The sequence below is a fragment of the Nonomuraea sp. NPDC051941 genome (genome assembly GCF_044593615.1).
This window is the reverse complement of the sequence record NZ_JBIUCF010000023.1, coordinates 112,684-202,445: the sequence shown is the minus strand read 5'-3', so window position 1 is coordinate 202,445 and position 89,762 is coordinate 112,684. Positions and strand designations below refer to the sequence as shown.

Below are 89,762 nucleotides of genomic sequence, written 5' to 3'. Positions count from 1 at the left end.
ATCTCCGAGGTGGACAGCGTCCCGGCGAACAGGAAGATGGCCACGAACGACAGGCCCATGGCGATCTCGTACGAGACCACCTGCGCCGCCGACCGTAGACCGCCCAGCAGCGCGTACGGCGAGCGCGACGACCATCCGGCCAGCACCACGCCGTAGACCGACACCGCGCCCATGGCCAGCATGAACAGCACGGCCACCGGCAGGTCCACCATCTGCAGCGGCGTCTGCACCCCGAACAGATTCACGACCGGCCCGAACGGCACGATCGAGAAGGCCAGCATCGCCGGGACCACCATGATGACCGGCGCCAGCAGGTAGAGCACCTTGTCCACGGTCCGCGGGAAGAGGTCCTCCTTCAAGCCCATCTTGATCGCGTCGGCGACCGACTGCAGGAGGCCGAACTTACCGGCCCGGTTGGGCCCGTACCGGTTCTGCATCCTGGAGATCAGCTTGCGCTCGAACCAGACCCCGAAGACGACCCCCAGCGACAGGAAGAGGAACAGCATCACGGCCTTGATGATGGTGATCCACAGCGGGTCCTTGCCGAAGTCGGCAAGGGTGGGATCGGCCGCGAGAGCGCCTGCCATGACGTGTTGCCCCTTCCTCTCCCCCGGCACCCGTTCGGTCCGGAGCGGAAGGTCACGCTAGCCGGTGAGCCGATCGGTGTATTGAACGAATGCGAACAGCTGTTTCGGCGTCATCTGCGCCATCGCCCGCATCTCGCGGGTGAGGTGCGGCTGGTCGGCGTAACCGCAGGCGACAGCCTCGTCCAGCGTGGCCGAGGGCCGTCTCCACGTGTCCACGGTCCGCTGGAACCGGGCGATCCGGGCCACCGTCTTGGGCGACAAGCCCACCACCCGGCGGAATCCGAGCTCGATGTAACGACGGCTGACGCCCAGCTCACCGGCGAGGGACGCGATGGTGGGCGGGCCGGCCGGCTCCTGCAGCCGCCACCAGGCGTGCATGATCAGGCCGTCGGGGCCGGCGTCGAGACGCAGCCACGCCGTCAGCCGCTCCTCCAGCAGCCTGAAGCGGTCGGCCCAGCTCGCCGACGCGATCAACCGGCCGGTCAGCTCCTCGGCACGGGCGCCGAGGAGGTCTTCCAAGCGCACGCTCGTACCGGCGACCTCGCGTAGGGGCGTCCCCGTCAGCGCCGACATCCCGGCGGGCGTGAGCCCGACCGCCACCCCGTGACGCCACGGCGTGTGGGCCGAGAACGTCGCGGTGGCGCGGGGACCGGTGACGATCGGGCCCATGCCGGTGAAGTCGATGATCAGGGTGGCCGCGTTGAGCGGCAGCATCCGGCTGGGGTGGGCGGGCTCTCCCGCCCGGGTGCGAAAGCCGGCCCACCCCAGCACGTACGGACGCAGGTGGGGCGGTGGCAGGCGGGTGAGCATCTCGTACGGCTCCGCCTGTGGCTGCGTGGGCAGCGAATGAATCGCCATCACACCGGCAAGCCTGCCCTATCTCACGTCACTGGCAAGTCGATCCCGGCTTGCCCTTGGGGAAGCGATCGATCAGCGATGAGGCGCCGCAGCGCGGCGTGGGCGGGTGGGCCCCACGTGGCCTTGCCGCCTCGGCGGCCGCGGACGCCGGCTTCACCGATGAGGATGCCGCTGAGCGCGCGCAGCACCGCCCATCCGCGGGCGCGGCGCAGGGTCGCGGCGTCCGGGGCCGGCTGGTAGGCGGCATGGAAGCGGTCGGCGGTGCCGTCCGGCAGCAGAATCCAGGCGGCGGCGAGGTCACAGGCCGGATCGCCCGCGAAGAGGTCGCCGAAGTCGATCACGCCGCAGACGGTGCCGTCCGCGGTGAGGACGTTGGCCGAATGCAGGTCGCCGTGGACCCACAGCGCCGGGCCTGCCCAGTCGGGAGCGGCGGCGGCGTCTTCCCAGACCGCGCGGACGGCGTCCGGGTCGGGGATGAGCCCCATCTCGGTGGCCGAGGCGAGCTGCTTGGCGAAACCTCCGGAGTAGGCGGCCAGCCGCCCTCCGCGGTCCCGGCCGGTGGGAGCCTGGTCGGGGGCGGGCTGGTGCAAGGCCGTCAGGAAGGCGGCCAAGGCGTCGGCCGCCTCCGCGGCGCGCGTGACGGGGGCGCGGTCGGCGGGCTCGCCCGGCACCCAGGTGGTGACGATCCAGGGGCGTGGAAACAGCGCGGAGGGCTCGCCGAGGCGCTGCGGGACGGGAACCGGCAGCGGGAGGCGCGGGGCGAGAGCGGGCAGCCAGATGTGCTCCTTGCGCAGCAGCTCGTCCGCGTCCTGTGTCGCCCAGGGCAACCGGACGGCGAGGTCGTCGCCGAGCCGCCACAGCTGGTTGTCCCAGCCACGCGCGCCGAGCCGCACAGGGTGATCGGCCAGGTCGGGGTGCTGGTCGCGCAGCAGATCCCGTACCAGCTCCGCCGTGATCTCGATCTCGGTGTGCGTCATGCGGATCAACAGTAGCCGGATCGCCATCCACGCAAGACGAACGACGAGGACGCCGTTCAGCGCGTACTCAACCCGGTGGGACTGCGGGGTCGGTCCGTGTTCCCCCTGGCGGGAAGCCCGTTCCGGCGGCTGCTGGTTCCTGAGCTAACCTACGACGTCGTAGGTCAGGTGCGTCGTGGTCGATGTCGAGATCACGCTCCGCCGCACAAGCGTGCGCGGCGCTCCGCCGGTGAACAGCGGCGTTCCGGCACCCAGTACGACGGGTGCGAGGTGCAGCGTCAGCACGTCGACCAGCCCGGCCTCGAGCGCCGAGCCGACCGTGGCGCCGCCGCCCATGAGGACGACGTCGAGGTCCTCGCCGCGGTGCGCCGACGCCGCCTCCGCCCGCTCACGCGCTGCGGCGACGGCGTCGGCCAGGCCGGTGGTGACGAATGTCCAATCGAGGTCGGTGAGCCGCACAGAGTCCGGCGGCGCGTTCGTCACGACGACGAACGCGGGCTTGCCGACCTCGCCCGCGCCGTAGCCGCGGGCGTCGTTCCAGCCTTCCGGCCCGTCAACCACGTCGAAGAGCCGGCGACCGAGGACGACGGCGCCCGAGCGGGCGGTCGCCTCGCGCAGGACCCGGCGGTCGTCGGGGTCGTCGGAGAACGCCCACGTGTGCAGGGCCTCGCCGCCGATGCCCAGACCGCTGTCGGGGCCGGGGTCAGGCCCGGTGACGAAGCCGTCGAGGGAGACCGAGATGTCCGCGATGATTTGAGTCATACCAGGGCAGACCTGATCCGCTGCCCGAACTCATCGCTCACGCATGGAACGTGTTCGAGCGACGGCGTCGAGTGCTACCGGACCCAGAGTTCCCAGTAGGTGGCGCTCCCCGAGCACTCGTACTCGTTCCAACCCTCACGGACCCACATCTGGCCGGCGTCGACGCAGTTGTGCTTGCTGGTGTACACGCCGATATACGTCCAGGCGGCCGCCTGAGCCGAAGCAGGGGTGCTGACCACGCTGACGATCGCGGCGGCCATGCCGGCTACCAGAAGCCCTGCACGAAGACGCATCCGTTCCTCCTTGAAACCCGGGAGCGATACACCAAGATCATGCTGGAAGGACGCATCCGAACACAAGTGTTCAGCAAATCTGTTCACGATCAGTTCAAGCCGGGCGGCGGGCATCGCGGGCAGCCGATGTGCTCATAAGCGATGCGGAGATTGGCTGAGGTGGCGGGCAATACCAGGCCAGGAGGGCGATTGTCACACATTGACGGATCAACACCTGAAATTTCATGACCCATCCATGCTGAATACAGAGTTTTTGGCTGTATGTCGGTTTACGCTCCCCCGCATGCCAGTCAAGTCCCGGGCCACAGCGATCCTCGTTGCGGCCGGCGTTGTCGCCGGTGCGATCGCAGCCCTTTCCTCACCCTCTTCGGCCGCGTCCCCCGGAACCGTGGTCATCAGCCAGGTCTACGGCGGAGGCGGCAACGCCGGAGCTCCCTTCACCAACGACTATGTCGAGGTGTTCAACCGCAGCGGCGCCCCCGTGTCCCTGGACGGCTGGTCCGTGCAGTACACCAGCGCCGCCGGCACCGGGAACTTCGCCTCCAACAAGGCCGACCTCTCCGGCAGCATCGCCCCCGGCCAGTACCACCTCGTACAGCTCGCCGCCGGCAGCACCCCCAGCGGCGCGCTGCCCAAGCCCGACAGCGTCGGCTCCGTGAACATGAGCGGCACCGCGGGCAAGGTGGCGCTGGTCCGCTCGAGCGACGGGCTGGCCTGCAACGGCTCCTCCACCCCCTGCGCCGACGCCCAGCTCGCGCTGATCGCCGACCTGGTCGGGTACGGCAGCGCGAACTTCTCCGAAGGCACCCCCGCCCCCGCGCTCACCAACACCACCGGCGCGTTCCGCAAGGGCGGCGGCTGCACCGACACCGACGACAACGGCGCCGACTTCGAGACTGCGGCCCCCGCGCCGCGCAACACCGCCACCGCCGCGGCCCCCTGCGGCGGCGGCGACCCGTCACCGTCCCCGACGGCCACCCCGACCGTCACGCCGACTGTGACGCCGACGGTGACGCCGACCCCCACCCCGACCGTCACGCCCACCGAGAGCTGCGACACCGCGCCCACTCACCGGATCTCCGAGGTGCAGGGAAGCGGCGAGTCCAGCCCGGTCGCGGGTCAGAACGTCCGGGTCGAGGGCGTCGTCACCGGCTCCTTCCAGAGCTCCGGCCAGTTCGCCGGCTTCTACGTTCAGGCAGACAAGCCGGACGCCGACCCGGCGACCTCCGAGGGGCTGTTCGTGTTCTCCTCCTCGCCGGTCAAGACCGGTGACCGGGTGCTCGTCTCCGGCAAGGCGATCGAGTACAACGGCCTCACCGAGATCTCGCCGGCCACTGCGGTGACCGTGTGCGGCACCGGCGTGATCAAGCAGGCCAAGGTGAAGCTGCCGCTCAAGCCAGGCGTCACCTTCGAGCGCTACGAGGGCATGCTCGTCACGTTCAAGGGCGACCTCGCCGCCTCCGAGATCTACAACCTCGGCCGGTTCGGTGAGATCACCCTCGCGGGCGGCGGCCGGCTGTGGCAGCCGACGGACCGCGAGGGTGTGAACACCGAGAAGGACGCGCGGCGCGCCGTCCTCCTCGACGACGGCTCGAGCGTGCAGAACCCGCCAGCCCTGCCGTACCACACCGAGGGGTCGAACACCGTCCGCATCGGCGACGAGGTGAAGAACCTGACCGGCGTCCTCACGTACGGCTTCGACGCCTACCGCGTCCAGCCGACCAAGCCGGTGGTCTTCAAGGCCGAGAACCCCCGCCCCGCGAAGCCCGCCAAGGTCGGCGGCGACGTCCAGGTGGCCAGCCTCAACACGCTCAACTGGTTCACCACGCTCAAGTCCCGCGGCGCCACCACCGCCGCGGAGCGTGACCGCCAGCTCGCCAAGCTCGTCGCCAACATCACGACGCTCAACCCGGCCGTGGCCGGGCTGATGGAGGTCGAGCGCAACGACGACGTGGCGCTCAACACCCTGGTCGACGCGCTCAACGCCAAGGCCGGCGCCGGCACGTACAAGGCGATCACGCACCCCAACCCGGGCACCGACCTCATCCAGACCGCGCTGATCTACCAGCCGGCCAAGGTCACCCCGACCGGTCCGGCGCGGTCGTCGTCCGACCCGATCTTCAACCGGCCGCCGCTGGTGCAGACCTTCGCCAAGGCCGGCGGGGGCGGGAAGTCCTTCACGGTGCTGGTGAACCACTTCAAGTCCAAGGGCTGCACCGACGCCGATGGCCCGGCCTCCGGCGCCGACGCCGACCAGGGCGACGGGCAGTCCTGCTACAACGCCAAGCGCGTCAAGCAGGCCAAGGCCGTGCTGGCCCTGATCGACAGCCTCAAGCTGCAGAACGTGCTCGTCCTCGGCGACATCAACGCCTACGGCGAGGAGGACCCCATCCACGCGTTCGAGGACGGCGGGCTGACCAGCCTGAGCAAGAGGTACGTCAAGAAGGACGACCGCTACAGCTACGTCTTCGACGGCCTGTCCGGTGAGCTCGACCACGTGCTGGCCGACAGGAGCGCGAGCAAGCTGGTGACCGGCGCCACCATCTGGCACATCAACTCCGACGAGGGCCGGTTCATGGACTACAACACCGAGTTCAACCCGCCCTCCCTGTACGCGCCCGACCCGTTCCGCTCCTCCGACCACGACCCGCTGCTGGTGGGCCTGAAGCTCTGAGACCGCACGCGGGCCGCGGCGGCGACACCGCCGCGGCCCGTGGCCCGGCCAGTGCACGCCGCTTCCTACCGCCGGTCCGTCCAGGCACGGGCCGGGCGAAGGCCCGTGCCGATCGGACGGGCTTCGCGCTCAGACGGCCTTGCGGGCCTGGTTGAGGGCGGTGACCGCGGCCTCGACATCCGAGACGGTCGTCCGGTGGCTGGTCAGGCAGAGGCGCAGCGCGGGCCGCCCGGCCAGGCGTACGGTGCTCAGCCAGGCCTGGCCGCCGCTCACGACGTGGTCGGCGACGGCGGCGTGCCAGGCGGCGCTGTGCTCCGGCCCCTGCGACTCCGCCTCGGGGTCGGCGACGCAGACCACCGGGAGCGGGGTGTCGTTGACGCGCGGCCAGCCCTCCTCGGACAGTCGGCGAGCGAGCAGCTCACCGAGGCGGACGTCGCGTTCGAGCTGCTCGGCGTAGGCCGGTCGGCCGGCGATCGCCAGCGCGAGGAACACCTTCAGGCCCGCGAACCTGCGCGACCACTGCACGCTGGTCGCGTACGGATCGGGAACCTCGCCGCTCTGCGCGGGCATGTAGGAGGTGCTGGCGTGGAAGCTGCCGGCGAGCGCGTCCGGATGCCTGGTGAGGAACATGCCCGCGCCCATGGGCGCCGACAGCCACTTGTGCGCGTCCACGGTGACGCTGTCGGCCAGCTCCACCCCGTCCAGCAGCGGGCGCAGGCGGTCGGACAGCGCGACCGCTCCCGCCCAGGCGGCGTCGACGTGGAAGTCCAGGCCCCACTCGCCGGCCTGGCGCGCCAGCTCGGGCAGCGGATCCAGCGCGCCCCCGGCCGTGGTGCCGGCGGTGCCGATCAGGAGGAAGGGCTCGAACCCCGCGGCCAGATCGGCTCGGTGCGTCTCGCGCAGCGCCGTCAGGTCCATGCGGTGCCGGGAATCGGTGGGTACGAGCCGTACCGCGTCACGGCCGAGCCCCGTCATGTGGGCGATCTTGAGCCAGGCCAGATGGCTCTCGGCCGAGGCGTACAGCACCGGCATGCGCGCCAGACCGGCCAGGCCGCCGCCCGCGTAGGCCGGGAACCTGCGGGTCAGCGCGACGATGACGGCGGTCAGGTTCGCCTCCGCGCCGCCCACGGTGAAGCTGCCCTCGGCGGTCGGCAGGCCGAGCCGGCCGGCGACGAAGCGCAGCACGTGCCGCTCCATCTCCACGGCGGCCGGAGCGTGGCTGTAGGCGGCCAGCTGCGGATTGACACCGGCCGCCAGGAGCTCGCCGGCGATGCCCCACCAGGTGGGGGTCGGGTTGAACAGCCCGAAATAACGCGGATGCGTCGTGTGCACGCCCCACTGCCGCAGCATCCCCATGACCTCGGCCAGCGTGTCCGCCGCCGGTGCGGGGCGGGCGAAGTCGTGGCCGGCCAGCCAGTCGCGGAGCTGCTCGGTTCCCGGCCCGGCGGGTGCGACGGGCCCGTCCGCGACCGTGCCCAGATGCCGTACGACCAGCTCCGCGGCCGCCGTGAGCAGCCGGGATCCCTCCTGGGTGCCGACGTCCAGCGTTCCTGTCTCCTCGTTCATGGGACCACTGTCGTGAGCTCCCGGGCTTCTCACTAGTGGCAGAAATGTCGCGTTCCGCTAGATTTATGCCATGACGTCGATCCAGGTGGCCGTACCTGTGCTGGACCGATGCCCGCTGTTCGAGCTGGCGGTGCCGTGCGAGGTCTTCGGCCGGGACCGGCGCGACCTGACCCCCGACTGGTACGACCTGACTCTCTGCAACAGCACGCCGGGAGAACAGGAGTCGCTGCCGGGGTTGTGGCTGCGCGCGCCCGGTGACCTGTCGGTCCTGCGCGACGCCGACCTCGTGGTGGTGCCCGCCTGTGTCGACGCCTCCTACCGGCCGCCGGAAAAGCTCCTCGGCGCGCTGGTCGAGGCGCACGAGCGGGGTGCCCGGATCGCCGCCCTGTGCACGGGCGCCTTCGTCCTGGCCGCCGCCGGCCTGCTCGACGGCCGGGAGGCCACCACGCACTGGATGCACGCCGAGGACCTGCGCAGGCTCCACCCCCGCGTCACCGTGAACGAGCGGGCCCTGTACGTCGACGACGGCGACATCCTGACCAGCGCGGGCACGGCGGCGAGCATCGACCTGTGCCTGCACATCGTCCGGCGCGACTTCGGCGCCGCGGTGGCCGCGGAGGTGGGCCGCCGGATGGTGATCGCGCCGCACCGCGAGGGCGACCAGGCCCAGTACGTCGCGCCCGCCCCCGCCGTCACCGGTGACCGGGGGCTGGCGCCGGTGCTGCAGTGGGCGCTGGAGCGGCTGGAGACGCCGCTCACCGTCCCGCGCCTGGCCGAGTACGCCTCGATGAGCACCAGGACGTTCGTACGCAGGTTCCGCCAGGAGGTCGGCCTGCCGCCGATGCGGTGGCTCAACCAGCAACGGCTGATCAGGGCCCGCGAACTCCTGGAGACCACCCACCTGCCCGTGGACGTCGTGGCCGAGCGCTGCGGGCTCGGCACCGGCACCGGCCTGCGTCAGCACTTCACCCGGTATCTGGGGACCACGCCGTCGGCGTACCGGCGTACGTACCAAGGGGCTTTGCGCGAGTAAGCCAGGACCACAGCGCCGTAATGGGATTATTGGCCCTAACCTAAAGAGGATCGGACGTACGGATGAGCCACGACGCCATCGGCGCAGCCCTGGTAGAAGCCTTCGCAGCCGAAGGCTTTCCCGCCAGGTTCGTCGCCCCCACCACCCTCAGCGTCAGCTTCCCGGGGGCCGCCCACTTCACCGCCGACATCGGCAACGTGCTCGCGGAGGCCGGCGGTCTCCCCCACGATGCACTGCCCGCGTTCGCCGCGGACTTCGCCGGCGGGTTCGCCCGCGGATACCGGAGGAAGATGGCTCAGGCGCCGGACACGTCGGCTGACATCCAGCAGCTCCTGGACAGCGAAGCACTGCGGATCCGCATCTACTCCGAGGCCGCGCTCGCCGAGCCGCCCGGCCTCCGTGACTCCCTGGTGACCCGTTCCCTCGCGCCGGGGCTGGTGGAGACCGTGGTCATCGACCTGCCCGACTCGATCATGTCGCTCGGGCGCGAGAGGCTCGGCGGCCGAGCGGAGAACCAGGTCTTCGGCGCGGCGCTGCACGCCTCTCTGCATCGGGAACCGCACTACACGAAGATCGAGGAGGTCATGGGCGTCCCGATCATGTTCATCGGTGAGACGCAGCGCTACATCGGCTGCCATGTCCACGTGCTCAGCCGTCACATCGGGCCTGCCCGCCACGGCGCGCTGGTCTCCTTCCCGCTGCCGGAGTACCTGCTGGTACACGAGATCGGCGACGTCCATCTCATCGCGGCGATGGAGAGCATGCAGGCGGTCACCCGGACCATGAACGAGCAAGGAGACAAGGGCATCAGCTCGCAGGTCTACTGGTGGCGTCCCGGCCAGGACGACGGAGGAGTGCCGGATCTGCGTCCGGTCGAGGTGGAGGTGGACCACCAGGAGAAGAGCATCGCTCCCCGTACGGCCGCAACCCAGGAACTCCTCGACCTCTGGATGCGCGATCACGCGTAGACGCGGCCGAGCCATTCGCAACTGCCACGGAGACCCATCCTCAATGGACCTCGCCACGCGCCGACGCCGGCAGGCGCTGTTCCTGCTCTTCTTCCTTCCCGGGATCGCGCTGTCGTCGTGGGTGACGCGCACCCCCGACATCCGCGACCGGCTGGAAGCCTCCACCGGCCAGATGGGCTGGATCCTGTTCGGCCTTTCGCTGGGCTCCATGATCGGGATCCTCTGTTCCGGACGTCTCACCTCCCGGTACGGAACGAGACCCGTCATCGGCGTCGGAACCGCGATGGTCGTGGGGAGCCTGGCCGTCATCAGCGCCGGCACCCTCCTGTCGTCCGTACCGCTGGTCATGGCGGGCCTGTGCGGGTTCGGCGCGGGCATGGGAGCCGGTGACGTCGCCGTGAACGTCGACGCCGCCGACGTCGAGCGCATCACCGGCAGGACGACGCTGCCCACCGTGCACGGCTGCTTCAGCCTGGGCACCGTCGTCGGCGCCGGCACCGGCATCGCGGCCACCGCCGCCCGGCTTCCGGCGCACTGGCATCTGGCCGCGGTCACCCTGATCGCAGCCGCGCTCTTCCTGTACGCCATGCGCGCCCTCCCCGCGGGCATCGGCATCGGCGCACCAGGCCAGGCCGAGTCCGGCGGCACGGAATCGAAGGTCTGGAAGGACGGCAGGCTTCTCCTGATCGGGGCGATCGTCCTGGCGATGGCCTTGGCCGAGGGAGCCGCCAACGATTGGCTGCCGCTGCTGATGGTCGACGGGCACGGCCTGGACGCCGCCTCCGGGTCCCTCGTCTACGCCGGGTTCGCCGCGGCCATGACCATCGGCCGCTTCGGCGGCTCCTTCTTCCTCGACCGCTTCGGCCGCACCACCGTCATCCGCGCCAGCGCCGTCTCGGGGGCACTCGGTCTGATCCTGGTGATCTTCTCGGACAACGCGGTGCTGGCCGGGGCGGCCGTCCTGTTCTGGGGGCTCGGCGCATCGCTGGGCTTCCCCGTCGCGCTGTCCGCCGCGGGAGAGACCGGACCGAACGCGACCGCCCGCGTCAGCCTGGTGGCCACCATCGGCTACGTCGCCTTCCTCGTCGGCCCGCCCGGCCTCGGCTTCCTCGGCGACCACTGGGGCCTGCGCACGGCCATGCTCGCGGTGCTCGCCTTCGTCGCCTCCGCCGTCTTCCTGGCTCCCGCCGTCGACACCCGCCGCCGCTCCCCCGACCACGACGTCGTACGCTCCCGGATTCCCTGACGTTCGGCGGGGATATCGGCTGATCCGGGCGCAATGGACCATCCTGGCCACGGCGAGGCGTTCAAACGGCTTTCCTTTCCCGTGATCTCACCCAGGCGGTGAAGGCCTCGATCGCGTCGATGACAGCCTCGAAGCGGAGCGAGTGGTACAGGTCGAAGGCGTGGTTCCCGCCGCGCAGCTCGGCGTAGACGACGGGGGCGGCCGAGGTCTGGCGTAGCCGGTCGGCGAAGTGCCGGGCATCGGCCGCGGGCACCTGCGGGTCCAGATCGCCGTGGGCCACGAGGAACGGCGGTGCGTCCGGTGTGATGTGGGCCAGGGGCGAGGACTCGGGGCCCTGGCCGAAGTAGGTGCCGTACCAGCCGTTCAGGTAGATGGCGCCGGTCACGGAGGTGTCGGCGTCCTCGAAGCCCGGCTGGAAGGCGGGGTCGTTCTGGGTGAGCGCGGCCAGTGCCGCCATGTGCCCGCCCGCCGAACTGCCCGCGACGAACACCGTGGACGGGTCGGCGCCGTACTCGTGGGCGTGCTCGCGTACCCAGGCGATGATCTTCTTGAGGTCGATCAGGTGGTCCGGGTGCTGGGCCTGCGGTCGTAGCCGGTAGTTGGCGCTGATGCACACCCAGCCCTGGCCGGCGAGCCGGTAGAGCAGCGGCAGCGACTGGCTGTTCTTGTGGCCCCCGGAGTAGCCGCCGCCGTGCAAGTGGATCATGACGGGCGCGCCTTGCGGGCGCGAGCGGTGGTGGTAGAGGTCGAGCAGGTTGCGGTGGCCCGCGTCGCCGTAGGAGAGGTTGGCCACACGCCGGACGTCCGGGCGGCGCTTGAAGATGGGCAGGAACAGGATGCGGGCCCACGGGCGACGGCGCCGCAGCCCGGCGCTGAGGTCGGCATCGATGGCGGCGCGCCATCCCGCGCCCAGCCCAAGGTCCATCGCGCGCTCGATCCTGGCCCGCTCGCCCATCGCGCGGTAGGCGATGGGCACGAGCCCGATCGCGCTCACGGCGGCCAGGGCGACGACCGCCCAGCCGCCCGCCGAGTCAATGTCACCTTCGGCGAACGCCAGCGCCGTCGGGAGCAGCAACATCCAGAAGAAGGCCGCGAACGGCAGCTCGTTGGCGGCCAGACCGAAGTAGTAGCTCGTAGGGCCGAGCGGGCGCGAGAACGGCACCGGCCGTAACGCGAACAGCGTGCCGATCGCGACGAGCGCCACAGGGAACAGATACCCGAAGGGCACGGAGCCTCCAAAGATCGAAACATCGAACGCCACGTCTGCGGTACTACGGTTGAGCGGCGCCGGCAGTGCATGCCGTCGTGACCAGATCCGGAGTATCCACGCGGACGACCCTAGGCAGGGCCGCTATATGCCGTCCAAGACCATTTCTCCCATAGGTTCATAGCTACAGAGGCATAATGGATCTGCTGTCGCTGCGCTACTTCCAGGTCGTGGCGCGCCACGAGCACATCAGCAGGGCGGCCGAGGAGCTCCGCGTCGCCCAGCCCTCGATCAGCCGGGAGGGGCCTACGTGTCCGAGGCGGCCCGCCGCTTCCGCGACCACCTGACCGCCTCGCTGATTAAACCCGGTCACGGCCCGGGCTCCGCGTCACGCCCCCCCTGAAGCGTAGGGAAAGGTGCCGCTCGGCGATGCTCACGGTGCGGGCCTGGCTTCCGGGTGGCTTTCAGCCCACGATGGGCGAGGCGATGACGACGGTGACGTCCGCCGGTTCGGCGTCGGTGCGGTAGAGATGAGGGGCGTCTCCGGCGAAGGCGAGCAGATCGCCCGGCCCCAGCAGGCGCGGGGCGTCGGCGGGTCCCGCGGTCAGCCCGCCCGAGGCGACCAGCAGGTGCTCCACCGTGCCGGTCGCGTGCGGCACACCCGTCAGATCGGTGTGGGCGGGCATCCGCAGCCGCCAGATCTCCAGGCTGTGGCCGCTGCTGATCCGGCGTAGCAGCTCCCGGCCGACCTCGCCCTCGGCGATCTCGGTGCCGGGGACGAACACCGGGCCGGGGTCGGTGTCGCGGGCCAGCAGGTCGGTCAGCGGGATCCTGAGCGCGATCGCGAGCGCGTCGAGCGTCTCGATCGTCGGATTGCCCTTACCGGCCTCCAGTTGCGACAGCGTCGCCTTGCTCAGGCCCGCACGCCGCGCCAGCTCGGAGCCGCTCATCCCGCGCTGTTCACGACGCCGACGGATCTGCGCTCCCACCGCCGCGGCGCTGCTGCTCGTCGACCGCCCGGATGCCGCGGCCATCATCGCGGCCCGTGAGCGGCGGAATACGACACACGGATGCGGCCGCGCTTGACCTTCAGCGCCGGCAGCACCACATCGTGGAGGTCGCCGAGACTGCGCACATGGGTCCCCCCGCAGGGCGCGGCGTGCAGGTCGTCCAGGCGGACCACGCGTCGCCCGTGCTCTCCCGTCTCCGCGGCCACCGGCAGGTCCTCGGCGATGGCCGCCGCCACGACCTTCCGCAGCTCGGCAATGACCTCCTCCCGGCCTTCAGGATCGGCCAGCCGAGGATCAGCCTGCGGGGCGGTGAACTCGATGCGCGCCTGGCCGGGGAAGTGGTTGTTCCCCGCCAGCTCCCACCCCTGGGCACGGCCCGCCGCCTCGATCAGATGCCCGGCCGTGTGCAAGGCCGCGTGCGCCATCCGTGCCCCCAGATCGATCCGCGCCCGCACCCGCTGCCCCTCCGCGAACACCGGCCACCCGGCCTCCTCGGAGGCGGGCACGGCCACGATCAGCCCGGACTGCTCATCCCACACGGGTACGGCCTCGACCTCCTCCAGCCACCCCCGGTCAGCGGGCTGACCACCACCCTGCGGATGGAAGAGGCAATGCTCCACGGCCGCCCAGGGCCGCCCCTCCTGGCGCCCCACAGCGATCACCCGGGTATCGGCCTGCTCCGCGTAGGTGTCATCGAGATAAGCCCTGACCTGCATCACACTCTCCATATCGCTAAACGATATGTTCACTATAACGAACGCCTGGAGGTGGTGCGGACAAGACGGTCGCGGCCTACCGGCGGCGAGCGACCGCCTGTCTCGCCCGGCTCCTGGACGGCCGCGAATCGCCGCCCGTGCCTGACGTCAGTTGACACCTCGGTCATGCCCGGCCCAGTAGGGCTCGCGCAGCTTGAACTTCTGGATCTTGCCGGTCGCCGTGCGCGGGATCGTGTCCCGGAACTCCACGCTCGTCGGCGCCTTGTATCCGGCCATCCGTTCCTTGCAGTACGTGATGATCTCCGCCTCGCTCACCGCCGCGCCCTCGGCCCGTACGATCAGCGCCTTGATCGTCTCCCCCCACTTGGCGTCCGGCACTCCGATGACCGCCACCTCGGCGACCGAGGGATGGCTGAAGATGGTGTCCTCGACCTCGATCGAGGACACGTTCTCGCCTCCCGTGATGATCACGTCCTTCTTGCGGTCGGAGATCGTCAGGTGCCCGTCCGCGTCGTCGATGTCGCCGCCGTCGCCGGTGTGGAACCAGCCGTCGTTCAGCGCGTTCGCCGTCTCCTCAGGCTTCTCCCAGTAGCCGTCGAACACGACGTTCGACCGCGCCAGCACCTCCCCGGACTCGGCGACCCGCAGTCTGACCCCCAGCGCCGGGAGCCCGGCCCGCGAAAGCCTCCGGGCCCGTCGATCGCCCGGCAGGTCGTCGTCCTGCGGCCGGGCGCGGTTGACGGTCAGGAGCGGCGAGGTCTCCGTCAGACCGTAGATCTGGATGAACTCCCAGCCCAGCTCCTCCTCCACCCGCTGGATCAACCGGCTCGGGGGCGGCGCCCCTGCGCACACGATCCGTACGCGGTCACGGCCCGGGATCTCCCCCTCCCAGCCGGCCGCGGCGTCCAGGACCAGGCTCCACACCGCCGGCGCACCGCACATCAGGGTCACGCCGTGCTCGTCCACGCGGCGCAGGATCTCCGCTCCGTCCACCTTGCGCAGCACCACCTGCTTGACGCCGAGCCCGGCCGTCACGAACGGCATGCCCCAGCCGTTGCAGTGGAACATCGGCAGCGTGTGCAGGTAGACGTCCCGCTCCCAGGCGCGCGTGTGCAGGCCGAGGGTCAGTCCGTTCACCCAGATGTTGCGGTGGGTGAGCTGAACCCCCTTGGGGCGGGCCGTCGTCCCGGAGGTGTAGTTGATCGTCGCGGTGGCGTCCTCGTCCGGGTTCGACCAGGGACGCGGCTCCGTGTCGAACCGCATCAGCTCCGTCTCGGTCTGCTCTCCCAGGACGAAACGGTGGTCCGTCTCGATCCCCGCGGTCACCTCGCGAAGCTCGGGGTCGACCAGCACGACCGAGGCTCCGCTCTGCCGTACCACGTAATCGATCTCGTCGGCCTTCAGGCGGAAGTTGACCGGGACGCAGACGCGGCCGCTCATCGGCACCGCGAACAGCAGCTCCAGCAGGCGGGCGGAGTTGTGGCTGATCACCGCCACCCGGTCGCCTTCGCGCGTGCCGAGTGCGTCCAGCCCGGCCTGCCACGCCCGCACCCGCTCACCCAGCCGCCCGTACGTGGACGCCGTCACGGGCGGTGCGGGCTGATCGGGCTCGTCGATCACTCCGGGGCTGTCCGCGAACCCCAGCTCGGCCCGGTCCAGGAAGTCCGCAATCGTCATCGGAACCCGCATCGCTCTCCCGACTCTCGTACCGTTCGTCTCTGAGTATGAAACTCCGTCATGCTCTCCGAAGTACAAGAGATCTGCCAGTCCACGCCGAAGGTGTCGGGGTCAGCGGGTGAAGAGGGCTCGGTGCAGCATCTCTCGTACGCGTTTGTGACGGTTGTCGCGCTGGGCGGCGTCGTTGGTGGCCACGGCGCTCTCCCCCATGGAGATGGCGAGCATCAGGTCGTCGACGTCGACGACGGGGTGGACGATGCCGGCCGCGCGGCCGGCGTCGAGGAGAGGCTCGAAGCAGGCCGCGATGCGGCGGGCATGTTCGATGAACCACTGCAGGTCGGCGCTGGACAGGACCTGGGCGAGGCCGCGGTTGTCCAGCTGCATGTCCAGGACGAAGTCGAACAACGTGACCGCGCCGTCCGGTCGTCCCCGCAGTCCGGCCGCATGGTGCTCGATCTGGGCGACGTTGTCGGCGAAGACCGTGGCCGCGAGCTCCTCGCGGGTGGCGAAGTTCCGGTAGATCGTGGTGCGGCTCACCCCGGCGACCCGGGCGATCTCCTCCAGCGCGACGTCGTGGCCGTGTTCGGCGAACATCCGCCGCGCCGCGGCGAGCAGCCGGTCCCGGTTGCGGACGGCGTCCTTCCGTGTCACTGGCACCCGCTTTCCTGCACGGTCCAACCCTAACTTGCCACGAACCGTACAGGATTGTACGTTTAGCGGCGACAGAAACGTACACACGTGTACGGTTTGGGCGGCCATGGGATCGCCCCAGCCGATCGGAGCGGACAATGCGCGGTTTGAACGACAAGGCGATCATCGTGGCCGGCGGGGCGACCGGCATCGGCGCGGCGACCGCGATCAGGCTCGCCGAGGAAGGCGCCAATGTCGTCGTCGGCGACATCAACCTCTCCGGCGCGCAGGCCACCACCGCCAAGATCACCGAGGCCGGCGGTCCGGCGATCGCGGTGCGCTTCGACCTCGCCGACGAGGACTCCGTCAACGCGATGGTCGCCAGGACCATCGAGGAGTTCGGCGCCGTGCACGGCCTGTTCAACGTCGGCGCGGACCTGTCGCCGGGCACCCTCGGGCGTGACAGGTCGCTGCTCGACACCGACCTGGACGTGTGGGAGCGGACTCTGGACGTCAACGTCCTGGGTTATGTCCGCACCGCTCGCGCCGTCCTGCCGCACCTGCTGGCCAACGGCGGCGGCGGCATCGTCAACTGCTCCTCCGGCGCCGCGGTCAGCGCCAGCGACCGCAAGCGCCCCGCCTACGGGGCCTCGAAGTCGGCGGTCAACGCGCTGACCCGGCACATCGCCGGTCGCTTCGGCCCCGAGGGCGTGCGCTGCAACGGAGTGATGCCCGGCCTGGTCATGGGCGAGACGCAGGCGGCGCAGAACGACGTCCAGCTCCAGAAGATGTTCCTGGAGCACGTCCCCACCACTCGGCTGGGCCGTCCGAGCGACCTGGCCGCGGTCGTGGCCTTCCTGCTGTCCGACGACGCCGAATGGATCAACGGCCAGGTGTGGGCCATCGACGGCGGCGCGAACATGCGCGCCTGACCGGCACGGCCCACTCCTCGCCTCCGATCAACGTGCGGTGGCCGAATCCCACATCAGCGGCGTGTCATCGAAGACCACGGCGAGCTTGAGCTTCGTCCCCGCCTTGATCGCCTCCGGAAGGGCGATGCTGCCCTGCTGGGCCTGGCCGAAGGAGACCAGGCCGAGGTCCGTGACCCTCCCGTCGGCCGTGAACGCGTAGCCGTGACCCGTCGTGTTCGCGTGCAGGGCCGTGCCCGCGGGATCCGACGCCGTGGCGTCCAGCGGCACCGTCGCCCGCTCGCCGACGCCGTTCGCCCTGATCAGCCGCGGGGACCGCCGGTCGCGCGTCAGGTCGTCGAGGGCCGGAGCCCGCTGGGCGAGCCGCCACTCCTGCGAGCCGTCCCCGGCCGCGTTCTGCAAGGTCAGCGGGGCCCCAGGGGCCGCGCCGGTCAGGTAAAGGTCCGGGTTCTTGACCGCCTGGAGCCGGTAGAAGCCGCCGCCGGCGTCGACGAGGTTCCAGCTGCCCTTGGGGCTGTCGTCGACCCACTGGCCGATCCGCTGCCCGGCCGTCGCGTTCCCCGTCCAGATGGCGGCCGCGCGGCCGCCCGACTCGTTCAGCAGGGTCACGCCGCCCTGCGGCTCGGTCCGTACGTGCCAGTACTGGGTGTCCTTGTTCACCGCCGATCCGCGGTCCTCCAGGACGACGTCGGGAACGTCGCCGTTGCCGATGTTCGCGTCGTTGGTCCTGCCCCCGGTGCCGATCACCTGGCCGGTCTTCCGGTTGACCAGCTGGTAGTAGGCGCCGTCGGAGTGGCCGAGGTCCACCTCGGCGTACGCGATCGTCGAGACGCCCTGGTTGCGCAGGATCGCGACGCGGCCGGTGCCTTCGACGTACTGCAGGTTGCGGCTGTAACCGGACCCCAGGGGCGTCTGATACTCCTTCCACACGCCGTCGCCGCGTCCGCTCTCGTTGACCCAGACGTCGCCGCTGCCGCTGGCGTTGTACACCAGGCGTCCGTCGGGGAGCCTGATGACGACCGGGCTGCCGCCGGTCGCGAGCGGGCGCGAACCGGCGTCGACCGGCAGCGAGGTGACGGCCTCGCCTGCCGGGGAGCCGCGGTGGAAGGTCAACGGGCTGCCGGAGACCGTGTACCTGGTGTTGGTCCCGCCGCCCCAGTACTCGAAGGTGAGCAGCCACTTGCCGTCGGTCGTCGGGACAACGTTCGTCATGCCCGGCCGCCCGCCTCCGATCTGCGTCTTGCCGCCGCCCATGTCCTGGGTCAGCCCGGCGACGTCGACGACGGGGGCGCTCCACTCCTTGCCGCGGCCGTTCCAGGTCTTGTGGACGAGGATCTGGCCGTGCGAGTCCGGGGCGGTGCCGTTCGCGGGGTCCACGGTCGCGACGCCGGTGACCGGGTCGAAGCCGAGGTAGTCGTTCTCGTCGGAGTAGTAGCAGACGAGCTTGCCCTCGTGGACCATCAGGTACGGCTCCCAGAGGGGATCGACCTGCTTGTACGTGTTCGCGCCGGCGACGTTCCGGCCGATCGCGCCCGCGCTGCCGCCCTGCCAACCGCCGGTCGCGACGACGTTGACGACGTCCCACGTCACGCCTTCGTCGATGCTCGCGAACAGGGCGATCGCCAGGTCACTGCGGTCTCCGTCGTTGGACGGCGTCCAGTTCGGGTCGGCCGCCTTGTGCTCGCGGTAGTAGTGGTCGTCGCCCGACACGACGCTCGCCAGCAGCAGCGTGCCCGCGCGCAGCTTCCCGACGTCCTGCGGAAGCGCGTACAGGTACGGGTTGGTCCAGTTGCTCGTGTACTTCGCGTACCGGGGATCGCGGGAGAGGTACGCCGGAGCCTTGACCTCGGACAGCGGCTGCCAGGTCGTCCCGTGGTCGTCGCTCTTGTAGATCGGGAGCGTCTCCTTGTCGGCGCTTCCCGTCTCCGGCACGACGGTGGCCTTCTCGAACGACGCGACGAGCCGTCCACTCGCTAACTGCGCGGACTTCGGGTAGATCGCGCAGTTGCCCCGGCCCTTCAGGCACGGCTCGTTTCCGAGCTGGTACAGGATCCCGCCCGTCGGGTTGTAGGCGTGCGCGCCGGTCGCCGGAACCACCAGGGTCGCGGCTGCCGCGACGAGGGTGACCAGCGCCTTGCTCAGGGGTTTCACGTGCGTAGTCCTTCCTTCATGAGACGGAGACGAGCACCCGCACGTCCCAGGGGTCGAGCTCCAGTGACGTGCCGGCGGGGACGGAGCCGCCGTCCACGGCGTCGGACAGCTCCACCGGCACCTCGACGCGGGCGGGCTCCCAGCTCCAGTTGTGCACGACGTGGACACGGCGCCCGTCCGGGGACGTCCCGGTGGTCGCGGTGACGGAGGCCGGGAGGTCCCGCCATCCGCCGGACGGGGACGGCGCCAGCCACGCCGCGAGCGCGCGGGCGAGGTCGCGTCCGGGCACCGTGCCGACGTAGGTGACGCGACCCGCCCCGTGGCGTCGGGTGGTGATCGCCGGCCAGCGGCCGAAGTGCGGGTGGACATAGGTGGCCAGCACCTCGGCGCCGGCGACGGTGAGGCCGTCGGCCCAGCGGGTGGCCGTCGCGTTCGCGGGCAGGTCGAGGAGGCCGCCGGGCACGGCGCGCACCGGGAGGTCGCGCGTCAGGTTGCTGAACTCGTCGTAGCGGACGCCCGCCGCCTCGACGAGCCGTGCGGGTGCGGGCTCCCGCCGCGCCCGGGCCTCGTGGTCGGCGTACGCGGTGCGCGGGCCGAGGACCAGGTGGCCGCCCGCGTGGGCGTAGGCCGCGAGCCAGTCGAGCGTGGCGTCGTCGGCGACGTACAGCGCCGGGACGACGAGGACCGGGTGACGGCGCGCGGCCTCCTCGGGCGTCGTCCCGGACCGCTCGCCACGGGGGTCGTACAGCTGCCGGGCGTGGACGATCCGCACCTGGCGGCCGGCGTCGAAGGCGCCCCGGTAGAAGGGGTCGAAGATCCGGTGGTAGGCGGCGGCGTCCGGGCCGCCGTCGGGGGCCGGCAGCGGCGGGTGCTTCTGCATGAGCCACTTGCTCGGCATCGAGTAGACCATCGTGAGGTCGGCGTCCGGCTCCAGCCCCGCGACCAGCGGGCCGGCGGCTTTCAGCTCCGCCCCGAGGCGGGCGAGCTCGGCGTACGTGCGGCCGGGCCGGTTGCTGTGCGGCAGGACCCCGCCCCAGTAGGTCTCGAAGCCGAAGTTCAGCGTGTGCCACTGCCAGTACTCGATCATCCGGGCACCGCGCGCGACGTGCGCCCATGCCGCCTGCCGCCACTGGCCGTCGTACGCGGGCCGGTTGTCCCACGGCGTGCCGATGTGCATGGCGTTGGTCTCGGTGACCAGGAACGGCTCCTGGCGGGAGGAGAACATCCGGTCCGCGGTCTGGTACATCGACCACACCCCGGTGGTCGCCCAGCCCTGCTCGACCTCGTCGGGGGTTCGGTCGGGAAGTGCCAGGGCGTCCTGCATGTAGTAGTAAGGGTTGCCCGCGGCGACGTCGAGGCGGTCGGTCAGCTCGTCGTCCTCCACCCCGGGCCGGGTGTAGGAGATGCATGTCGTGACGAACTGATCGGGGCTGGCGTACTCGCGGACGAGATCGGCCTGCCAGCCGATGAACTCCGTCACCTGGCGGGCCTGGAACTCCCGCCAGGCGAGGTCGTACTGCGGCTGGAGATTGCCGTCCGGCGTCCACAGGTCGGCCCACGCCGACAGGCGGTGCGACCAGTAGACCAGGCCCCACTCCCGGTTGAGGGTCTCGACGTCGCGGTAGCGGTCGCGCAGGTGGTCGACGAAGCGCTGGAAGACGCCGTGGTTGTGCAGCAGGTGCAGGCCCGGCTCGTTGTCCACCTGGAAGCCGATGACCGCCGGGTGATCGGCGTACCGGCCGACGACCTTGCGGATCACCCGCTCGGCGTGGAACCGGAAGCCGGGGTGGGTGAAGTCGACCTCCTGGCGGGCGCCCCAGCCGATGCGCCGCCCGGTGGCGTGCTCCCCCGTGATCTCCGGGTAGAGCCGGACCAGCCAGGGCGGGACCGCGTACGTGGGTGTCCCGAGGATCACCGAGATCCCGCGCTCATGGGCGCCGTCGAGCACCGGCTCCAGCCAGTCGAGGTCGAACCGGCCGTTGTCCGGCTCCCAGGTCGACCAGACCGACTCGCCGACCCGGATGACGTTGAAGTGGGCGTCGGCCATCAGGTCGAGGTCGATCTTCAGCCGTTCCGGGGACGGCTGGTACTCGTGGTAGTAGGCAGCGCCGAACAGGACATGGGCCGGCAGAACCGCCATGGGGGAAACCTCCGAGGGAGTGGACGGACGGGTCACTGCTTGACGCCGCCGGTCGTCAGACCGCTCTGCCAGTACCGCTGCAGCAGCAGGAACGCCGCGACGAGCGGGACGACCGAGAGCAGGGACCCGGTCACGACGAGGGCGAGCATGTCGCTGTCGGCCCCGGCTCCGCCTCCGACGGCCCGGGACGCCCAGGAGGCGAGGCCGACCGTGATCGGGTACAGGTTCGGGTCGTTGAGCATGATGAGCGGGAGGAAATAGTTGTTCCAGGTCGTGACGAGCGTGAAGAGCACGACCGTCACCAGGCCCGGCGCCAGCAGTCGCATGGCGATCCGGAAGAAGATCCTGGCCTCGCCGGCGCCGTCGATGCGGGCGGCCTCCAGGAGGCTGTCCGGGACGGCGTCCTGTGTGTAGATGCGCATGAGGTAGAGGCCGAAGGGGCTGACGAGCGAGGGCAGGATGACGGCCCAGGGGGTGTTGACCAGCTCCACCTTCGCGAAGAGCAGGTACGTCGGGATGGCCAGCGCGGTGGTCGGCACCATGATGGCGCCGAGCACCAGGTTGAAGGCGGCCCGGTCGCCGCGGAAGCGGAACTTGGCGAACCCGTACCCGCCGGCCGCCGCCAGGAGCGCGGCACCGAGGGCGCTGACGACGGCGTACCCGATCGTGTTGAGCAGCCAGTGCCCGAAGACCCCGTCGTCGTGGCCGAAGGTCGCCCCGATGTTGGCCGGCAACTGCGGGGCACGCGAGAACCACAGCCCGAACGTCGTGAACAGATCCTGGGTGCTCTTGGTGGCCGCGACGACCAGCCAGAACAGCGGCAGGAGAAAGTACGCCAGCGCGGCCAGCATGGCGATCGTCAGCGGCGTGCTGTGCCGCCGGCGGGCTCTGCCCGGTGCGGTCATGACTTCCTCCCGCGGTTGGCGGTGAGCAGGACGGCGTAGGAGACGATCACGATGACCACCCCGAGGAGGAAGGACACTGCCGCCGCGTAGTTGATCTGCTGGCTGGTGAAGGCGAGGGAGTAGGCGTAGAGGTTGGCGGTGTAGGCGCTGTCGATGACGTCCGGGGCCAGGCGCTGCAGCAGGTTCGGCTCGTTGAACAGCTGGAAGCTGCCGATCACGGAGAACACCAGGGCCAGCAGGAGCGCGGGCCGCAGCGCCGGCAGCTTGACGCTCCAGGCGATCCGCCAGGCGCCGGCCCCGTCCATCGCGGCCGCCTCATAGAGCTCCTGGGGGATGGCCCGCAGGGCGGCGTACAGCAGGATCATGTTGTAGCCCACGAACTCCCAGGTCACGATGTTCGCCAGGCTCCCGAGCAGCCAGCCGTCGCTCAGGAAGGGCGGCGCCGGCAGGTTCAGCGCCTTGCTCAGCTGGGCGAAGGGGCCGTAGTCCGGCCCGTAGAGGTAGCCCCACATGAGCGAGGCGACGACGCTCGGGACGGCGTACGGGACGAAGATCCCCAGCCGCACCACCCGCGCGAGCCGCAGCAGTCCGCTGTCGAGCGCGAGCGCGAACAGCAGTGCGAGCAGCAGCATCACGGGGACCTGGATCACGAAGAACGCCGCGACGCGGACGACCCCCTGGATGAGGAGCGGATCCTGGACGGCGGTCACGTAGTTGGCCGGCCCGACGAACGTCGCCCCGCCGATGAGCCGGTCCTGGAACAGGCTGAGGTAGGCGGCGTAGCCGAGCGGAGCGAGGAAGAGCAGCACGAACAGCGCCAGGAACGGGGCGACGAACAGCGGCCCCGCCGAAGGTTTCCGGCCGCGTCGGCGACGTGTCGCCGCCGCCCGGTGCGGGTGCTCTCGGGAGGCCGTGGTCATGGCGGTCACGGTCGGCCCCTTTCTGCGGTGGTGCCGGGTCCCGCACCCGGGGTGCGGGGCCCGGCGGCGGTCACTGGTCCTTGACGGTGAAGCCCTGGCTCCTGGCGAACGTGGTGATCCGCGTCTGCCACTGGTCGAGCGCGGCGGCGGTGTCGGTCTTGCCGGCGAGGGACTTGCCGACGGTCTCGGTCCAGTCCGTCACCACCCGGTCGAGGAACGGCGGCCACTGGAAGGAGAGGTTGACCGTGCCGCTGATGTCGGCGAACACCTGGTTGACCTGCTGGCCGCCGTAGAAGGCGGGCTTCTCGCCGACGTAGCCCTGGTCGGCGAGAAGCGCCTTCGTCGCCGGGAAGAAGAACTGCTTGGTGGCGAACAGCTTGGCGCTCTCGGGGTCGCTGTTGAGGAACTGGGCGAACATCGCGGCCGCGATCGGGTTCTTGGTCGTCCTGGTGACCGCGCTGGTCGAGCCACCCCAGTTCCCGGAGACCGGCTTGGCCGGGTCCCATTGCGGCAGCGGAGCCGCCCGCCACTTCCCGGCGGTCGACTTGGCCGCGCCGGACAGGAAGACCGGTCCCCAGGCGGCGGTGATCCAGGTGGCGTACTTGCCTTTGTTGAGCGCGGAGTACCAGGCGTCGGTGAAGTCCGGCTCGACGCCGATGACGCCCTCCTTCGCGAGCCCGCCCCAGTACGTGGCGAGCTTCTTGGAGGTCTCGTCGTTGACCTTCACGGAGATGTCGCTCTTGTTAGCGTTAACGTAAGGCTTCGCCCCTGCCTGCCAGAGCAGGCCGTGCCAGGCGGCGGCCTCGTTCGAGGCGAGGTCGGTCAGGTAGACGTCCGGGTCGGCCGCGTGGAGCTTGCGCGCCGCGGCGGCGAACTCGTCCCAGGTCTTCGGCAGCTGGATGCCGTGCTTGTCGAAGATGTCCTTCCGGTACAGCATGCCCATCGGGCCGGTGTCCTGCGGGATCGCCCAGACCTCCCCGCCCGCGCCGCCGACCTGCCCCCACGTCCAGTCGACGAACGTGTCCTTCAGCGCCGAGGCTCCGTAGGGCCGCAGGTCCAGCAGGCTGTCGGTGATCGTGAACGTCGGGATGTACTGGTACTCGATCTGCACGACGTCAGGAGCGCCGGTGCCCGCTTTGAGGGCCGTGCGCAGCTTGGTGTACTGCGGCACGCCCTGGCCGGCGTTGACGACCTTCACCTTGATCGCCGGATACTTCCGCTCGAAGAGGGCGACCTCCTGCTGGATGTCCGGGACCCAGGTCCAGAACGTCAGCTCGGTCGGGGTGGACATCGCCTTGTCGATCTCGGCCTGGCTCACGGCCGCGGCGGCGGAGGGGGCCGGCGAAGCGGTGCCGCCGCCGCACGCGGCCAGCGCCACGGACAGCGACATCGCTCCGGCCGTGGCGAGAACGAGCCGGCGGCTGATCGGGGGGTGAGCAGATGGGGGCATGGAGAACTCCCGTCAATGAGCAAGATGATCGGCACGCCCGGTGACACTCGGGTGGCCGTGACGGTCTGGCTGGACGCCGATCGACGCTGATCAGCGAGAGGTCGCGCGCCCGCGTCCCGGGGTCCTCCGGGGCGGGGGCGCGGTCGAGGCGCGGACGACGAGCTCGACCGGGTGGTCGGCCGCCGATGGAAGGTCTTCGTGCGGCCGTTCGATGGCGTGGACGAGGAGCCGCAGTCCCCCCGTCGCCACGGCGTCGAACGGCTGGCGCACCGTGGTGAGCGGAGGGGTCACGTACGCGGCGACGGGGATGTCGTCGAAACCGACGACGCTGACGTCGTCCGGCACCCGGCGCCCGGCCTCCGTCAGCGCGCGGATCACGCCGATGGCCATGTCGTCGTTCGCGGCGAACACGGCGGTCACGTCGCCGTCGGAGGCCAGCCGGCGGCCTGCCGCGTATCCCGACGCGGCCGACCAGTCGCCCTCGACGACCGGCGGTTCGCCGAGGCCGCGGGCCGCCAGCGCGGCACGCCACGCCGCGAGCCGCTCCCTTGCGGCATACCAGCGCTGCGGACCGGCGACGTGGTGGACGGTCGCGTGCCCCAGATCCAGTAGATGCTCGGTGGCCGCGTGGGCCAGCTCGCCGGAGCCGACGCCCGCAGTCACCACGCGTGGGGCGGAGAAGGGCAGCGGAGTGCCGTAGACGAGGACGGGCACGTCGGCGCGGACGAGCTCCGCTCCCTCGTCTATCGGCTCGGAGATGACGATGCCGTCCACGCCCTGCTCCAGCAGGGATTCCACGGCGCCGGCGATGCCCGACGGGTCGCCCTCCATGGTGTTGACCACGCGGAGCGCGTAACCCGTGTCCCGGACGGCCCGCTCGATGCCCATGAGCAGCGAGGCGGGACCGTACAGGGCCGTCCCGAGCGTCACCACTCCGATGGAACGGCTCCGCCCGGAGGCGAGCGCGCGAGCCGCGTTGTTGAGCCGGTAGCCGAGCTCCTCGGCGGCGGCGAGGACGCGCCCGCGCACCTCGGCCGAGACGTACTGCTCGTTGTTGAGGACCCTCGACACGGTCTTCTGCGAGACGCCCGCCAGGCGTGCCACGTCCACGGCCCGCGGCATGGGAGCGTTTCCGCCCCGCCTCACCTCTCGTGTCATGGTCACTCTCCCGACGGCAGCCGACCTCATGTCTGTCGAGGTCAATCATGTGACTGCGCAGTCATGTCTGCGCAGTCATATCTACGCAGGCCGGGAGACACACGTCAAGAGTCCGCAACACATCCGTAACCCACGACAGGCAGCCGACAGCCTCCCGACAGGTGCGGCTGGTTTCGTGGCAGAGGTAAACGGCGGCGCCGTCCCACGCGCGCGGCGAGGGCGGTCGACCCCACGGAGAGATATCGGGAGGTAGTCATGAACCAGTCGTATGCCGGATTCGCCGGCGACCCCGCTCTGGAGCTGGACCAGGCGTTCAAGGTGAACACGCTTGGCGAGGACCGTGCCAGCGCCACCATCAGCGCGGTCACGCGGATCTGCTCCGGAACGGTGTCCTGCTGTGCCTGATCCTTCCGGGTACGCCCTCGCGGGCGTACCCGCCCCTTTACGTGCGGCTCCGCTGGCCGAACGCCTCCGGGCCCCCTCCCCCGGCCCGCCGGGCGAGGACGCCAGGCAACGGCTGGCCGGATGGCGCTCCGCCAAGCCGTTCGACACGCCCGGGCTCTGGCAGCGGCGGCTGGCGGCCGACGGCCTGGACGAGGACCGCCTGCTCACCCTGCTGGCGGGCCCCGCCGGCACCGGTGAGCAGCCGGAGTGGATGGACATCGTCCACGACAGCGGCTTCCTCCTGCACGGCGGCCCGGGCGCGGACTGGGAACTGACCCGGATCAACCTGCTCTCGACGCTGGTGGCCCCGCTGCCGCGGCACGGCCGCGAGCTGCTGCGCGCACGGCTCGACGGGCTCGGCGGCGCGCTGTTCGAGGACGGGGTGTTCCTGGAGCAGGCGTACGGGCCGCTGACGGAGCTTCTCCATCGCCTCGTGGCGCGTACCGCCGTGGTGGAGCTGCGGGAGGCGCGCGACGCGGGCGTGCTGGGAGAGGGCGGCAGCGAGGAGCGGTTCCGCCGTTTCCTGGCCGGCTACGAGCAGGCCGAGGGGCGGGCGCGGTTGCTGGAGAGGTATCCGGTGCTCGTCCGCCAGCTCGCCGTCGCCGTGCGGAACTGGGTGCGCACCAGCGCGCTGCTGGCCGAGCGGCTGGTGGCCGACGCGGACGCCCTCGGGGTGACGAGCCCGCCGGCCGAGCTGCACAGCGGCCTCGGTGACCGGCACAGGGGCGGGTTCAGCGTGTGCAGGCTGCGCTTCCACGACGGTCTTCAGATCATGTACAAGCCGCGGCCGCTCTCAGTGGACGTGCACTTCCAGCGGCTGGTCCGCTGGTTCAATGAGCACGGCGCGAGCCGTCCGCTGCGGACCCTCGAGGTGCTGGACCGCGGGGAGTACGGCTGGGTGGAGTACGTGCGGCCGGAGCCGTGCGCGAGCCGCGAGGCGCTGCGCGATTTCTACCACCGGCAGGGCTTCCTGCTCGCACTGCTGCACCTGCTGCGGGCCACCGACTTCCACGCGGAGAACCTGATCGCCGCGGGCGACCAGCCCGTGCTGGTGGACCTGGAGTCGCTGCTGGCCCCTGAGCTGCCGCTGCGCGACACGAGGGTGACGGCGGTCGAGCACGCCATGGGCCGCCTCACCCTCGGGTCCGTGCTGGCCGTCGGACTGCTGCCGCAACCGGCCTGGACGGCCGAGGACGGCACGCTGGTCGACGTGTCCGGCATGGGCCACCCCACGAACCTGAACACCCCGATGCCCGTTCCGTTCCTGGTGGACCTGGGCAAGGACACCATGCGCATCGAGCTGGCGCACAAGCCGATGGAGGCGCCCGGCCACCGGCCCGTCGCGCCGGACGTCCCGCTCGACCTGAACGAGTTCCGCGAGGACGTGCTCGACGGGTTCACCGAGGCGTACCGGATCTGCGAACGCGAGCGGGAGGCGCTCGCAGGCGTGCTGGAGATGTTCCGAGGCGACCGGGTCAGGGTGATCGTCCGTCCGACCATCCTGTACGAGGCCATCCTGCGCACCGCCTTCCACCCGACGCTGCTGGGCGACGGCGCAGACCGTGACCGGCACTTCGACGCTCTGTGGCGGGAGTCGCCGTACCTGCCCGCGCTCGACCCGTGCATCGCCGCCGAGCGCCGCGACCTCTGGAACAACGACGTGCCGTACTTCAGCGCCATCACCGACGGCGACGCGCTGCTGGGCAGCGGCGACGAGCCGGTGCCCGGAATCTCGGTGCGGCCCGCGATGGACGCGGTGCTCGAACGCCTGCGCACGTTCGGGCCCGAGGACTACGCCAGGCAGCGCTGGCTGGTGCACGGCACCATCGGCCTGGCCGCCGCGAACGATCACAGCCTCCAGGTCATGCCGTCCTACCGGCTCGAACCGGTCACGGGAGAGCCTGACGCCCTCGTGGCCGCCGCCGTACGCATCGGCGAACACCTCCACGAGCTCGCGATCACGGCGGAGGGAGGCGCGCAGTGGTTCGGGGTCAACGCCACCACGGACGGCCAGTGGTCGCTCGGGAGGTTGCGGCCCGATCTGTTCCACGGGCTGAGCGGCATCTCCCTGTTCCTGGCCCACCTCGGCGCGCTGAGCGGCGACGACCGGCACACCGGGCTGGCGCGCGCCGCCCTGGAGACCGCCCTGGAGCAGGTCGGGCGCGGCCTGCTGGGCCGGGATCTCGGGATGATCGGGTACGGCGGCTTCGTGTACGCCCTCAGCCACCTCGCCGCCCTGTGGCGGGACGACCGCCTGCTCGGCCGTGCGACGAGCCTGCTCGATCCGCTGAGCGCCGCGATCGAGGCCGACCGCGAGTACGACATCGTCGGGGGCTGCGCGGGCGTGCTCGCCTGTCTGCCCAGCCTGCACTCCCTGACCGGGGATCGGCGCGTGCTGGAGGTCATGGACAAGGCGGCCCGGCACCTGTTGAACAGCCGTACCGGACCGAGCTGGTTCTCCGATTCCCTTCGAGGCCACGCGGACCGCCCTATCTCGGGCTTCTCCCACGGAACGGGCGGCATGGGGTGGGCGCTGGGGCTGGCGGGCGAGCTGCTCGCGGAGGACGCCTACGTACGCGCGGGCGTCGAGGCCATCCGCCACGAGCAGGAGAGCTTCGACCCCGGCACGGGCACCTTCACGGAGCTGCGCGACCATTCCGCGATCGACCTTCCCGCCGACGCGCCGCCCACCACGTTCTGGTGCTACGGCGCGATGGGCATCGGTCTCAGCCGGGTGCTGGCCTCCCGATGGCTGCCGGCGTCACTCGCGCGGGCCGAGGTCGACGCGGCCCTGACGCTCACCAGGGCGCACGGCTTCGGGCGCAGCCAGTGCCTGTGCCACGGCGACTTCGGCAACCTCGAACTGCTCCTGCAGACGGCGCAGCTCAGGAACGATCCTGAGCTGCGCGCGGAAGCCGCCGGTCTGGCGCACGCCTCCGCTGCCCGGCAGGAGTGGGCGTGCGGCACGGTGAGCGGGGTCCAGGTGCCGGGCCTGATGACCGGGCTCGCCGGTATCGGGTACGGCATGCTCCGCGCCGCCGGCCCGGACCGCGTTCCCGCCGTGATCGCCCTGGAGCGCCCGAGGTGACTCCTCAGCCCGCCTCGGCGCTGCCGTTGCCGTTGCCGTTGCCGTTTGAGGCGGACACCAGCCCGGCGATGTAGTCGGAGACCGCGGCGACGGTCGGTTGCCGCCACAGCAGGGTCGTCGGCAGCGAGCACCGGAACCGTTTCTCCAGCCGCCGCCGGACCACCACCGTCAGCACCGAGTCCAGCCCCTGCTCGACCAGCGGCCGGTACGGCGACAGATCGGCAGGGGCCAGCCGCATCTCCTTGGCGATCTGCGCGCCGACCTCTTCGAGCAGGAACGCGCGCAGCTCCGCCGGTCCCAGGTCGGCGATCGACTCGGCGGGCCGCACGCCGTCGGCACCGTTCTCCGCGCCGTTCTCAGCACCGGTCGGCACGTCGATCACCGGGTAGCGCAGACCCGACAGCCAGCCGACGACGGCGCCGGCACCGTCGGTCACCCGTACCTGCACCGTGTCGGCGTGCTCGGGATCGAGCCACACCTCGATGTCCACCGTGCTCGGCGGCTCCCCGAGCGTGACCAGCCGATCAACGTGCGTCACCATGCGCAGCAGCGGGTCGCCGGGGAACGCGCTCGGCGCCACCGACATCGCCGCGTCCAGGACGGGCGCCCACGTGGCGGACGGCCCGCACCGTACCCGGGCGCGCAGCGCGCCGTGGCCGCGCAGCAGCTCCTCGACCTGCCAGTCGAACCCGGTCTCCGGTACGCCGACGGCGGCGAGCCGCTGTCCGACCAGGCCCGGCTCCACCGGCGTGAGCGGCCGCGCCGGTGGCACGGGCGCCTCCCCCGGCGTCGAGGGCACCGTGGCGGTGGCGATCAGCTGCCAGGCGGCGTCCGGCTCGCCCGCGGCACGGGCGGCCAGCCGCAGCTCGCTCCCCTGCCGCACGACCTGGACCTCGCGGCGGTCGGCGGTCAGCAGCGGCGCCGACATCGTCACCTCGCCGAGCAGCTGACCTCCGGCGGCGGCGAAGAAGGTCGCCGCGAGCACCGCGGCCGGCACGATCTCCACGCCCTCGATGGCGTGGCTGCCGGGATAGGGCCGCGTCTGGTCGTCCACGCCGGTCCGCCAGAGCCGTACGTCGGTGCCCGCGAGATCGACGCCGTCGCCGAGCAGCGTGTGCGTGTCCGGGTCGTGGCCGCGGCCGGCGGTGTCCGGGGCCGACGGCGTACGCCAGTGCCTGCGGTGCTGCCAGGGGTAGGAGGGGAGCACGACCGGACCGCCGGCCGGCTGCAGCCGCTCCCAGTCCACCTCGAGGCCGGCGCAGTGCGCCGCGGCCACTCCGGCCGGCAGCGTGACGCTCGGGGGACGGTTGCGCCGCAGCGACGCGCCGACGAAGACCTCCTCGTGCCCGCCCGCGCCCAGCGTCTCCAGCACCGAATGGGTGACCACCGGGTGCGGGGAGATCTCGACGAACGCGCGGTATCCGTCCTCCGCGGCCGCCGCGACGGCGTCGGCCAGGCGCACCGGTCGGCGCAGGTTGGCCGCCCAGTACGTGCCGGCGAAGCCATGTTCCGCCCGCGGATCGTCCAGCGCCGTCGAGTAGACCCGGATACCGGGGGCGCCGGGCGTGAGGTCGGCTGCGGCGGCGGTCAGGTCGGCCAGCAGCGGATCCATCTGCGGCCCGTGGAAGGCCACGTCCGAGGCGACCCGGCGGGCCGGGATCCCCTCCTCCAGCCAGCCGGCCAGCACCTCGGCGACGGCGTCCGGATCACCGGAGACGACCGTCGAGCCGGGCGACGACGCGATCGCGGCGACCACGTCCGTACGGTCTCCCAGCAGCCGCGCCGCCTCATCGAACGGCAGCTGCACCATGGCCATCGCGCCGCGACCGGCGACCCGCCGCAGCAGCCTGGACCGCCGGCAGATCAACCGGGCCCCATCGAGGCGGCTCAGCGCCCCGGCCGTCACGGCGGCGGCGATCTCGCCGACCGAATGGCCGATGACCGCGTGCGGGCGCACCCCGTACGCACGCCACAGCTCGACGAGGCCGAGCTGCATCGCGAAGATCATGGTCTGGATCCGGTCCACGTCGATCAGCTCGTCCTCGGTGAGCGCCTTCCGTGGCGAGAAGCCGATCTCGACGGAGAACACCGGCTCCAGCTCGTCGATCACCGCGGCGAACACCGGCTCGGTCTCCAGCAGTTCCCGGCCCATGCCGGCCCACTGCGAGCCGTGTCCGGAGAACACGAACACCGGGCCGGGGCCGGGGTCGAGGAGCACCCGTCCGGTGGTCACGGCGTCGTGCGGGGTGCCGGCCGACAGGGCGCGCAGCCGCACGGCCAGCGCGGCCGGATTGTGTGCCGCCACCACCGCCCGGTGCGGCAGGTGGGCCCGGCGCAGGGCGAGCGTGTGCCCGACGTCGGCCGCCGGCAGGCTGCCGGCGACGTCGGCGAGGTTGCCGGCGGCCTGCCGCAGCGCCGCCCGCGACGCGGCGGACACCGGGAACAGCCGGCCCGCGGCCCCTTCGGCGGAAAGTCCCGCGATCCCTTCAGCGGATGGCTCTGCGGCCCCTTCGGCGGATGGCCCGGCGGCCCTTTCCGCGGACGGCCGGGCCGGCGGCGCCTCTTCGAGAACGACGTGGGCGACGGTGCCGCCGTAGCCGAAGGCGGAGACCGCGGCCCGGCGCGGATGCGGGGAGCCGGGCCACGGCGTCGGCGCGCCGACCACCCGCAGCCCGGCGCCCTCCCAGTCGACGGCCGACGTGGGGGTGTCGAGCCGGCTCGGCGGGATCTCGCCGCGTTCGAGCGCCAAAACGGCCTTGACCAGGCCGGCGATGCCGGCGGCACCCTCGAGGTGACCGATGTTGGACTTGGCCGAGCCGATCAGGCACGGCTGCTCCGGCGGCCGGCCCGCCCCGTACACGGCGCCCAGCGCGCCCGCTTCGAGAGGGTCGCCGACCGCGGTGCCGGTGCCGTGCGCCTCGACGTAGCCGACCGTGCCCGGCTCGACGCCCGCCTGTCGCAGCGCGCGGCGCATGACGTGCTCCTGCGCCTGGCCGCACGGCGCCATGATGCCCGCGGTGCGACCGTCCTGGTTGACCGCGCTACCGCGGATGGTCGCGAGGATCCGGTCCCCGTCGCGTACGGCGTCGGCGAGCCGCTTGAGCACCACGACCACCGAGCCCTCGCCCCGCCCGTACCCGTCGGCCGCGGCGTCGAACGACTTGCTGCGCCCGTCCGGTGCGAGGGTCCCCGCGGCGTCCAGGGTGAGCGTCTCGCCCGGGGACAGGATGAGGTTGACCCCGCCGGCCAGCGCCACGTCGGTCTCGCCGGCCCGCAGGGCCTGCACGGCCAGGTGGACGGCCACCAGCGACGCCGAGCAGGCCGTGTCCACCGCCAGGCTCGGTCCGCGCAGGTCGAGCGCGTACGACACGCGGTTGGCGACCGCGCAGCCGGCGGCGCCGATCCCGGTCCACGCCTCGATGTCGGGCAGGTCCTCCAGCAGCCGATGCCCGTAGTCGCCGGTGCAGACGCCCACGTACACGCCGGCGTCCGTGCCGGCCAGCGCGTCCGGCGACACCCCGGCGTGCTCCAGCGCCTCCCACGCGGTCTCCATCACGAGCCGCTGCTGCGGGTCCATCAGCTCCGCCTCACGCGGCGAGAGCCCGAAGAATTCCGCGTCGAAGTCGGCCACCCCGTCCAGGAAGCTGCCGTGCGCGAGGGTGCGGCGTACCGCCGCCGCGTACGACGGGCCGCGGTCGGCGTAGTCGCGCCAGCGGTCGGCGGGCGCCGGTCCGCTGGCGTCCCGTCCCTCGCACAGCAGGTTCCAGTACTCCTCCGCCGAGCCGACGCCGCCGGGCAGGCGGCAGCCGATCCCGATCAGCGCGATCATCTCGACCGGTCGATCCATCACACGTCACTCCGCATCCGCGCCCACACGGGCGACTCGAGAATCTCCACGACGGCGGCCGAGATCGTCACGCCCGGTCCGAAGCCGAACATCAGCAGGTGGTCGCCGGGCTGGAGGGCATGGTCGCGGACCAGGTGCTCCAGCGCGAGGATCTGGTCGCTGGCCCCGCAGTGGCCGATCGTCCGGCCGAAGTCCCAGGCCGACCGGGACGCCGGGATGCCCAGCCGGTGCTCGCAGATCTGGTCGGCGATCTCCTGGGAGGTGTTCATGCACGCCACCCGGGTCACGTCGTCCGGCTTGATCCCGGCCTCCGACAGGGCCCGGTCGATCACTTCGGCCATCCGCTCGTCCAGCGTCACGAGCACCCCGGTGCCGTCGCCCTCGACGACCGCGCGCCGCCGGAACACGTCGTTGTGCGCCCCGAAGTCCACCGTGCGGCCCTCGGTGACGCCGGGCGGGAACAGCGGCTCGGCGCAGCGGTGCATCTCCTCGGCCTCCGACACCGACATCGTGCACACCGACGCCAGCCGGGCGAACCCCGGCTCGGTGTCGAGCACGAGGGCGCTGCCCGCGTCACCGGCGACGGCCGCGGGCAGCATCCGCCACCGGTCGACGAGCGGGGTGCCGTAGTTGTCGGCGGCGACCAGCAGCGCCGCCTGGCGGCCTGGCGCCGCGCGCAGGTAGCTCGCGGCCAGCTCCAGGGCCGCGAACATGCCGTTGCAGCCCTGCTTGAGCTGGGTGGACAGGACGCCGTCGCCGACCAGGTGGCGTTGCACGTACGCCTGGGGCGGCCAGCCCTCCGGGCCCTGATGCCAGGTCGAGACGTACAGCAGCAGGTCCAGCTCGGTCGGGGAACGTCCGCTGCGGGCCACCGCGCTCCGCGCCGCCCGTAACGCCATCTCCGGTGGCGGGACGTCACCGGCCACCGCGACCGCGGCGAGCCGGTGCAGCTCGACCTCCTCGGCCGAATACCACCCCGCCGCCACGGCCTGCTCCACGCTCACCGTGGCAGGGAGGTAGGACCCGACCCCGCTGATGTACATGTCCGCCGTCTCCATGCCGCCTCCCGGGCTCGTCGAACTCGATCCTCGATGCGGGCGCCTGCTCAGCCGGGCCCGCCGGGGGCGTACTCCTGGGGGACGTCGAGGATTCGCAGGACGGCGCAGGCCATGGTGGTGCCGGCGCCCAGCCCGACGAGCAGCATGTAGTCGCCGCGGGCCAGCGCCCCGGCGGCCATCAGGTGGTCGAGGGCGACGAACTGGTCGCTGACCCCGAGGTGCCCGACGCTCGCGCCGTAGTCCCAGGTGGTGTCGGCCAAGGTCAGCCCGAACCAGTTCACCCCCCGGTGCTCCAGGTCGTCCCAGCGCCCGTGCGGGAAGGCCACGCGCGCCACCTCGTCGAGGGTGATCCCCGCCTCCTTGAGCGTGCGGTCGACCAGCCCCATCAGCGTCGTCTGGATCGCCAGCATGACGTCGGAACCGTCGCGGGCGAAAAGGCGCTTGCGGAACTCGCGGTTGCGGGAGGCGAAGTCGAGCGGCCGGCCGACGGTCGCGTCCGGCGGGAACATCGGCACGCCGCCGTCGTTGACCGACTCGGCCTCCGGGAGCACGACCACGTTGACCGAGCGCAGCTCCGCGAAGCCCGTGTCCGTGGTGAGCAGCAGCGCGCACCCGGCGTCGCCCATCACGTTGCCCTCGATCATGCGCCACCGGTCGACCAGCGGGGTGCCGTGGTTGTCGGCGCCGAGCAGCAGCGCGCTGCCGCCCGGCCGCAGGTATCCGGCGGCGAGCTGCAGGGCGCTGAACAGCCCGCAGCATCCGTGCCGCAGCTCGACGGACAGGACGTCGCCGCCGATGAGGTGCTGTTGCAGGTAATACTGCGGCTGCCAGCCCTCCGGTCCCTGGTGCCAGACGTCGGCGTACAGCATGAGGTCCAGATCGCGGGGTGACATCCCGCCGGAGCGCTCAAAAGCGTGGCGGGCCGCGCGGAGCGCGAGCTCCGGAGCCGGTACGTCGCCGGCCACCGCCGCGCCGCCGAGGCGGAAGTACTCCATCTCGTCGGCCGGGTAGCGGCCCTCGGCGACGGCCGTCTCGACGCTGACCACCGGCGGCAGATGGACGCCGATACTGCGCAGGAAAATGTCGGGTGTCCGCATGCGTCCTCCTTCAGCGGTGCGAAAGGCCGTCGGGCCTCACTGGGGGCCCGCCGTCGCGGCCGGGTTCTCCGCCCCGTCGCGGAGCAGCAGCATCGGATCGCTCAGCTCGTACAGCCCGCACATGGGAGGGCAGGCCTCGTAGCCGAGGAGCCGCTGGATGTCCTCGGGATAGCCGCGGACGGTGTCCAGCGGCAAGGACAGGTAATGGTTCTCCTCCTGGCGGAGGTTGCCGAGGTCGTAGGCGTACGACAGGCCGGTGCGCGGCGCGTCGGAGGCGTTGACGCCGGCGCCGTGGTAGGTGCTGCCGAGCCACAGCAACGCGGCACCGGGCCGCATCTCGGCGGGGACCGCCTCGTCGTCGCGGGGCGCCCGCTCGTCGTCCCACCGATGGCTGCCCGGGATCACGCGGGTGGCACCGTTGCGCGCGGTGAACTCGCTCGCGGCGACCATGACCTGCACGCGGCTCTCCGGACCCGGGTGGGTACGGAGGTGGGCCGTGTCGTCCCGGTGCAGTCCCTGGAGCGGCACGCCGGGCCTGATCTGGATCGCCCGCGATATGCCGAGCTGGATCGTCGGGACGAGCTCCACGCGCTGCTCGCCAAGCCAGGCTTTCACCGGGCGCTGCAGGAAGTGCCGCGCGCAGCCGAGCAGGTGGGGCTGCCGCATGATCGCGATCGAGTGCCCGCTCCGGCGTATCAGGCCCGGCAGGATCCGGGTCTTCTCGCCGACCAGCCGGCCGTCGCCGTCCGCCTGGCGTTCCAGGTCCGGGCCCAGGTCGTCCCACAGGCCGCGGAGCGTTCCTGCGTCGACGAAGTCCTCGATGATCACCGCTCCGTCCCGGTCGACGACGTCGATCGCCTCGGCGAGCGGCGCCGACCCCGGCAGCGTGGTCAGCTTGGGGTCACTCATCGCGAAGCCTCCTGTCCTGGGCGGCCGAACCATCGGGTGAGGGCGCCTCGCAGCGACGCCGGGTCACCGGGCGTGCTCCAGGCGACGAAGCCGTCCGGGCGGATCAGCAGGGCGTCCGCCGGGGCCTCGGCGCATTCGGCCGTGACCACGTCGATCCGGTCGGCCCAGGGTTCGGCGAGTGCCCGCGGCTGGGCGCCGGCGCCGAGGTCGAGCAGCAGCGCCCGCCCGGTGCGTTGCAGCTCCGCGAGCCGTACGGGGCCGTCGGCGCACCGCAGCCGCAGATCCGGGCTGTAGCGCCCGACCAGCGGACCGGTCAGCGACGGGTCGCCCATGTCGTAGCTGATGTGCAGGTCGTCGACCAGGGAGGTGAGCTGCCGGTTCGCCTCGTCGCGGAGCAGCAGCTCCGTGAGCAGCCGGCGCAACGCGTCGACGTACGGGCCGGGGCGCATCAGCGCGATCGAGGCACGCTGGATCTCCAGCGTCTGCTCGCCGATCGGGTGCCGCTCGGAGTGGTAGGTGTCGAGCAGGTCCTCATGGCACCAGCCGCGCGCGACCGCGGCGAGCTTCCAGCCGAGGTTGAGGGCGTCTCCCAGCCCGAGCCGCAGTCCCGGGCCGCTCCAGTGCGAGTGGACGTGTGCCGCGTCGCCGGCGAGCAGCACCCGCCCGCTGCGGTACGTCTCGGCCTGCCGCGCGTTGTCGGTGAACCGGGTGATCTTCTTGACCTCGGTGACCGTCACCTTGGTGCCGCTGAGCCGGCGCAGCGACTCCTGGAACTCCTCGAGCGTGATGGGGGCGTCCCGGTTCGCCGGCGGGCCGTCGAACTCCAGCGTGATGAACCGGGGCGGTCCCTCCTCGTACACGAGGAGCCCGCCGTCCTTGCGGAACCAGCCGGGGAGATGGAATTCGGGGTCGTCGATCTCGGCGAAGGCGCGGTATCCGGCCGTGACGCCGTCCGTGCCCGGGAAGGCGATGCCCGACAGCTTCCTGACCACGCTCCGGCCACCGTCGCAGCCGGCGAGCCATTCCGCCTCCATCCGGTACGGCCCGTCCGGGCCTTCGACGTCGAGACGAACCCGGTCGTCGTCCTGGACGAAACCGGTGACCGTGTGGCCGCGTCGTACCTCGACGCCCAGGTCCGCCGCGCGCCGCGCCAGGTCCTCCTCCAGAAGCTGCTGGGGCACCAGCAGGTCGGGGGACTCCGGGCGGAGCAGGAACATGGTGGCGAAATGCCGCGCGCCGGGGAACGCCTTGGGGAGCAGGCTGTCCGGCCGCCGCTCCCCCTCGGCGATGCGATCCTGCTGCTCGGACGTCAGCGGCGCGGCAGGCGCCTCGGTCACCCCGATCATGAGACCGCGACGGTCCATGATGTCGATGGCCCGTCCGGTGATGCCCTCGGCCTTCGGGCGCCATTCGATCGCGGGCAGCCGTTCGAGCACCACCACCGGAACGCCGTGGAGGGCCACCTCACAAGCGAGCATGAGCCCCACCGGTCCCGCACCGACAACTGCGACCTGCGCATCCAGATACGCCATTAACACCTCTGCTGGAGGAGAGAAAGAGACTGCTGAAAAAGCTGCCGGGTCGCCACTACAGACCGGCGATACTCACGGCGGTTCGCAACGTGAGTGTTGACAGATGTGCCTCCGGGCGGTCAGCGCCGATGCTAATCGGATGATCCATAAATGACTAGTGGTGTCATTTTTCGGACTCACCATGCATAATCATCAGCGCCGATGATCAACGGCGTGCCGGGCCGGCGCGCAGGTGGGAGGTTGCCGGATGAGCGATGGTCGGAAGGCCCAGCCGTTGGAGACCGACCGGCCCAATCCCTTCGACCCGCCCGTCGAGCTGCGGAAGCGAGCCCCGCTCAGCCGGCTCGCCTATCCTGACGGGCACGTGGGCTGGGTGGCGACCGGGTACGCCGTCACCCGCGCCATCCTGGCGGACCCACGCTTCAGCACCCGGCGCGAGCTGCTGCACCAGCCGGTCGGCCGCGAGCGCGCACAGCAGCGGCCGACGCCGGCCGAGCCGGGGATCTTCCCCCACATGGACCCGCCCGAACACACCCGGTACCGCCGCCTGCTGAGCCGCCATTTCGGCCCTCGCCGCGTCGCCGAGCTGACGCCCGCGATCCGGCGGTACACCGCGCAGGCGCTCGACGCCATGGCGGCCGCCGGGCCGCCCGCCGATCTCGTCGCGTCGTTCGCCGTCCCGGTTCCGGCGCTGGTCATCTGCGAGCTGCTCGGCGTCCCCGCGCAGGATCGGCACGTGATCCAGGCGGCCACCGGAGTGATGAACGACCTGGACTCCACACCGGGCCAGACCGCCGAGGCCGTGATGTCGATCACGGAGACGGTGCGCGGCCTCCTCAAGCGCCTGCGCGCCGGATCAGGCCCGCCGGACGACGGGCTGCTGGCGCACGCCGTGGCGACCGGCGGCCTGAGCGACGACGAACTCACCAACCTCGGGATGGTGCTGCTGGCCACCGGCCATCTGCCCACGTCGAGCATGCTCGCGCTCGCGACCTTCGTGCTGCTGACCGACCCGGCCCGGCGAGCCCGCCTGGCCGCGGACCCTGAGCTCACCGAACCGGCGGTCGAGGAGCTCCTGCGGTACCTGTCGATCCTCCAGTTCGACGTTCGGCGCACCGCGCTGACGGACGTCGAGCTCGGCGGCCAGGTCATCGCGGCCGGCGAGACCGTGGTGCTGGCGCTGCCGGTCGCGAACCGGGACCCGGAACGCTTCCCCGACCCGGACACCCTGGACCTGGCCCGCTCCGCGACCGGGCACCTGGCCTTCGGGCATGGCATCCACCAGTGTCTCGGCCAGCATCTCGCCCGGGCCGAGCTCCGCATCGCGCTGACCGCGCTCTTCGAGCGCTTTCCCGACCTGCGCCTGGCCGTTCCGGCGGCCGAGGTGCCGACCCGCGACCGCATGGCGGTGTACGGGGTGGACCGCCTGCCGGTCACCTGGGGCGCCGCCCCGGCGGACCGTTCGAGCGAAGGGTGACTTCGGATCATGCGTTACAGGACCTTGGGCGATTCCGGCCTGCGGGTGTCGGTGGTCGGTCTGGGCTGCAACAACATCGGCTCGCGGATCGACGTGGCCCGTACCAGGGAGGTGGTGGACGCGGCGATCGAGGAGGGCGTGACGCTCTTCGACACCGCCGAGGCGTACGGCGCGGTGCACGGCGCCTCCGAGGAGATCCTCGGCGAGGTGCTGGCCGGCCGGCGGGACCAGGTGGTGCTGGCCACCAAGTTCGGCAGACCTGGCGACCAGGGTGCGGCGTCCGGAACGCTGGGCGGCCGGTCGTACATCCGGCGCGCGGTGGAGGGGTCGCTGCGCCGCCTGCGTACCGACTACATCGACCTCTACCAGTACCACTTCCCCGACGGCGTCACCCCGATCGAGGAGACGCTGGAGGCCCTGACCGAGCTGGTGCGCGAGGGCAAGGTGCGCTACGTCGGCAGCTCCAACTTCGCCGGCTGGCAGATCGCCGAGGCCGCGCACGTGGCCCGCGCGAGGGGATGCGCACCGTTCGTGTCGGCGCAGAACCACTGGTCGTTGCTGGAGCGCGGCGCCGAACGCGAAGTGGTGCCGGCGGCCCTGCACTACGGGGTCGGCGTGCTGCCGTACTTCCCGCTGGCCCACGGGCTGTTGACGGGGAAGGTGCGGCGCGGGCACGAGCCGCCGGCCGGGAGCCGGCTCGCGGAGCGCCCCCACCTCGTCACGCCGGAGAAGCTGGACCGGGTGGAGGCGCTGACGTCCTGGGCCGACAAGCACGACCGGTCCCTCCTGGACGTGGCCATCGGCGCGCTGGCGGCGCTGCCCGGCTGCGGCTCGGTGATCGCCGGCGCGACCGCCCCGGAGCAGGTCCGGGCCAACGCGGCCGCCGGCGACTGGGAACCGACCACCGAGGAACTCGCCGAGATCACCGGGCTGATGCCGCTCCTCGCGGCGGTTTGACGATGCGAGCCTCGTACGTCAAGGCGTCATTTTCGCCAAGCTTGCGATCTCCTGGCCCGACCCGCCGTCCACGGCCACCCGCCCCGCCGCGACGAGCCCGTCCAGCACCCGCGAGAACTCGAACAGCTGCAGCCCCGACAGTGCCTGAAGCTTGCGCAGCTCGGACGTGCCGTTGGCGCGGAGCACGTCCAGCAGCGCCTGCTCGGCGGGCGGCGTCTGCTCGAAGGCGGGCCGCAACGAATTCACCAGCTCCCGCAGGACCTTCTCGCCGATCAGTGCCTGCAACGACAGACCCAGCACGTACGACTTGACCTGCTCGGGAAGGGTGGCCTCCCGCCCCGAGCGCAGGGACGCGATCCGGTCTTCGACCACCTTGACCTCGGCGGGCGTGAAGTTCTGCAGCGCCGCCACCGCGTAATGGAACAGCGCGTCCGCGCCCCGCTCGAACGGGAACCCGCGCATGATGTCGCCGACCCCCCTGGACCGGATCCTGGCCCGACCCCGATCCACCGCCCGGTCGGCGGCCGACAGGATCACCGTGAGCACCGCGCTCGGCCCGACCCCGACCACCTGGTTGCCCGCCGTGATGTTGAACAACGAACTGCGGAACAGCGCCCCCGACCCGAACCCCGCCGCCAGCACCTGCGTGAACATGACGCTCTCCCCCGTGGCGCCGAAGGTCCACCCGAACTGCGTGACCGTCCACAACGCCGCCGCCGCGCCGCCCGCGTTGACGGCGACGTAGAAGGCCGCCGGCACCGACCACAGCGCCCCGGCGGGGTTGTCGCGATACCGCGACACCAGCTCGGCCAGCGCGACGAGCGCGCCGATGAGGACGACCGCGAGAAAGGGCACCCACATGGCTCACACCTCGCGATACAGGTGGACGACCTCGTCGCCGGGAGGTCCCTTGACCGTCACCAACCCTTCTTCTGTCAGCTCGGCCAGCACCGCCGTGAACTGCTGGAACGACAGCCCTGCCCGGTCCTGCAGCTCCGCGATGCGCATCTGGCCGCCGGCGTCGACCAGCGCCCGGACGGTCTCGTGGGTTCGGGGCGAGCCGAGGGCACGGCGGAACGCCGAGGCCCCGCCGTCCTCACCCGTGGCCCTCGACAGGTCGTGCACCGAGCTGTCGCCCCGGCGTGGAGGCGGAGGGACGTTCGACGGTCCCGGAAGGCGCTCAGATGACATGGGAATCCTTCTGTCAGCCTGCGCTCACCTTGCGACAGCCGGTAGCCGATGTCAATGTCGACCGGCATGTCGGCTCGACCACCACTTGCCGTTCCTGCGATCGGCCGGCTCGGCGCCGAGGTCAGGCCGGAGACGGCCGCGTCCTGGCCACGCGCACGACGGCCGTCCCGGCCCGGAGCGCGGCGACGGGGTCGGCCGCCTCGTCCAGCTCGATGAGCACGATGCCGGCGCCGGGCGTGCGGGACATCGCGTCGGCCCACCCTCGCCAGTCCACGATGCCCGTGCCCAGCTCGGTCATGTAGGGCTGCTGCTGGGCGAAGACGGTTTCGTCGATGGTGAGCTCGACGTCGATGGGCTTGACCGCGTCCTTCCAGTGCGCCAGCGCGATGCGCTGGGCGTGGCGGCGCGCGACGGCGACGGGGTCGCCGCCCCCGAGCGCGATGTGGCAGGAGTCGGGGCAGAGCCACACGTAGCGGGGATCGGTCAACGCCATGAACAGGTCGATGTCCCTCTCGTACCAGAGGGTGCTGTTGGACTCGGTGTGGAAGGCGAGCTTCACACCGTACCGGGCGACGGCCTCGCCGGCCACGTGGGCGACGTCGGCCATCCGGGTCATGTACGCGGCGTCGACGAAGAAGGGCGGGCGCGTCCCGAACGTCTGGCGCATGGGCAGCCCGGCGACGAGGAGTTCCGCGCCCACGTCGGCGAGGAAGGCGGCGTGCCGTTCGGCGTCGGCGACGATCGCGGGCAGGTTGTCGCCGTGCCGCCAGTCGGGTGCTTCGCTCGCGGCCATGAAGGCGCTCACGACGGACAGGCCGCGAGCCTGGAGTTCGCGGCGGAACGACGGCGCGTCGCCGAAGGCCCGCAGGGCCGAGTCGATGTCGCCGGGCGCGAAGGTCAGCTCGATGCCGCTGACACCGGCCTCGGCCAGCGCGTCCAGCACCCGCTCCCAGAACCGGTCGGGGTTCTTGAGTGCCCATTCGCGGAAGGCGCCGGCCGAGTCGAGCCCCCAGAACCCCGGGTGGTAGAAGGTGATGATGTCGGTGGCGAAGCGGGGTTCGGTGGTGTTCCCCAGCGTCATTCGGTGCCTCCGCGGGCGTTGTAGACGGTGACGCCGCCGGTGTCGACGGCCTTGCGGTAGTCGCGGAACACGGCCAGCGCCTCGTCCCGGAGCACGTCACGGGTGACCCGGATGCCGCGTGCCTCGAACTGCTCGGCCCAGTCCGCGCCGAGCGGGCCCTCGTCGAACGTGGTGATCTCCTCCAGTTCGGGGCCCTCGCCGGCGACCACGAGACCGCGGATCCCGGACCACATGGCCGCGCCGTAACACTGGATGCACGGACGCCAGTTCACGACCAGCTCGTGTGCGGGCGACCCGTCGCCGCCGAGGTCCCAGCCGCCGACCGCCCTCTGGGCGAGTCCGAGCGCGACGACCTCGGCGTGCGCGCTGGAGACGCCGGAGGCGAGCACGACGTTCACGCCGACCGAGACGATCCGGCCGGACTCCGGCTCGGCGACGATCGCGGCGAACGGGCCGCCGTTGCCCTCGCGCCAGTTGCGGTCGGCGAGGCGGTGCACGAGGCGCATCCGGTCGTCGCGGCCGGGGACGAGGGCGGGCACGGCCGCCAGTTCGTCGTCGATCCACGCGGGCAGCGCAACGCGGTATTCCTTGGCGATGTCGATCACGATCGTGCTTCCTCTCGGTGTGCGGCCGGCGCCGCGTGTCGTCCTGCGACGGCGCGAGCGGCCCGCACCGCGGTAACCGCGCCGGTCAGAGTGACATTGGCGGCCATCGCGGTGGGGATCACACCGTTGCCCGCAACGTACAGGTTGTCGAAGCCCCACACCCGGCCATCGGGGTCGCACACGCTGGTGCCGTCGTCGGCCAGACCGGCGCGGACCGTGCCGGTCTGGTGCAGCGACGAGCCGGGCGGCAGCAGCGCGCGCTCGGTCGCGGGATCGAACGAGCCGAACTCCTCGGCGATCGACCGGACCTCGTCAAGCGCGCGGCCGATGAGCGCTCGGTCGGCGTCGGAGTAGCCGAACTCGACGGTGATCCGCGGCATTCCGGCGAGGTCGGTCCGGGTTTCCGAGAACACGAGCCGGTTCTCGGGGCGGGATTCGACGGGGGCGTACAGTCCCAGGCCCACGGAGTACGCGAGGGCGTCGCCGCCTTCGTCCACGTACGTGCGGTTCATGATCTGTCCGTGGAACGGCTGTGCCGCTCCGTTCTGGGGCAGCCAGAGCGAGTCCGTGCTGAACTCGCCGGGCCGCGGCAGGGGCAGGTCGCCGCGGCCGAGGCCGTACCGGTCGAGGTCGAGGAGCACCCGGGCGGTGATGAACGCGTGCTCGTTGAGGTAGCGGCCCAGCGCCGCGGGCCGGATGCCCGAGGCGAACAACAGCTGCGGGGTACGCAGCGCGTCGGCGCACACCACCACGGTGTCCGCCAGGAGCTCCCACTCGGCTCCGTCGGCGACGCGGCGCAGCCGGGCCCCGGCGACCCGTCCGCCGGAGACGAGGAGCGTCGCGGCCAGCGTGCCGGTCGCCAGGGTGAATCCCTGGTCCCCGCCCGCCGCGATCGCGGGGAAGATCGTCCCCGGGGCCGTGCGCGGCATGGGACCCGACGCCGTCGCGGTGACGGCCATGGGCATCGGCTGCGGTCGCCGGTCCCCCGGTCCGACGCCGTCGAAGCGCCGGCGCAGGACGTCGAGCACCGTCCGGCCGACCTCGGTCGGGCCGATCGCGGACGGCGTAACGGCGAGCACCCGGCGGGCGGTGTCCAGGTCCGCCGCCCAGCGGTCCGGGTCGCCGAAGTCGAACACCTCGGCTCCGGCGGGCCAGGGCGTCGCGGCGGTCCAGTGCACGCCCATGCCGCCCGCGTTCCAGGCGAGCGCGGTCGCCGGCATCGCCTCGGCGTCCTCGCCGAAGGCGAGCGCGTGGAACATGCCGGGCGTCAGGTCGGTGAGGCCGCCCGCGACCTCGCGCACCACCTCGGCGCCCGTGTACATGCCCTGGATGCCGGTGGCGACCCGGTCGTTGTAGCGCGACCAGAGGACCGGGTCGTCGAGGTCGTGCAGGTGCAGGCCGGGGGCCTCCCCGATCGCGGTGCCGCCGTCGACCATCGTGATGTCCAGCGCGGGATCGGCCTCGCGCAGCAGCAGGGCCACGACGGATCCCATGATGCCGCTGCCCACGATGAGGACATCGGTGCCGGGGGTGTCGGTCACAGTGAGACTCCAAGCTCGTGCCGGATCATTGACTCGGGGTGAGTGGGCCGAACAGTTCGGTGTCCATCCGGTCGAGGGCCAGCTTGACCGCGCCGACGAGCGGCGCGTCGCGGCCCAGGCCGGTGGCGCGCAACTCGACCGCGGGGGCGCGAGCGTCGCGCATCGCCGCGCGCACCCGGGGCAGCAGCACGTCGGCCGCGTCCTCCAGGCCGCCGCCGAGCACGATGAGCGACGGTGCGATGGTCCACGACAAGGTGGTGAGGATCGAGGCGATGTTCTCCACGAATTCGTCGACCTCCGCCAGCGCGGTCGCATCACCGGCCCGAGCGGCGTCGAAGCGGCCGAGCGCGACGCTGCGTTCGGCCGGTTGCGGTGAGGTCAGCCAGGCCACCGGGCGGTTCTCGATGGAGCCGGTCGGTATCGACCGCGCTTCGACGATCTCACCCGCGGCGCCGTCCAGACCGCGGTGCACGGCTCCGCGGATGAGGATGCCGAGGCCCGCCCGGTTCCCGAGGATCGCCCATACGACGTTGTCGTGGTCGTTGGCGACGCCCCGCCAGCGCTCCGCGAGCGCGCCGAGGTTGGTGTCGTTGTCCGCGAACCAGGGAATCCGGATGCGTTGCCTGAGCTGGTCGGGCAGGTGCACGCCTTCCCAGCGCGTCGTGTGGACCAGACGCCGGACGACCCCGTCGTCGTCGATCGCACCGCCGCTGGCCACCGCGCCGGCGCGCAGCCGGTCCGCCGACCCGCCCGCGTCGTCGAGCGCCGCCAGCACCAGCGCCGCCGTGTCGTCGAGGGTGGCCTGCGGATCCTGGTAGGAGCGCAGCAGCCGGTGCGCCCGGCCGACGATGCGGCCGCGCACGTCGGCGATGACCGCGGACACGTCGGAGGTGGTGACGCAGACGGCCGCCAGCAGCGCGTGTTCGGCCCGCAGCTCGTAGCGGCGGGCGGGGCGCCCGGCGTAGCCGCTGGTCGGCACGCGGTCCAGCTCGGTCACCCAGCCCGCCTCGACGAGCGAGTCCAGGATGAGCTCGATGGTACGGCGGGACAGCCCGGTCTGCTCGGCGAGCTCGGCCAGCGTGATCGGCCCGGCCGACACGGCCAGTGCCCGGAGGGTGACCGAGGTGTTGACCCGCCGGACGGCGCTCTGGTTCATCCCGGGCATCAGCACTCCTCCACCGCCCGTACGACGGGGTCGTACACGCCGGTGGTGTCGGCCGCGAGGGCCGCTCCGGGCCGGCCGTATTCGCGCGCCGGATCGCCGGGCCCGCCGGTCGCCCGCGCCCAGGCCGGCTCCCGGCCATGCACGAACCCGGCCAGATCGGCGTGCATCAGCGTGGCCAGGTCGGCGGGCGGGTTCGGTCCGAGCGCCTGGGGGACGCCGGGCGCGTCGAGCACGTCGAAGAAGAACGGCAGGTCGGCGCAGTGCGCGGCACCGCCGAGCACGGGAGACGGCCATTCGAAGGAGTACAGCCAGGTCCCGGCGACGGCCTGGCGGCGGGCGGCCGCCGTGCGCGCGCAGGCGGAACGGAACAGGGCGTCCGTCAAGCGGGTGCCCGCCGCGCGGGCGGCGGCTCTCGCCTCCTGCTCGACGCCGCCGTCGAACTCGTCGGCCGTCGCGCCGAGCAGCACGGGCACGTCGTGCCCATGGACGGCGAGCCCGTCGGCGATGGGCACCGGCAGGAGGTCGTCGCCGACGCACGGCCCGAGCACGAGCCCGCCGCCGCCTTCGTCCCGCAGGTCGATGACCGCCTGCTGGATCTGCTCCACGGTACGGCTGCCGAATCCGGTGGCCGTCGGCGGCACGCCGAGCCTGCGCCCGAGCCGTTCGAGGAGGTCGCGGGCGGCGTCCGCGCCTCCGCCGAAGATGCCGCCGGACAGGCTGACCGCGCGGTGGAAGCGGCCGCTGCCCGCGGGTGAGGAGAGCAGCGCGAGCACCGCCGCGCCCCCGGCCGACTGGCCGGCGATGGTGACCCGGTCGGGGTCGCCGCCGAAAGCGGCGATGTTCTCCCGCACCCAGTCCAGGGCGAGCAGCAGGTCGAGCAGCGCGAGGTTCGGCCGAACGCCGTCCAGCGGGGCGAATCCGTCGACGCCCAGCCGGTAGCCGACGGTGACGCAGACGACGCCGTCGCGGGCGAAGGCGGGGCCGTCGTACCACGGGCTGGCCTGGCTCCCGGCCAGGAAACCGCCGCCGTGGATCCACACCATGACGGGGAGGGGCCCGCGGTCGTCGTCTGGGGCCGGGGTGACGATGCCGAGGTTCAGCACGTCATCGCCCGGGATCGACGGCTCCGGGATGGTCGTCGTGGCGAACAGCGGCACGCGCTGCGAGGTGGCGCCGTGCCGGGACGCGTCGAACGGCTCCGGGAACCGGCCACGTGGGACCGGCGGGGCGAACCGCCGCACTCCGGTGGGTGCTTCGGCGTAGGGGATGCCGAGGAAGCGCCTTACCTGGCCGGCGCGGCGGCCGATGATCGTGCCCGCGGGAGCATGAACGGTGACCGGCTCGCCGGGCGCGTCGAATGAGTCCATCCGATCATCCAACACGGCTCACCGCATCCCCGTTCCGGCGACGCCCTGAACGAAGTAGCGCTGCAGGAACAGGAAGAGCACCAGCACGGGCAGCATCACGACGATCGCACCCGCGAGGAGCAGCCCGTAGTCGGTGACGTGCGACGCGGCCTGGCTGGTGGCGGCGAGGCCGACCGGGAGCGTGTAGCTGGACATGCTCTGAGCGACGATGAGCGGCCAGATGAAGTTGTTCCAGGAGGCGAGGAACGACATGATCGTGATCGTCGCGACAGCGGGGCCGGCCAGCGGCAGGAAGATCCGGAAGAAGATCCGGAACTCGCCGGCGCCGTCGATGCGGGCCGCTTCGAGCAGTTCGCCGGGGATCGACATCGCGTACTGCCGCATGATGAAGACCGACATCGGCATCGCCACCCCGGGCAGCGCGATGCCGGCGAGGGTGTCCGCCAGACCCATGTCGACAGTGATCACGAACTGCGTGACGAACACCGCGGTGAACGGCACCATCATCGCGGCCATGACGGCGCCGAAGGCGAGCCGCTTGCCCGCGAAGTCGAGCTTGGCGAGCGCGTAGCCGGCGGCCGACGCGGCCACGATGTTGCCGGCCACCACGATGATCGCGACCACGATGCTGTTGACCATGTACCCGCCGAAGCCCTCGGTGGCGAACAGCCGGGTGAAGTTGCCGAGGGTGACGTGGGCCGGGAGCCAGGCGCCGGGGTCGGAGCGGATCTCGTCGAGGCTGCGCAGCGAGCCGCTGATCACCCAGACGAACGGAAGCGTGGTGAGCAGCGCGCACAGCACCAGCGCGCCGTACAGCAGGGGCCGGGTGACGGACCGGCGGCGCACGGCGACCCGGGCGCTGATCATTTCGGTGTCTCGCACCGTGGCGATGGTGCTCATGCGCGGGGCCTCAGCAGCCGGAACTGGACGACGCTCACCAGCATCACGAGGACGAGCATCACGAAGGACGCGGCCGAGGACGTCCCGAGCGCCCCGGACCCGAACTGGTGGTAGGTGTACAGCGCCACCGATTCGGTGGAGCCCAGCGGGCCGCCGTTCGTCAGCAGGTACGGCTCGTCGAACACCTGGAGGTAGAAGACGGTCAGCAGCACCGACACCATGAGCGTGGTGGGCAACAGCAGCGGCAGGGTGATGTTCCTCAGCTGCCGCCACCGGCCGGCCCCGTCGAGGGCGGCGGCCTCGTACACGTCCTGCGGGACCGCCTGCAGACCCGCGAGGAACAGCACCATCGCGGTGCCGAAGTTGCGCCAGATCCCGAGCAGGATGACCACGGGCATGGCCAGGTTCGGGTCGTCCAGCCAGTTCGGTCCGGCGAATCCGACGGCGCCGAGCACCTTGTTGACGGTGCCGCCGGCGTTGAAGGCGTACTGCCAGATCAGCGCGACGGCCACGATGTTCGTGACGACCGGTGCGAAGAAGACGACGCGGAACACGCCGCGCAGCCGCCGGATGCCGGTGTTGAGCGCGAAGGCCAGGGCGAACCCGATCCCCATGGTCAGCGGCACGCCGACCACCACGAAGAGCGCGGTGTTGAGGATGTCCCGCAGGAAGCTCTCGTCCTGGAACAGGCGGAGATAGTTCTCCAGGCCGGTGAAGTCGACGGCGAACGGATCGCGCAGATCCGTGCCCCGCAGGTCGGTGAGGCTGAACCCGAGCGCGGCGACGGTGGGGACAGCCGTGTAGAGCAGGAACACGATGGCGAACGGTGCGAGGAACAGCCAGGCGACACCCGTCCGGCGGGAGCCCCGGGGCCGGCGTGCGACGGTGGTGGTCATGTGCGCCTCACCGCGTACCCGTGCCGAGGCTCTCGGCGTACGCCTGCACGCTCGCGGCGGCCTGCTCGGCGGTGCCCTTGCCCTTGGCCACCGCTTCCATCTCCTTCCCCAGCCGGGTCGCGACCTGCTGCCAGGTGCTCACCTGCGGGAACGTCCGGGTGTTCTTCAGCTGGGTCAGGAAGGCGCCGAGGAGCGGCTGGCCCTTGATGGCCGGGTCCTCCCAGGCGGACATGACGGCCGGCAGCGAGCTGTACGCCTTGTACTGCGCGACCTGGGTGCCCGGCTGCGAGAGGTGCCGGACGAGCTTCCACGACGCAGCCGCGTTGCCGCTGGTGGCGAGCACGCCCCAGCTGCCGCCCGCGGAGAAGGAGGTGCCGCCCGACGGCCCGGCCGGCAGCGGCGCGGTCGCGACGTGGGACGCCGTCCAGCCGGGCTTCTTCGCGGCGGTGTCGAGCTGACCGATGACCCACGGACCCGTGATCATGGCGGCGGTCTTGCCGTCGACGAAGTACGGCTGCGAGTCGAGGAACGTGGGCCCGCTGGGGTCGGCGACGCCCGAGGTGAAGAACGACGCGTTGTACTTGAGCGCGTCGGCCATCGCCGGCGTGTCGAGCGTCCACTTGCCGTCGGAGGAGAGCAGTGAGCCGCCCGCCTGCCAGGCGTACATGGCGACGTCCTGGCCGTTGAAGATGTCCCAGCCGATGTCGGCTCCAAGGCCGTGCCCGGCGCCGGCGCCCTGGAGCGCCTTCAGGAACGGCACCATGCCGTCCCACGTGGCCGGCGCCTTGGCACCCGCCTTCTCCGCCAGGTCGGAGCGGTAGACGAGCGCGTAGGTGTAGGCGTACCAGGGCACCGTGTAGGCGACGTTCTTGGCCACGCCCGCGTCCCAGAGGCTCTTGAAGAAGCCGCCGGGGTCGACGAGGCCGTCCGGCACGGGCTGGAGGATCGACGGATCGAGGAACTGCGCCTGCGACTCGGGGAAGAACTGGGCGACATCGGGCCCCTTGCCCGCCGCGATCGCCGACTGGAGCTTGGTGTAGTACTCGGCGTTCGGGATCAGCGTGAACTTCACGGTGACGTCCGGGTTAGCGGCCTTGAACGGCTCGATGACCTTGTCGAGCACGTCGGCATCGCCTTGGGCGGCCCAGACGTTGACGGTGCCGGTGGCCGGGGAGGCGTCGATGGGCTTGGCGGTGCCGGTCGCGGCGGCGCCGTCACTGCGTCCGCAGCCTGCCAGGGAGAGGGTGAGGCTGAGAGCTATGCCGGCGGTCAGCCTTAGGGCACCGCGTCGGGAGAGGTTGGGCACTCGGGGCTCCTGTCACACGAAGGCGCTGATCGCAGTGGGGGGATTTCCGGCGAAAGTAGCTTTTTTCATCAGAGGGGCCGGATGGCGCCTATGCAGCTGTTTAGGACGGTAGGTAGGGCGTGTTTCGGCTGTGCAGCGGACCCGTCACGGAACAATTTCGGAACTTGTAGCAAAATAGGTTGATCACGCTCGGTGGCGGCCTTCGTTCACTCGCCGACCTGGTCGATCGGGGTCGGCGATCAGCCACGGGCGCCGGAATCACGTTGAGTGACGTCCGGGGCGAGGTGATCAGCCCAGCGACGCCTTGTCCGGCAGGAGGATGCGCGACGCGACGGCGAGGTGGGTTCTGGAGGACAGGGGGACGCCGAGGCCGGCCCGTTCGGCCGCCGGATGCTGGAGCACGTGTGCGGCCACCCGGCGGATCTGACGCACCTGGTCCCATCGGCCGCGGTCCAGCATCAGGTGGGAGAAGGCTGCGGCCAGGCCGATGGTGAGGTCGTCGTCGCCGCTCTCGGCCGCCTGCCGGACCACCGCCACCAGGTTGGGCGCCTCGGCGTCGGCCCATTCCCGGGCGGCCTGGGGGCCGGCCAGCCGCGATCCGGCGTGAACAGCCGCCAGAGGAGCGATGGCGACCGGCCACTCGGGATGCGGGTTGAGCAACCGGACGGCCCGGCGGGCGGTGGCCAGAAAGTGATGCAGGACCCGCCGGACGGCCTGCGGGGCGTCGGGGCCACGGGTTGCCGCGCGTTCGCGGGCGAACAGGCGTGCCAGGTGGTGCATCCGGTACCTGCCGGGCTCATGGGTCTGGAGGAGCCGGACGTCGGCGAGGAGTTCGAGCAACTCCCAGGCGCGTTCGGCGGGCAGGTCGGCCAGGGCGGCGACGGTGTCGGTGCCGAGGTCGGCGCCGTCGAACAGGCCGAGCAGGTCGAACACCCGCGTGGCCGCCGCACCGTGGCGTTCGGTCTGTAGCTGCTGGTAGCTGGTGGTGAAGGTGTCCCGGATGGCACGATCGCCCGCGCTCAGCTCGTTCATGCGCCGGTGCTGGGCGGCGAGCCGGTCGGCCAGGACCGAGATCGGCCAGGCCGGGCGTGAGACGAGCCTGGTGGCGGCGATGTTCACCGCGAGCGGCAGGCCGCCGCAGTGCCGCACCACCTGGGCGGCGGCCTGCGGCTCCGCGGCCAGGCGCGCCGCGCCGACCAGCCGTTCGAGCAGCTCGTACGACTCCTCAGGAGAGAAGACGTCCAGCTGGACGTGCTCGGCGCCGTCGAGGTCGGCGAGCAGCCGCCTGCTGGTGAGCAGCACGCGGCAACCGGCGCCGCCGGGCAGCAGATCGCGCACTTGGGCGACGTCGCGCACGTTGTCCAGCAGGAAGAGCATGCGCCGGCCGGCGGTCAGCGAGCGCAGCAGCCGGGCGGCCTCGCCCGGCTCCGCGGACACGGCGGCCGGCACGACGCCGAGGGAGCGGAGCAGCCGCCGGAGAGCCTGCGCCGGTTCCAGCGGAGGGACGTCGGAGGCGGAGCCGTTGAGGTCCAGGTACAGCTGCCCGTCGGGAAAACCGGCCGCGAGCCGGTGCGCGACGTGCAGGGCCAGCGCCGACTTGCCGATGCCGCCCGGCCCCGAGATGGCGGCCACCGTCGTGCGCCCGTCGCGCAGCGAGTCGAGCAGCGCCTGCGCCTGGTGGTGCCGCCCGGTGAAGGTCGCCACCTTCGCCGGCAGCTCCGCCGGTACGGGCACATGCGCGACGGCCGCCTGCTCGCGATCCCCTGACAGATCCCCGCCGAGCCGGGGTACGTCCTGGCTCAGGACCTGCGCGTGCGCCTGCCGGATCCCCTGCCCCGGCTCCAGCCCGAGCTCGTCCCGCAGTGTCACCCGCAGTCCCTCGTACACCTCCAGGGCCTCCGCCTGGCGACCGGCCTGGTAGAGCGCGATCATGAGCTGACCGCTGAGCCGCTCGCTCATCGGGGAGGCCACGACCGCCGCCTTGAGGCGGCTGATGATCGCCGGCCCTTCCCCCGCCCGCAGGGCGAGCTCGAACCATCGTTCCTGCGCGTGCCGGTGCTCCTCCTCCAGCTCGGCGACCTCGTCACGATGAAGGGCGTCCGAGTCGACGTTCGCCAGCGCGGGCCCCCGCCACAGCGCCAGCGCCTGGGTGAGCAGGCTCTTCTCGGCGGCGCTGTCCCGCCGCCCCCGGGCGACCAGATCACGGAAGTTGATCAGGTCCAGCGAATCCTCGTCGGCGCGAAGGAGATAACCACCTCCGCTGCTCTCGATCAGGTCCTTGGAGAGGGTGCGCCGAAGCCTGGTCAGATGCGTGTGCAGTGCCCCGCGAGGGTCATCGGGGGTGTCGTCCCCCCACATCCGCTCGATCAGACCGTCGGCGACCACGGGCTGATTGGGATACAGCAGCAGGGTCGCCAGCGCGATCCGCTGCATTCCGGAAGGCAGCCGGATCGGCGCCCCGCCGTCCCTCACCACTTCCAGCGGCCCCAGAACCCGGAACCGGACAGCCATCAGCTCCCCCAACCCCGTTGGACTGATGTGGATGGCAACTCCCCGTACGATCCACACCAGTCAAGACCGTGTCAGTTAAACTCAACCTCTGCGCCACTGTCAACGGTGGTGAAGATCGCCGTGGTTACGTCCACAGCAGTCAAGCGAGTAGGTGGACAATGGAGAGCTCCAGCGCAGAAGAGCCCGCACCGCAACGGAGCCTGGCCGAGAAGCTGGAATACCTGTTCCGCACGGTCCGGGAGCCCGGCCGCCGGGAATACAGCAACGAGGAGGTCGCCGCCGCCATCGCGCGGGACCAGGACGTGAGCATCTCCGCCTCCTACATCTGGTATCTGCGCACCGGCCAGCGCGACAACCCGACCCTCAAGCACCTCACCGCGCTGGCCACCTTCTTCGGAGTGCCCCCCGCCTACTTCTTCGACGAGCGGATCCGTGACGAGGTGGAGGGAGAGCTCGCCCTGGTCGTCGCGCTGAGGGACGCCGGCGTCCGGGATGTCGCGTTGCGCGCGTCCGGGCTGTCGGTGGAGAGCCTGGACACGATCACCGAGGTGATCAAGCGCGTACGGACGCTGGAAGGGCTTCCCCCGCGCGACGAGTCGTGATCCGGCGATAGGCGCGGGCTGTCAGGACGAGCCTGCGGATCTCCTCTGCCATGCCGGCATCAGGGCCGAGATCAGGCATCACCGGCGGTTCCTGCCCGGTCACGTGGCCGCGTTCGCGCGCTTCCAGCGCGGCGGCGAGCGCGGCGGCCTCGGCCGCGGCATCGAGCCGCGGCCCGGTCAGCCCCGCCGCCATGGCTCGTTCCCGCGCCACTCGCGCGACCTCTCCGTCCCAGTAGGCCCGCAGCGCCAGCCGCCCGTCGAGGATCTCGATGACGCACCGGTAGAGCCGCAGATCGACGGGGGCACGGCGGGTGGCCGGCAACCTCAGCACGATGTCCGGCATGACCTCGTAGAACGCCTTCCAGAGCGGAAGAAGCGCGCGATAGGTCCGATAACGGCTCCACCACAGTCGCGCGGCGCCGATCCGCGGGCCCCAGCCGTACGCGGTGAGCCCCGCGACGAAGAGGGCCAGCACCAGGCCGGCGAGCGTGGTGGAAACCGGCCCCTCCGGCCACGGCGGCTTGTTCCCGAAGCGCGTCATGAGGGCGTAGGCGGCTTTGTGCACCGCAAAGGCGAAGCCCGCCGAACTCGCCCCGGCCCACAACCACAGCCCGGCCCGGAGGAACCCCGCCGTGGCGCGGCGGGTGAACCGGACCGAAAGCCGGAAGATGTCCGCCATCACCACGGCGACGAAGCCCAGGAAGGTCAGCAGGTATTCGGTGACGAACGGCCACGTGGCGTACGCGGCGACGAAGTCCTCCGCGGCGTCACCCGGCGACGCCGCCGCGAACAAGACGATCATCGCGATCAGGAAGACCGCCATGACCACCGCGCGCACCCGGACGTTGGCCGCCGTCCGGCCGGGCGGCGAGGCCAGATGGACGACGAGCAGTTGCGTCGAGAAGACGGCCAGCACGACCAGGCTGTGCTGGACCAGCCGGACCAGGCTCGGGGACCCGGCGAACAAGGGGATGCGCTGATACAGCGGCGGCAGCCCGACCGTCAACGCCAGCGCGAGGAACAGCAGCGCCGCGCAGAGTGCGAGGCGCCCTAGGCCGTTCGGCCTGCGGCGCAGGTCGATGAGCTTGTAGCCGACGCCGATCCACGCCAGCGCGATCACGGCGAGGTGGAAGGCCCTAAGCATGGTCGTCGCCCCCGAGCACGGCCTTCAGTTTCGCCAGCACCCCGGAAGGATCGTCGATGATGTCCGGGCCCCGCACGGGAACGACCTGGAAATCGGCCCGCAGCAGCACGAGCGTGGCGAACAGCTCGGCCTCCTGCTCGTCCACGTCGTCGTACTTGCCCCGGCACAGCAGCCGGCGCACGACCTTCGGATCCAGGTTCGGCGCCAGCAGGCGCGCGGTGAGGTCGTCCAGGTCCGCGACGCCCGAATGGCCGAACACCAGATGGCCGATCTCGTGCAGGATGATGTGCTCGCGATGCACCGAGCCGGCGGATTCCTCGTAGAAGATGTAGTCGGCGGTCTTCGCGGACACCCACAGGCCGGAGGGGTTCGACGGCCGCGAGGACAGCGGGAGAAGGCGGATCGGCCGGTCGCGCTCCCTGGCCAGGCCCTCGCACAGTGCGACGACATTCAACGGCGACGAGATGCGCAGGCGCCGAATCTGTTGCTCACAACGGTCTCGCACGCGGGCCAGATCCATGGTCTCCTTCTTGACCGGTTCAACCGCACGACGTTATCCGGACTTGTCAAAGATTCTGCTCCGTACAGCGCGCGGTCGCGCACCGGCTCGACCGCGGAGTGATCTCGGCATCCCGCAGGCGCGCGTCGAAGAGCTCCTCGAAGCCAGGGTGGCGGAGCTGGGCATCACGGTGCCCGACGAGGAGAACCTGGCCCTGCGCGACATCGTCGAGGAACTGCTGACCGTGCCGGAAGCCAACAAGGTGGTCGCGAGGATGATCTCCGGGCTGGACATCCGCTATCCCCTCCCCGGGCAGCCGCACCCCTTGCTCGGGCGGTTCCTGCCGGGCCTCGATCTACGCGCCGGCCGGGGCGTGGTGCTCTCCGGCTCGGATCGCCTGCGTGCGGCCGCCGCCCCGTGGTCGGCTTGGGTGGGCTACGAGGTGACCGTGCGCGAGCTTGGTGCCGAGGCCGTGCTGGTACGCCCGGACGGCTACGTCGGCTGGACCGGATCGGACGCCGCGTCCTTGGCCAGCGCCCTGTCCCGATGATCCAGAAGACCTTGAAGGGGTCGGGAGGCCGGGCATCAGCCTGCCGTCAGAGTCTGGGCGGGTCCGCCGATGTACCGCCAGGTGCCGGAGCCGGCGGACCAGCGCAGGATCCGCGAGCGGTCCTCGGTCAGGACGTACACCGCCTCCCGGCCGACCGCCACTTCCGCGCCCGCCGGGCCGATGTCCTGCCAGCTCTGGCTCAGGACGGCGGTCGACGAGTCCGCGAGGACGCGCAGCCGTACGCGCGAGGGGTCGGTGGAGAAGAGCCCGGCGGGTCCTCCGTAGAGCTCTGCCGCCGGGCCTGCCGCGTAGATCCAGGGCGGCCAGGGTGGCGAGGTCTCCTCCGAGAGCCAGCGGTTCACTATGGCGCGTTCCGGGGTGAGGCCGTACAGGTGACGGTCGGTGAGCGCGAACGAGGCTCCCGCCGTCCCGATCCACTCCCAGTCGAAGGGGCCTGAGTATCGGAAGATCCGGCCGTCCTTCGGATTGGTCGCGAACAGGCCTGGCTCGCCGCCGTACAACCGCGCTGCCGGGCCGCCGACGCTGGTCCACGACGTGCCCTTCCCGTTCCACACGTCGACGGACTGGCGGTCGGCGGCCAGCCGGAAGACGTGCGCGCCGCTGACCGCGAAGTCGCCGCCCGGCTCACTGATCAGCGACCAGCGGCCGGGGTGGCCTTCATACCGGTAGAGACGATCGTCGATCCCGGTCGCGAACAGACCGGCGGGCCCGGAGTAGAGGCGCTTGGCACCGTCTCCGATCCTGGTCCACCCGGCCGCGTCCGTGCCGTCCCAGCGGAAGATGCCGGCGCCGTCCGGCCCCACGGCGAACACGGCGTCCCCGCGCGGAGGACCCCATCCGACCAGCAGGGCGATCAGCGTGAGGACCGCGATCGCGGTGCCACCGCCGGCGAGCAGGAGGGGACGTGGACGCCACCTTCCCGCAGGCGCCGCCCCGGGGTTCGCGGCCAGTGGTTCCGGTGCTGTCGCCGGTGCGAGGGCCGGTGGTTCCGGCGCGGTCGCCGGTGCGAGGGCCGCTGGTTCCGGCGCGGTCGCCGGTTCGAGGGCCGTCGGGGCGGGCTCGTGGCGGGCCGCCTCAAGGGCCGCCGTGTGCAGCCGGGCGGCGGTCTCCAGGTGAACGTGGCGGGTGCGTTCGTCGGGCGTGTGATCCTGGACCAGCCGCTTCAGCAACTCCAATGGGATGATCTTCTGGCCTGAACGGTACTCGCCCCAGAGCGTCTTGCCCACGTGATACCGCGCGGCGAGCTCGCGGACGGTCATCCCGACGGTGAGCGTCAGCAGGAACTCCGCCAGCGCGTTCGCCTGCTGCGTGCTGCCACGGGGGCCGCCCTGGGGCCTGCCCGCCTTGCGGTTCATCGCGGCCGTCCCCTCCCCCGCACCCTCCGCCGATGATCAAGTCAACAGAACGCATTGTCCGCGGACAACTCATTGTCCGGATTTCGCATCGACTGCTTCCGGACAAACGCCGGACCCGCCAGCCTCGAAGACGCCGGATGATCACCATCCGCCGCTGTCCTGCCGACCCCGAGTGAGGAAATCCATGACCGGTAACGTCATCACGCGACTCGCCTCGGCGACCCTGCTCGCCACCGCACTCGCCGGCCTACCGGCGCCCGCCGGCGCCGCGAGCGGCTCCACCCCCGAGCAGGTGTGCGGCAGCGGTTTCCGCAGGGTGGCGCTGGGCACCATGCCGGTGGCCGACCAGACGAACACCGTCCGGGGCCATGTCCACCTGCTCTACAACGCGTCCACCGGGGAGCACTGCGTCGTCACCAGCAAGTCCGATTTCGTGGGCACGCCCACCAGCACCACGGCGACCCTCCTCGTGAAGAACATCGCCTTCGCCGGCCCCCTCAAATACGAGGATTCGGGAAACTTCAAATACTATGCGGGGCCGGTGAAGGCGAATGCCCACGGCAAGTGCGTCAGGTTCCAGGGGACGATCAGCTCTCCCGGGTCCGCGATCCGAGCCTCCGGCGGTTGGGGATCGTTCGGCGACTGCGGCAGGCAGCCCAATCGTCAACGAGGCATCCGTTAGTGGCCATGAACGGGACGAACCCGATCACCCGCCGCCACGGACCCTCTCGATCGGGTCGTCAGCGCGGCGTATCGTCGGCGGCATGGCGACCGACCAGGGCAGGTGGCGCTGTCCGCCGCCGGGCCGTCTCCAGTCGAACTGGACGACGGCCTCGGGGAGCGGCGCATGAGCACGCCTGAGCCGCCACAGATCCCTCCAGGGCCCGTCCCGGAACCCAGACCGCCGGCTACCGGGCCTGGCTCGCCCTGTCCGGCGCGGGCCGCCCGTCCGCCTGCCGAGGCCTTCGTCGTCCGGATCAAGGCGGGCACCGTCGCGCGCAAGGGCAGGGGCAGATGGCTGGTCTGGGTCGTGACGATCTTCGTCGCGCTCGGGATCTGGTACGTGGCACAGCCTTGGTTCTCCTCATCACCGCAGCCTCCGGACGACCGGCTGACCGAGCCCCTGGACGAAGACAGCGGGTTCGCCCTGCTGCAGTTCGTCGCGTACCTCCTGTTCGGCCTGATCGTCGTTGCCCTGCTGTTCGCCCTCCAGGCCCTGTGGATGTTCCTGTTCGAGCTGGTCATGCCGCGCCGCCTGCGTATCTCGGCCGAGGGCATCGACCTCGTCCGTGGTCTGCGTCGGGTTCGCCTCGCCTGGCCGCGCATCGCCTCCGTGGAGATCGTCCCCGTCACCGGTACCAAGCCCCGCCCCGCCCTGGTCGTGCGCCCGGTGTTCGACTACACCGCCCCTGATCCCTTCGCCGGGCAGCGCCTGTCCTGGACCACCGCCCGCTCCCCGTGGCGTGACAAGGCCACCGACACCATCGGCCTGTGCTGCCTGGACGAACTCAACACCACTCCCGGCCACCTCGACGCCGCCCTGCGCCACTTCGCACCCCGGCCCGCGGCTCCCGGCCAGTGATATTCAACAGATAGTCGATTTCTTCAACCTGAGGTGGCTAAATTCGTGCCATCGCGCTGCCTCAAGCAGGAGAACTAGGATGGAGACTTATCTGTCTTGTAGATCCTTGCAACAGATCGTATAGTTCCCATCCAAACGAGCGCCGGAGAAAGGACCGATCCCCCTTGGCAGAGCCGGAGGTCGCGCTTCACCTCACACTCGCCCCCACCGCCGACACGGTCACCGTGACGGCCCGCTTCGGCGGTCTGGACGGCTCCTGCGGACGTCCCTTCCTCCAGGTGCCGAGGATCATCGCCAGCGTCAGCGGCCAGGACTACCGCGCGGAGGACGTGATCGCCCGCGACGAACGCGGCGAGTTGCATCTGACGGAGGGCACGAGCGACCCGGAAGACGTCGGCGCGCTCTTCACCGCGCGGACCTTCATCCCGGCCCGGGACACGGTCGGGGACGTCACGCTTACCTACCGCGCCGCCATCGTCCCGGCGTTCTCCCCACGGCGGCCGGGGCCGTCCTTCGACCTGCGGGGCATCGACGGCGGGTTCGCGGGCGCGTTCGCCACGTTCCTCATCCTGCCCATCGACCTGAGCGTTCGCCTGCGCCTCACCGTCGCCTGGGCGTTCGGGGACCGGGAGGCGCGGGGCTTCACCACGCGCGGGGCAGGCGACTTCACGGTGGACCTGACGATGCCCGAGGTGCTGATGACGTTCCTGATCGCCGGACCCGTGCGAACCCTCCCGGAGGAGGCGGGGACGGCGCCGTTCAACGCGTACTGGATCGGCGAGCCTCCGTTCGCCGTCGAGGACGCCATGGCCTGGTGCACCCGGGCGCACGAGGCGCTGACGGCGTTCTTCCGGGCGCCGTCTCCCGCGCCCTACCACTTCATGCTCCGGCCGCACCCCAACCGCCGCGACGGAGGCGCCGCCACGAACGACGGCTTCATGCTGGAGTACGGCACCGGCCCGCACACCGAGGCGGCCCGGCGCTACATGTTCCTCCACGAAATGGTCCATCACTTCGTCGGCACGCTCGACGGGCCGCCGGGCAGCACCTCGTGGTACAGCGAAGGGCTCGCCGAGCACTACAAGATCAAGATCGCGGCCGAGGCGAAGCTGCTGGACCGGGACGCGCACGAGGCCGAAGTGCGGACGATGACCCATGCCTACTACACCAGCCCGCGCCTCGGCCTGCCCTACGCGGAGGCCCCCGGGCGCTACTGGTCCGATTCCCACGTCCAGGGCATCGCCTACAACCGCGGGTTCATGTACTTCGCCGACCTCGACGCCCTGATCCGCGGGCGGAGCGGCGGGAGCCGGTCGCTGGACGATCTCGTTCTCGCGATGGTCGAGGACCGCCGCGCCGGCCGCCCGTACGACGAGGCGCTCTGGCGCGCGAAACTACGGGCCGAGCTGGGCGAGGCCGGCATCACGCACTTCGAGCGCATGCTCGCCGGGGACGTGATCGTGCCCCCGGACGAGGCCTTCGGAGCGGACCTGACCCGGGTCCGGCGTCGGACGGAGGTGCGCAGGCTCGGCTTCACCGACCGCTCGCTGACGAACCCGCCCCTCGTCATCGCCGGTCTCGACCCCGCCGGCCCGGCGGCTGCCGCCGGCCTTCGTGAAGGCGACGCGGTGATCTCCTTTCACGGCGCCGAGCCGTCGGTCCTGCACAGCACCGAGGCGCTGGTCCTGGAGCCGGAGGTCACGATCGTGGTCGCCCGGGAGGGCGGGCCTCAGCCGATCACCTTCGCCACCCGGGCGGGCGGCGTACCCGAGCACGTCTGGGAGCAGCGGGAGGTCGTGCGCCGCTGATCAGCTGCCGACAGCGCGCAGGCCGCTGCGCACCACCGGGTGCTCGTCGGCCGGCACGATCCTGATCATGCGGCCACTGCCGGCGTCGGGGCCGCCGCCCGCCCGTTCGGGCCGTGGCGGCGGACCTTTGGCCGTGACCGCGCCCTCGCGACCTGCCGCCAGAGCGACTCTTTCGGACCTCAACTCCGACGGACGGTCACGTGACCACCCGCTTCGGACGTTCTGGGGCGGCGGCGGGGAATGGTGGCGATCGCGGCCAGGTTCGCCACGGCGACGGCTATGGCGCCGGCCAGCAGCAGCCCCCGCGCGCCGGCCAGCCCCGCCAGCGGCGCGGCCATGGCCAGCCCGAACGGCCGGGTCGCGAACGAGATGAGCTGGTCGAACGACCGTACTCGGCCCAGCGCCGCTTCGGGGATCTCGTCGGCGATCACGGTCTCCCACAGCGGGCTGAGCACGCCGAGCCCGAACATCGCCACGAAGTACGCCCCCGCGATCACCCACGCGCTCGCCGGCAGCGCCAGGGCCGCCATCGGCAGCACGTACAGTGCCGCACCCACCTGCACGGCCACCAGCGGCCGCCGGATGGGCAGCCTCGGCGCCGCGAACACCCCCGCGACCAGCCCCACCGTGCCACATTGCACGATCAGCACCCAACTGGCCTCACCGCCCAGCTCCTTGACCGCCGCCAGCGGGCCGAGCGTGAGGAACAGCCCGGCCATGAAGTGCCACACCCCGTGGGCCAGGACCGTCGCCAGGAACCACGGCCGCCGCCGTACTTCGCCCCATCCCTCTCTCAGGTCGTTGAGAAACGTGGCGTTCTGGGCACTGGGGCGCTTGGCCGTACGTACTCCGCCCAGGGTGAGCGCCGAGCAGGCGAACAGCGCGGCCGTGAGCAGCGCGGCCCAGCCGGGGCCGGCCAGCAGCACCACGCCGCCCGCCAGGGCGGGAGCCAGCACGGCGGCCAGGCTGGTCGCGACGCCGAGCCGGGCGTTCACGCGTAGCCGCTCCGGCCCGGGCACCGCGGCCGCCACCAGCCTCGGCACCGCCGGCAGCCCGAACGCGACCGCGACACCCGCCAGCACGGCCAGCAAAGCCAGGCGAGGCACACTGGCGGCACCGGTCAGCAGCTCGATCGCGATGGCGGCCTGCGTCAAGCCGCGTACCAGGTCGGTGACCAGCGCCAATCGCTCGGGTCTGACCCTGTCGGCCACCACCCCGCCCACCGGCAGGAACACCAGCAACGGAATCGCCTCACACGCCAGCACCATGCCGACGGCCCCGGCATCACCGGTGGCACGCAGCACAGCGAGGGTGATCGTGGTCGGGATCAACGCGGTGGCCAGGGCGGACACGGCCCGGCCGATCAGCAGTCTCATGGTCCGCCAGATTATTTCGCCAGCTAATATTTCGTCAACTAAATACTCGTCGGCGTATCGTTGTTGCCTGTGGACTCAGTGGATCGCCATCTCGCCCGGTGGCGGGGCAAGGCGCCGTACGACGAGCGGGTCGAGGCGGTCGTGACGCGGATGCAGTTCCTCGTCAAGCACCTGCGCCAGACGAAGGAGGCGGCGCTGGCGCAGGTGGGGATGCAGGACTTCGAGTTCGAGACGCTGCACCGGCTGGTCGCCCATGGCGGGGCCGCGACGCCGTCCGAACTGGCGGTCGAGCTGATGCTCTCGCCCGCCGGGATGACCGGGCGGCTCGACACGCTGGAGAAGTCCGGGCTGGTACGGCGGCTGCGCAGCGCGGAGGACCGGCGGCGGGTGGACGTGGAGCTGACCGACAAGGGCCACGAGCTGTGGCTGGAGGCCATGCGGATCCGGGCGGAGGTGGAGGCGGAGATGGTCTATGTGCTGGACGCGCAGGAGCGGGAGACGCTGGACGGGCTGCTCGGCCGCCTCTTGGAGAACGTGGAGTCGAACCGCTGACCCGCACTTCCCCGCGACGTGCCGGGCCACCCCGCGCCCGGCACGTCGTCGCGCGGGTCACGGATAGGTGGTGACCGTCGAGGGGATGGTGTCGGGTCCGTAGGCCGGGGCGCCCGTGTCGTTGATGACGTGGTTGTACCGCCCCTTGCCGCCGAGGGAGACGACCAGGAGGCTGTGGAACTTCACGCCCGCCTTCACCGGGACCTCGAAGCCGTGGTCCACCTGGATGCTGGGGTCGCTGGTGAACACGCAGTAGCTGCCCAGGCCCCAACCCTCGTGGGTGTTCACCGAGGGGGCGACCTTGTAGGCGGCCCAGCCCTTGACGCTCCCGTTCATGTACGCCGCCTGGTTCGGCGGGTCGTACGGCAGCTCGTTCTGGAAGAAGATCGTCCGTCCGCGCTCGCCGGACCACTCCACGTTGTACTTCTTGAAGTGCTCCACGAACAGCCCGGTGGCCAGCACGTCGTCGCCGTACACGCGAAGGCCGTAGTCGGCGGCGTTGACGTCCCAGCCGACGCCGTCGCCGTGGTCGGCCCGCCAGATCCAGGTGTGGTCGATGACCGTGTCGTCGGCGTACACCACCACACTGGTGGTCGCCTTCCCGGCGAACTGCCCGCCGATCCGGGCGAACACGTCCTGCACGGTGATCGGATTCGCCGAGTGGTCGGTGTGGACGCCCTGGCGGCCGATCTCCAGGAGCGTCGGCGAATTGACCGGGCCGGCGTCGATCAGGAAGCCGGACAGCTTCACGCCGTCCACGTCCGCCACCCGCATGGCGGTGACGCCGTTGTCCGGCACCAGCGTCGCCAGGCCGAGGCCCATGACGATGGTGTCCGGCCTGGTCACCTCGACGGTCTGGTCGAGGTGGTAGATGCCGGGCGTGAACAGCAGGTGCAGCCCCTGCGCGACCGCCTGGTTGAGCGTGGCGGCGCCGACCCCGGGCTTGGCCACGTAGAACTGTGTGAGCGGGACCGACGTGCCGGGGGTCGGGCCGTTCGCCCAGGTCGTGCCGCTGGCGTTCGTGCGCTTGCCGGGGACGAACACTGCGGGGTCGTTCCCGTTCAGGTAGAGGTACGGCTTCTCGCGGCTCACCGGGGTGGTGTCGAGCGTGGTGTAGCGCGGCTCGGGGAAGCCGGTGGCCGGCGCGCCCTGCACGCCGGAGAACACCATGTTCCACACGCTGTTGGACCAGCCGCCGATCGAACTGTCCCGGGTGTACCACTGCTGCTGGGAGTACGACCCGACAGTGCCGTCGATCTTGCTGTCGGCGATGTAACCACCGGACGCCCAGCCGTACCCGGACGGCGCGAGGTTGAGCCCGCCGCGGATGTGCATGCGGCGGAACGGCGCGGCCTGCGCGACCGCCCACCGGTTGGTGCCGTCGTACGGCGTGACCGCGAGGTTCTCGGTGGAGCGCCAGAAGTTCTGGGTGGCGTTGCCGTTGAACCAGCCCGCGTCCACGCTCACGCCCTTGACGGTGACGTCGTCGGGGTTGCGCCCGAGGCCGTGCACGGAGGTGTAGAAGCCGGTGTTGACGTTGACGTCGTAGCTCCCGGGCTTGAACAGCAAGGCGTACCGGCCGGTGCCGAACTGGGCGGCCTCCTGCTGCTTGAAGATCTGATCGATCTGTCCCTGGATGGTCGCCGACGACATGGACGGGTCGAAGACCTTGACGTTCGGGCCGAGGTCGCCGCCGCCGGGCAGCTGCGTGCCGCCGCCCGTCACGTGCACGGCCACCTCCCACAGCGAGTAGCCGTAGCCGGTGCCGCGGGCGGTGCCGTTGATCCGCAGGTAGCGGCCCGAGCCGGTGACGTCGTAGGAGGCGGTGCCGCCGGTGCCGCCGGTCACCGTCTTCAGCACGCTCCAGGTGGTGCCGTCGGCGGACGCCTGGATGGTGAAGTCCTTGCCGTAGGCGGCCTCCCACGACAGATCGACCTTGCAGATGTCGCGCACCTCGCCCAGATCGACCTGGATCCACTGCGGGTCGCTGAACGCGCTCGACCAGCGGGTTCCGGAGGCTCCGTCGAAGGCCGCCGAGGCGGGGGTGCCGGCGCCCTCGATCGACGAGGCGGTGGCCGGCCTGTTCAGCGCGGCGTTGGCGGACTGGCAGTCGGCGAGGGCGGCAGCGCCGCCCTGGGAGATCGAGGAGGCGGACGCGGGCGTGACCACCGCGGGCGTGACCAGCAGGGCGGCCAGGATCGCGAGCCCGGCCGGGTTTGACCTGTGTCTCATGTCCTTCGCTTTCATCGGGGGTGGTGGAGCGGGTCACCGGGCGCCTCAGCTGTAGACGCCGAACTCCCACAGCGAGTAGCCGTACGCGGTGCCTCGCTGGGTGAGGTTCAGCCGGACGTACCGGGCGGAGGCGTTCAGGGGGATCTGGTCGAAACCGCCGTCGCCGGTGGTGGTGCCGTAGGCGGTGGCCCAGTCGGCGCCGTTGGCCGAGGTCTGGATCTGGTAGGCCTTGCCGTAGGCGGCCTCCCAGCCGAGCTGGACCTGCTTGAGCGCGGTGACCTGGCCGAGGTCCACAGTGATCCACTGGGGATCGGCCCACTCGCTGGCCCACCTGGTGGTGAAGCTGCCGTCGGTGGCGCGATCAGGGGTGAACGGCCCGCCGTCGCCGGTCGGCTGGAAGCTGGAGGCGGTGGTGGGCTTCCCGCGTGCCACGTTCGTCCCGTCCACGACCGGCGGGACCACGCGGAACGAGCGTTGCTCGATGCCGACGCCGCCCTGGCCGTCGTAGGCGTAGACGTAGACCTTCCACACGCCCAGCTGCTCGGGGGCGGTCACCGAGAACCGGCCCGGGCCGGTCTGGGTGAAGGAGACGTGCCGCAGTCCCCGGTTCCCGGTGACGTGCTTGTCGCTGAACATCAGGTTGTAGCGGATCGGGTCGCCGTCGGGGTCGGTGGCCGCGGCGTCCACCGTGAAGGTGCGCCCGGCGGGCACCTCGGTCTGCGAGCCGACGGTCATCGAGGTGATCCGCGGCGGGGTGTTCGCGGAGGGCTGCCCGGTGTAGGCCTGCTTCAGCGCGTGGTACCCCAGCCGCCGCCACCCTCCGGTGAGGACGTTCAGCCAGACCCCGCCGAAGTCGTTCTCCAGCCCGTAGTTGAAGGCGGTCATGCCGAGCGCCACCCCGGGATGGCCGCGGATCGCGTTCCAGCTCGCGCTGTACATGTCGCGTTTCTGCAGGTCAGTCGGCTCGGTGGGTTGCCCGTTGACGTCGTTCGCGACCTCCCACTCGCCGTCCGGGCCGGCCTCGGTGACGATGTACGGCTTGGTGTGGCCGCCCTTGGACCAGTCGTCCTTGACGCTCTTGAGTGCGCCGTAGGCGTTGACGGCGAGCAGGTCGAGCGCCGGGGAGTACGCCTTGTAGTACGGCCAGGCGCCGGTCCAGGCGTCGGTGGAGGTCACCGGGTGGTTCGGGTCGGCGGCGTGGACCGCCTCGGCCACCTCGTCGACGAACCTGGCGTAGGCCACCCGCCGCTGCTCGACGACGTCCGCGGGCAGCCCGTGGTCCTGCATGGTGAGGATGACCTCGTTGCCGACGTCCCACATCAGCACGCCCTGGCGGTTCTTCAGCGCGTTGACCCGGGCGACGATCTCGTTCTTCACGCTGGTCTTGTAGGCGGTGTCGTTCACGTAGTCGGCACCCTGGTTGAGCCAGTGACCGACGATGACCTTGATGCCGTGCCGGGCGGCGGTGTCGAGCAGCCCGGGGGTGGTGGTGTCGTCGACGCCCCAGATCCGGATCGTGTTGACGCCCATGGCGGCCAGGTCCCGCATGTACGCGTCGGCCGCTCCCTGCGGCGGGCCGTAGGTCACACCCTTGACCAGGTAGGGTGACCCGTTCACCTGCAGCTGCCAGTTGCCCTGCGAGCCGGTGACCTTCACCGTGCTCGGCCCGGCGGGAACGGGCGGGTCGGTCATGGCGGTGGGCGTCGTGCCGGTCCGCCGTTCGACCACGACGCGGTCCACGCTCAGCACGCCGCCGGAGGTGGTGGCGGCGACCGGCGTGGTGCGGCCCGCGATCGCGTCGGGCAGGGAGCCGCCGATCGCCAGGTCCAGGCGCAGGTAGAAGCCGTGGTGGACGGCGGCGTTCCAGGCTGCCACGCCGACCTGGCTCTGGCGCACCACCCAGGTCTGCCTGCCGTCGAGGTAGAAGCGGATCTCCTCGTCCGTCGTGGTGCGGTCGATGACCTGCGCGTAGTCGTGGTAGTCGCTCTGGCAGCCGCCGCAGGTGGCGAAGCCGCTGGTGCGGCCGTCGTACTCGTTGCAGGCTCCGCCGGGGGCGGTGCCGCAGTGCAGGGTGTTGGCGAGCTGGTCGCGGCCGTTGACGTCGGTCATGATGTCGGTCTCGCCGATCGACGGCCAGTTGGTGTGGTTGCCGCGGAAGGCGGCGCCGGTCGCGCGGAAGCCCGGCCAGTAGCCGAGCGCGCCGGGAACGTCGGGCTGTTTGACGCGGGCGCTGAACCTCAACATCTCCCCCGGTCTCGGCTCGAAGTCGGTGCGCTGCGTCTCGACCCGGCCCGAGGTCCAGGCGCCGGAGACGTCCCTGATCGCCTTGATGTTCAGATGGCCGGAGCCGTCGAGGGACACGTTCGCCGTTGAGGCGCTCATCGTCTCGACCTCTCCGGTGCCCCACTTCGCCGGGCCGCCCGGATACTGGGTGCCGGTGCGCAGGATCCAGTCGCCGGCGGCGGGGGAAGTGCCGGCCGGGCCGGTGAAGTCGTCCTTCCACACCTCCGTCCAGTCGTCTCCCGAAGGTCCGCCGGTCTGGCCGTAGACCTGGAACTCCCACAGGGAGTAGCCGTAGCCGGTGCCGCGCGCCGTACCGTGCATGCGCACGTACCGGCCGCTGCCGGTGACGGCGAGGGTCTGCGTGCCGCCGGTGCCGGCGGCGGTCTGGTAGACGTCGGTCCAGTTCGTGCCGTCGGGCGAGGTCTGGAGGGTGAACGCCTTGCCGTACGCGGTCTCCCAGATCAGGACGACCTTGCTGATCGTCGCCGGGGCGCCGAGGTCGACCTGCAGCCATTGGGGGTCGCTGAACGAGCTCGACCACCGGCTGGCGGTGTCGCCGTCGACGGCGGCCGCGGCGGCGTAGGCGGCCCCCTCCGACGAGGACGCCGTCGCCGGCTTCCCCTGTGACAGCAGGGTGTCGGCCGCGGAGGCGGGGCCGGGCCAGGCCAGGCCGGAAAGGAGCAGCCCCACCAGGGTGACGACGACCAGGGCCGGTCGCGACAAGCCGGGACTTCGAGCTGGACGCACTGTCTCTCCTCCGAACATGGGGGGTGGTCGCCGCATCGGCGACAGGGGGAGAGCGCTCTCCGTACCGGCGAGAGTGCCCGGCAAATCGGACCCAGTCAAGGCCCATTTCCCGCGATCTGGAAATCCGCCGCTCACCCGCACGAAACATCCAACTCGAATTCACGCAGGTCGTGGCTTTGAGCGGATGCCGACGTGTCGGCCGGGTGAACTTCTCCTTCCGATCGGAGTCATCGCGCCTTGACAAGTGCGACCCGGCGTACGACTCTCGTTGGAGAGCGCTCTCCTTGCCGGTCCGACGGTTCCCCCCAAGGAGAGATCATGAAATCCTCCCGAAGACCCGCCAGGCTCAACCTGGCCCTGCTCGCCGGCGCGCTGGCCACGGTCGTCGCCGCCGCGCTGGTCATGATCGCGCCGGCCCGCGCGGCGGACGCCCTGCTCTCGCAAGGCCGCGTCGTCACCGCCTCCTCGGTGGAGGGAGCGGGATACGGCCCCGGGGCCGCCGTCGACGGCGACACCGCGACCCGCTGGTCCAGCCTCGCGGCCGACCCGCAGTGGCTGCAGGTCGACCTCGGCGGTCCGGCGACCATCTCCCAGGTCCTGCTGGTCTGGGAGGGCGCCTACGGCAAGGCGTTCAAGATCCAGACCTCGCCCGACGGGCAGAGCTGGAGCGATGTCTACTCCACCACGTTCGGCACCGGCGGCAGCCAGACCCTCCAGGTGTCCGGCACCGGCCGGTACGTGCGGATGTACGGCACGGCGCGCGGCACCGGCTACGGCTACTCACTGTGGGAGTTCAAGGTGTACGGCGCCGGAGGCGACGGGACCACACCCAGGCCGAGGCCGACCTTCACCGACGAGGTGACGCACCACGAATTCCAGGCCAACTGCTCCTGGACGGCCAACCGTCCCGACGACCCCATCGTCTACCCCGGCCTTCCCGGCGCGTCCCACATGCACACCTTCGTCGGGAACAGGACGACGAACGCCGCCAGCACGGCGACCTCGCTGCTCGCCGGCGGCACGTCCTGCACCAACCCGCACGACCGGTCCGCGTACTGGTTCCCCAGCTTCTACAAGGGCGACCAGTTGATCCAGCCGGCCGGGAACCAGGTCATCTACTACAAGTCCGGGATCCTGGAGTACTGGCGGGTCCAGCCGTTCCCGCAGGGGCTGCGCTTCGTCGTGGGCAGCCCGACGGCGACACTGGAGCAGTTCCGTGACTCCCCTGGCGCGGTCGAGGGCTTCGAGTGCGGGGACATCTCACACAGCTGGGACATCCCGCAGTCGTGCGCGGCGGGTACCCAGGTGAACGTCCGGTACCAGGCGCCGAGCTGCTGGGACGGCGTCCACCTCGACAGCGCCGACCACAAGAGCCACATGGCCTACCCGGCCGGCGGCTACTGCCCGGCCAGCCACCCGGTCGCGGTGCCGATGCTGGAGTTCAAGATCGCCTTCCCCGCCGGCGGCGACCTGTCGCAGGCGCGGCTGGCCAGCGGGCGCGGTTACACCTGGCACTACGACTTCTTCAACGCCTGGGACGACCCCGCCATCCTGGACGCGCTGGTGACGCACTGCATCAACGGCGGCCTGCAGTGCGACCCGCGGGGATACGACCAGTACAAGCCGCACCGCGGCGCCGCCCTCACCGAGAACTTCGAGCTGCCCTGACCCCTGCCCGGCCCACCCGGGAACATGATCACCGTGTCGGGCGCCGTGACCCGGTGCCCGGCACGGCCCGACCTGATCGAGGGACTTCGCATGAGACACGGCCCCGCGGTCCTGCTCCTGGTGCTCGGGGCGGCGGTCGCCCTGGTGGGAGGCTGCCTCGCCCGTTCCGCCGAACCTGGATCACACGACCGGCATGCCTCGCATCCGCCCGCTGCCGGCGCCGTCCTGCCCGCCACGGCCACCGGGTTCAACGGCACCGACACCGCCTGGCTGCAACTGATGATCGCGATGGAGGAGCGGGCGCTGCTTCTGCTCGACCTCGGTGCGGGAGGCGAGGGTTCGCCCGCCGTGCGAGGGCTGGCGGGCCGTCTCCGGCAGGCTCACGCAGCGGAGTTGCGACGCCTGCGGGCCGAGCTCGGCCGTACCGGACTGCCTGCGCGGAACCCGCACGAAGGGCACGACATGCCGGGCATGGCCACCCCGGACGAGCTGGCGGCGCTCGGGGCCGCCACGGGCGGCGCCTTCGACCGGCTCTTCCTGACCCGGCTGAGCGAGCACGTCGAGCAGACGGCCCTGGTGTCCCGATCGGAGCAGGTCTCCGGGGCGGACCGCGCCACCAGGGACCTCGCCGCCGCGATCGTGCGAAGCCGGACGGCCGAGCGCGGCCTGCTGAACGAGATCGAGATACGAAGGGGACGTGTGTGACCGACGACGACATCGATCGCCTCGTGAGCAAACTCGACCTGGAACAGAAGGCGCGGCTGGTCACCGGTGCGAGCGTGTGGCGCACCGGCGCCGAGCCGGACATCGGGCTGCGGGCCATGGTGTTCTCCGACGGCCCGGCCGGCGTCCGCGGGGAGGGCTGGGACGAGAGGGACACCTCCCTGACCCTGCCCTGCCCGACCGCGCTAGCGGCCACCTGGGACGAGCACCTGGTCGGCCTGCTCGGCGGGCTGCTCGCCGGCGAGGCGCGGCGCAAGGGGGTGCACGTCCTGCTCGCCCCGACGCTGAACCTGCACCGCTCGCCGCTCGCCGGCCGCCACTTCGAGTGCTACTCGGAGGACCCGGTGCTGGCCGGCCGTATCGGCGCCGCCCTCATCGGCGGAATCCAGGCGGGCGGGGTCGCGGCCACCGCCAAGCACTACGTCGCCAACGACTCCGAGACCGAACGGCTCACCCTTGACGCGCGAATCGACGAGCGGACGCTGCGCGAGCTGTATCTGGCGCCGTTCGAGACCGCGGTGGCGGCGGGCGTGTGGGTCGTCATGTCCGCCTACAACGCGGTGAACTCGATCACGATGTCGGAGAACCCGCTGCTGGCGAACCCGTTGAAGGACGAGTGGGGGTTCGACGGGGTGGTGGTGTCGGACTGGGGGGCCGTCCGGTCCACGGCTCCGGCGGGCCGGGCGGCGCAGGACCTCGCCATGCCGGGCCCGGAGGGCCCATGGGGGCCGGCGCTGGCCGCCGCCGTGCGCGACGGGCAGGTGCCCGAGGCCGCGATCGACGACAAGGTCAGGCGGCTGCTTCTGCTGGCCGCCCGGGTCGGCGCGCTCGGCCTTCCGGCGGACGACCCCTGGCCGCCGGACCTCCCGACCGGCCCGGCGTCCGGGGCTCCGGAAGGCGAGCGCGCGGCGCGGACGCTGCTGCGGCGCGCCGTCGCGGCCAGCGCGGTGCTCCTGCGCAACGAAGGAGGGCTGCTCCCCCTGGACCCCGACCGGCCGCGCCGCGTCGCGGTGCTCGGGCCGAACGCCGTCACCCCCCGGATCCAGGGCGGCGGCAGCGCGGGTGTGTACCCCCGGCGCACGGTGTCGCTCCTCGACGGCATCCGGGAAGCCCTGCCCGCCACGGTGGAGGTGGTCCACTGCCCCGGCGTCTCGCACGGCGCCCGTCCCACCCCCCTCGGCACGGCCAACGCCCGAGATCCGCGCACCGGCGAGCCCGGCCTGCTGGTCCGGCTGCTGGACGCCGCCGGCCGGGAGATCCACGCCGAGCACCGCCTGACCGGCCACATTCCGGAGCCGGCGCGCACGGTGCCCGCCCGCGCGGCGGTCGTCGAGATCCGCGCGCTCCTGCGCCCCGATGTCACCGGGCCGTGGGAGCTGGGCGTCGCGGGCTGGGGTCGCGTCACCCTGGAAGCCGACGGCCGCGTGCTGATCGACGAGGAGGTGGAACGCGACACCGACGACCCGGCGACCGTGCACCTCTCCCCGCCGTACCGGACGGCCCGGCTCCCGCTCGAGGCGGGCCAGGACGTCGAACTGGTGTCCCGGCGGCGTCTCGACCCCGGAAGCGGAGTGGCCTCGGCGCTGGCCGCCGGCCCGCCCCGGCCGGAGGAGACGGCCGGGCTGCGGGCCGCGGCCGACCTCGCGCGCTCCGCCGACCTTGCCGTCGTGGTGGTGGGGACCGGTCAGGACGCCGAGAGCGAGGGCGCCGACCGGACGGACCTGAACCTCCCCGGCCCCCAGGACGAGCTCGTCCGGACGGTGGCGGCGGCCAACCCGGCCACCATCGTGATCGTCAACGCCGGTGGCCCCGTCGCCCTCCCGTGGCGCGAGGAGGTGCCGGCCGTGCTGCTGAGCTGGTTCCCCGGGCAGGAGGCGGGGCACGGGCTGGCGGACGTCCTGTTCGGGCGGGCCGAGCCCGGCGGCCGCCTGCCCGTCACCTTCGCCGGCCGGTCCCTGGTCTCCACCGTTCCCGTGGACGGCACGCTCACCTACGCCGAGGGCCTGGACATCGGCTACCGTGCCTGGCTGCGTCGGGCGGAGCCTCCGGCGTACTGGTTCGGGCACGGGCTGGGCTACACCTCCTGGGCGTACGAGGAGCTGTCGGTGCCCGCCGAGGCCGCCCCGGGGCTGCCGGTGACGGTCCGCGTACGGGTGCGCAACATCGGCGAGCGGCCGGGGCGCGAGGTCGTCCAGGTCTACCTGGCGCGACCGGAGACGTCCCTCGCCCGCCCGCCGCGCTGGCTGGCGGGCCACGCCATGGCCGAGGCGCGGCGCGGCGAGAGCGTCGAGGTGGACGTGCGGCTCCCGGCCCGGGCCTTCCAGCACTGGGACGCCGGGCAGGGCGCCTGGCGCACCGAACCCGGCGGCTTCACCGTCCTGGCCGGCCGCTCGTCGGCCGACCTTCCGTTGTCCGCCGCCGTATTCGGGTGAACCGCCTTGGAGAGCGCTCTCCCCCTCTCTGCTATAAAGCCCACATGACCCCTCGTCTCCCGGCATCGCAATCCCTCCCCACCCTGGAAGACGTGGCGCGCGTGGCGGGGGTCTCGCGCGCCACCGTCTCCAGGGTGATCAACGGCATCCGCAACGTCGATCCCGCGATCCAGGAGAAGGTGCGCCACGCCATCAGCGCGATCGGATACGTGCCCAACTCGGCGGCGCGGTCTCTGGTGACGAGGAGGACCGGCGCGATCGGGCTGGTCGTCTCCGGTGCCGGGGACGGCGACGACGACCAGCGCTTCACCGTCTTCACCGACCCGTTCTTCGGACGCGTGGTGGCCGGCGTCGTGAGCTTCCTGAGCACGCGCGGCGTGCATCCCACCCTGATGTTCGCCGAGACCGACCAGAGTCGCGACCAGATCGTCACCTACCTCCGGCAGGGCAACGCCGACGGGGCCGCGCTGGTGTCCACCCACGCCGAGGACCCCCTTCCCGCGCTCCTCGTCGAGGCGCGGGTGCCGACGGTGCTGTTCGCCAAACCGGCCCGGCCCATCCCCATCAGCTACGTCGACGTCGACCACCGGGCCGGGGCGAAGCTCGCCGCCGACCATCTGTGGGCACTGGGGCGGCGGCGGATCGCCACGATCTCCGGCCCGCTCGACGTGCCCGCGAGCCAGGAGCGGCTGGCCGGCTTCCGCGACGCCATGGCGGCGCACGGCCACTCCTACATCCCCTGCGCCGAGGGCGGGTTCACCTACGGCAGCGGGGAGGCCGCCATGGAACGGCTCCTGGCCGAACATCCCGACCTCGACGGCCTGTTCGTGGGCAACGACCTCATGGCCCAGGGGGCCCTTCCCGCGCTGCGGCAGCACGGCCGCCGGGTTCCCGAGGACGTCGCGGTCGTGGGCTTCGACGACAGCAGCGTGGCCACCGCCTGCCGTCCGCCGCTCACCACGGTCCGCCACCCGGTGGAGGACATGGCCGCCGAGATGGCCCGCCTGCTCCTGGCCCGCATCGAGGAGCCGGGCCTTCCGCCGACCTCGGTGATCTTCGATCCGGCTCTCGTCGTCCGCCAGTCCGCCTGACCTCCGCCGCGGCCCTACGGGGTGTGTCCCGTCAACGCGTTCGCCGGGGGGTACGACCGGCCGGTGATGCGCGCGATGTGGGCGTCGCGTTCCTCCTCGGTCCTGGGGCGTCCGGCGATCCCCGGCCGTTGCTGCCACGGTTTCGGGCCCTGCGACCGGCGGAACTCGATCCCCATGGCTTCCAGGCGCAGCAGGTGGGTTTCCATGCGCTCGCGGAAACCGGGCAGGTCACGCAGGCGGGCCGGAGTCCACAGGACTTCCGCGATCGCCGCCAGGCGGGGGAAGGCGAAATAGTCGACCACACGTCCGGAGTCCATGTACTCCGTCCAGATGTTGGCCTGGCCCCCGATCACATGGCCGGCCTCCTCGGGAGAAAGCTCCGCGGGCACGGGCTCGAAGGCGTAGACGCGGTCGAGGTCCAGGACGACGGACTGCGGTATCGGCTCGGTGTCCAGGTCGGACTGCCGGTAGTCGAGATAGGCGTGGTTGTCGGGGCAGCTGATCACATCGTGTCCCCGGCGGGCCGCGACGACGGCGCCGGACATGCCGCGCCAGGACAGAAGCGTCGTCCCGGCCGGCAGGTCGCCTTCGAGCAGGTCGTCCCAGCCGAGCATGCGGCGGCCGTGCCCGGCCAGGTGGCGGCCGATGCGTCCCAGGAACCATCCCGGCAGCCGGTCCACGCTGTCGAGCCCGAGTTCGGCGGCTCTGGCCCACAAGGCGGGATCGTCACGCAGGCGGGTCTTCGGGGCCTCGTCGCCGCCCACGCAGACGTACGGCGACGGGAACAGCTCGATGACCTCGTCCAGCACGTCGCAGAAGAACCTGACGGTGTGCTCCTCGGCGTTGAGCACATGATCGTCGATGCCCCAGCGGGTCCACACCGGCAGTAGCTCCGCCCCGGCGCCCAGTTCGGGGTAGGCGGCCAGGGCGGCGCGGACATGGCCGGGCATCTCGATCTCCGGCACGACGGTGATGAAACGTCCGGCGGCGTAGGCGACGATCTCGCGGATGTCGTCATGGGTGTAATAGCCGCCGTGCGGCCGGCCGTCGGTGCCCGCGTCCGGCCCGGAACCTAGCTGTGTCTCCGTACGCCACCCTCCCACCGAGGTCAGACGGGGGTAGCGGCCGATCTCCAGACGCCAGCCCTGGTCGTCGGTGAGGTGCAGGTGGAGCCGGTTGAGCCGGTGCGCCGCCATCTGGTCGATGAGCCTGAGCACGCCGTGCACCGGCATGAAGTGCCGTGCGACGTCGAGCAGGACGCCGCGCCACGGAAAGCGCGGCGCGTCGGTGACGGTGGTCGCGCCGATGACCCAGTCCGTGCCGGGGGTGATGGGTGAGCGGCGGTGTACGGCGGGCGGCAGCAGTTGCAGCAGCGTCTGGCAGCCGTAGAACACGCCTGCGGGGTCGCCGCCCTCGATGCGCACGTGGTCGGGGGTGACCCGCAGCCGGTAGGACTCGGGGGCGAGATCGGGCTCGAGTTCCAGCCGGATCGAGCCGGACGCCGACTCGCACAGGGGCAGCCCGGTCCCCGCGCGCAGGGCGCCCTGTAGCCACGCCAGGACTCCGTGCAGGGCGTCCGGCGCCGTCAGGCCGGTTTCCGTGGTGAGGGCGAAGGCGCCGCGGGCCGGGACCACGGCGGCGGGCAAGGGGACGAGGCTCATGCGGCTTTCCTCACAGGTCGCGGGAGGGCTTGACGGCGGCGCGCGGACGACGTCGACGGTCGTATGGCGTGGACGGGTTGCGGCCCGGACAGGCCGCGCACCATCACGGCCTGTCCGGGTGCTCCCACGTAGCGGTTCAGTAGAGCCGGGTGATCTTCCACCTGTTGAGGTTGAAGCCGCCCGTCACCGCGTAGACGCCGAACTGGTGTGTCCCGGCGGGCAGGTCTACTTCACGGGAGATCGTCCGGTAGCTCGACCAGCTCCCGGTGTTCGGCACGTCGATGTTTCCGAGCGGGGTGGCGCCCTCGTTGACGTCCAGCGAGATCACCCCGCCGTTGTTCGGCGACGCGACGCGGTACTCCACCAGGTAACGCCCGGCCGACGGGATGGTGACTCCGCCGAAGGCGATCCAGTCGGTGCTGTCGAAGGAGCCGACGTGCTGCCCGCCGCCCGTGTCGGGCGTGGGCTCGGTGATGACGCCCTTCATCGCGCTGTAGTTCTCGGCCTCGAAGGTGCGGGTGTGGCAGCCACCGGGCGCCAGCTCGCAGATGTCGGCCCGGTTGGTCGACACCTTGAGGTCGTCGTACCAGATCCAGGAGTCGTTGGCGGGCGCGAAGGTGGTGTCCGCCCCGCCGAAGAAGGAGGAGAAGTAGGCCCTGTCGATCAGGTCGCCGTTGCGCACGAAGCGCAGCCCGGTGACGGTGGCGGCCGAGACGCCGTTGTAGAAGATCTCGATTTCGCCGTCGGGGTTGGCGTTGCCGTTGGTGACGGTGTTGACCTTGAGCCTCTGGACGACGTTGAACCACTCCCCCCGCGGATAGAGGATGTCGGCGCCGTTGCGCTTGAGCACGGCGTAGTCGCCGTACTGCCCGGCGTGACCCATGTGGTAGTAGTAGATCGCCGCTTGGCCGTTGTTACGCCGCCAGATCATGCGCGAGCTGAAGCCGTTGTAGCCGTCGCAGACCTGACCTCCCGAGCACGCGGCGCCGCCCGCCAGACCGAGTCCCAGCTTCCCGGCGAACTCCGTGGTGCCCCAGCTGAAGTCGCTGCTGTAGCGCGCCCAGTAGGACAGGTAGTACTCACGGGCCGGGGTCAGCGCGAGCGGCGCCTGGGCGCCGGAGTCGGCCGGTCCGATCTTGCCCTTGGGGTAGAAGACGCGCAGCGACTTGCCGCCCGAGTGGTTGAAGTTGTAGCCGTCGATCCAGGTACGGGTGTCCATGCCCTCCTGCCAGGGCGCGCTCCAGCCGTCGGCCGCCCACTGGCTCAGGGTGTAGGCGGTGCCCCGTTCGGGCCGTTCGAAGGTGTTGACGCGGGGTGCGGCCAGGGCGGTGCCGGGGATGAGGGCGAAGAGGGAGACGAGTGCGGTGAGGACCTTTCCTCTCATGGGCTGGCTCCTGTTCAGAGATCGAGGACGAGCGTGCGTCCCCAGGGGTGACGCCCGGCTTCGGTGAAGCCGAGCGCGGCATAGAAGGCCAGGGCCCGGACGTTGGTCTCGGCGACGCCGAGGTGCAGGCCGGGCACCTGCCGTTCCCGCAACGACGTGATCAGGGCCGACATGAGGCGGTGGCCCCAGCCCTTGCTCCGCAGTCGCGCGGTGAGCTTGATGTGCGCCTGGGCCGGGTGGCTGGTGAACCAGGGCCGAGGCGCGTCCGGGTAGTCGTGGATCACATCGACGTAGCGGTGGTCGAGGGTGCCGTCGCCGGGATCGGAACGGCGGGGGTACTGCTCGCGCAGCACCGGCCACCAGTGCTCGCGGGCCCACCCGAGGAACTTCTCGGTGGACGCGGTGGCGACGACGTAGCCGCCGATCCCCTGCTCGTCGGCGACGACGAAGGCCAGGCCAGGATCGGCGACCGCGTACGGCCCCGCATAGAGGTGACCGGGCAGGTCGGGGGCGTGGAAGCGGGGCGCCTCCGCCCGGCCCTGCCCGTCGACGAGCAGGCACACCCGGTAGATTCCGGCCAGGTCGGCAGGATGGTAGGGCCGCAGGAGCGCCGCCATCGCGAGCTCCTAGGAGACCGTGACGGCGACGGTGACCCTGTCGCCGGATCGGACGTATTTCACGGACCGTCCATTCAAGGTGACATTTCGTACACCTGGCGCGTGGACCGAGATCTCATACCGCCCGGTCGCTCCGCGCGGCACGGTCAGCCGCAGCTCGGACCCGGCGTAGGCCACCGACGCCCGCTCGATCGGCTGCGAGACCTTGACCCAGTCGACACCGTCCACGGAGACCGCGGCGCGGCGCATCAGGTCCACGCTGACCGGTGTGCCGTTCGCGGCCCGTCTGAGCAGCGCGTAGCCGGAGTCGAAGAGCACGTCGTCGCGGAGGCCGGCGGTCAGGTCGACCCGCACGTGCCCGTCGGCGATTCGCCGGGCCTCGCTCACGGCCGGCCGATCCGCCCGCGAGCGGGTCTCGATCAGCGTGGTGAACCGCGTCCGCGCCGTCCCTTCCCGTCTGGCCAGCAGGAACGGGATGGGCTTGCCGGTGGTGGCCTCGCCCGGCCCGCTGGTGTGCAGGACCCCGGTCGAGGTCGGCTCCAGCGACCGCAGCGAGAGCACCGCCGTGTCGGAGGTCCACTGCGCCTGCCACCGCCCGTCCGCCGCCGTGCCCTCGGCGACCCGCTTGAGCCGGTGGTAGCCGAAGTCGGTGTCGGCCGGGTCGAGCACGCAGTCGCCGCACGGCGGCGGCGTCATGGCGGGCCCGCTCACCTCCAGCGTCCCCTGCCCGTGCCACGACTGGTCGTAGCGGTGCGCGGTGCTCCCCGAGGCGTCGAACACGTCGAGTGTGTAGCGGTCGGTCATCAGGTCCGCACGGCGGATGGCCACGTCCCCGTCCTTGGCTCCGGCGTCGGCCACCCGCAGCCCGGGGGTGGTGCCGAAGAAGTTCAGCGAGCCGCGCATGGTGCGGTCCTGGCTTCGGCCGTCCACGACGACCGTGTTGTGCGAGACGCTCTCGCGGTACCAGTTGTTGGTCAGGTCGGCGTTGTCTGAGCCGTAGACCATGCCGAGGTCGGTCGACTGCAGCCCGCCGCCGGTCACGTCCACGTGCAGCTTGTCGGCGTGGCCGTGGCTGCCGCCCGGGATGCCGTGGTCCATCCGGATCGCGTCGGTCTGGAAGGGGTCCACCGCCGAGCCGTACAGCAGGGCGACGTCGTCGAAGAAGCCCACGCCCCTGTCCGAGACGAGTGACACCCGCGCCGCGACCGCCTCACGCGGAACCGCGCCGTGCACCCCGGCGGCCTTCCAGGTGCCCGAGAAGGCCGTGGAGACGGGCTCGGTGGTCGTGCCGTCCTTCTTCACGAACGACAACTCGATCCGGCCGATCCCCTGGACCCGTGCCTTCAGCTCGACGGTGCCGACGAGGCCGCCGGTGACCGGGATGTCGCTGCTCCAGCGCCCTTGCGTGGCCGTCGCCGCCGAGCCGCCGCGATAGGCGAGCGGCGAGATCGCCGTGCGGCCCTCGCGGGCCCAGGACGTGCCGCCGTCCTCGAAGCCGCCGTCCCGGGCCAGGTCGGCCGGCCACAGGTCGAGCCGCTCGAAGCTGCCGTCGATCGCCAGCCGTACGGCACGCGCCTTGACCGGCACCTGGAGCTCCTTCTCTCCCTCGGTTGCGCTGACCTTCCTGCCCTTCCGGTCGAGGAAGGTCAGCTTGACCGATCCGCGGCCCAGGGCCGACAGCCGCAGGTGTGACAGGCGGGTGCCGTCCACCGGGAAGGTCTGGGTCGCCTGGCCCGTCACTGCGCCCTTCTTCCAGGTCCCGGTCAGCGCCCAGAAGGCCGGCTTGCCCGCGTCCTCCAGTGCCGCCTCCGTGAAGTCCCCGTTGGGGACGAGGTTGGCCGGCTCGCCGCCGCGCAGCACGGTCTCGCCCAGGCCGCGGAAGGTGGTGCTGCGCTGCCGTACACCCGGGCTCTTCGGGATCTCGTCGGCGCCGTACCGCAGCGCCCACCGGTCGCCTCGCGGCTGGCCGAGATTGTGGTAGGCCAGCCCGAGCCCGGCGGCGAAGTCGGGGTCGTCGTAGGTGGCATAGGCCCATTCGGCGAACATCGTGAAGTTGGGGCCGAACCTCCGTCCCCAGGTACCGCCGTCACCGGCCGCGGGGACGGTCAGGTCCGGATACAGGTACGGCAGGAGCGTGGTGTACATCGACTTGAAGCGCGGATCGTGCGGGTAGTCCTTCTCCCGCGCCGAGATGGCGACCTGGGTGAGCGCCTGGAGCGCGTACAGGTGGTAGCTGGCCGAGCCCTCCCACCACCAGCCGTCGCTCACGATCGCCTTGTCCAGCAGGAACTCGGTGTCCTTCAGCGCGGCATCGCGCAGTCCGGCGTCGTCGATCGCCGCGCCGACCCCGTGCACCGCCGCGGCCGTCCAGGCCTGGAAGTTGGAGGTCGCCATCGGGCTGGAGATCAGCAGCTCGGCCAGCGGGCGCAGCAGATTGCCCTCGATGTTCACCCGCTCGGCCTCGGTGAGGCCGTCGCGGATCAGGTCGTAGGCGTCGATCAGCCCGATGGCCGCGACCGCCTCGTCCAGCGACTGGTAGTGGATGCGCCCGTAGAGCGGGTTGAGCGGCACGGACAGGAACCGGTCGGCGTAGTAGAGCAGGATGTCACGCGCTTTGGCCGCGTACTGCTCACCGCCGGTCACCCGGTAGGCGAGCGCCAGGTCGGAAGCGCCCTGCGCGGCGTTGTTGTGCCAGATCTCCACCCATGCGCTGTCGTACGGCTCGCCGCTGTAGGTCTTGCCGTCGAGCGGGCACTTATGGCTCGTGGGGCTGTCGTAGTCGAAGGTCAGCATGGTGTTGGTGCCGGGACATTTGAAGTTGCCGCTCCAGCCGCCGTGGAAGACCGTCTTGTCCAGCGGCCTGCCCAGCCAGGCGTCGGCCTCCGCCTTGACGGTGGTGTCGAAGGCCTTGGCCGCCCACGGCCGCCCCGAGATGCGCTCGCGCAGGGTGTCCAGCTCCGCGGGCGTCGCGTAGACCCGAGGTTCGCCGCCCTTGGCGGTGGCCTCCTCCACCGTGAGAGTGGCCCGCTGTGCCGATGCCGCGTCACCACTGGGCGTGGCGGTCAGTACGGCGGAGCCCGGAACGGTCACCGTGACCAGGGTGGACTCCCCCGGCTTCAGTGGCGCGGTCACCGCCGGGCTCACCGTGCCGCGGTCCACCGCGAGCCGCAGGGTGTCGGCCACGGCGCGCCGGTTGGTGACCGTGACCAGGAACGTGGCGTCGCTGCCCGGCGCGGCCTTCTTGGTGGCGCGTTCAGGGTAGAGCCAGGCCGACCCCGGCGTCACCCGCACGTCGTCCACCCACATGGTGCCCGTGGAGGTCTGCACGGTGTTGATGATCTGGACCCGCGTGGTCAGCGGCGGCACCTTGAAGGTGCCCTCCACGGTGCTCCAGTCCCTGGTGCCGGTGAGGATGCCGCCGAGCAGGCCGGAGCCGGTGTAGACGGTGGTCCCCGCGCTGTCGACGTAGCTGAAGTTGAGCGAGACGCGGGCCGCGCCGGGGAAGTCGGTGTAGTCGGCCAGGGTGATCGCGTCGAGCTTCACCTTGGCGGAGATGTGCACGATGGGGGTGGTCGTCTGGTTGAGCGGGACGGTGACGTACCCGCCGATCTTCCTGGTCGGCGAGCCGTCGATCCGCATCGACCGGCCGCCCTCCGCGGCCACCGTGGTGTCGATCGCGTAGGTGGAGCTCTGCCACGGCGTGCACCAGGCGGGCGCCGGGCAGGCTTCTGTGGAGGGCGTGGTCGTCTCGAACCCGGGGTTCGGCACCAGGTTGGGCCCGTCGGCGGCGACGGTGGCGGCGGTGGCGGGCGTCGCCTGAAGCGGTGTCGAGGCCACGATCAGCGCCGCCAGTAAGGCGGTGATCTTCTTCATGCCGCCTCCAGCCACGCGTCGCGGTGCCGGGCGACGAACTCGTCGTCCACCAGCTCGGGGTAGGCGGCGATGACGCGGTCGAGCTCCTCGGCCTGGCCGGGCGACAGGCCCTCGGCCGGGTCGAGCAGCCGTACCTCGGCCAGCAGGCCCTGGCGGCGCAGCACCTCGTGCACTCCGGCGATGCAGCCCGCGAACCCGTGCGCCACGTCGAAGACCGCGCCGTTGGCGTCGGTGAGCCGCGCGGCGAGCGTGAGCAGCCCGGCGTCCACCTGTCCGCTCCTGACCGCCGCGTGGGCGCGGTGCAGCAGCTCCACGGCCCGGTGGGTCCACACCGCCGTCTGGCCGAGCAAGCCACCGACGATGCGCTTGACCACCGGCTTGCCTTCCACCTCCACCGAGAACTCGGTGAGCAGGTCGACCAGGATGTTGTCGTCGTTGCCGGTGTACAGGGCGATCTCCTCGGCCCGGCCGGACTCACAGACCGCCCGGACCACGTCAATCGTGCGGTAGCGGTCGAACGGCGCGATCTTCACCGCACGTAACGCCGGGAGCTGGGCCGCCCGGCGCCAGAAGTCCACGCCGAGGACGCGACCGCCCACGGCCGGCTGCAGGTAGAACCCGCAGAGCGGCAGCACCTCACCGATCTCGGCCAGGTGGGCGACGAGCTCGTGATCGGGCAGGTGGTCCAGGCCGCGCAGGATGACCATGGCCAGGTCGTAGCCCAGGGAGGCGGCCAGCTCGGCCTCGCGGACAGCCTCGGCCGTACCGCCTGCCACGCCCGCGACCAGCACCGGGGCCGGGCCGCTCGCCCGGGTGCCGGCCGTGGCGGCTTCGTCCGCGGCCAGCCGCAACACCGGCTCCAGCAGACCCACCGCACGGATGCCGAACTGGGTGGTGTGGACGCCTACGGCGAGGCCACCCGCTCCGGCGTCGAGGTAGTACCGGGTCAGCGCTCGCTGGCGGCGCTCGTCGAGCGCGCCGTCGGCGGCGATGACGAGGGGGTGCGCGGGGATGATGACGCCTTCCAGCAGGGTGCTTGCTGCGGGGGGCGCCAGGATGGCTGGCATCAGAAGCGTCCTTCTCGTTCTTGGAAATGGGTGGCCTTGCCGTGCACCGCTCCCCCGGAGGCCACCCAGCGGGCGGTGGCGTCGAGCAGGCGCATCAGCGGGACGGTCGGGTAGCCGAACAGGGCGTGCGAGCGTGCGGCGTTGGAGAGCAGAGCCGTCGGCTCCTCGCCACCGGTGAAGCGCGGCGTGACCCCGAGGCGGGCGGCCAGCTGTCCGGCCAGCCAGCGGACCGACGCGGTCTCGGGTCCGGCCATGTTGAGGATCAGCGGTGGGGTGGCGCAGTGCTCGAAGAGGCGCAGCGTCATGGCGTTGACGTCGCCCTGCCAGATGACGTTGACGCTGCCCGTCGCCAGGTCGATCGGCTCGCCCCGGTGGACGGCCTGCGCCAGTTCGAGCAGGACGCCGTAGCGCATCTCGACGGCGTAGTTGAGGCGGACGATGGCGGCCGGGGTGCCCTGGACGCGCGAGAAGTGCTCGATGATGCGTTCGCGGCCGAGGCAGGACTGCGCGTATTCACCGGCCGGACTCGAAGGGGTGGCCTCGTCGGCTCCGCCGCCGGCCACCGGGACGAGGGGGTAGACGTTCCCGGTGGAGAAGGCGACGACGCGGGATTCCGGGAAGCGCTGCATGACGCGTCCCGGCAGGTAGGTGTTGAGCGCCCACGTGCCGGGTTCGGAGCCGTGCGTGCCGAACTTGCGTCCGGCCAGGTAGACGACGCGCTCGGCCTCGGGCAGGCTGGCCAGGTCGGCGTCGTCGAGCAGGTCGGCCCGGACGATCTCCACTCCGGCTTGCTTCATGAACGCCTCGTCCTCGCCGGAGAGGGTGCGCGCGACGGCGATCACCCGGGCGGTGGAACGGCGGGCGTCGAGGGCCCGGCGGGCCATCACCGCGAGGCCGGGGCCGATCTTGCCTCCGGCGCCCAGCAGCATCAGGTCGCCCGCGGTGCGGGCGAGGCCGTCGGCCACGGCCTCGGACGGTGTGGAGAGCGCTTCGAGCGGATCGTTCAGGTTCTCGATCATCGGATGTCCTCCGACATCAGCGAGCGGAAGGCGGACAGCGCCTCATGCAGGGGCGCGGCCTGCGGGTACCAGGCGGCCTCCCACTCCAGGCAGGTCCAGCCGCCGTAGCCGAGACGGGCCAGTTCCCCGGCGAAGGCGTCGAGGGGCACGGCTCCGGCGCCCGGCAGCACGGGCGCGAGGTCGGTGGTGGAGGTGACGTCCTTCACCTGTACGTGGGCCAGCCAGGGGCGCAGCGCCTCGGCCGTGACGGCCGGGGGCTCACCCGCACGCCACGGGTTGACGACGTCCCAGAGGGCTCCGACGTGCGGGGAGCCGACCTGGGAGAGCACGTCGGCGACGGCGCGTCCGGTGAGGAAGGCGTCATGGGTTTCGAGCAGGATCCGCACCCCGGACCGTGCGGCACTCCCGGCCTCGGCCCGCAGGGTCGTGACGGCGCGGCCCGCCACCCCGGGGTCGTCCGGGTCTCCTCCGAAGACCCGTACGAACGACGCGCCGGCCAGCCGCGCGAGCTCCAGATGCCGGGCGAGCGCGGCCCCCTCGCCCGGCATCCCGACCCGCACGTAGGAGGCGAGGCAGATGATCTCGATGCCCGCTTCCGCGAACCGGGCCCCGACCGTCCGGGCCTCGGCGTCGGTGGCCGTGGGCGGCAGGATCTCGCCGGGGGCACACCGGAGCTCGATGCCTTCGCAGCCGTGCTCGCGTGCCAGCTCGATCACCTGCTCGACCGCCGCGCCGGGGCAGCCGAGGGTGCTGAAGGCCAGGCGGCCGCTCATGCCGGGTTCCTCAGCAAGGCGGAGCCGACCGTTTCCGGGCGGCCGCGGACGGCCGACTCGTAGATCGTCAGGACCGCGGCCACGACGGACCGGCCGTAGTCACCCCCGACCAGCGGCGGGCGGCCCGTCGTGCAGGCGTCGGCGAAGTCGGCGAGCTGCTCGGTGAAGGCCGCCTCCGGGTGGTCCCCGCCCGGCGTGATCTGCCGTTCGGCACCGCCGTCGCTGACGAAGGTGCCCTCGGTGGCCGACCAGCGCAGCGAGCCCCGTTCGCAGATCACGAGCGTCTCGTCGGTGTAGGGCAGGCCGGCGCTGGTGAACAGGAAGCTCGCCTTGACGCCGCTCGACAGGCCGATGACGCCGACCGCGTCGGTCTCGATGTCCAGGCCGCGCCGCCTCCACAGGTGGGCGTGGACCGACTCGATCTCGCCGGCGCCGAGCCACTGGATGCGGTCGAGACCATGGGTGCCGACGTTCATGACGATGCCGCCGCCGGCCGCGACCGGGTCGAAGAACCAGTCGGGACGCGAGCCACGCTCGTAATGGGCCGTTCTGCGGTGGCTGATCGCGTGCACCGGGCCGAGCTCACCGGAGGCCAGGAGCGCCGCGGCCTGACGGGCGTGGGCGCTGAAGCGCAGCACGTGCCCGACGGCGAGCGTCACCCCCGCGGCCTCGCAGGCTTCGATCATCGCGGTGCAGTCGGCGACCGTGGTGGCCATCGGCTTCTCCACCAGGACGTGCACACCCGCGCCGGCCGCGTCCACGGTCATCTCGGCGTGCAGGTTGTGCGGCGAGGTGATGATCACGCCGTCCAGCCGCTCGCGGGCGAGCATCTCCCGGTGCGAGGTGTAGGCGGTGGCGCCCGCCTCCTCGGCCGCGCGCCGCGCGGCGTCGGCGCGGATGTCGCAGACCGCGCCGACCGTGACCTGGGGCAGGTTCCGCGCGGCCCGCAGGTGCAGGTCGCCGACGATGCCGGTGCCGATGAGGCCGAGCCGGAACGAGGGCTCGTTGGTAAGCACAAACAACTCCTTGGCTTGGGAGAGGTCAGCCCTTGAGGCCGGAGGCCGCCGCGCCGCGCACGAAGTAGCGCTGGGCGACGATGAAGACCACGAGGATCGGGACGAGCGACATCAGGGCTCCGGCGGTCACCAGCTGGTCGTTGCCGACGAACTGACCGCGCAGGCCCATCACCCCGATGGGGAGGGTCAGCTTCTCCGGGGAGATCAGGTAGACCGTCGGTTCGAGGACCGCGCCCCAGGACGTCATGAAGGTGAAGACGGCGAGCGTCGCCAGGGACGGCTTGACCAGCGGCAGGTGGATCCGGGTGAAGATCTTCCAGAGGCCGGCGCCGTCGAGGGCGGCGGCCTCCATGAAGTCGGTGGGGATGGCCAGGAACGCCTGGCGCATCAGGAAGATCCCGAAGGGGGTGGCGAGCCAGAACGGGACGATCAGCGGCAGGAAGGTGTCCAGCCACCCGAATTCGCGGAACATGATGAACGTCGGGATGATCGTCACCACCGTCGGCAGCATGAGCGTGGCGAGTGCGGCGGTCAGCAGAGCGTCGCGCAGCGGCAGGCGCATGCGGGCCATCGCGTGCCCGACCATCGCACTGCTGATCACGGCCCCGGCCGTCGCCAGTCCCGCGATGACGAAGCTGTTGATCGCGTACGACGCGAATGGGGCCCGGGCCCACACATCGGTGTAGTTCGACCAGACCGGCGGGTCGGGCAGCAGCGTCGGCGGGATGGCGATGAAGTCGGCGTAGGACTTGAGCGAGTTGAACAGGGACGTCACGAACGGCAGCAGCATGATCGCGGCGCCGGAGACGACGAACACGTAGGCCAGCAGGCGGCCGGGCCGCACCCGGCGCTGGAGAGCGCGGCTAGGCATAATGCACCCACTTCCGCTGCAGCCAGAGCTGGACGAGGGTGAGGACGAGGGTGATGCCGAACAGCACCCAGGCGACGGCGGCCGCATAGCCCATCTGGAAGTACTCGAAGCCCTGCCGGTACATGTACAGGACGGTCACCTCGCTGGCATCGCCCGGCCCGCCGCCCGTCATGACGTAGACCTGCTCGAAGGCCTGAAGGACCGAGATCGTCGACAGCACCAGGACCAGGAACGTCGTCCCGGACACGGCCGGCACGGTGATGTGCCGGAAGCGGCGGACGGGCCCGGCGCCGTCCATCTCGGCGGCCTCGTACAGCGACTTCGGAATGGACTGCAGCCCGGCCAGGAAGAGCACCATCATGTAGCCGACGCCCTTCCAGACCGCCACCAGGGCGAGGGTCGGGATGACCAGCGCGGGGCTGTCGAGCCAGTTCTGCGGGTCGACGCCGAACCAGCCGAGGACGGTGTTGGCCGAACCGGTGCGCGGGTTGAACACCGCGTCGGCGACGTAGGCGATGACCACCCAGGACGAGACGACCGGGACGAAATAGGCGCCGCGCAGCAACGGCATGAACGTCAACCGCTGGTTGAGGCCGACGGCCAGAACCAGCGCCAGGACCGTCTGCGCCGGCACGTACAGGAGGGCGAACAGGCCCGTGTTGAGCAGGCTGTTCCAGAAGTGCTCGTCCTTCAGCAGCCTGGCGTAGTTGTCCAGGCCGATCCAGTTCGGCGAGGAGACGGTGTCGTAGTCGGTGAAGCTGAGATAGCTCAGGGCCAGCACGGGCCAGGCCGTGAGCAGGACGAGGTGGGCCAGGTAGGGGGAGGCGAACAGGCTCGCCCACAACCTCTCGGCGACCTTTCCGGATCCGGTCGTGATCGTCACTTCTCGCCCCCCTTCCCGTTCCTTGATGTGCCGGGTCATCCGGCCGGCTTGAACCGGTCGACGACAGCCTGGGCGTCGGTCTGCGCGGTCTTCAGCGCGTCCTCGACCCCGGTCTGCTTCGACAGCGCGCTGGTGACCTGTTTGGTGATCGCGGCGGTGTACTCGCTCCACACCGGGCTCAGGCCGATGTCATCGGCGTCCGCGAGGGCGTCGGTGAAGGGCTTGCGGTCGGTGGGAGGCGTGCCGGGGTTGAGGAACGCCGGGGTCTGCGCGACCTTCTTGTTGATCGGGATGGCCTCGCCGGTGGACATCCACGCGGCCTGCGGCCCCTCGCCGGCGAAGAACTTGATCCACTTCCAGGCGGCCGCGGCCTTGGGCTCGGACGAGGCGCGGTTGACCACCCAGGAGTTGATGTTGGCGAGGTCGCCACGCTGCCCGTTCGGCCCCTTCGGCAGCGGTACGACCCCCATGTCGATCTTGCCCTGGGCCGCGGTCTGGATCCGGGCGTAGATGCCGAACTGCATCGCCACGATGCCGCTCGGGAACAGGATCTGGGACTTGCCCAGGGCTTCGGTGGTCACCGGGTCGGGGGCGACCTTCTCCTCATGCATCGCCCTGTTCATCCAGGTGAGGGCGTCGCGGCTCTGCGGGCTGTCGATCGCGATCCTCCCGTCGTCGGCGAGGACGTCACCGCCGAAGGCCTTGACCATCGGCCACCAGCTCTCCACGAAACTGGGCGAGTAGGCGCGGAAGCCGTAGATGTCGGTCTTGCCGTCGCCGTTGGTGTCCTGGGTGAGCTTCTTGGCCGCGGCGAGGAGGTCGTCATAGGTCCAGTCCGCGGTCGGCGGCTCCACCCCGGCCTTGGCGAAGATCGCCTTGTTGTAGAACAGCGCGGTGGACTGGGCGCCCTGCGGGAAGCCGAACAGGCGTCCCCGCGGGTCGCCCTTCTTGATGATGTCGATGCCGTAGTAGTCGGCGGGGTTGATGTCGGAGGCGTACGCGGTGAGGTCGCGCAGGCTGTTGCGGCCGCTGAACTCCTGGACGAGGACGCCGTCGGACAGCCATACGTCGGGTGCCTGGCCGCCGGCGAGCTGGGTGCGCAGGCGCTTGTAGAACTGGTCGTAGTCGGCGGACTCGATCTTCACCTCGATGCCGGGGTTGGCCTTGGTGAACTGGTCGACCAGCTTGCGCATCAGGCCGTCCGCGGGGCCGCCGACTTCGGCGTAGTAGCCGAGCGTCAGGGCGACCTTGCCGCCGGCCGTCTCGTCGCCGCCTCCGCCGCAGGCCGCGGTTGTGGTCAGGGTCAGGATCAGGGCCGTCCCGAGCGCGGCTATTTTGGAACGTTCTCTTTCAGGCATGGGGGTACCTGCTCTCCGTGGGGTGACGCGTCGTCTGAGGCGACGAAAAGGTCGTTCTGGGTGGCTAAGGAGTCGTGGGCGTCCCGCCGCAGGACCCTCGCACGACCAGCCGGGGCTGCAGTTCGATCCGGTGGGCCGGCGCGGCGGGGTCGTCGATGCGGCGCAGGAGCAGCTCCGCGGCCAGCGCTCCGACCTCCGGCTTCGGCGGGGCCACCGCGGTGAGCGGAGGGTCGGTCAGGTCGACGACGTCATCGTCGTAGGCGACGAGCGCCAGGTCCTCCGGTACCCGCAGGCCGAGCCTGCGCGCCTGGACGACGAGCGACGCGGCGTCGCGGTCGCCATGGCAGAACACGGCGCTCACGCGGTGGTCGCGGCAGTCCCGGGCGAAGGCGAGCAGTTCCTCGGCCGGCCACTCCGTGCGCCTGACGACCGCCTCGGCGACCCGTTCGACGCCCAAGGTCCGGATCGCGCGCTCGAATCCATCGGTGACGACGTCGGCCGTCCCCGTTCTGACCCGCCCGACGAAGCCGATCCTGGAGTGGCCGAGCCCGACCAGGTGCCGGACCGCGGCGTGGACGCCGCCCACATGGTTGGTGACGACGTAGGAGGTCGGGTCGTCCGGCTCCAGCACCGTCGGACGGCGTTCGACCAGCACGTACGGGACGGGCAGTTTGCGCAGGGCCTCGATGTGCGCCTGAGGGTCGTCCATGACGTTCAGGTTCGGCACGAGGATGAGCCCCTCGACTCCGCTGTCGAGAAGCCTGCGGGTCTGGGCGTGCTCCAGGCCGGGTTGATTCTCGGAGCTGGCGAGAATGACTCCGGCGCCGGCCGCGGTCAGCGCCCGCTCGATGCCTTCGATGACCCGCGGGTAGTAGTACGAGGTCGAGGGGACGAGCACGCCGATGAGCCTGCGGCCCGTCGGCGCGGGCCGGCTCGCCACGTAGGTGCCCGAACCCTGCCGCCGCACCACGACGCCTTCGTCCACGAGGATCCCCACCGCCCGGCGGACGGTGTTGACCCCGACGCCGAAGGTCGCGGCCAGCTCCCGCTCCGTCGGCAGCCGGCTGCCGACGGACCAGCCCTCGTCGGCGATCCGCTCCCGCAGTGCGGCCGCCACCTTTTCCGATTTCATTCCCTGAGAGAATGAATTTGATCCGATCGGCGGTGTCATGGCCGGAATCATGCCTGAGCAGAAAGAGACGGTCAAGAGTTGTCCAGCCGTTTATTTCGTGATTTCCTCCTGCCTATCACCCCTTCTGAGGTGCGACTTCATGGAATGAATTCATTCCTTTTCGAAGGAGGAAAGTGCCCGGCCCGAGAATGACCGTGGATTCGGTCGAATGCTTCGTCCTGCACCTGCCCGCGCTCCGCGACTTCAAGATCTCCGGTGGCACCGTCACCCGTGCGGGCGGCGCGCATGCCCGTGTCCTGGTCCGCGTCGGCGCGGACGGCCTGGCCGGGTGGGGCGAAGCCACTCCGGCCCCGACCTGGACCTACGAGACGACAGAGAGCATCGTCTCGACCATCCGCGGATACCTGACCCTCGCCCTGGTCGGCCATCCGGTCTGGGACCTCGACGGCGCGATCCGCCTCTTCGAGCGGGCCATCAGTCCCGGATACACCCTCGGTGCCCCGTTGGCCAAGGCGGCGGTCGACATGGCCCTGCACGATCTCGTCGGCCGGGCCCTGGGCGTCTCCATCGGCGAGCTCTGGGGCCAGCGCCGGGTTGACGAGATCCCTCTGGCC

General features: G+C 71.4%; 73 protein-coding genes (1 of these 73 running past the window's edge). 21 read left to right on the top strand and 52 right to left on the bottom strand.

From position 1 onward, the window contains the following. From ACIHFD_RS34750 to ACIHFD_RS34730, 5 genes are all read right to left on the bottom strand, one after another. A partial coding sequence (locus tag ACIHFD_RS34750; protein ID WP_397370539.1) for an NADH-quinone oxidoreductase subunit H occupies window positions 1-587 on the bottom strand: 587 nt, incomplete at its 3' end. Window positions 588-644: 57 nt separating this feature from the next. Continuing rightward, window positions 645-1,445: a helix-turn-helix domain-containing protein gene (locus ACIHFD_RS34745; protein ID WP_397370546.1), complete on the bottom strand. Its 801-nt coding sequence runs from the start codon at window positions 1,443-1,445 to the stop codon at window positions 645-647. A gap of 23 nt (window positions 1,446-1,468) precedes the next feature. Next, window positions 1,469-2,422: an aminoglycoside phosphotransferase family protein gene (locus ACIHFD_RS34740; RefSeq protein WP_397370538.1), complete on the bottom strand. Its 954-nt coding sequence runs from the start codon at window positions 2,420-2,422 to the stop codon at window positions 1,469-1,471. A 144-nt stretch (window positions 2,423-2,566) separates the two neighbouring features. After that, entirely contained in the window at window positions 2,567-3,184 is a 618-nt protein-coding gene (locus ACIHFD_RS34735; RefSeq protein WP_397370536.1) for a dihydrofolate reductase family protein, read from the bottom strand. A 74-nt stretch (window positions 3,185-3,258) separates the two neighbouring features. Then, window positions 3,259-3,477, bottom strand: coding sequence for a hypothetical protein (locus ACIHFD_RS34730; RefSeq protein ID WP_350735869.1), 219 nt, complete (start codon window positions 3,475-3,477; stop codon window positions 3,259-3,261). 283 nt (window positions 3,478-3,760) lie between these two features. Here ACIHFD_RS34730 and ACIHFD_RS34725 point away from each other — a divergent pair, with 283 nt between their 5' ends. Next, window positions 3,761-6,151, top strand: coding sequence for an ExeM/NucH family extracellular endonuclease (locus ACIHFD_RS34725; protein WP_397370535.1), 2,391 nt, complete (start codon window positions 3,761-3,763; stop codon window positions 6,149-6,151). Between the two features lie 129 nt (window positions 6,152-6,280). Here the strand turns inward: ACIHFD_RS34725 and ACIHFD_RS34720 are convergent, their stop codons facing one another. After that, on the bottom strand, window positions 6,281-7,717 hold the full coding sequence (locus ACIHFD_RS34720) for a pyridoxal phosphate-dependent decarboxylase family protein (protein ID WP_397370534.1): 1,437 nt from the start codon (window positions 7,715-7,717) through the stop codon (window positions 6,281-6,283). Between the two features lie 70 nt (window positions 7,718-7,787). Between ACIHFD_RS34720 and ACIHFD_RS34715 the strand changes: the two genes are divergently transcribed. The 3 genes from ACIHFD_RS34715 to ACIHFD_RS34705 all read left to right on the top strand — a co-directional run bounded on the left by ACIHFD_RS34715 (window position 7,788) and on the right by ACIHFD_RS34705 (window position 10,964). Beyond that, a complete protein-coding gene (locus ACIHFD_RS34715; protein ID WP_397370533.1) occupies window positions 7,788-8,750 on the top strand; it encodes a GlxA family transcriptional regulator in 963 nt (320 codons plus the stop codon). Window positions 8,751-8,812: 62 nt separating this feature from the next. Continuing rightward, window positions 8,813-9,718 carry a hypothetical protein gene (locus ACIHFD_RS34710; RefSeq protein ID WP_397370532.1) on the top strand — a complete coding sequence of 302 codons (906 nt, stop codon included), beginning with the start codon at window positions 8,813-8,815 and terminating at the stop codon, window positions 9,716-9,718. Between the two features lie 43 nt (window positions 9,719-9,761). Continuing rightward, entirely contained in the window at window positions 9,762-10,964 is a 1,203-nt protein-coding gene (locus ACIHFD_RS34705) for an MFS transporter (protein ID WP_397370531.1), read from the top strand. Between the two features lie 61 nt (window positions 10,965-11,025). Here the strand turns inward: ACIHFD_RS34705 and ACIHFD_RS34700 are convergent, their stop codons facing one another. Then, window positions 11,026-12,192, bottom strand: coding sequence for an alpha/beta hydrolase (locus ACIHFD_RS34700; RefSeq protein ID WP_397370530.1), 1,167 nt, complete (start codon window positions 12,190-12,192; stop codon window positions 11,026-11,028). 176 nt (window positions 12,193-12,368) lie between these two features. Here ACIHFD_RS34700 and ACIHFD_RS34695 point away from each other — a divergent pair, with 176 nt between their 5' ends. Further along, window positions 12,369-12,518, top strand: coding sequence for a LysR family transcriptional regulator (locus tag ACIHFD_RS34695; RefSeq protein ID WP_397370529.1), 150 nt, complete (start codon window positions 12,369-12,371; stop codon window positions 12,516-12,518). Window positions 12,519-12,635: 117 nt separating this feature from the next. On the opposite strand, the gene ACIHFD_RS34690 is transcribed toward ACIHFD_RS34695, so the two are convergent. The 4 genes from ACIHFD_RS34690 to ACIHFD_RS34675 all read right to left on the bottom strand — a co-directional run bounded on the left by ACIHFD_RS34690 (window position 12,636) and on the right by ACIHFD_RS34675 (window position 16,231). Next, on the bottom strand, window positions 12,636-13,205 hold the full coding sequence (locus ACIHFD_RS34690; RefSeq protein ID WP_397370545.1) for a helix-turn-helix domain-containing protein: 570 nt from the start codon (window positions 13,203-13,205) through the stop codon (window positions 12,636-12,638). Beyond that, complete coding sequence (locus ACIHFD_RS34685; protein ID WP_397370528.1) at window positions 13,205-13,897, bottom strand: hypothetical protein; 693 nt, start codon at window positions 13,895-13,897, stop codon at window positions 13,205-13,207. The genes ACIHFD_RS34690 and ACIHFD_RS34685 overlap by 1 nt, the downstream gene beginning before the upstream one ends. A gap of 147 nt (window positions 13,898-14,044) precedes the next feature. Beyond that, on the bottom strand, window positions 14,045-15,574 hold the full coding sequence (locus ACIHFD_RS34680; RefSeq protein WP_397370527.1) for an AMP-binding protein: 1,530 nt from the start codon (window positions 15,572-15,574) through the stop codon (window positions 14,045-14,047). Window positions 15,575-15,685: 111 nt separating this feature from the next. Beyond that, entirely contained in the window at window positions 15,686-16,231 is a 546-nt protein-coding gene (locus tag ACIHFD_RS34675; protein WP_363975839.1) for a helix-turn-helix domain-containing protein, read from the bottom strand. Window positions 16,232-16,371: 140 nt separating this feature from the next. On the opposite strand from ACIHFD_RS34675, the gene ACIHFD_RS34670 reads away from it, so the two are divergent. Beyond that, window positions 16,372-17,136 carry an SDR family NAD(P)-dependent oxidoreductase gene (locus tag ACIHFD_RS34670; protein ID WP_397370526.1) on the top strand — a complete coding sequence of 255 codons (765 nt, stop codon included), beginning with the start codon at window positions 16,372-16,374 and terminating at the stop codon, window positions 17,134-17,136. A 27-nt stretch (window positions 17,137-17,163) separates the two neighbouring features. Here the strand turns inward: ACIHFD_RS34670 and ACIHFD_RS34665 are convergent, their stop codons facing one another. The 6 genes from ACIHFD_RS34665 to ACIHFD_RS34640 form a co-directional block, all read right to left on the bottom strand. Next, on the bottom strand, window positions 17,164-19,284 hold the full coding sequence (locus ACIHFD_RS34665; RefSeq protein ID WP_397370525.1) for an RICIN domain-containing protein: 2,121 nt from the start codon (window positions 19,282-19,284) through the stop codon (window positions 17,164-17,166). 16 nt (window positions 19,285-19,300) lie between these two features. After that, complete coding sequence (locus ACIHFD_RS34660) at window positions 19,301-21,424, bottom strand: beta-galactosidase (protein WP_397370524.1); 2,124 nt, start codon at window positions 21,422-21,424, stop codon at window positions 19,301-19,303. A gap of 32 nt (window positions 21,425-21,456) precedes the next feature. Next, window positions 21,457-22,329, bottom strand: a complete 873-nt coding sequence (locus tag ACIHFD_RS34655; RefSeq protein WP_397370523.1) for a carbohydrate ABC transporter permease — start codon at window positions 22,327-22,329, stop codon at window positions 21,457-21,459. Beyond that, complete coding sequence (locus ACIHFD_RS34650; RefSeq protein WP_397370544.1) at window positions 22,326-23,249, bottom strand: carbohydrate ABC transporter permease; 924 nt, start codon at window positions 23,247-23,249, stop codon at window positions 22,326-22,328. The genes ACIHFD_RS34655 and ACIHFD_RS34650 overlap by 4 nt, the downstream gene beginning before the upstream one ends. A gap of 70 nt (window positions 23,250-23,319) precedes the next feature. Beyond that, on the bottom strand, window positions 23,320-24,699 hold the full coding sequence (locus ACIHFD_RS34645; protein ID WP_397370522.1) for an ABC transporter substrate-binding protein: 1,380 nt from the start codon (window positions 24,697-24,699) through the stop codon (window positions 23,320-23,322). A gap of 90 nt (window positions 24,700-24,789) precedes the next feature. Next, on the bottom strand, window positions 24,790-25,857 hold the full coding sequence (locus ACIHFD_RS34640) for a LacI family DNA-binding transcriptional regulator (RefSeq protein WP_397370521.1): 1,068 nt from the start codon (window positions 25,855-25,857) through the stop codon (window positions 24,790-24,792). Window positions 25,858-26,112: 255 nt separating this feature from the next. On the opposite strand from ACIHFD_RS34640, the gene ACIHFD_RS34635 reads away from it, so the two are divergent. Together ACIHFD_RS34635 and ACIHFD_RS34630 are read left to right on the top strand one after the other, a co-directional pair. Beyond that, window positions 26,113-26,262: a hypothetical protein gene (locus ACIHFD_RS34635; protein WP_397370520.1), complete on the top strand. Its 150-nt coding sequence runs from the start codon at window positions 26,113-26,115 to the stop codon at window positions 26,260-26,262. After that, the gene (locus ACIHFD_RS34630; RefSeq protein WP_397370519.1) at window positions 26,255-29,389 is read left to right on the top strand and encodes a type 2 lanthipeptide synthetase LanM family protein; all 3,135 of its coding nucleotides are present in this window, start codon (window positions 26,255-26,257) and stop codon (window positions 29,387-29,389) included. Before ACIHFD_RS34635 ends, ACIHFD_RS34630 begins: the two co-directional genes overlap by 8 nt. A 4-nt stretch (window positions 29,390-29,393) precedes the next feature. Here ACIHFD_RS34630 and ACIHFD_RS34625 read toward each other — a convergent pair whose 3' ends face one another. The 5 genes from ACIHFD_RS34625 to ACIHFD_RS34605 are packed head-to-tail and all read right to left on the bottom strand — an operon-like array spanning window position 29,394 to window position 37,832. Beyond that, window positions 29,394-33,236 (bottom strand): type I polyketide synthase, encoded by a 3,843-nt coding sequence (locus tag ACIHFD_RS34625; RefSeq protein WP_397370543.1) that lies wholly within the window; start codon window positions 33,234-33,236, stop codon window positions 29,394-29,396. Further along, entirely contained in the window at window positions 33,236-34,294 is a 1,059-nt protein-coding gene (locus ACIHFD_RS34620) for a ketoacyl-ACP synthase III family protein (protein ID WP_363975825.1), read from the bottom strand. The genes ACIHFD_RS34625 and ACIHFD_RS34620 overlap by 1 nt, the downstream gene beginning before the upstream one ends. A gap of 47 nt (window positions 34,295-34,341) precedes the next feature. Then, window positions 34,342-35,391 (bottom strand): ketoacyl-ACP synthase III family protein, encoded by a 1,050-nt coding sequence (locus tag ACIHFD_RS34615; RefSeq protein WP_397370518.1) that lies wholly within the window; start codon window positions 35,389-35,391, stop codon window positions 34,342-34,344. Window positions 35,392-35,427: 36 nt separating this feature from the next. After that, window positions 35,428-36,300, bottom strand: coding sequence for a phytanoyl-CoA dioxygenase family protein (locus tag ACIHFD_RS34610; protein WP_397370516.1), 873 nt, complete (start codon window positions 36,298-36,300; stop codon window positions 35,428-35,430). Next, on the bottom strand, window positions 36,297-37,832 hold the full coding sequence (locus ACIHFD_RS34605; RefSeq protein WP_397370514.1) for an FAD-dependent monooxygenase: 1,536 nt from the start codon (window positions 37,830-37,832) through the stop codon (window positions 36,297-36,299). The genes ACIHFD_RS34610 and ACIHFD_RS34605 overlap by 4 nt, the downstream gene beginning before the upstream one ends. 247 nt (window positions 37,833-38,079) lie before the next feature. Between ACIHFD_RS34605 and ACIHFD_RS34600 the strand changes: the two genes are divergently transcribed. Next, window positions 38,080-39,309: a cytochrome P450 gene (locus ACIHFD_RS34600; protein WP_397370513.1), complete on the top strand. Its 1,230-nt coding sequence runs from the start codon at window positions 38,080-38,082 to the stop codon at window positions 39,307-39,309. Between the two features lie 9 nt (window positions 39,310-39,318). Next, complete coding sequence (locus ACIHFD_RS34595) at window positions 39,319-40,266, top strand: aldo/keto reductase (RefSeq protein WP_397370512.1); 948 nt, start codon at window positions 39,319-39,321, stop codon at window positions 40,264-40,266. Between the two features lie 18 nt (window positions 40,267-40,284). Here ACIHFD_RS34595 and ACIHFD_RS34590 read toward each other — a convergent pair whose 3' ends face one another. From ACIHFD_RS34590 to ACIHFD_RS34540, 11 genes are all read right to left on the bottom strand, one after another. Then, window positions 40,285-41,127 carry a hypothetical protein gene (locus ACIHFD_RS34590; protein WP_397370511.1) on the bottom strand — a complete coding sequence of 281 codons (843 nt, stop codon included), beginning with the start codon at window positions 41,125-41,127 and terminating at the stop codon, window positions 40,285-40,287. A 3-nt stretch (window positions 41,128-41,130) separates the two neighbouring features. After that, complete coding sequence (locus tag ACIHFD_RS34585) at window positions 41,131-41,457, bottom strand: hypothetical protein (protein ID WP_397370510.1); 327 nt, start codon at window positions 41,455-41,457, stop codon at window positions 41,131-41,133. Window positions 41,458-41,578: 121 nt separating this feature from the next. Then, window positions 41,579-42,538 (bottom strand): sugar phosphate isomerase/epimerase family protein, encoded by a 960-nt coding sequence (locus ACIHFD_RS34580; RefSeq protein WP_397370509.1) that lies wholly within the window; start codon window positions 42,536-42,538, stop codon window positions 41,579-41,581. Then, window positions 42,535-43,143 carry a nucleoside deaminase gene (locus ACIHFD_RS34575; protein WP_355199650.1) on the bottom strand — a complete coding sequence of 203 codons (609 nt, stop codon included), beginning with the start codon at window positions 43,141-43,143 and terminating at the stop codon, window positions 42,535-42,537. The genes ACIHFD_RS34580 and ACIHFD_RS34575 overlap by 4 nt, the downstream gene beginning before the upstream one ends. Beyond that, a complete protein-coding gene (locus ACIHFD_RS34570; protein WP_397370508.1) occupies window positions 43,140-44,684 on the bottom strand; it encodes a GMC oxidoreductase in 1,545 nt (514 codons plus the stop codon). The genes ACIHFD_RS34575 and ACIHFD_RS34570 overlap by 4 nt, the downstream gene beginning before the upstream one ends. A gap of 25 nt (window positions 44,685-44,709) precedes the next feature. Then, the gene (locus ACIHFD_RS34565; RefSeq protein WP_397370507.1) at window positions 44,710-45,849 is read right to left on the bottom strand and encodes an ROK family protein; all 1,140 of its coding nucleotides are present in this window, start codon (window positions 45,847-45,849) and stop codon (window positions 44,710-44,712) included. Further along, a complete protein-coding gene (locus tag ACIHFD_RS34560) occupies window positions 45,849-47,216 on the bottom strand; it encodes a carboxylesterase family protein (RefSeq protein ID WP_397370506.1) in 1,368 nt (455 codons plus the stop codon). The genes ACIHFD_RS34565 and ACIHFD_RS34560 overlap by 1 nt, the downstream gene beginning before the upstream one ends. 18 nt (window positions 47,217-47,234) lie before the next feature. Further along, window positions 47,235-48,098 (bottom strand): carbohydrate ABC transporter permease, encoded by an 864-nt coding sequence (locus ACIHFD_RS34555; protein WP_397370505.1) that lies wholly within the window; start codon window positions 48,096-48,098, stop codon window positions 47,235-47,237. Window positions 48,099-48,112: 14 nt separating this feature from the next. Further along, entirely contained in the window at window positions 48,113-49,012 is a 900-nt protein-coding gene (locus ACIHFD_RS34550; RefSeq protein ID WP_350735945.1) for a sugar ABC transporter permease, read from the bottom strand. Window positions 49,013-49,019: 7 nt separating this feature from the next. After that, on the bottom strand, window positions 49,020-50,318 hold the full coding sequence (locus ACIHFD_RS34545) for an extracellular solute-binding protein (protein ID WP_397370504.1): 1,299 nt from the start codon (window positions 50,316-50,318) through the stop codon (window positions 49,020-49,022). 288 nt (window positions 50,319-50,606) lie between these two features. Then, a complete protein-coding gene (locus tag ACIHFD_RS34540) occupies window positions 50,607-52,829 on the bottom strand; it encodes an AfsR/SARP family transcriptional regulator (RefSeq protein ID WP_397370503.1) in 2,223 nt (740 codons plus the stop codon). Window positions 52,830-52,987: 158 nt separating this feature from the next. On the opposite strand from ACIHFD_RS34540, the gene ACIHFD_RS34535 reads away from it, so the two are divergent. Then, window positions 52,988-53,431, top strand: coding sequence for a helix-turn-helix domain-containing protein (locus tag ACIHFD_RS34535; protein ID WP_397370501.1), 444 nt, complete (start codon window positions 52,988-52,990; stop codon window positions 53,429-53,431). Here the strand turns inward: ACIHFD_RS34535 and ACIHFD_RS34530 are convergent. Both ACIHFD_RS34530 and ACIHFD_RS34525 read right to left on the bottom strand, forming a co-directional pair. Next, the gene (locus ACIHFD_RS34530; protein WP_397370500.1) at window positions 53,382-54,575 is read right to left on the bottom strand and encodes an MAB_1171c family putative transporter; all 1,194 of its coding nucleotides are present in this window, start codon (window positions 54,573-54,575) and stop codon (window positions 53,382-53,384) included. The two genes, ACIHFD_RS34535 and ACIHFD_RS34530, sit on opposite strands and share 50 nt — an antisense overlap. Then, on the bottom strand, window positions 54,568-55,095 hold the full coding sequence (locus tag ACIHFD_RS34525) for a hypothetical protein (protein WP_397370499.1): 528 nt from the start codon (window positions 55,093-55,095) through the stop codon (window positions 54,568-54,570). The genes ACIHFD_RS34530 and ACIHFD_RS34525 overlap by 8 nt, the downstream gene beginning before the upstream one ends. A gap of 43 nt (window positions 55,096-55,138) precedes the next feature. Between ACIHFD_RS34525 and ACIHFD_RS34520 the strand changes: the two genes are divergently transcribed. Then, window positions 55,139-55,624 carry a hypothetical protein gene (locus tag ACIHFD_RS34520; protein ID WP_397370498.1) on the top strand — a complete coding sequence of 162 codons (486 nt, stop codon included), beginning with the start codon at window positions 55,139-55,141 and terminating at the stop codon, window positions 55,622-55,624. 35 nt (window positions 55,625-55,659) lie between these two features. Here the strand turns inward: ACIHFD_RS34520 and ACIHFD_RS34515 are convergent, their stop codons facing one another. Then, complete coding sequence (locus tag ACIHFD_RS34515; protein WP_397370497.1) at window positions 55,660-57,000, bottom strand: hypothetical protein; 1,341 nt, start codon at window positions 56,998-57,000, stop codon at window positions 55,660-55,662. A gap of 184 nt (window positions 57,001-57,184) precedes the next feature. Between ACIHFD_RS34515 and ACIHFD_RS34510 the strand changes: the two genes are divergently transcribed. From ACIHFD_RS34510 to ACIHFD_RS34500, 3 genes are all read left to right on the top strand, one after another. Beyond that, window positions 57,185-57,682 (top strand): hypothetical protein, encoded by a 498-nt coding sequence (locus ACIHFD_RS34510; protein WP_397370496.1) that lies wholly within the window; start codon window positions 57,185-57,187, stop codon window positions 57,680-57,682. Window positions 57,683-57,847: 165 nt separating this feature from the next. After that, window positions 57,848-58,582, top strand: coding sequence for a hypothetical protein (locus ACIHFD_RS34505; protein WP_397370495.1), 735 nt, complete (start codon window positions 57,848-57,850; stop codon window positions 58,580-58,582). A gap of 164 nt (window positions 58,583-58,746) precedes the next feature. Next, window positions 58,747-60,390 (top strand): hypothetical protein, encoded by a 1,644-nt coding sequence (locus ACIHFD_RS34500; RefSeq protein WP_397370494.1) that lies wholly within the window; start codon window positions 58,747-58,749, stop codon window positions 60,388-60,390. Here ACIHFD_RS34500 and ACIHFD_RS34495 read toward each other — a convergent pair whose 3' ends face one another. After that, window positions 60,391-60,573 (bottom strand): hypothetical protein, encoded by a 183-nt coding sequence (locus ACIHFD_RS34495; protein WP_397370493.1) that lies wholly within the window; start codon window positions 60,571-60,573, stop codon window positions 60,391-60,393. Further along, complete coding sequence (locus tag ACIHFD_RS34490; RefSeq protein WP_397370492.1) at window positions 60,570-61,766, bottom strand: MFS transporter; 1,197 nt, start codon at window positions 61,764-61,766, stop codon at window positions 60,570-60,572. The genes ACIHFD_RS34495 and ACIHFD_RS34490 overlap by 4 nt, the downstream gene beginning before the upstream one ends. A gap of 69 nt (window positions 61,767-61,835) precedes the next feature. Here ACIHFD_RS34490 and ACIHFD_RS34485 point away from each other — a divergent pair, with 69 nt between their 5' ends. Then, window positions 61,836-62,318 (top strand): MarR family winged helix-turn-helix transcriptional regulator, encoded by a 483-nt coding sequence (locus ACIHFD_RS34485; RefSeq protein WP_397370491.1) that lies wholly within the window; start codon window positions 61,836-61,838, stop codon window positions 62,316-62,318. Window positions 62,319-62,375: 57 nt separating this feature from the next. Here ACIHFD_RS34485 and ACIHFD_RS34480 read toward each other — a convergent pair whose 3' ends face one another. Next, window positions 62,376-64,550, bottom strand: coding sequence for a discoidin domain-containing protein (locus ACIHFD_RS34480; RefSeq protein ID WP_397370490.1), 2,175 nt, complete (start codon window positions 64,548-64,550; stop codon window positions 62,376-62,378). 45 nt (window positions 64,551-64,595) lie between these two features. Then, window positions 64,596-67,556: a discoidin domain-containing protein gene (locus ACIHFD_RS34475; protein ID WP_397370489.1), complete on the bottom strand. Its 2,961-nt coding sequence runs from the start codon at window positions 67,554-67,556 to the stop codon at window positions 64,596-64,598. A 342-nt stretch (window positions 67,557-67,898) separates the two neighbouring features. Here ACIHFD_RS34475 and ACIHFD_RS34470 point away from each other — a divergent pair, with 342 nt between their 5' ends. The 4 genes from ACIHFD_RS34470 to ACIHFD_RS34455 all read left to right on the top strand — a co-directional run bounded on the left by ACIHFD_RS34470 (window position 67,899) and on the right by ACIHFD_RS34455 (window position 73,494). After that, window positions 67,899-69,248 (top strand): DUF1996 domain-containing protein, encoded by a 1,350-nt coding sequence (locus ACIHFD_RS34470; RefSeq protein WP_397370488.1) that lies wholly within the window; start codon window positions 67,899-67,901, stop codon window positions 69,246-69,248. Window positions 69,249-69,338: 90 nt separating this feature from the next. Beyond that, on the top strand, window positions 69,339-69,953 hold the full coding sequence (locus ACIHFD_RS34465) for a DUF305 domain-containing protein (RefSeq protein WP_397370487.1): 615 nt from the start codon (window positions 69,339-69,341) through the stop codon (window positions 69,951-69,953). Then, window positions 69,950-72,403: a glycoside hydrolase family 3 C-terminal domain-containing protein gene (locus ACIHFD_RS34460; protein ID WP_397370486.1), complete on the top strand. Its 2,454-nt coding sequence runs from the start codon at window positions 69,950-69,952 to the stop codon at window positions 72,401-72,403. Before ACIHFD_RS34465 ends, ACIHFD_RS34460 begins: the two co-directional genes overlap by 4 nt. Before the next feature lie 44 nt (window positions 72,404-72,447). Next, window positions 72,448-73,494 carry a LacI family DNA-binding transcriptional regulator gene (locus ACIHFD_RS34455; RefSeq protein ID WP_397370485.1) on the top strand — a complete coding sequence of 349 codons (1,047 nt, stop codon included), beginning with the start codon at window positions 72,448-72,450 and terminating at the stop codon, window positions 73,492-73,494. A 14-nt stretch (window positions 73,495-73,508) separates the two neighbouring features. On the opposite strand, the gene ACIHFD_RS34450 is transcribed toward ACIHFD_RS34455, so the two are convergent. From ACIHFD_RS34450 to ACIHFD_RS34395, 12 genes are all read right to left on the bottom strand, one after another. Continuing rightward, window positions 73,509-75,155: a beta-N-acetylhexosaminidase gene (locus ACIHFD_RS34450; protein WP_397370484.1), complete on the bottom strand. Its 1,647-nt coding sequence runs from the start codon at window positions 75,153-75,155 to the stop codon at window positions 73,509-73,511. 136 nt (window positions 75,156-75,291) lie between these two features. Then, entirely contained in the window at window positions 75,292-76,539 is a 1,248-nt protein-coding gene (locus tag ACIHFD_RS34445; RefSeq protein ID WP_397370483.1) for a carbohydrate-binding protein, read from the bottom strand. A 14-nt stretch (window positions 76,540-76,553) separates the two neighbouring features. Continuing rightward, window positions 76,554-77,156: a GNAT family N-acetyltransferase gene (locus tag ACIHFD_RS34440; protein WP_397370482.1), complete on the bottom strand. Its 603-nt coding sequence runs from the start codon at window positions 77,154-77,156 to the stop codon at window positions 76,554-76,556. A gap of 9 nt (window positions 77,157-77,165) precedes the next feature. After that, window positions 77,166-81,029 carry an alginate lyase family protein gene (locus ACIHFD_RS34435; RefSeq protein WP_397370481.1) on the bottom strand — a complete coding sequence of 1,288 codons (3,864 nt, stop codon included), beginning with the start codon at window positions 81,027-81,029 and terminating at the stop codon, window positions 77,166-77,168. Then, window positions 81,026-82,096, bottom strand: a complete 1,071-nt coding sequence (locus tag ACIHFD_RS34430) for a dihydrodipicolinate synthase family protein (protein ID WP_397370480.1) — start codon at window positions 82,094-82,096, stop codon at window positions 81,026-81,028. Before ACIHFD_RS34430 ends, ACIHFD_RS34435 begins: the two co-directional genes overlap by 4 nt. Continuing rightward, on the bottom strand, window positions 82,096-83,115 hold the full coding sequence (locus tag ACIHFD_RS34425; RefSeq protein ID WP_397370479.1) for an NAD-dependent epimerase/dehydratase family protein: 1,020 nt from the start codon (window positions 83,113-83,115) through the stop codon (window positions 82,096-82,098). The genes ACIHFD_RS34430 and ACIHFD_RS34425 overlap by 1 nt, the downstream gene beginning before the upstream one ends. Beyond that, window positions 83,112-83,888 (bottom strand): sugar phosphate isomerase/epimerase family protein, encoded by a 777-nt coding sequence (locus ACIHFD_RS34420; RefSeq protein WP_397370478.1) that lies wholly within the window; start codon window positions 83,886-83,888, stop codon window positions 83,112-83,114. Before ACIHFD_RS34420 ends, ACIHFD_RS34425 begins: the two co-directional genes overlap by 4 nt. Then, window positions 83,885-84,904, bottom strand: a complete 1,020-nt coding sequence (locus tag ACIHFD_RS34415; protein WP_397370477.1) for a Gfo/Idh/MocA family protein — start codon at window positions 84,902-84,904, stop codon at window positions 83,885-83,887. The genes ACIHFD_RS34420 and ACIHFD_RS34415 overlap by 4 nt, the downstream gene beginning before the upstream one ends. A gap of 25 nt (window positions 84,905-84,929) precedes the next feature. Beyond that, window positions 84,930-85,775: a carbohydrate ABC transporter permease gene (locus ACIHFD_RS34410; RefSeq protein ID WP_397370476.1), complete on the bottom strand. Its 846-nt coding sequence runs from the start codon at window positions 85,773-85,775 to the stop codon at window positions 84,930-84,932. Beyond that, window positions 85,768-86,658, bottom strand: coding sequence for a carbohydrate ABC transporter permease (locus ACIHFD_RS34405; protein ID WP_397370475.1), 891 nt, complete (start codon window positions 86,656-86,658; stop codon window positions 85,768-85,770). The genes ACIHFD_RS34410 and ACIHFD_RS34405 overlap by 8 nt, the downstream gene beginning before the upstream one ends. Window positions 86,659-86,693: 35 nt before the next feature. Next, window positions 86,694-88,016: an ABC transporter substrate-binding protein gene (locus ACIHFD_RS34400; protein WP_397370474.1), complete on the bottom strand. Its 1,323-nt coding sequence runs from the start codon at window positions 88,014-88,016 to the stop codon at window positions 86,694-86,696. A 64-nt stretch (window positions 88,017-88,080) separates the two neighbouring features. Next, window positions 88,081-89,148, bottom strand: a complete 1,068-nt coding sequence (locus tag ACIHFD_RS34395; RefSeq protein ID WP_397370473.1) for a GntR family transcriptional regulator — start codon at window positions 89,146-89,148, stop codon at window positions 88,081-88,083. A 188-nt stretch (window positions 89,149-89,336) separates the two neighbouring features. Here ACIHFD_RS34395 and ACIHFD_RS34390 point away from each other — a divergent pair, with 188 nt between their 5' ends. Continuing rightward, window positions 89,337-89,762: the beginning of a mandelate racemase/muconate lactonizing enzyme family protein gene (locus ACIHFD_RS34390; RefSeq protein WP_397370472.1), read on the top strand. 714 nt of this gene lie beyond the right edge of the window; only the first 426 of its 1,140 coding nucleotides appear in the window; its start codon is at window positions 89,337-89,339; its stop codon lies off the right edge, out of view.

Excerpts from the sequence above, each read along its gene's own strand:
- ACIHFD_RS34745 (WP_397370546.1), bottom strand. The coding sequence starts at position 1,445 with ATGGCGATTCATTCGCTGCCCACGCAGCCACAGGCGGAGCCGTACGAG.
- ACIHFD_RS34740 (WP_397370538.1), bottom strand. The coding sequence starts at position 2,422 with ATGACGCACACCGAGATCGAGATCACGGCGGAGCTGGTACGGGATCTG.
- ACIHFD_RS34735 (WP_397370536.1), bottom strand. The coding sequence starts at position 3,184 with ATGACTCAAATCATCGCGGACATCTCGGTCTCCCTCGACGGCTTCGTC.
- ACIHFD_RS34730 (WP_350735869.1), bottom strand. The coding sequence starts at position 3,477 with ATGCGTCTTCGTGCAGGGCTTCTGGTAGCCGGCATGGCCGCCGCGATC.
- ACIHFD_RS34725 (WP_397370535.1), top strand. The coding sequence starts at position 3,761 with ATGCCAGTCAAGTCCCGGGCCACAGCGATCCTCGTTGCGGCCGGCGTT.
- ACIHFD_RS34720 (WP_397370534.1), bottom strand. The coding sequence starts at position 7,717 with ATGAACGAGGAGACAGGAACGCTGGACGTCGGCACCCAGGAGGGATCC.
- ACIHFD_RS34715 (WP_397370533.1), top strand. The coding sequence starts at position 7,788 with ATGACGTCGATCCAGGTGGCCGTACCTGTGCTGGACCGATGCCCGCTG.
- ACIHFD_RS34710 (WP_397370532.1), top strand. The coding sequence starts at position 8,813 with ATGAGCCACGACGCCATCGGCGCAGCCCTGGTAGAAGCCTTCGCAGCC.
- ACIHFD_RS34705 (WP_397370531.1), top strand. The coding sequence starts at position 9,762 with ATGGACCTCGCCACGCGCCGACGCCGGCAGGCGCTGTTCCTGCTCTTC.
- ACIHFD_RS34695 (WP_397370529.1), top strand. The coding sequence starts at position 12,369 with ATGGATCTGCTGTCGCTGCGCTACTTCCAGGTCGTGGCGCGCCACGAG.
- ACIHFD_RS34690 (WP_397370545.1), bottom strand. The coding sequence starts at position 13,205 with ATGGCCGCGGCATCCGGGCGGTCGACGAGCAGCAGCGCCGCGGCGGTG.
- ACIHFD_RS34685 (WP_397370528.1), bottom strand. The coding sequence starts at position 13,897 with ATGCAGGTCAGGGCTTATCTCGATGACACCTACGCGGAGCAGGCCGAT.
- ACIHFD_RS34680 (WP_397370527.1), bottom strand. The coding sequence starts at position 15,574 with ATGACGATTGCGGACTTCCTGGACCGGGCCGAGCTGGGGTTCGCGGAC.
- ACIHFD_RS34660 (WP_397370524.1), bottom strand. The coding sequence starts at position 21,424 with ATGGCGGTTCTGCCGGCCCATGTCCTGTTCGGCGCTGCCTACTACCAC.
- ACIHFD_RS34655 (WP_397370523.1), bottom strand. The coding sequence starts at position 22,329 with ATGACCGCACCGGGCAGAGCCCGCCGGCGGCACAGCACGCCGCTGACG.
- ACIHFD_RS34650 (WP_397370544.1), bottom strand. The coding sequence starts at position 23,249 with ATGACCACGGCCTCCCGAGAGCACCCGCACCGGGCGGCGGCGACACGT.
- ACIHFD_RS34645 (WP_397370522.1), bottom strand. The coding sequence starts at position 24,699 with ATGCCCCCATCTGCTCACCCCCCGATCAGCCGCCGGCTCGTTCTCGCC.
- ACIHFD_RS34640 (WP_397370521.1), bottom strand. The coding sequence starts at position 25,857 with ATGACACGAGAGGTGAGGCGGGGCGGAAACGCTCCCATGCCGCGGGCC.
- ACIHFD_RS34635 (WP_397370520.1), top strand. The coding sequence starts at position 26,113 with ATGAACCAGTCGTATGCCGGATTCGCCGGCGACCCCGCTCTGGAGCTG.
- ACIHFD_RS34625 (WP_397370543.1), bottom strand. The coding sequence starts at position 33,236 with ATGGATCGACCGGTCGAGATGATCGCGCTGATCGGGATCGGCTGCCGC.
- ACIHFD_RS34620 (WP_363975825.1), bottom strand. The coding sequence starts at position 34,294 with ATGGAGACGGCGGACATGTACATCAGCGGGGTCGGGTCCTACCTCCCT.
- ACIHFD_RS34615 (WP_397370518.1), bottom strand. The coding sequence starts at position 35,391 with ATGCGGACACCCGACATTTTCCTGCGCAGTATCGGCGTCCATCTGCCG.
- ACIHFD_RS34610 (WP_397370516.1), bottom strand. The coding sequence starts at position 36,300 with ATGAGTGACCCCAAGCTGACCACGCTGCCGGGGTCGGCGCCGCTCGCC.
- ACIHFD_RS34605 (WP_397370514.1), bottom strand. The coding sequence starts at position 37,832 with ATGGCGTATCTGGATGCGCAGGTCGCAGTTGTCGGTGCGGGACCGGTG.
- ACIHFD_RS34600 (WP_397370513.1), top strand. The coding sequence starts at position 38,080 with ATGAGCGATGGTCGGAAGGCCCAGCCGTTGGAGACCGACCGGCCCAAT.
- ACIHFD_RS34595 (WP_397370512.1), top strand. The coding sequence starts at position 39,319 with ATGCGTTACAGGACCTTGGGCGATTCCGGCCTGCGGGTGTCGGTGGTC.
- ACIHFD_RS34590 (WP_397370511.1), bottom strand. The coding sequence starts at position 41,127 with ATGTGGGTGCCCTTTCTCGCGGTCGTCCTCATCGGCGCGCTCGTCGCG.
- ACIHFD_RS34585 (WP_397370510.1), bottom strand. The coding sequence starts at position 41,457 with ATGTCATCTGAGCGCCTTCCGGGACCGTCGAACGTCCCTCCGCCTCCA.
- ACIHFD_RS34580 (WP_397370509.1), bottom strand. The coding sequence starts at position 42,538 with ATGACGCTGGGGAACACCACCGAACCCCGCTTCGCCACCGACATCATC.
- ACIHFD_RS34565 (WP_397370507.1), bottom strand. The coding sequence starts at position 45,849 with ATGCCCGGGATGAACCAGAGCGCCGTCCGGCGGGTCAACACCTCGGTC.
- ACIHFD_RS34560 (WP_397370506.1), bottom strand. The coding sequence starts at position 47,216 with ATGGACTCATTCGACGCGCCCGGCGAGCCGGTCACCGTTCATGCTCCC.
- ACIHFD_RS34550 (WP_350735945.1), bottom strand. The coding sequence starts at position 49,012 with ATGACCACCACCGTCGCACGCCGGCCCCGGGGCTCCCGCCGGACGGGT.
- ACIHFD_RS34540 (WP_397370503.1), bottom strand. The coding sequence starts at position 52,829 with ATGGCTGTCCGGTTCCGGGTTCTGGGGCCGCTGGAAGTGGTGAGGGAC.
- ACIHFD_RS34535 (WP_397370501.1), top strand. The coding sequence starts at position 52,988 with ATGGAGAGCTCCAGCGCAGAAGAGCCCGCACCGCAACGGAGCCTGGCC.
- ACIHFD_RS34530 (WP_397370500.1), bottom strand. The coding sequence starts at position 54,575 with ATGCTTAGGGCCTTCCACCTCGCCGTGATCGCGCTGGCGTGGATCGGC.
- ACIHFD_RS34525 (WP_397370499.1), bottom strand. The coding sequence starts at position 55,095 with ATGGATCTGGCCCGCGTGCGAGACCGTTGTGAGCAACAGATTCGGCGC.
- ACIHFD_RS34515 (WP_397370497.1), bottom strand. The coding sequence starts at position 57,000 with ATGAACCGCAAGGCGGGCAGGCCCCAGGGCGGCCCCCGTGGCAGCACG.
- ACIHFD_RS34510 (WP_397370496.1), top strand. The coding sequence starts at position 57,185 with ATGACCGGTAACGTCATCACGCGACTCGCCTCGGCGACCCTGCTCGCC.
- ACIHFD_RS34505 (WP_397370495.1), top strand. The coding sequence starts at position 57,848 with ATGAGCACGCCTGAGCCGCCACAGATCCCTCCAGGGCCCGTCCCGGAA.
- ACIHFD_RS34490 (WP_397370492.1), bottom strand. The coding sequence starts at position 61,766 with ATGAGACTGCTGATCGGCCGGGCCGTGTCCGCCCTGGCCACCGCGTTG.
- ACIHFD_RS34480 (WP_397370490.1), bottom strand. The coding sequence starts at position 64,550 with ATGAGACACAGGTCAAACCCGGCCGGGCTCGCGATCCTGGCCGCCCTG.
- ACIHFD_RS34470 (WP_397370488.1), top strand. The coding sequence starts at position 67,899 with ATGAAATCCTCCCGAAGACCCGCCAGGCTCAACCTGGCCCTGCTCGCC.
- ACIHFD_RS34465 (WP_397370487.1), top strand. The coding sequence starts at position 69,339 with ATGAGACACGGCCCCGCGGTCCTGCTCCTGGTGCTCGGGGCGGCGGTC.
- ACIHFD_RS34455 (WP_397370485.1), top strand. The coding sequence starts at position 72,448 with ATGACCCCTCGTCTCCCGGCATCGCAATCCCTCCCCACCCTGGAAGAC.
- ACIHFD_RS34450 (WP_397370484.1), bottom strand. The coding sequence starts at position 75,155 with ATGAGCCTCGTCCCCTTGCCCGCCGCCGTGGTCCCGGCCCGCGGCGCC.
- ACIHFD_RS34445 (WP_397370483.1), bottom strand. The coding sequence starts at position 76,539 with ATGAGAGGAAAGGTCCTCACCGCACTCGTCTCCCTCTTCGCCCTCATC.
- ACIHFD_RS34440 (WP_397370482.1), bottom strand. The coding sequence starts at position 77,156 with ATGGCGGCGCTCCTGCGGCCCTACCATCCTGCCGACCTGGCCGGAATC.
- ACIHFD_RS34435 (WP_397370481.1), bottom strand. The coding sequence starts at position 81,029 with ATGAAGAAGATCACCGCCTTACTGGCGGCGCTGATCGTGGCCTCGACA.
- ACIHFD_RS34430 (WP_397370480.1), bottom strand. The coding sequence starts at position 82,096 with ATGCCAGCCATCCTGGCGCCCCCCGCAGCAAGCACCCTGCTGGAAGGC.
- ACIHFD_RS34425 (WP_397370479.1), bottom strand. The coding sequence starts at position 83,115 with ATGATCGAGAACCTGAACGATCCGCTCGAAGCGCTCTCCACACCGTCC.
- ACIHFD_RS34420 (WP_397370478.1), bottom strand. The coding sequence starts at position 83,888 with ATGAGCGGCCGCCTGGCCTTCAGCACCCTCGGCTGCCCCGGCGCGGCG.
- ACIHFD_RS34410 (WP_397370476.1), bottom strand. The coding sequence starts at position 85,775 with ATGCCTAGCCGCGCTCTCCAGCGCCGGGTGCGGCCCGGCCGCCTGCTG.
- ACIHFD_RS34400 (WP_397370474.1), bottom strand. The coding sequence starts at position 88,016 with ATGCCTGAAAGAGAACGTTCCAAAATAGCCGCGCTCGGGACGGCCCTG.
- ACIHFD_RS34395 (WP_397370473.1), bottom strand. The coding sequence starts at position 89,148 with ATGAAATCGGAAAAGGTGGCGGCCGCACTGCGGGAGCGGATCGCCGAC.